This is a genomic window from Pseudonocardia oroxyli (assembly GCF_900102195.1).
GTDB lineage: Bacteria > Actinomycetota > Actinomycetes > Mycobacteriales > Pseudonocardiaceae > Pseudonocardia > Pseudonocardia oroxyli.
Genome location: NZ_FNBE01000019.1, coordinates 1 through 115343, shown reverse-complemented (window position 1 = coordinate 115343; position 115343 = coordinate 1). Strand labels below are relative to the sequence as shown.

The following is a 115343-nucleotide window of genomic DNA, read 5'->3' as shown; positions in this document are numbered from 1 at the left end:
TCGGCGACCCTGTCCGGGCTGGCGGACGAGCAGATCGTGATCGACGTCGACCCGGCCGCCGCCGCGGCCCGCGGCGTCTCGGTGGCGTCGATCTCGTCGGTGCTGCAGGCCAACGGCGTGCGGGTGCCCGCGGGGCAGCTGACCCCCGACACGAACCCGCTGACCGTCGAGGTGGGGACGCCGATCACCTCGGTCGAGCAGGTCGCCGACCTGTACGTGGGCGGGTCCGCCGCCGCACCCACCGGTGCCGGGGCCGCGGGAGCCGCCGGGGGCGCCCCGGTGGCCGCGCCCACCGTGCCGACCGCGCCCACCGCGCCCGTCCGGCTCGGCGACATCGCGACGGTCACCTCCCAGCCCGCCCCCGCCACCGGCTACACCCGCAGCAACGGCGAGCCCAGCATCGGCATCGGGGTCGTCAAGACGCTGGACGCCAACACCGTGGCCGTCTCCGGCGAGGTCCGCGACACGCTGGCCCAGATTGCGGACGCCCTCGGCGGCTCCGCGCAGAACGCGCAGGTCACGGTGGTGTTCGACCAGGCGCCGTTCATCGAGCAGTCCGTACACGACCTCACCGTCGAGGGCCTGCTCGGGCTGGCCTTCGCGGTGATCGTGATCCTGCTGTTCCTGCTCAGCGTGCGCGCCACGCTCGTCACCGCGGTGTCGATCCCGCTCTCCGTGCTGATCGCGATGATCGTGCTGGACCTGGGCGGCTACACCCTCAACATCCTCACGCTCGGCGCGCTGACGGTGGCCGTCGGGCGGGTGGTGGACGACTCGATCGTCGTGATCGAGAACATCACGCGGCACGTCGGCACGGGGCGGCCCACGCCGGGTGTGGTCGTCGGCGCCGTGCGCGAGGTGGCGGGCGCGATCACCGCCTCGACGATCACCACGGTCGCCGTGTTCGCCCCCATCGGGTTGGTCGGCGGGCAGGTGGGGCAGCTGTTCCGACCCTTCGCCGTGACCGTCACGGCGGCGCTGCTGGCCTCGCTGCTGGTGTCGCTCACCGTGGTGCCGGTGCTGGCGTCGGTGGTGCTGCGGGGCTCGCGGCGGCCCGAGAAGGAGTCCACCGCGCTGCAGCGGGCGTACGTGCCGGTCGTCCGCGGCGCGGTCCGGCGGCCGGTGGTGTCGCTGCTGGTCGCGGTCCTGATCCTGGCCGGCACTCTCGCCCTGGTCCCGCGTCTGACCACGAACTTCCTCGGCGACGCGGGCGGCGACACCGTCTCGGTCAGCCAGGAGATGCCGCCCGGCACCGCGCTCCCGCAGGCGGACGCGGCGGCGCGCACCGTCGAGGACGTCGTGCGGAGCACCCCCGGCGTGCAGAGCTACCAGGTCACCGTCGGCGGCAGCGGCGGCGGGTTCGGCCCGGTGCGCTCCACCGCCACCCGCTTCTCGATCACCCTCGCCGACGGGTCGGACGCCACCGCCGTGCAGGAGGACCTGCGCAACCGTTTCACCGGGCTCACCGGGGTGGGCGAGCTGACCGTCGGGGCGGGCCAGGGCGGGCTCGGCTCGAACGACCTCCAGGTCGCCGTCCGCGCCCAGGACCCGCAGGTGCTCGCCGCGGCCGCGGCGCAGGTCGAACAGGCCGTGGCCGGGATCGACGGGGTCTCGGACGTCCGCAACGACCTCGCCGCCGCCCAGCCCATCGTCGACGTCCAGGTCGACCGGGAGGCCGCCGCCCGGGCCGGGCTGACCGAGGCGCAGGTCGGGCAGACGGTCGCCGCCGCGCTGCGGGGGACGACCATCGGCAGGCTGACGATCGACGGCGTGGAGCAGACCGTCGTCGTCCGGACCGGGGAGGCGCCCGCGGACGTGCCCGCCCTGCGCGCGCTGCCCGTCGGCCGGGGCGTGCTGGCGGACGTCGCCACCGTCACCGAGACCACCACCGCGCCCACCGTCTCGCACACCGACGGAGCCCGCTCGGCCACGATCACCGCGCGCCCCGAGAGCGACGACGTCGGCGCCGCCACCGCGTCCCTGCGCACCACACTCGACGGGCTCGCCCTGCCCGCGGGGGCGACGGCGGAGATCGGCGGGGTCTCCACCCAGCAGGACGACGCGTTCGCCCAGCTCGGGCTGGCCCTGCTCGCCGCCATCGCGGTCGTCTACCTGGTGATGGTGGTGACCTTCCGCAGCCTCGTGCAGCCGCTGATCCTGCTGGTCTCGGTGCCCTTCGCCGCGACGGGCGCGATCGGGCTGCTGCTGCTCACCGGGACCCCGCTGGGGGTGCCCGCGCTGATCGGCATGCTCATGCTCGTCGGCATCGTGGTGACGAACGCGATCGTGCTGATCGACCTGGTCAACCAGCACCGCCGGGCGGGCCGCCCGCTGATCGACGCCGTGCTCGAGGGCGCCGCCCACCGCGTGCGCCCGATCATCATGACCGCCGTGGCCACGATCATGGCCCTGCTGCCGATGTCGTTGGGCCTCACGGGCGGCGGCGTGTTCATCTCCCAACCGCTGGCGGTCGTCGTGATCGGCGGGCTGATCAGCTCGACGCTGCTCACCCTCGTCCTGGTCCCGGTGCTCTACGTCCTGGTCGAACGCCTTCGCGCCCGCCTCACCCGACACCCCCGCGAGTCGGACGCCCTGCCTCGCGAGTCCGCCGTTCCGGGCCCGAGAGTCGTCCACGACGAGCGCCCGAGTCCCGCTCGGGAGGCCGTGGCCGACTCGCCTCCCGAGCCGTCCGATCCGCTGCCCGAGCCGCCGCCCGAGGTGGCGCCGGGGCCGGGCGTGCACGGCGTGGTCCGCGGGGACGGCGCACCGGTGGGCGGCGCGTCCGTCGTGGTGTTCGACGCGTCCGGCACCCAGCTCGGCGGGACCCGGACCGACGGGCAGGGCCGCTACGCCGTCGCGTTGCCCGCGCCGGGGGAGTACCTCGTCGTCGTCCACGGCCCGGGGCGCGAACCGGTCGCGGCCTGGGCGGCGGGTGGGGAGACCTCGACCCGGCACGACGCGGAGGTCACGGCGGCCGCACCCGTCTGAGAGGGTGGGCGGGTGACCATCTCGCTCGACCAGGCCCGCACGATCGTCGACGCCGCGCTCGCGCACGGCACCGCGCAGGGCTTCAACCCGCTGACCGTCGCCGTCCTCGACCCGGGCGGCGCGGTCGTCGCCCTCGCCCGCCAGGACGGCTCCGGCTTCCTGCGCCCGGACCTCGCCACCGCCAAGGCCAGCGGCGTGCTGGCCCTCGGCATGACCAACCGGGCCATCGCCGCGCGCGCCGCGGACTCGCCCGAGTTCTTCACCTCCGTCGCGAACCTGGCGGGCGGGAAGATCCTGTCCGTGCCCGGCGGGGTGTTCGTGCGGGACGCCGAGGGCACCCTGCTCGGCGCCGTCGGCGTCACCGGGGATCTGTCGCTGAACGACGAGGCCGCCGCCGTCGCGGGGATCGAGGCCGCGGGCCTGGTCGCCGTCACGGGCGCGGAGCAGTGACGACCGCCGCGTCGCCCGCGACAGGGCGGTGAGCACCGACACGACGGGGCGGGCGGCCTCTGTCGGGCTCGCGTTCGCCGTGGTCTCGGCGCTGTCGTTCGGGCTGTCCGGGCCGTTCGCCAAGGCGCTCATCGACGCGGGCTGGTCGTCCGCGGGCACCGCGCTCGTGCGGATCGGCGGGTCGGCGGTCGTCGTGCTGCTCCTGCTCGCCGTGCTGCGGCCGGGGGTCGTGGCGGCGGTGCGGCACGACGCGCCCGCCCTGCTGCTCTACGGCCTGCTCGCGATGGCGGGTGTGCAGGTCGCGTTCTTCAACGCGGTGCGGTACATGCCGGTCAGCATCGCGCTGCTGCTGGAGTACCTCGGCCCGGTGCTGGTCATCGCGTGGGTGTGGGTGGTGCGACGGCAGCCGCCGTCGCGGCGGACCCTGCTCGGCGCGGGCATCGCCATCGTCGGTCTGCTGCTCGTCGTGCAGATCTGGTCCGGCACCGCGATCGCCCCCGCCGGCCTCGCGTGGGGGCTCACCGCCTCGGTGTGCCAGGCGAGCTACTTCCTGCTCGCCGACCGTGCCGGGGCGCAGACGCCGCCGCTCGTGCTGGCGGGAGTCGGCATGGCGGTGGGGACGGTCGTCGTCGCCGTGCTCGGGGCGGTCGGGCTGCTGCCGATCGTGCTGACCACACCGGCGGAGGTCGTGCTCGCGGGGACGAACCTCGGCTGGGTCGTGACCGCGGCGCTGCTGGTACTGGTGTCCACCGTGTTGGCCTACCTGACCGGCATCTTCGCGATCCGCCGGATCGGGGCGGCGCGCGGCTCGCTCGTCGCGCTGCTCGAGGTCGTGGTCTCCGCGCTCGCGGGCTGGCTGCTGCTGGGCGAGGTGCCCGCGGTGATCCAGCTGGCGGGCGGGGCGCTGATCCTGCTGGGCGTGGCGCTCACCCGGCCCCGACCCGAAACCCTGCCCGAGACCCTCTGAGTGACGCTTGGGACGCCCAAGCGCCATGGAGCGACGCTTGGGCCGCCCAAGCGTCAGTGAGGCGGGCGGAGTGATGCTTGGGACGCCCAAGCACCGCTCAGCGACGCTTGGGCGTCCCAAGCGTCAGCGACGCGGCGACCGAGTGACGCTTGGGACGCCCAAGTGCCACTCAGCGACGCTTGGGGCGCCCAAGCGTCAGTGACCCGGCGCCAAGCGATGCTTGGGACGCCCAAGCGTCACTCGGCGACGCTTGGGCCGCCAAAGCGTCACCCGCGGCCCGGAACGCGGGACGGCCCGCCCACCCCGCGGAAGGGGAGGACGGGCCGTCACCAGGTCGGCGTCGGATCCGCCGCGACTCGGCCGCGTTCGAGGCAGGCCGGGCCGCGTCGATGCGGATCAGACGTCGTAGTACAGGGCGAACTCGTAGGGGTGCGGGCGCAGCCGCAGCGGGTCGATCTCGTTCTCCCGCTTGTAGTTGATCCAGGTCTCGATCAGGTCCGGGGTGAACACGCCGCCCTCGAGGAGGTAGTCGTGGTCCTCCTCGAGCTTGTCGATGACGGCGCCGAGCGAGGCCGGGACCTGCGCGATGTCCTTGAGCTCCTCGGGCGGCAGCTCGTAGAGGTCCTTGTCGACCGGGGCCGGCGGCTCGATCTTGTTCTTGATGCCGTCGAGGCCCGCCATCAGCATCGCCGAGAAGGCGAGGTACGGGTTGCCGGACGAGTCGGGGCAGCGGAACTCGATGCGCTTGGCCTTGGGGGAGTCGCCCGAGAGCGGGATCCGGATGCAGGCCGAGCGGTTGCGGGCCGAGTAGACCAGGTTGACCGGCGCCTCGAAGCCCGGGACCAGGCGGTGGTAGGAGTTCACCGTCGGGTTGGTGAACGCCAGCAGCGACGGCGCGTGGTGCAGCAGGCCGCCGATGTAGTAGCGCGCGGTGTCCGAGAGGCCGCCGTAGCCGGACTCGTCGTGGAAGAGCGGCTGACCGTCCTTCCACAGCGACTGGTGCACGTGCATGCCCGAGCCGTTGTCGCCGAAGAGCGGCTTCGGCATGAAGGTCGCGGTCTTGCCCTGCTGCCACGCCACGTTCTTGACGATGTACTTGAACAGCATCAGGTCGTCCGCACCCGAGAGCAGGGTGTCGAACTTGTAGTTGATCTCGGCCTGGCCCGCGGTGCCGACCTCGTGGTGCTCGCGCTCCACGGTGAAGCCGGACTCGATCATCGCGGTGACGATGTCGGCGCGCAGGTCGGCGTAGTGGTCCACCGGCGGGACGGGGAAGTATCCGCCCTTGTAGTTGACCTTGTAGCCGAGGTTGCCGCCCTCCTCCTCGCGGCCGGTGTTCCACCAGCCCTCGGAGGAGTCGATGTGGTGGTAGGTCTCGTGCGGGTTCGAGCCGAAGCGGATCGAGTCGAAGATGTAGAACTCCGCCTCGGGCGCCATGTAGGCGGTGTCCGCGATGCCCGACGCCGCGAGGAACTGCTCCGCCTTGCGGGCGACGTTCCGCGGGTCACGGGAGTACGGCTCACCCGTGATCGGGTCGTGCACGAAGAAGTTGATGTTCAGCGTCTTGTGCTTGCGGAACGGGTCCACGCGCGCGGTGGTGGAGTCCGGCAGCAGGGCCATGTCCGACTCGTTGATCGCCTGGAAGCCGCGGACGGACGAACCGTCGAACGCGGCACCGTTCTCCAGCAGGTCGCCTGCGGTCGAGGCGGGGACGGTCAGGTGCTGCATCACGCCGGGCAGGTCGCAGAACCTGATGTCGACGTACTCGACCTTCTCGTCCGAGATGTACTTGAGTACCTCTTCGGAGTTGCTGAACACGCTGGGGTCGCTCCTTCGATCGGCTCCTGGGGAGTGGTCGCGACGCTAGGGGGGCCGTGTTGCCCGCTCATATCTCGTAGGTTTCACAGGCGTTAACTGGCCCATGTCGCGACCTCTCTCACATGGGACAACTAGGCTAGACGCCATGGCCGGATCCCTCGACTCCTCAGCGCCGGGTTCACCCTCGGGATCGGGGACGTCACACCCCGGGGCGCGGTTCGGTCTGCCCGAGTCCGGGGTCGGTGCGGTCGCCGGGTTCGGCAGGCGGCTCGCCGGCGTCACGCTGGACTGGCTGCTCGCCTACGCCCTGACCCTCGGCTTCCTGGGGCTCGACGCCCTGGGCGGCTCGGCCATCGGCTGGTGGGTCTGGCTGGTGTGGGCCGTTCTCACCGCCGTGCCCACGGCCCTGTTCGGCATGACGCCGGGGATGGTCGCAGTGGGCATCCGGGTGGCGCGGGTGGACATGGCCGCGGTCGTGGGCTTCCGCGCCGTGGCCCGCACCATCCTGCTGGGCCTGGTCATCCCGCCCCTGATTCGGGACGAGGACGGCCGAGGCTGGCACGACCGCGCGAGCGCCACGATCGTCATCCGCTCGCGCGCCTGAGGCGGGTGGCCTGGGCCCGGCCCGCTGCCGCCCGCCCCGGCCCGCCCGCCCCGGCCGCTGACGCTTGGGACGCCCAAGCATCGCTGAGCGGCGCTTGGGCGTCCCAAGCGTCAGGCGGTCGTGCGGGGCCGGTGGTGCTTGGGCGTCCCAAGCGTCGGTCAGTGGTGCTTGGGCGTCCCGAGCGTCACGAAGGGCGCGGCAGCCCGGGCGAGCTGAGCGTCGGGGCGGCGCGGCTCCGGAGCGTCAGGCCCGGCGTGCGGGTGGGCGCCAGAGTGTCGCTCGGACGGGGGTGCGGGTGTGGCGGGCGGCGTTGCGGTGGGCGGACGCGAGCTCGGCCAGGACGGCCTCCGGCTCCCGGCGGAGGCGGTACGGCCGGGTGCGCACGACCGGGATCCCCTCGGCGGCCAACGCGGACTGCTTCCGGGTGTCGCGGTCGTGCTCGTCGGGGCTCATGTGCCAGGCCCGCGAGTCGATCTCCCACGCCAGCCCGACGTCCTCCCACCAGGCGTCGACCACGCCGATCAGGCGCCCGTCCGCGCTCTCGAGCGCCACGTTCCACAGAGGTGCGGGCAGCCCGCTGCGCTCGATGACGCGCTTGGCCCACGCCTCGGCGGCCGACCGGATGCCCTCGGCGATCTCGGCAGTGACCTCGCGGGCGAGTGCGGTGTACGGCCGTTGGCGTGACGCGACCTCCTCCGCGAGCTGGTCCGGGGTGCACAGGCGCTGGTGGACGGCCGCCGCGAACAGGCCCCGGACGGCGTCCGACTCTCGATGCAGGGAGGTCGCGTCGACGACCGCCCGCGCGGGAGGCGCGAGCCGGAGCCCGTCGCGGTGGACGAGCGGCGGCATGCGTCGGGTCCGGACCACCTGGACGAAACCGCGCCCGGTGACGTGCTGCTCGTGGGGCACGAGCACCACGGTCTGCGGCCCGTCGGCGACCGGATGGCGCAGTCCGTGGATCCGGAGGGCTGCACCACCGGTGAGCATCGCTGCCGCGCCGGCGTGCGCCAGCGCCACCCGGGCCCGTTGTCGGGGAGTGGGCTCGGTGTCGGCCAGCACCACGATCCCGCGCAGGGGCGAGCGCCACGGGCCGCCCACGCGGCAGCTGCGTGTGATCGCCGACGCGGACAGCCCGAGGGCGAGCAACTCCGAACGCGTGGCGACAGCGTCCGGGAAGAGTCCGCGCAGGCGGTCGCGGTCCGACGAGGTCAGGTGCACCGGCGCATCATGACCCGACGCCGGCCACCGTGGACGCGGATCGACCGGCCTGTGGATAACTTCGTCGGCCGCCCCTGACGCTTGGGACGCCCAAGCACCGCTCAGCGACGCTTGGGACGCCCAAGCGTCAGCTCCGCGTCCCAGCAAGCGTCAGCTCACGGCAGCGCCCGGCGGAGAGCTCAGCGGCGGCGCACGGTGCGCTGCACACTCCGCAGCTTGGCGCCCTGCGGCATGGGGCCCTTGGGGAGGGCGGCGGCGCGGTTGCCCAGGGCGGCCAGGCGGGCGTCGAGGCTGTCCATCTCGTTGGCGCTGATGTTGCGCGGCAGCTTCATCATGTGCCGCTGCAGGCTCTTGAGTGGGACCTGGCCCTCCTCGTGGCCCACGATGACGTCGTAGATCGGGGTCTGGCCGACGACCCGCGCGGTGCGCTTCTTCTCCTGCGCCAGCAGCGCCTTGACCCGGTGCGGCGCACCCTCGGCCACGAAGATCACGCCGGGCCGCCCGACGACCCGGTGCACCGCGTCGAGGTGGGTGTTGCCGGCGACGCCCTGGGTGACCCGCCACTGCCCGCGCAGCTGGTCCAGGGCCCAGCCCGCGGCACCGGGCTGCCCGTCCGCCTGCGAGTACACGCTGCGCTGCACGCGGCGCCCGAAGATCGAGACCGCGAGGAGCGCGCCGATCGCGATGCCGAACGGCAGGAAGATCCAGGACATCCCGAAGATCAGGCCGATCAGGAACGCGACGACCGCCGCGCCCACGACGGACCCGATCATGAGCGGCAGCAGGAGCTTGTCCTGCTTGCGCTGCATCTGGAACGCCTGCCAGATCTGCGAGCGGCGCTGCTTGGACGCCGCTCGTTTCTCCGCCTTGAGGCGCTGCTTCTCTGCCTTGTCGGGCTTGCCGGCCATGCGGGCCAGGATACGGCCTACGAGCGCGCGAGGAGCGACCGCGCCTCCTGCGCGGCCGGCGCCTCCGCCGCGAGGTGCTGCAGCGACGCGGGCAGCTCCTCCCCGCGGTGCGCCACGGTCTGGGCGTAGAGCCGCCCGGCCCGGTACGACGAGCGCACCAGGGGACCGGCCATCACCCCGGCGAAGCCCATCTGCTCGGCGGTCTCGGAGTGCGTCACGAACTCCTCGGGCCGGACCCAGCGCTCCACCGGGTGGTGGCGCTTGGAGGGCCGCAGGTACTGGGTGATCGTGATGATCTCGCAGCCCGCGTCGTGCAGGTCGGCCAGCGCCTCGGTGACCTCGTCGGGCGTCTCGCCCATGCCCAGGATCAGGTTGGACTTGGTCACCAGCCCGGCCGCGCGGGCCTTGGTGATCACCTCGAGCGAGCGCTCGTAGCGGAACGCCGGGCGGATCCGCTTGAAGATCCGCGGCACGGTCTCCAGGTTGTGCGCGAGCACCTCGGGGCGCGCGCCGAACACCTCGTCGAGCTGGACGTCGATCGAGTTGAAGTCCGGGATCAGCAGCTCGACGCCCGTGCCGGGGTTCATCGCGTGGATCTGCCGGACGGTCTCGGCGTAGAGCCAGGCCCCGCCGTCGGCCAGGTCGTCCCGGGCCACCCCGGTGACGGTGGAGTACCGCAGCCCCATCTGGGCCACCGACTCGGCGACCCGGCGCGGCTCGTCCCGGTCGAGGTCGGCGGGCTTGCCGGTGTCGATCTGGCAGAAGTCGCACCGGCGGGTGCACTGCTCGCCGCCGATGAGGAAGGTCGCCTCGCGGTCCTCCCAGCACTCGTAGATGTTGGGGCAGCCCGCCTCCTCGCAGACGGTGTGCAGCCCCCCGGAGCGCACCAGGCCCTTGAGCTCGGTGTACTGCGGACCCGTGCGCGCCTTCGTGCGGATCCACTCGGGCTTGCGCTCGATCGGGGTCTCGGCGTTGCGGACCTCGAGGCGAAGGAGCTTGCGGCCGTCGGGAGCGATCGTCACGGCGGCCAGCCTACGCTTCGGTGTCCTCGCCGACCTCCGGTCGGAGGTCCGGCGTGACGCCCGTCTCCGCCACCGTCGCGTCCCACAGCCTGCGGGCCAATGCGGGGTCCTGCGCGGCCGCGCTGCGCCGGGCCGGGCCCGGGTACCCGCGGGTCTCGCCGAGCCCGCGCGGGCCGACGTAGTCGCCGGGCGCGACCGGCCCGACGGCCGCGTACAGCTGGGGCAGCACCCCTCGCTCGACGCGCTGGCAGAGCACCGCGTTGACCGGGCGCGCGAGCCCGCCCAGCCCCCGGCGGCGCAGCGAGTTCGCGTGCAGGGCGGTGTCGGCCAGCCCGGGGTGCGCCGCGACCGCGAACACCCCGTGCCGGGCGAGCTCCGCCGTGAACAGCAGGTTCGCCAGCTTGGACTGCGCGTAGGCGACCGACGCCCGGTAGGGCCTGCGGCGGAAGTGCAGGTCGTCCGGGTCGAGGCCGCCGCCCCGGTGGGCCAGCGACGACACGGTCACGACCCGCGTCACCTGCGGCAACAGCAGCCAGGTCAGGGCCGCGGGGCCCAGGTGGTTCGTGGCGATCTGCAGCTCGAACCCGTCGACCGTGTACGTCGGCGGAGTGCCCATCACCCCGGCGTTGTTGACCAGGACGTCGATCGGGTCCCGGATCGCCGCGGCCGCTGCCCGCACCGAGGCCTGGTCGGCCAGGTCCAGCTCGACCGGCTCGACGCCCGCGGGCAGGCGGGACACGTCGCGCCCGGTCGCCAGGACCCGGGCGCCGCGCGCGGCGAGGATCTCCGCGGTCGCGCGGCCCAGGCCGCTCGTGGCGCCCGTGACCAGCACGGTCCGGCCGGTCAGGTCGGGGACGTCGGCGGCGGTCCAGCGGCTCATGCCTGCGGACGATAGCGTCGTCCGACGTGGACCTCCGGATCTTCACCGAACCGCAGCAGGGCGCCTCGTACGCCGACCTCCTCCGCGTCGCCCGGGCGACCGAGGCGGCCGGTTTCGATGCTTTCTTCCGCTCCGACCACTACCTGGCGATGGGATCCGTCGACGGCCTGCCCGGCCCCACCGACGCCTGGCTGACCCTCGCCGGGCTCGCCCGCGAGACCTCCCGGATCCGGTTGGGCACCCTCGTCTCCTCCGCCACCTTCCGCCTGCCCGGCCCGCTCGCGATCTCCGTCGCGCAGGTCGACCAGATGTCGGGCGGTCGGGTCGAGCTGGGGCTCGGCGCGGGCTGGTTCGAGGCCGAGCACGCCGCCTACGGCATCCCGTTCCCGCGGCTGGGGGAGCGGTTCGACCGGCTCGAGGAACAGCTCGAGATCATCACCGGGCTGTGGGCCGCGCCGGGGACCTACGAGTACTCGGGCGACCACTACACGGTCACCGGCTCACCCGCGCTCCCGAAGCCCGTCCAGCCGCGGGTCCCCGTGATCGTCGGCGGGCACGGGCCCACCCGGACCCCGCGGCTCGCGGCCCGGTTCGCCACCGAGTTCAACGTCGCCTTCTCGGACCTCGACGCCGTGTCCGCCCAGTTCGAGCGGGTCGACGAGGCCTGCGCCGCGCGCGGCCGGGACCCGCGGGAGATCGTGCGGTCGGTCGCCCAGGTCGTCTGCGTCGGCGACGACGCCACCCTGGCCCGCCGGGCGGCCGCCATCGGTCGCGAGCCCGCCGAGCTCGTCGCGAACGGACTGGCGGGCAGCCCGGAGCAGGTCCGCGACAAGCTCGGCACGTGGGCGGAGCGCACCGGGATCACGCGCGTCTACCTGCAGGTACTGGACCTCTCCGATCTCCAGCACCTGGACGACATCGCTGCGGCGCTAGGGGTCTGATGGATCTCCAGCCGGCCCGCGGGATCGGCGGAGATCCATCAGACACCCCTAGTGCAGGGAGGGGTGTAGCTGCAGGTCGAGCCCCGGGGCGCTTGCGGTGCGCCGCGGCACCACGTGCTCGCTGACCGGCAGCGCCCCGTCCAGAGCGCGCAGCACCGCGTCGGTGGCGGCGGCGAGCACGGAGTCGACCGACACCGGGCGGCCCAGCTCCGCCGACAGCGACGTGACGCCGGCGTCGGAGATCCCGCACGGGACGATCCGGCCGAACTCGTCCAGGTCGGGATCGCAGTTCAGCGAGAAACCGTGCAGCGTGACCCCGCCCTGCACGCGCACGCCGATCGCGGAGATCTTGCGCTCCTGCCGGGTGCCGTCCGCGGGCAGCCAGACGCCCGAGCGTCCGTCGACCCGCCCCGCGGCCGTGACCCCCAGGCCGTGGCAGACCGCGATCATGGCCTCTTCGAGGCGCCGCACGTAGTCGACGACGTCGATCGGGTCGCTCAGCTGCACGATCGGGTACCCGACGAGCTGGCCGGGCCCGTGCCAGGTGATCCGCCCGCCGCGGTCGACGTCGATCACCGGGGAGCCGTCGGTCGGCCGGTCCTCGGGCCGGGTGCGCTTGCCCGCGGTGTAGACCGACGGGTGCTCCAGCAGCATCAGCACGTCCGGGCCGGTACCGTCCCGGCGGGCCTCGGCGTTGGCGCGCTGCAGGTCCCAGGCGGTGAGGTAGTCGACCGTGCCCAGCAGGTCCACCCGGACCGGGTTGGGGGAGCGGCGACAGGTCCGGCCGCGTTGTTCTCGGAGGCCCATCAGGCGAGCCTACGCCGCGGCCGCACCCGTACGGGCACGGCCGCGGCGCACGTCTCAGCCGAGCCGCACCGAGGCCGTGGCGGTGTTGTCCGCCGGGGTCGCGTCCGGGCCCGCGGCCGAGGTGACCGTCTGCAGCCCGGCCGTTCCCGCCCTGGTGCCGACCACCGTCACCCGGTGGACGGCCGTGGCTCCGGGAGCGAGCGGGCCGTCGAGGATCGTCACGCTCGTCCCGACGGCGGGCTTGACCGCGTCGGGCGCCGAGACCACCAGCAGGCCGCCCGTGAGCGTGACGACCGTCGACGCCTTCGCCACGGGTGCGCCGCCCTTGTTGGTCACCCTGACCGTCGCGACGAACGAGTTCCCCGGGCGCCCCGTCGGCGGCGCGGACACCGCCACGGCCAGGTCGGTGACCGCCGCGGGCGGCGGCGCGGTGACCGTCGCCGAGAACGTGGTGCTGACGACGGCCTCGGTCGCCGCACCCGACCCGGCCGTCGCGGTGATCGTGACCGGGCCGGGGGTGGGGCCCGCGGTGAGCGTCGGCGCGGTCGCGACGCCGGTCGCGCCCGTGGTCGCCGACGCGGTCGGCGAGCCCCCCGGGAAGCTCGCGCTGCCCGCGGTCACCCGGAAGACGACCGGGGTGCCGGGGACGGGGCGGCTGCGCCCCGTCACCGTCGCGGCCAGGGCGGTGGGGAAGGGCTGCCCGGCCGCCGCCGACTGGTTGTTCCCCGCGCTCGCGGTGATGGCCGAGGCGGTGGCCGGGTTCTCGAAGTCGTAGGTCTTGCCCCCGTACCGGAAGAGGTCGACCCCCGACTGCAGCCCGCCGGCCCCGGAACCCTGGTTGATCTCGACGTAGTAGACGGTCGCGTCGGCCCCGAGCGCGGCGACGACGTCGGCGAACGTCGCGGTGTAGGTGGTGAAGCCGAACCGGTTCTCGGTGCCCGTGGCCGTCACGTCCTTGGAGGCCCACCAGCCCTTCTGCGTGGACGGGGTCCAGGTCTGCCACGTCCCGGGCGTGACCGTCGCGGGTTGGTAGATCGGTTCCCACGCCAGCGAGGTGAACCCCATCGGGAGGCCGTCCTTCGGGCTGGTCTTCGAGGACGTGACCTCGAGGTTGAACGACGGCGCGAGGTTCGGCCTCCCCTCGACCGCCTTCTCGACGAAGGTGGAGTAGGCGAGGTCGCCGAGCCGCCCGAGCGGCAGCCCCGGCACCTCGCGGATGTAGGCCTTGTCGCCGGCGCCGGGAGTCGACAACCGGAGGTAGCCGTCGCCGGACTGGGCGGTGGCGCCGTCGACCACCGCGGCGGTTCCGCCGCCCGAGGTGACCGAGCAGAGCGGGACCGATGTCGGTGAGGCACACGGTCTGAGGTCGGCGTCGGAGACGGAGACCGCTCCCGGTGCGGCGAGGGCCGGACCGGCGGTCAGGACGGTGGCGGCCAGGACCGCCGTCAGGACGAGGACAGCGCCACTGCGCAGGGACGGCACGAGACACCTCTGAGGGCCGAACGGACAGGAAGCGGGTCCGGCCTCGGGGGCGTCGGTCCGTTCCCGTCGCTCAGCGTGCTCCTGACGGCGGTGACACGCGCCACCATTCGGCGTATCAGCCCGATCGAGTGAGCGAGGTGTCGCTCTCAGTGCACGGCTGCGGACAGTGCGTCAGCAAGGGTGGGGTGGCGGAAGGTGAAACCGGCGTCGAGCAGCGCGCGCGGCACCGCTCGCTGGCTGAACAGCAGCAGCTCGCGGCCCATGTCGCCGAGCAGGGTCGACACCACCACGCCGGGGATCACCATCGGCGCGGGGCGCCCGACGGCCTGGGCGAGCGTCTGGGTGAACGCCGCATTCGTCACCGGGGTGGGGCCGGTCATGTTCACCGGGCCGCGCAACGCCGGCGTCTCGACGGCGAAGCGCAGGCCCGCGACCTCGTCGTCCAGCGAGACCCACGGCATGTACTGCTCGCCACTGCCGATCCGCGCGCCCAGGAAGGACTTCCACACCGGGCGCATCAGCGCGAGCAGCCCGCCGGACGGCGACAGGACCAGACCCGTCCGGATCGTCACCACCCGGGCGCCCGCCTCGGCGGCGGGCGCGGTGGCCGCCTCCCAGTCCCGACAGACCCCGGCGAGGAAGCCCTCGCCGGACGGGGCGCCCTCCTCGACCTCCTGCGGCCCGGTATCGCCGTAGAAGCCCACGGCCGACGCGCTGACCAACGCAGGCACGCCCGCCTGGGCGACCCCCTGGGCCAGCACCTCGGTGGGCACGATCCGGCTGTCGCGGATCGCCTGCCTGCGCGCGCCGCTCCACGGCCGGTCGGCGATCCCGACCCCGCCGAGGTTCACGGCGACGTCCGCGCCGTCGAGCGCCCCGTCGTCGATCCGGCCGGACGGCGGGTCCCACCCGCGTTCGTCCGGGGCCGAGGGCGTGCGGCGGACGAGCCGCAGCACCTCGTGGCCCGACTCCCGCAGGCCGGCGACGAGAGCGGTTCCGATCAGGCCGGACGAACCGGCGACGACGACGCGCACGGCGTTGATCCTCCCGAACCCCGCGCCGGCCCGCGACTCCGGGTCCCGGCCGGGTGACGGGTGGGCCGGGTGGCGCGTGGCGGTGGCGCCGGGCGGTGGCGCTCGGGCGGTGGCGCTCGGGCCGAGTGACGCTTGGGACGCCCAAGCGTCGCTGAGCGGTGCTTGGGCGTCCCAAGCGTCAGGGCCCGGTGGTGCTTGGGCGTCCCAAGCGTCAGGGCCCGGTGGTGCTTGGGCGTCCCAAGCGTCGCTGGGTGGTGCTTGGGCGTCCCGAGCGTCACCCGGCCCGAGCGGCACCCGGCCCAAGCGTCACCCGGCCCGAGCGGCACCTGCCGGAGCGGGAAGACAGCACGGCGCCGCCGACCCCGGAGGATCGGCGGCGCCGTGGGTGGGCGTGGCTAGAGACCCAGCTCGGCCTCGAAGGCGCCCTCCTCGAGGCGCGCCTTGATCGCGGAGACGAAGCGGCCCGCGTCGGCGCCGTCGACGATGCGGTGGTCGTAGGTCAGCGGCAGGTAGCAGACCGAGCGGACGGCGATGACGTCCTCACCGTCGGGCCCCGCCACGACCTTCGGCTCCTTGGCGATCGCCCCGGTGCCCAGGATCGCGACCTGCGGCTGGTTGATGATCGGGGTGTCGAACAGCGCGCCCGCGGACCCGATGTTCGTGATCGTGAAGGTGCCGCCGGACAGCTCGTCCGGGCCGATCTTGTTGGCGCGGGTGCGCGCCGCGACGTCCGCGATCTTGCGGGCCAGCCCGGCCAGCGACAGGTCCTCGGCGTTCTTGATGACCGGGACGAGCAGTCCGCGCGGGGTGTCGACGGCGATCGCGAGGTGCACGTTGCCGTGGTACTCGACCTGCTTGCCGTCCTCGGAGATCGAGGAGTTGACGGCCGGGAAGGCCTTCAGCGCCTCGACGGTGGCCTTCGCGAAGAAGGGCAGGTAGGTGAGCTTGACGCCTTCGCGGGCCAGGAAGTCGTCCTTCGCCCGTGCCCGCAGCTTGGCGATGCGGGTGACGTCCACCTCCTGCACGGTGGTCAGCTGCGCCGAGATCCGCAGCGAGTCCGTCATCCGCTGGGCGATGACCTGCCGCAGGCGCGGCATCTTCACCGTGGTGCCCGGCTGCGGGCCATCGGCGGAGCGCTGCGGGACCGTGGTGGGCGCAGACGGCGCCGACGGCGCGCTGCTCGCCGCGGCGGGCTGCGCGGCCGGGGCGGACGCGGCGGGCGCAGGCGCCTTCGCGGCCTCGGCGGCGGCCAGGACGTCCTGCTTGCGGATCCGGCCGCCGACGCCGGAGCCCTTGAGCGAGTCGAGGTCGACGCCGTGCTCCTGGGCGAGCTTGCGCACCAGCGGCGTGACGTACGGCGGGGTCGAGCCGCCACCGTCGGCGGGGGACTCCTCGCGGGTCGCGTCGACCGGGGGCGCGCTCTCCGCCGGCTTCGACTCGGCCTTGGGCTCGGGCGTGGGCTCGGGCGTGGGCTCGGGCTTGGGCTCCGCCTTCGGGGCGGGCTTCTCCTCGGCCTTCGGAGCGGGCTCGGGCTCCGGCGCGGACTCGGCCGGGGCGGCGTCGGCGTCCCCGATGACGGCGAGCTGCCCGCCGACCTCGACGGTGTCGTCCTCGGCCACGCTCAGCTCGAGCACGGTGCCCGCGACGGGCGAGGGGATCTCGGTGTCGACCTTGTCGGTGGAGACCTCGAGCAGCGGCTCGTCGACCGCGACCGAGTCGCCGACCTGCTTGAGCCAGCGGGTGACGGTGCCCTCGGTGACCGACTCGCCCAGCTCGGGCATGGTCACCGGGGTGCCGGCGCCGCCGGACTTCTTCGGCGCGGCCTCGGCCTTCGGAGCGGGCTCCGGCTCGGGCTCCGGCTCGGCCTGCGCCTCGGGTTCCGGGGCGGCCTCGGGCTCGGGGGTGGCGGAGCCCTCGTCCGCGCCGCCGTCCCCGATCACGGCGAGCTCGCCGCCGACCTCGACGGTCTCGTCCTCGCCCGCGACGATCTTCTGCAGGGTGCCCGCGACGGGCGAGGGGATCTCGGTGTCGACCTTGTCGGTGGAGACCTCGAGCAACGGCTCGTCGACCTCGACGGTGTCACCCTCGGCCTTGAGCCAGCGGGTGACGGTGCCTTCGGTGACGCTCTCACCGAGGGCGGGCATCTGGACGGAGAAGGCCATGTCTGCTCGGATCCTCTTTCGACGTGCCGTTCGGCCGGGTCTCAGCCGTGGGTGTGGAGGGGTTTGCCCGCCAGGGCGAGGTGCGCTTCGCCGAGCGCCTCGTTCTGGGTGGGGTGGGCGTGGACGAGCGGGGCGACGTCGCCGGGCTCGGCTTCCCAGTTGTAGACGAGCTGGGCCTCGCCGATCAGTTCGCCGACGCGCGCGCCGACCATGTGGATCCCGACGACCGGGCCGTCCTTCGCGCGGACGAGCTTGATCGCGCCGGAGGTCTGCAGGATCTGGGACTTGCCGTTGCCACCCAGGTCGTAGGTGAGGGTCTCGATCTCGCCGTGCCGCTCCCGGGCTTGGGCTTCGGTGAGCCCGACGGAGGCGACCTCGGGATCGCAGTAGGTGACCCGCGGGATCCCGGCCTCGTCGATCACCGCCGGCTCGAGCCCGGCGATGTCCTCGGCGACGAAGATCCCCTGCTGGAAGCCCCGGTGGGCCAGCTGCAGCCCCGCGACGATGTCCCCGACCGCGTACACGCCGGGCAGGTTGGTGCGCAGCCGCTCGTCGGTCGTGACGAACCCGCGGTCCATGGCGAGCCCGGCCTGCTCGTAGCCGTGGCCGGTGGTGTTGGGGCCGCGCCCGACCGCGACGAGCAGCAGGTCCGCCTCGAGCTCCTCGCCGGACTCCAACGACACCGCGACGGTGTCGTTCGCCTGCTTGGCGCCGGTGAACCGCACCCCGGTCTTGGCGGTGATCTTGCGGCGGCGGAAGGCGCGCTCGAGGAGCTTGGACGCGAACTCGTCCTCGCCTGCGACCAGGCGCGGCAGCGCCTCGACGACGGTGACCTCGGCCCCGAAGGACCGGTACACGCTGGCGAACTCCACGCCGATCACGCCGCCGCCGAGGATGACGACCTTCTGCGGCACGCTGTCCCAGGTCAGGGCCTGGTCGGAGGTGACGATCCGGCCGCCGATCTCCAGATCGGGCAGCGTCTTGGCGTAGGAGCCGGTGGCGAGCACGACGTTGCGGCCGGTGTAGACGGTGCCGTCCACCTCGACGGCGTCCGGGGCGTGGAAGGTGCCCGCACCCGCGACCAGCTCGATCTTGCGGGACTTCACCAGCCCCTGCAGGCCCTTGTAGAGGCGCGAGACCACGCCGTCCTTGTAGGAGTGCACCCCGGCCATGTCGATGCCGATCAGCTGCGAGAGCACCCCGACGTTCGCGCCGTCCCGGGCGTGGTCGGCGACCTCGGCGGCGTGCAGCAGCGCCTTGGTCGGAATGCAGCCCCGGTGCAGACAGGTGCCGCCGAGCTTGTCCTTCTCGACCAGGACGACCGACATCCCCAGCTCCGCGGCCCGCAGGGCACACGCGTAGCCGCCGGAACCACCACCCAGGATGACCAGATCGGCAGCCTGTTGCGGCACGTCGGTCCCCTCCGTCTCACCCGCTCGGTCATGCGAGTCGGCGCCCATCTTTACACCCGGGCTCGGTTCGCGGCGGCCCAGGTCGGGAGAAAATCGGACACCTCACGCGTTGGAGGTGGCGAGAACCGGGGACCGGGAGGGCGAGATGGGCCTGTTCAGCCGAAAGCGGGCCGGTGTGCGACGGCGCGCGGACTCGGGTGACGTCGAGCACCTGCGGTCCTGGGCGAGCGTGCGCGAGGGGGTGGAGGGGTTCGTCGAGCCGCGCACGGCGGTCACGGAGACCACCCTGCTGCTCGTCGCCAAGGACGGCGAATGGACGCGGCGGCGGATCGGTAGCCCGGACGCCGCCCGCAAGCTGGCGAAGTCGATGCGGATGCCGGTGTACGACGTCCAGCTCGTCGGCTACCCCCAACGCATGCGCGACCACGACGCACGGCAGAAGGTCCTGCGCAGGCGTGCGGCGGAGGGTCGCTGATGATCAGAACCGGTAGCGGTGCCCGTGCCCCGGCGGCACGTCCTGCGCGATCAACAACGCGGCGCTGACCTGCCAGAACCGGACGGGATCGGTGAGCAGCAGGCCCGGTGACCACGCGACGACGGGATCGTCGGGGTTGGCGAGCTCGGTGCAGGCGTCCTGCGGGTCGTCGGCGGATCCGGGTCTGCCCGCGAGCACGCACTCGTCGGCGAGCCGGGCCACCGGCAGCGCCGCGGCCGCGCCGAGGCTCTCGCCGAGCAGCACCAGTCGAGGGCCGTCCGGTGGGAGCGCCGCACGGACGGCGGTGAGCGTCGCCGCCGCGGAGCGTTCCGCCGCGTGACCGCCGAGCAGGTACTCCACCCAGCTCGGACGGTCCGCGTACTGCACCACGACCGTCGCGACGTCCCCGCCGAGCCGGTCCTCGTACGCCCGCACGGCGGCCGGGTCCACCCAGCCCGAGCCGGTGGGCACGATCACCAGGACCGTGCCGCGCGCCGGCCCGCCCGTGCGCTGGAGAGCGTCGACCGCCGCGGCCGCCCGCCCCGTGTCGTCCGCGGCCGCCGCCACGTCGACGTAGACGCGGACCGGTGCCGTGGGGGTGGTGGCGGGCAGGTCCAGGAACCGCCGCCCCTCCACCCCGAGCGGCGTGGTGGCCGGGGCGGATGCGGTGGCAGTGCGGACGACGGGTGCGGTGGGGGCGGATGTGCCGGCAGAGCCTGCATCGGCTGCGGATGTGCTGGCAGTGCCTGGGCTGGCCGCGGATGTGCTGGCATCGCGTGCGGTGGCCGCGGATGTGCTGGCAGTGCGTGCGCCCGGTGCGGATGCGCTGGCAGTGCGTGCGCCTGGTGCGGATGCGCTGGCAGAGCGGGCAGTGGCCGCGGATGCGCTTCCTGCCGCGGGAACGGCGATCAGAGCCGGTTCGAGGACCAGGACTGCGGCGAGGATCGCGGCCAGGCCCACGCCGGGACCGCCCCACAGCATCGCGACCACCCGCCGCGCGGTCCCCACCGCCGCGGTGACCGTGAGCCCACAGAGCAGCGCCGCGAGGGCCGCGAGCCAGGCGGGCGGGGTGAGGGGCCAGGGCGTCACCAGGCACAGCACCGCCGCTCCGACACCGGGTCCGGCCGTCAGGATCGTCGGAACGGTGCGCGCACCGGCGGGTCCGGCATCGCGGGCGCCGGCCCGGTGGGCAGGGTGGTGGAGTACGGCGCTCACGGCCGGGTGGCCTCGCCCCGCGCGATCCCCGCGACCGCGGCGAGCGTGGGGGAACCGGGGAGGAGGTAGCCGTCGTGCGCCCGCAGGCCGTCGACGGGCAACGGACGGGCACCGAAGCCCGGCGCCGCGGGGTCCGCGCCGTGCCCCAGGTCCCCGAGCCGCACGTGCGGCACGAACCGGATCCAGTCCTGTCCCGCGCGCGCGACCCACACCCGCGCGCGGGTGTGCAGGTCCTCGACCGACTCCGCGCGGACCCCGGGGGAGGCGAGGAGGACGAGGTCGTCGGCGTCGAGCGCGGGCGCCGCGATCCCCACGACGACGCTCCCGTAGCTGTGCCCGACCACCGTCACGTGCCGGGCGCCACCGGCCCGCAGCGCCGCGACCTCGGCGACCAGCGCGGGCGCGGCGGCGCGGGCGAGGCGACCGGCGGCGGCGTCGTAGCCGAGCCCCTGCGGGGTCTCGTACCCCACCCAGAGCACGACGACGGTGTCCCGGCCCACGCTCGCGGCCAGGCTCCGCGCCCAGGTCATCGGCCGTCTCGGGGACCCGTCGAGGGTGTGCAGGTCGATGTCCGACCCCGGCACGAGGACCACGACGTTCGCCGCCGTCGCGACGTCCCCGATCGCCACGACGGCGCGTCCCCGGCCCGCCGGATCACAGCCGAGCACACGGACCCGTTCGTCACCGTCCGTCACCTTTGTGGTCAGGAAGGCGGCGCAGACCGGATCGAGGCCGACCGGCCCGAGGGCGGGGGCGGGCAGCGGCCGCACGGCGATGACCAGCAGGCTGAGCAGCAACGACGCGATTCCGAGCCCGGAGAGATCCATGGTCACGACGCTAGGAATCCAGGGCCCGTCGATCGTCACGCTGCGGAGCCGTCTTCGCGCCGGTACGGGCGTCCCCGACGGCGGGCCGACCCCCTACCCGGGTACCGGGTCGGAGAGGGCACCCGCGGGTGAGGCGCGCCCGCCCGGGACACGCCTAGGCTCGCCGGGGTGACGACGGTGGGGGAGCGGGCCGTGCGCCTGCTCGGCGACTCGATCCGGGCGGCCGTGTGGCCCACCCGCGGCGAGGACGCCCGCTGGAGCCGCCCCCACTCCCGTCTGCTGCGTCCGGTTCCCGTCCTGACCGGCCTCTACGGCGTGATCGTCGCGATCGCGGTGTCCGGGGCCGTGCTGAACGAGCGCATGACCGGTGGCCTCGCATTCCTCGCCCTGCTGCCGATGGCGGGCGCCCTCGCGCTCGCCCCGCGCCGCCCGCTCGACGCCTGGCGGATCGGGACCGCCTGGCTGGTCGTGCTGGCCTTCCTGCTGCCGCCACCGCCCGCCCCGGCTCCGGGGCTGGAGGTCTGGGGATGGCTGCTCTGGACACCGTTGCTGCTGCTCGGGGCCTGGGGTGCGCCCGGCCGGACCACGCTCGGGGTGGCGGTGGTGTCCGGGCTCGCCGTCGTCGTGCTGGTGGTGGCGACCCCGGCGGACGTGCCGCTGAGCGAGCTCGGGCTCACGCTCTCCGCCCTCGCCTTCCCGCTCGGGGCGGGCGCGGCCCTCGGGGCGCGGTGGGACACCCGGCGGGCGCTGGAGGTGGAGCGGCGGGAGCTCGCGGCGGCGCAGGCCGAGCGGGGCGCGCTGGCCGAGCGCGCGCGGATCGCGCGCGAGATGCACGACGTCGTCGCGCACCACATGTCCATGATCGCCGTCCGCTGCGAGACGGCGCCTTATCGGCTCGGCCGGCTGCCGGCTCCCGCCCGTGCGGAGCTCGCGGAGGTCGCGACGGCCGCGCGGGAGGCGCTCCGGGAGATGCAGGGCCTGCTGGGGGTGCTGCGGACCGGGGAGACGGAGCGGACCCCGCAGCCGGGCCTCGCGGACATCGAGCCGCTGTTGGTCGAGGCGAGGGCGGCCGGGGTGGAGCTGACCTGGGAGATCGTCGAGGTCGAGGTGCCTGCGCCGGTGGGGCTGACGGCCTTTCGGATCGTCGCGCAGGGGCTGGCCAACGCGCGCCAGCACGCGCCGGGCGCCCCCGTGCACGTCGCGATCACCGACGGGCTGGTCGTCGAGATCGTCAACGGACGCGGGACCGGGCCGGGCACGCCGGGCGGCGGTACGGGCATCCCGTCGATGCGCGAGCGGGCCGAGGTCCACGGCGGCACGCTCGACGCGGGCCCCACCGCGGACGGGTTCCGGCTCAGGGCGGAGCTGCCGCGGTGATCAGGGTGGTGGTGGTCGACGACCAGGCGATGGTCCGCGAGGGGTTCGCCGCGCTGCTGAACGCGCAGGAGGACATCGAGGTCGTCGGGACGGCGGAGAACGGGCGCGAGGCGATCGCCGCCGTCGGGGAGCACGCGCCGGACGTGGTGCTGATGGACGTGCGGATGCCGGTGCTCGACGGCATCGCGGCGACCCGGGAGCTGGCCGGTCACCCCACGAAGGTCCTCATGCTCACCACGTTCGACCTCGACGATCACGTCTACGACGCGCTGCGCGCCGGGGCGGGCGGGTTCCTCCTCAAGCACGCGCCCGCGGCGGAGCTGCTGCACGCCGTGCGGGTCGTCGCGGCGGGGGAGGCGCTGCTCGCGCCCGAGGTGACCCGACGCCTGATCGGCCACTTCGTGTCCGCCCGCCCGGCCGCGCTGACCGACGCCCGGCCCGCGCGCCTGGCCGCGCTGACCGACCGCGAGACCGAGGTGTTGCGCCTGGTCGCGGCCGGGTTCTCCAACGCGGAGATCGCCTGCAGGCTGGTGCTCGCCGAGCAGACCGTGAAGAGCCACGTGAGCCGCACGTTCACCAAGCTCGGCCTGCGCGACCGGGCCCAGGCGGTGGTGCTGGCCTACGAGTCCGGGCTGGTCAGACCCGCGTCGTGAGCTTGCGGGCGCCCATCTTCTGCAACACCGGGAAGGCCCGCAGGGTGACACTCGGCGCCAGGGTGTTGGCCCGCGCCAGCACCGCCCGCCAGGTCGGCACGGTCTTCACGATCCGGCTCGTGCCGAACATGTCGAGCAGCTCGGCCGCGACGCGGTCGGGGGTCAGCAGCACGCCCGAGCGCACCGTGGCCTGGGCGCGCGCGTCCATCTCCGAGAGCAGCGGGGTGGCGACGCCGTCGGGGTTGATCGCGTGCACCCGGATCCGGTCGGCCCGGTGCTCCTCGGCCAGGGCCTGGGCGAGGGAGAGCACCGCGGCCTTCGTGGCGGCGTAGAGCGAGAGGTTCGGCACCGGCCCGAGCCCGGAGAGCGAGGCGGTGACCGCGAGCTCGCCGCCCTGCCCCTGGGCGCGGAACGCCTCGACCGCCGCCCGGCAGCTCCACACCACCCCGAGCACGTTGACCTCGACCAGCGCCCTGGCCTGGGCGTCGGTCAGGTCGACGAGCGGTCCGCCGGTGCCCAGCCCGGCGTTCGCGACCCAGGCGCCGAGCGGCGCGAGCGTGCGCGCGTGCTCGGCCACGGCGCGCGTGGCCTCGGGGTCGGTGACGTCGTGGGGCATCGACTCGCCGCCGACCGCGGCGGCCACCTTCTCGGCGGCCGCGCCGTCGACGTCGGTCACCAGGACGCGGTACCCGCGCTCCGCGAGCTCGCGCGCGACCGCGGCCCCGATCCCACCGCCCCCACCGGTGACGACGGCCGAACGGGAGCCTGCGGGGACGCGGTGCGCGACACGACGACGGATCACCCGCCGCACCCTACCGGCGGGTAGGGAGACCGCCACCCTGCCGCCCGACCCCTCGTGAGCGGCGATGGTCGCTCTGGCGACCATCGCCGCTCACGGGTCAGCCGTTCGCCGCGACGTCCTCGAGCAGCGCGACCAGGGTGCGCACCGGGACCCCGGTGCCGCCCTTCGGGGTGTAGCCCCAGGCCCCGCCGGTGTTGAACGACGGGCCCGCGATGTCGACGTGTGCCCACGGCAGGTCCTTCGCCACGAACTCGCGCAGGAAGATCCCGGCCGCGAGCATGCCGCCGAAGCGGTTGCCGGTGACGTTGGCCAGGTCGGCGATCCGGGAGTCCAGCTCGGGGCGCAGGTGCGGCGGGAGCGGCATGGCCCAGGCGTCCTCCCCGACGGCCCGGCCGAGCGCGGCGACGCGGTCCCGGAACTCCTCGGACCCCATGATCCCGGCGGTGCGGGTGCCGAGCGCGACCATCTGCGCGCCCGTCAGCGTCGAGGTCTCGACGAGGTAGTCCGGCTCGTCCTCGGCGGCCCGGACCATGGCGTCGGCCAGGATGAGCCTGCCCTCGGCGTCGGTGTTGAGCACCTCGACGGTCTTCCCGCCGTACATGGTGAGCACGTCGCCGGGGCGGTAGGCGGTGTCCGAGGGCATGTTCTCGGCCATCGGGACCGTGGCGGTGACGGCGACCGGCAGCTGCAGCCGCGCGGCCGCCACCGTCGTCGCGATCACCGCGGCGGCGCCGGACATGTCCGAGGTCATGTGGTCCATGCCGGCGGCGGGCTTGATCGAGATGCCGCCGGTGTCGAACGTGATGCCCTTGCCGACGAGCGCGACCTTCTTGACCGGAGCCGACCCGCCGGACCAGCGCAGCCGCACCAGGCGGGGCTTGCGGGAGGACCCCTGGCCCACGCCCATGATCCCGCCGTAGCCGCCGGCGAGCAGGGCGTCGTCGTCGAGCACCTCGACCTCGAGCCCGGCGGCCTCGCCCAGCTCGCGGGCGCGCGCGGCGAAGGTCTCGGGGTAGAGCGCGTTCGGCGGGGTGTTGATGAGGTCGCGCGCGGCGAGCACGGCCTCCGCGACGGTGCTCGCGTGCGCGATCACGTCCGCGTCCCCCGGCGCGAACTCGACGACGCCGATCGGGCCCTTCCCGGCCGTCGGGTCGCCCTTGAACGCGGTGAAGCGGTAGGCGCCCAGCAGGGTGCCCTCCGCGGCGGCGGCCGGGTCGACCGCGCCGAGCGTGGAGACGATCCGGGCCGTGCCGCCGAGCGCGCGGGCGACGGCGCCCGCGGCGCGCCGGACGTCGTCGGACGTCGGCTCCTTGCCCAGACCCACGCCCACCACGACGGGCGCGGCGACGGCGCCGCGGCCGGGGAGCCGCACGACCTCCTCGAGCTTCCCGGTCGCCCCGCCCAGCGCGAGCAGCGCGGCGAGCTCACCGGAGAACGCGGCGTCCACCTCCTCGGCGCCCGCCGCGAGGACCGGGTCCTCCTCCGTCGCGAGCAGCCCGACGACCAGCACGTCGGCCTCCGCCGCGGTGACGGCCCCGTCCAGTACTGCGAGGCGGGTCTGGGTCTCGGCCGTGGTGGTCAACTCTTCGGCTCCCTGCGATCGGACTGGGTTGCGACGCGGGTCACACCGCAGGCGCGGCGAGACCTCTTCGAAATGCTAATGACACCGTCGCGGGGCCGATTCGCCGCGGGTCGGATGTCATGGTGGTGTCCGTGGCGCGCGAGGTGAGACCGACCTGGGGGCGGCGGCTCGGCATCGCCGACGTCGTCGTCCTCGGTCTGGTCGCCATGCTCGGCTCCGGGGTGTTCATCGTGTTCGCCCCCGCGGGCGCGGCCGCGGGCGGCTGGCTGCCGATGTCGGTCCTGCTGGCGGCGGTCGTGGCGACCACCTGCGTGCTGTCCACGGCGGAGTTGGTGCTCGCCCGTCGCGACCAGGGCGAGACCTTCTCCGCCGGCTACACCGCCGGGTACCTCGCGGCCCGGGAGCGGCTGCACCCCGCGGCGGGCAGGCTCGCGGGGGTGGCGCTGCTCACCGGCGGCATCGCGTCCGCGGCCGCCGCGGCGGGGGTGTTCGGGGCCTACGTCCTGGGCACCGGGCGGTTCGTCACCGCGATCATCGTGATCGTCATCGCGGCGGGGCTGAACATCGCGGGCGTCCGGACGACCGCGCGGGCCTGCTGGCTGCTCGCGGGCGGGACGGTCGCGGTGCTGCTGGTGGTGGTCGTCGTCGGGTTGCTGGGGCCGGGGGGAGCGGAGTCGGCGTCCGCGTCGGCGACCGCGGGGGAGGCCGCCCGCGGGGTCGCGGTGCCGGTCGTGCAGCCCTCGCAGGGCGTGCTCGGCGTGCTGTCCGCGGCGGGGCTCGTGTTCTTCGCGTTCGTCGGGTTCGCGAACGTGACCACCCACCGCGAGGAGGTCCGCAACCCCGCGCGGACGCTGCGCCGCGCCATCCCCATCGCGCTCGGCGTGTGCACGCTGGTCTACCTCGCGGTGGCGGGCGCCCTGCTCGTCGGCCTCGGGGCGGACCGCCTGGGGACCGAGCACGCGCCGCTGGTCGCGCTCGTCGACACCGGGCAGGCGCCCGCGCTGGGCGTCCTGGTCCGGATCGGGGCGGCCGTCGCCGCCGGGTCCACCCTGCTCGCGGTGCTGATCGGGGTCAGCCGCACGGCGTCGCAGATGGCGCGCCGCGACGACCTGCCCCGCGCCTTCGCCAAGGTGTGCGGCTCGGGCGCGCCCTGGCGCTCGGACGTCCTCGGCGCGGCGCTGGCCGCCCTGGTCGCCGTGCTCGCGGGGCCGGTCGCCTCCATCGCGCTGTCCGCCTGCGCCATGCTGATCCACTACGCCCTGGTGCACGCCGCGACGCTGCGGACGCCCGGACGTCGGTACCCGGGGTGGGTCCCGGTCGTCGGGCTGGTGCTGTGCCTGGGGCTGGCCGCCCTGCTGCCGGTCACCTCGGTCCTGATCACGCTCGGCGTGCTCGCCGTCGGCTGGGGGCTGACCGAGCTCTCGGCGCTGCGGGCCCGCCGCCGCCCGCCTGCGGACACCGAGGAGCCCCCGGGGCGGCAGGCGGCATAGGGTCTCGGGTCGTGGATCTGATCTCCGGCCCCCTCGACGACCGGCACCTCGCCCTGGGCGCGACCATGGGCCCGTTCGGCGGCTGGTCGATGCCGATCTCGTACCCGGGCGGCACGGTCGCCGAGCACACCGCGGTGCGTGCAGCCGTCGGGGTGTTCGACGTCAGCCACCTCGGGAAGCTGCAGGTCAGCGGGCCGGGTGCGGCCGAGTTCGTGAACTCCTGCCTCACCGCCGACCTGGCGAGGATCGGGCCCGGCCAGGCGCAGTACACGTTGTGCTGCACCGAGTCCGGGGGCGTGGTGGACGATCTGATCGCCTACCTCGACGGCCCCGACTCCGTGCTCCTCGTGCCGAACGCGGCCAACTCGGCGGAGGTGCTGGCGCTCCTGCGGGCCGCCGCCCCCGCCGGGATCACGATCACCGACCGCCACCGGGACCTCGCGGTGCTCGCCGTGCAGGGCCCGCGCTCGGCCGAGCTCTTCGCGACCATGTTCGCCGGCTTCGGCGGGATCGCGGACCTCGACTACATGGCCTTCACCGAGGCCGGTTCGGTGCGCGTGTGCCGCACCGGCTACACCGGTGAGCACGGCTACGAGCTGCTCGTGCCGTGGGAGCAGGCGGCGGGGATCTGGGACGGGCTGCTGGCGGGCGCCGCATCGCTGGGCGGGGTGCCCTGTGGGCTGGGGGCGCGGGACACGCTGCGCACCGAGATGGGCTACCCCCTGCACGGGCAGGACCTCTCGCCCGACATCACGCCGGTGCAGGCGGGGTCGTCGTGGGCGGTGGGCTGGTCCAAGCCCGCGTTCTGGGGCCGCGCGGCGCTGCTCGCGGAGAAGGAGGCGGGCCCGACCAGGCGGCTGCGGGGCCTGCGGGCGACCGGGCGCGGCGTCCCCCGCGCCGGGATGACCGTGCTGCGGGACGGGGAGGCCGTGGGCGTCACGACCTCGGGCACGTTCTCCCCGTCGCTGAAGACGGGCGTCGCGCTCGCCCTCATCGACACGGATGCGCAGGTCAGGGTGGACGACGTGCTCTCGGTGGACGTCCGCGGGCGGGGGCTCGAGGTGGTCGTCGCGAAGCCCCCGTTCGTGCCCTCGCACGTCCGATAGTCGGGGCCCCCGCCGACGGGTTACCGTTCACGTATGAGCGTGCTGCAGTTCACCCACCTCCCTCACCCGAACCCGGTGTCCGAGTCGCGGCGCGCCGAAATCCTCGCCGCCCCCGGCTTCGGGAAGTTCTTCACCGACCACATGGTCTCCATCCGGTGGACCCGCGGGGAGGGCTGGCAGGACGCGAAGGTCGAGCCGTACGGCCCGATCGCGCTGGACCCGGCCACGATGGTGCTGCACTACGGGCAGGAGATCTTCGAGGGCCTCAAGGCCTACACCCAGCCGGACGGCACGATCGCGTCGTTCCGCCCCGAGGCGAACGCCGCCCGCTTCCGGCAGTCCGCCGTGCGGCTCGGCATGCCCGAGCTGCCGGACGAGGTGTTCCTCCAGGCCATCGACGAGCTGATCACGGCCGACCGCGCCTGGGTGCCGCCCGCGGGCGGTGAGGAGTCGCTCTACCTGCGCCCCTTCATGATCGCCACCGAGGTGGGGCTGGGGGTCAAGCCCGCCGACGAGTACCTGTTCCTGCTGATCGCCTCGCCCGCCGGGGCGTACTTCCCGGGCGGGGTCAAGCCGGTCGACGTCTGGCTGTGTACGGACTTCACCCGCGCGGCGGTCGGCGGCACGGGCACCGCGAAGTGCGGCGGCAACTACGCCGCCTCGCTGCTCCCGCAGGCCCAGGCCGCCGCGCACGGCTGCGCCCAGGTCGCCTACCTCGACGCCGCCGAGAAGAAGTGGATCGAGGAGATGGGGGGCATGAACATGTTCTTCGTCTTCGCCTCCGGCGAGCTGGTCACCCCCGAGCTGTCGGGGTCGATCCTCGAGGGCGTCACCCGGCACTCGCTGCTGGTGCTGGGCAAGGAGATCGGCTGCGACGTCGTCGAGCGCCGGATCTCGGCGGACGAGTGGATCTCCGGCTGCGCGGACGGCACGATCACCGAGGTCTTCGCCTGCGGCACCGCCGCGGTGATCACCCCGATCGGCAACGTCAAGTACCAGGCGGGGGACGAGGTCCGCACCGTCGCGGTGGGGAACGGCGAGTCCGGCGCGGTCACCACCCGCCTGCGCGGCATCCTCACCGACATCCAGCGCGGCAAGGGCCACGACACCCACGGCTGGATGACCACCCTCTGACCCCGCGAGTCCCCGCTCCGGCCCCGCGAGTCCCGCGCTCGCGTGCGCGACCTGCGCTGAGCGCCGACTCCGTGGTCAGGGCGCCGTGACCAGCACCAGCAGTGTGGCCGCGGTGCCCAGCTCCGCGGCCGCACCGAGCACGTCCCCGCTCATCCCGCCGAACCGGCGGGCCGTGTGGGCGGACAGCCCGATCGTCACCAGCGCCGACAGCAGCACCGCGACAGGTCCCCGCCAGCCCGCGAACGCGTAGCCGGCCGCGGCGAGCACCGTCCACCACACCAACGGGACCCAGCGCGGCTGCGACCCGGCGACCGACGCGCCCAGCCCGCCCGGCCGGGCGGCAGGCACACCGCGGCGCGCGACCCAGCTGAACCCGACCCGGCCGACGGCGCACGCGAGCGCCCCGGCGGCGACGACCCGCCCCCCGCCCACCGAGGCGAGCCCCGCCGCCTGCGCCCCGAGCACGACCAGCAGCGTGACCACGGCGAACGGCCCCGCTCCGCCGTCCTTCATCGCGGCGAGCGCCCGTTCCGGCGGCCCGTAGGAGCCGAGCCCGTCCGCGGTGTCGGCGAGCCCGTCGACGTGCATCCCGCGGGTGGCCAGCGCGAGGAACCCGACCGCGAGCAGACCGGCGGCCGGCGAGGGAACCTCCGCAGCGCCGAGCCCCCACACCAGCAGCCCCGCGCACGCTCCGAGCACGCCGCCCACGACCGGCGCCCACCGCAGCGCCCCGGCGGCCTCCCCGCCCGACGGCGCCCCGGTCCGCACCGGCAGCACGGTCAACCAGCTCAGCGCCAGCGCGAGCGATCTCATGGGGCGCTACTCACCGCGCGCCCGGGAGGACTCGCGCACGAAGCGGACGACTCGCCGACACGGGGGACTCGCGGGGCTGGAGCGGGGGACTCGCGGCGCGGGCTCATCCGGTCACGGCGCGGACCGGGACGATGCCGCTGGACTCGGCGCTCGCCGTCTCGCCGAGCAGGCGCGCGGCGGCCTGGACGAGCGGGAGAACGGCGACGGCGCCGGTCCCGTCGCCCTGGCGGATCTGCAGGTCCAGCACCGGGACGAGCTGCAGGTTCTGCAGCACCAGCGTCATCGCGGGCTCGGGGGACTGCTGGGCCGCGAGCCACCACTGGTGGGCGCCGGGGGCCAGGTCGTCGGCGAGCAGGCCCGCCGCGCCGACCACCAGGCCGTCGAGCAGCACGGGGGTCCGGCGCAGCGCGGCCTGCACGAGGAACCCGGTCAGCACGGCGAGGTCCGCCCCACCGATCGTGCGCAGCAGGGCACGCGGGTCGCGGACGTGCGGTTTCGCGCGGCGCAGCGCGTCCCGGATGGCGGCGGCCTTGCGCATCCAGGCGTCGTCCCCGATCCCGGACCCGCGGCCCACGACCGCGACCGGCTCGGCCCCGGTGACGGCTGCGACCAGCGTCGACGCCGCCGTGGTGGCCCCGACCCCGAGCGAGGCGGGGACCAGCAGGTCGGCCCCGGAGTCGACCTCCTCGTCCGCGAGCGCGCGGCCGATCCGGATGCCCTCGGCGACCTCGGTGTCGCTCAGCGCGTCCTCGCGGTCGATGCGGCCGCTGCCGCGCCGCACCCGGTAGCGGTCCTGCCCCGGCAGCACGGCATCCCGGTCGAGGCCCGCGTCGATCACCCGCACCGACGCCCCGGCGACCGTCGCGGTGACGGCGACCGGCGCGGACTGCTCGAGGGTGGCGGCGACCTGCAGCGCCGTGACGTCCGCGGCGTAGGCCGAGACGCCGGCCGCGGCGATCCCGTGGTCGGCGGCCACGACCACCACCCGGGCGCGGGCGGGCGGGCGCGGCGGGCACCGGCCCTGCAGCGAGGTCAGCCAGAGTCCCAGGTCGGCGAGCACGCCGAGGCTGCCCGCCGGGATCGCCAGCCCGTCCAACCGCGCGACGGCCTGGTGGCGCGCCTCGAGATCGGGCGCGGGGACCGGGGGGAACGGCGCAGGCTCGGTCGGGGTGGGGGACTCCGGGCTCTCGCTCACGGCACCTTCCTACCGTCCACCCGTCGGGACCCGGTCGGTGGCCCACCGACCGGGGTCACGCCCGCTTCAACCACAGCGGCAGCCCCGCCACGAGCAGCACCACCTCGTCGCACACCTGGGCGAGCGCCGCGTTGAGCGCGCCGAGCTCGTCCCGGAACACCCGACCGGCGCGGGTGGGGGGCACCACCCCGAGCCCCACCTCGGCGGAGACCAGGACGAGCCGGTCCCCGGCGAACCTGCGCACCGCCTCCACCAGAGGGGACACGTCGATCGTGGCCGCGGGATCGGACCAGGCGCCGGCGTCGTCGAGCAGGCCGGTGACCCAGGTGGCGAGGTCGTCGACCAGCACCGGACCGGGACGGGCGAGCTCGACCGGCAGGTCCGGGGACTCGACGGTCGTCCAGGACGGCGGCCTGCGGGCGACGTGGCGGGCGATGCGGGCGTCCCAGTCCGCGTCGTCCGGGTAGCGGCGGGCCGTGGCGAGGTAGCGGACGGGGGCGTCCGCAGGCAGCAGCGCCTCCGCGTGCGCCGACTTGCCGGACCGGGTCCCGCCGAGGACGAGGGTCCGCACCGGCGGGGTCGTCAGGAGATCGTGGCGCCGCGCTGCACCCTGGGCTTGGGCACCCGCAGCCTGCGCAGCTGCGAGGCCCGGGTGAACGCGTACCACCCGGTGCCGAGTCCGCTGATCTTCTCGTTCGGGAACTTGGCCCGCGCCTGCTTCGTGGTCCGCATCCCCAACAGCACGCCCTCGGTCACCATGACCGCCAGCGCGACCAGCGAGAACAGGCTCAGGTACTGCTGCACCGACGGGATCGGCAGCAGCACCGAGATCAGCACGATCACCGCGAGCGGCATGAACAGGCCCATGATGTGCGGCCGCGAGTCCACGACGTCTCGGATGTAGGCCTTGACCGGCCCGCGGTCGCGGGGGAGGAGCACGCGCTCGTCGCCCGCGTCCATCCGCTTGCGACGCTCCAGCGCGGCGGCACGGCGGGCGTCCTTCGACGGCCGGTTGGCCCGGGCCCGCTTCGACGCCTCCCGCTGCGTGGTCGGCGGCGGGGCCACCGGACCGCGCTTGACGCCCTGGGCGTCCCGGCGCTTCGGCGTGGGCCGGCCCTTGCCCTCCGTCCAGCGGGGATCCTTGGGCTTCTGCGCAACGGCAGTGTCGACCGTCTCGGACTGGGTCTTCGCGGCCTCGTCATCGCCACGGCGCAGGAACCTCACAGCTCGACAGGGTACGGGCGATACGGTGCGCGGTGTGCGCGTGGTCGTCGCTCCGGACTCCTTCGGCGGAACACTCAGCGCCCCGGCCGCCGCCGCGGCGATCGCGGAGGGGTGGCGGCGCGCGGTGCCGGACGCCGTGGTGGACCTGGTCCCGCTGGCCGACGGCGGCACCGGGTTCGTCGACGTGCTGCACGCGGGCCTGGGCGGGACCCTGCACGAACCGCAGGTCACCGGCCCGTTCGGCGCGCCCGTGACCGCGCCGTGGCTGCAGGTCGGGCAGACCGCGTACGTCGAGTCCGCCGCCGCCTGCGGCCTGCACCACGTGCCGCGAGCGCAGCGGACCCCCGAGGTCGCAGGCTCGGTGACGACCCACGGCGTCGGCGAGCTGCTCCTGCGGGCGGTCGAGGCGGGGTGCACGGAGGCCGTGATCGGGCTCGGCGGCTCCGCGACGACGGACGGCGGCGCGGGGATGTACGCCGCCCTCGGCCTCGGCCCGCTGGACGCCGAGGGGGCGCCGCTGCCGCCGGGCGGCCGGGCACTGGGCCGCGCGGCGCGCCTGGCCGAGCCCCCCGGGTCCCCGCTCGCCGGGCTGCGGCTGGTCGCCGCCTCGGACGTCGACAACCCCCTGCTCGGCCCGCACGGCGCCGCGGCGGTGTTCGGGCCGCAGAAGGGGGCGGACGCCGCGACCGTCGAGGCCCTGGACGCCGCGCTGGCGCACTGGGCGGACCTGCTGCTCCGAGAGGTCCGGGACGAGCCCGCCGCGGGTGCCGCCGGCGGGCTCGGTGCCGCGCTGCTGGCGCTCGGGGCGCGCGTGGAGTCGGGGGCGGGGCTCGTGCGGGCCCTGCTGGGCCTGGACCAGGCGCTCGACGCCGTCGCCGCCGAGGGCGGGGTCGCGATCACCGGTGAGGGCAGCTTCGACTGGCAGTCGCTGCGCGGCAAGCTCATCACGGCCGTCGCGTCGGCGGCGGCGGAACGCGGCGTACCGTGCGTGGTGTTGGCCGGGCAGGTCGCCGTCGGGAGGCGGGAGGCCGCCGCGGCCGGGGTGGACGCCGCGTACGCGGTCGCCGAGCACGCGGGCGGGGTGGAGGCGTCGATGGCGGACCCCGCCGGGACCCTCGCCGCCCTGGCCGAGCACGTCGCCCGCCGGTGGGGGGCGTGATCCGGATCACCGCGAACGTGATGTCCCGCGAGGGCCTACACTGGGAACAGTTCGACCGCGAGCGTTGTTGGAGGAGTTCATGACCGTCGAGAACACCGTCGAGGCCGGGTCGACCACCGAGACCCACGGCGTCGAGCTGACCGACACCGCGGCGCTCAAGGCGCGGTCCCTGCTCGAGCAGGAGGGCCGCGACGACATGCACCTGCGGATCGCGGTGCAGCCGGGAGGCTGCGCGGGCCTGCGCTACCAGCTCTTCTTCGACGACCGCTCGCTGGACGGGGACCTGTTCCGCGACTTCAGCGGTCTCAAGGTGGGCGTCGACCGGATGAGCGCGCCGTACCTGCAGGGCGCGGTGATCGACTTCGTCGACACCATCGAGAAGCAGGGCTTCACGATCGACAACCCGAACGCGGGCGGTTCCTGCGCCTGCGGCGACAGCTTCAACTGAGTCTTCGCCCACGTCGCCCCCGTGCTCAGCACGGGGGCTTCGTCATGTCCGGGAGCAGCCTGCGGAAGGAACCTCGGCGCTGCCGTAAGGTCACCTCACGTGCGCATCGCCGTCACCGGATCCATCGCGACCGACCACCTCATGCACTTCCCGGGGAGGTTCGCCGACCAGCTCGTGGTCGACCAGCTCGACCGCATCTCGCTGTCCTTCCTGGTCGACGAGCTGACGATCAAGCGCGGCGGGGTCGCGGGCAACATCGCCTACGCCCTCGGCGTGCTGGGGCAGTCGCCCGTGCTCGTCGGCGCCGTGGGCGCGGACTTCGCCGACTACCGCTCGTGGCTGGACCGCCACGGCGTCGACACCTCCGGCGTGCACGTGTTCCCGGACGTCCACACCGCGCGCTTCGTCTGCACCACGGACGACGACATGCGCCAGATCGCGTCGTTCTACGCGGGTGCCATGTCCCGGGCCCGGGACATCGAGCTGCAGCCCGTCGCCGACCGCGTCGGCCCGCTGGACCTGGTGCTGATCGGCGCCAACGACCCCGAGGCGATGCTGCGGCACACCGACGAGTGCCGCACCCGCGGCATCCCGTTCGCCGCGGACCCCTCGCAGCAGCTCGCCCGCATGGAGGGCCCGGAGATCAAGCGGCTCGTCTCGGGCGCGCGATACCTGCTCACCAACGACTACGAGTGGGAGCTCCTGCTCAAGAAGACCGGCTGGACCGCCGAGGACGTCGCCGCCGAGGTCGAGATCCGGATCACCACGCTGGGCGAGAAGGGCGTGCAGATCGTCGGCCGGGACGGGACCGCCCTCGAGGTCGGCGTCGTGCCCGAGACGGCGAAGGTCGACCCCACCGGCGTCGGGGACGCGTTCCGCGCGGGCTTCCTCGCCGGGACCGCCCAGGGCCTGTCCCTGGAGCGGGCCGCCCAGCTCGGCTCCCTGGTGGCGGTGCACGTCCTGGAGACCGACGGCCCGCAGGAGTGGCGCTGGGACCGCGCGCAGGCCCTCACCCGCCTGGAGGCCGCCTACGGCCCCGACGCGGCCGCGGAGATCACCGCCGCCCTCACCTGACCGTGAGCGGCGATAGTCGCTATGGCGACTATCGCCGCTCACGATCAGATCTGGATCGGGTAGTGCGGCTCCGGGACGTCCACCTCGATGCGGCGCTCCACGAAGATGCCGTACCAGATCAGGAACACCAGGAGCGTCCAGATCCGGCGCGAGTGGTCCACCGGCCCCTCGCGGTGCGCGTCGAGCATCTGCTGGACGGCGGGCAGGTCCACCAGGTGGCCCGCGCCGGAGTCCCGGATGACGTCTCGCGCCCAGGAGTACATCTCGTCCCGCAGCCAGTGCCGGATCGGCACCGGGAAGCCCAGCTTGCGCCGGTTCAGCACGTGGGCCGGGACGATCGAGGCCAGCGCCCCGCGCAGCGCGTACTTCGTGGTCCCGTTCGAGCCGCCGGTGATCTTCTGCGACATCGGCAGGGACGAGGCGATCCGGAAGACCTCCGGGTCCAGGAACGGCACCCGCAGCTCGAGCGAGTTGGCCATGGTCATCTTGTCGGCCTTGACCAGGATGTCGCCGCGCAGCCAGGTGAACAGGTCCACGTGCTGCATCCGCGCGACCGGGTCCCACTTCTCGGACTCCGCGTAGTGCCGCGCGGTGACGTCGGTGTGGGACACGCGCGGGTCGTACTGGCGCAGGATCGAGTGCAGCTGGTCGTCCCGGAAGATCCGGGCGTTTCCGTAGTAGCGGTCCTCGAGATCCAGCGAGCCGCGGCGCAGCAGGTCCTTGCCGCGCATCCCCTCGGGCAGCCGCCTGCTCGCGCGCCCCAGGAGGGGGCGCAGGGCGCCGGGCACCTTCTCGAACGGGGCCAACGACGTCGGCTCCCGGTAGATCGTGTAGCCGCCGAACAGCTCGTCGGCCCCCTCGCCGGACAGCACGACCTTGACGTGCTGGCGGGCCTCGCGGGCGATGAACCACAGCGGGACGAGCGCGGGGTCGGCCACCGGGTCGTCGAGGTACCAGACGATGAGCGGCAGGGCCTCCATCATCTCGTCCGGCTTCACGGTGCGGACCACGTGCTTGACGCCGATCGCCGCGGCGGACTCGGCGGCGACGTCGACCTCCGAGTAGCCCTCGCGCTCGAACCCGGTGGTGAAGGTGATCAGGTCCGGGTTGTGCTCCTTGGCCAGCGCCGCGATCGCGGTGGAGTCGATGCCGCCGGAGAGGAACGCGCCGACCGTCACGTCCGCGCGCATGTGCTTGGCCACGGAGTCCCGGATCACCTCGGTGATCTCGCCGTGCACGATCGACTCGGCCTGCGGGCTCGCCGGGGTGTGCGAGGGGATCGAGACGAACTTCGGGTGGAAGTACCGGGTGGCGACGGGCTGCCCGCCCGGGCGCACCGTGGCGTACGTCCCGGACTCGACGCGCCCGATCGCGCGATGCAGCGTCTCCGGCTCCGGGACGTACTGCAGGATCAGGTAGTGCTGCAGGGCGGCCGGGTCCAGCTCGTCCGAGCTGCCGATGCCCAGCTCCGGGGCCAGCTCCAGCAGGCTCTTCTTCTCGCTGGCGAACGCGACCCCGGTCGGCCCCGTCGACAGGAACAGCGGCTTGATGCCGAACGGGTCCCGCGCGACGAACAGCTCCCGCCGCGCGGAGTCCCAGATCGCGAACGCGAACATGCCGCGCAGCCGCGTGACGGCCTCGGGGCCCCAGTGGTGGAAGGCCGCGACGATCGCCTCGGTGTCGCCCTCGGTCGCGAACTCCGCGCCCAGCTCGGCCAGCTCGGCCCGCAGCTCGAGGTAGTTGTAGACCTCGCCGTTGAAGGCGATGGTGTACCGCCCCGTGTCCGGGCCCGACGGCGGCCAGTGCAGCGGCTGGTGGGAGCCCGCCACGTCGATGATCGACAGGCGGTTGAAGCCGAGCACGACGTCGTCGTCGTGCCAGGTCCCACTCTCGTCCGGGCCCCGGTGTCGTTGGCACCGCAGCGCCCCGGCGATCGCCTCGACCCGGGAGGGCGCATCGCCGTCAGAGGTCAGCAGTCCCAGCAGTCCGCACACAGCGAGTCAGTATGCCCAGCCCGCCCCGCCGCCCCCCGGACGGGTCACGGTCGGGTCACGCGACACCCGGGGGCGCGCCGATCCGATCTGCTCGGCTAGTCTCTACACGTGGTCGAAGGTCCGCCCCGTCCCGAACGTGCGGATCATCGACCGGAGTTGCGGTCTTCGCAGCTCAGCGCACGTAGCGACGCGAACGGCGTGGCACACCACCACGCAGGACGAGGGGAAGGCGGCGGGCCAGTGGGCCGATCGGAGCGCACCAGCGTGCGGCGAGGTTCACGCCGTACCGGATGGGTTCGGGCGGCGAAGCTCGCCGGACTCGGAGTGCTGGCCATGCCGCTCCTGGCGGGCTGCTCGGTGGAGGAGGTCATCCGCTTCGGCTGGCCCGTGGGCGTCACGCCCGAGGCCACCCAGATGCGGCACCTGTGGACGTGGTCGGCCATCGCCGCCCTCGTCGTGGGCGTGGTCACGTGGGGCGCCATGTTCTGGGCGGTGGTCTTCCACCGCAAGAAGAAGGGTGACGACGGGTCGATCCCGCGGCAGACGCAGTACAACCTGCCGGTCGAGATCGTCTTCACCGTGATCCCGACGATCATCGTCGCGGTGCTCTTCGGCTTCACCGTCTCGGTGCAGAACTACGTCGACAAGGACGTCCCGGCCGACATGGCGGTCGACGTCACCGGCTTCCAGTGGAACTGGGCGTTCACCTACCCGGACGAGGTCGCGGCGGACGGCAAGCCCGTCGAGACCATCGGCACGGCGCAGACCATCCCGCTGCTGGTCCTGCCCACGGACACGTCCATCCAGTTCACCATCGCCTCGAACGACGTGATCCACTCGTTCTACGTGCCGGAGTTCCTCTTCAAGCGGGACGTGTTCCCGATGCCGGAGAAGAACGACACCGACAACGTGTTCGTCATCGACCGCATCGAGCAGGAGGGTGCCTTCGTCGGGCGGTGTGCCGAGCTCTGCGGCACCTACCACGCCTCGATGAACTTCGAGGTCAGGGCGCTGAACCCGGGCCTCTACGAGCGCTACATCGACCTCCGCAAGCAGAACAACCCGGCGACGGGCGAGCTGTACACCGCGCAGGAGGCGCTGTCCTCGCTGAACTGTGGCCAGTGGTGCGCGCCGGAGGCGATCACGACCACGCCGTTCACCGGCCGCGGCCAGCAGTACGCGCCGCTGCCGCAGGCGTCCGGGAGCTGAGGGAGAGCAATGAAGGTCGAGTCCCGGATCTTCGAGATCTGCACGGCGTTCTTCTTCGTCGCCGCGATCGTCTACACGATCCTGACCCACGAGGCCGTCGGCATCGCCGCGCTGTTCCTCACGGGTGGGCTGTCGCTGATCATCGGTACGTACTTCCGGTTCGTCTCGCGGCGGCTCGAGGAGCGCCCCGAGGACAACCCGGACGCCGAGGTGTCCGACGGCGCGGGCGAGGTCGGGTTCTTCTCGCCCGGCTCCTACTGGCCGATCGGCGTGGCGTTCTCGGCGGCGCTGATGGGTGTGGCGCTGGCGTTCTTCTTCGTCTGGCTGATGATCATCGCCGGCGTGCTGCTGCTGCTCGCCATCGGCGGCCTGGTGTTCGAGTACCACATCCGGCCCGCCACGCACTGAGCCGTCCCACAGTTTCACGCATCATGGAGCCACAACTGTCGTTCTCGACGCTCGAAACGACGGTTGTGGCTCCATGATGCGCGTGGTTACAGGGCGCGGTGCATGATGTGGAGGCCCACCAGGCCTTGCGTCGGGTGGCGGAAGGCCTCGGGGATGGTGCCGACGATCTCGAAGCCCAGCGAGCGCCAGAGGCCGACCGCCCGGGTGTTGGCCTCGACCACGGCGTTGAACTGCATGGCGCGGTAGCCGCGCCGCCGCGCCTCGACGAGCGTGGCCTCCGCGAGCCCCCGGCCGACGCCGCCGCCCGCCCGGTCCGGGTCGACCATGAACCCGGCGTTGGCCACGTGGTCGCCGAGCCCGGGTTGCACGGGCTTGAGCAGCGCCGTGCCGACGGCTACCTCGTCGACCTCCGCGACGAGCGTCACCGCGGGCGCGGGCGGCATCCAGAGCGCACGGGCCTGCGCCTCCGGGGTGTCCGGCGCCCACGTGTAGGTGTCACCGCTCGCGACGACGCGGTGCCAGATGGGCCAGATCGCGGGCCAGTCCTGCGGGCCCGCGACCCGGACCCGCAGGTCAACCACGTGCAGCGGGACCCAGCGCGTCCCGGGCGATGATCACCTGTTGGATCTGGCTGGTGCCCTCGTAGATCCGGAAGAGCCGCGCGTCCCGGAAGAACCGCTCCACGGCGACACCGCGCATGTACCCGGCGCCGCCGTGCACCTGCACGGCCCGGTCCGCGACCCGGCCCACCATCTCGGAGCAGAAGTACTTCGCCGCCGACGGACCTGCGATCCGGTCCGTGCCCGCGTCGAACGCCCGCGCGGTCTCCATGACCAGCGCGCGCCCGGCCAGGTGGTCGGTCACCGAGTCCGCGACGAGACCCTGGATGAGCTGGAAGCGGGCGATCGGGGCGCCGCCCTGCTCCCGGGTCTTCGCGAACTCGGTGGTCTCGTGGACGAGCCGCGCGGCCATGCCGGTGCAGACCGCCGCGATGTGCAGCCGCCCGTGGGCGAGACACTTCGCCGCGATCTGGAAGCCGGTGTCGACACCCTCGTCGCCGCCGACCAGGTTCTCGTGCGGCACCCGCACGCCGTCCAGGTGGACGTCCGCGGTCCAGGCACCCGCCTGACCCATCTTCGCGTCCTTGGGGCCGACCGACAGCCCGGGTGTGTCCTTGGGCACCAGGAAGGCAGAGATGCCGCGGTTGCCCCGGGCCTCGGGGTTGGTACGTGCGAAGACCATGATCACGTCGGCGACGGGGGAGTTGGTGATGTAGCGCTTGGTCCCGTCGAGGACCCACTGATCGCCGTCGCGCGTCGCCCGAGTGGCCAGGGCCGACGGATCGGAGCCCGCGTCCGCCTCGGTCAGCCCGAAGCTGGCCGTGACCTCGCCGGACGCCAGCCGCGGCAGCCAGGCCTTCTTCTGCTCCTCGGTGCCGCCCTCCATCAGGACGTGCCCGGCGATCCCGTTGTTCGTGCCGAACAGCGACCGCAGCGCCGGGGTGGTCCAGCCGAGCTCCATGGCCAGCTGCACCTCCTCGACGGAGTTCAGTCCCAGGCCGCCGTACTGCTCGGGGATGGTGAAGCCGTAGAGGCCCATCTCCTTGCACTGGGCGACGATCCCCTCCGGGATCGCGTCCTCCTCCTCGATACGGCCCTCCAGCGGCACCACCTCGGTTCGGACGAACTCCCGTACCGAGCCCAGGATCGCCTGCAGGTCGTCGACGTCCACGTCGCGCCCTCCTCTCGTGTCGTCCCTACCGGACGGTAGCTCAGCGGGTCCGGAAGCTCAGCGGGTCCGGATCAGCGCACGACGGCGAGCACGAACCCGTCGTAGCCCTTCGCGCCCACGGTCTGCAGCGCGGTGGCGTCCACCCGGGTGTCCGCGTGCAGCGCCTCGAACATCCGGCGGGTGCCCTCGACCCGGTCGTCTCCGCCCGCGGTCGCCACCTGCCCGCCGCGGATCACGTTGTCCACCACGATTACCGTGCCCGGCCGCCCCAGCCGGATCGCGTGCTCGACGTAGGCCGCGTTGTTCTGCTTGTCCGCGTCGACGAACACCAGGTCGAACGGCCCATCCAGGGTGGTCAGGGTCTCCAGGGCGGGGCCGACCCGCACCTCGACGAGGTCCGCCACGCCCGCCGCGGCCAGGTTCGCCCGGGCGACCTCGGCGTGGCGGGGGTCGAACTCGCACGTGACGAGCTCTCCGTCCGCGGGCAGCGCCCGGGCCAGCTCGATCGTGGAGTAGCCGCCGAGCGTGCCGATCTCGAGGATCCGGCGGGCCCCGGTGATCCGGGCCAGGAGCTGCAGGAACCGGCCCTGGGTGGGGGACACGTCGATCGCGGGCAGCCCCGCCTCCCGGTTGTGCGCCAGGGCGCGCCCGAGCGTATCGTCCGCAGGCAGCAGCGACTGCTCCAGGTACTCGTCGACCGTGCGCCAGGTGCTCTCGTCCATGCCCCCACCCTGGCCCACCCACCCCCGCGCTGCCACGATCCCGCGCTGCCACGATCCCGCGCTGCCACGATCCCGCGTCTCCCACCCGAGCGTGACGAGAGCGCTCTCGCGATCGCGCTCCGGTGACGATGGGGTCGCGGGCGGCCGCCGGGCGTCACCTGAGCGTCGTCGCGCTCGCTCTCCTGCCACCCTCGCCAGACGTGCGCCGCGCTCGCGTCCTCGCGCCGGTGAGGAGCGCCGGCCGTCACCGGGCGCGTTCCCGTGCCGCTCGGGCGGCGAGGGTCACGCGAGCGCGGTCCGCGGTGCGCGCACGTGACCCTCGCCGGTCAGCTGATCAGGGCCAGGGGTTCGGGCGCGGGCTTGGGTGCGCGACGCGGCCGGGGGACCCGTGGCGGTGGTGCGGGCGTGGCCGCGAGCTCCGGGAGGCGGCGGCCCGCGGCGCGGAACAGCACGGCGGTCCAGGTGCGGAAGGGACGCCAGGCCTCGGCGATCCGGGCGAGGTCCGGCGCCGACGCCGGGCCGCCGAGGCCGTACCCCGCCCCGACCAGCGCGGCCAGTCTCGGTTCGTCGTCGACCAGGGCGTCCTGGGCGCCTGCGGCGCGCAGGTGGACCAGAGCCGCGGCGAACGGCCCCAGTCCCCGCACCTCACGGAGCCGGGCCCGCACCTCGGCCGGGTCGCCCTCCCGGATCGCCACCGGGTCGAACACCGCGTCCTGGGCGGCGCGGGCCACCGCACGCAGCCGCTCCTGCTTGGTCTCGTTCAGGCCCGGCACCGACTCGGCGGCCAGCACCTGCGCCGGGGTGGGCAGCGCGGCCATCTCGACCCCCGCCACCCTCACCCGCCGGCCGAGCTCGCGGGCGATCCGGTCCCGGGCCCGCAGCGCCTGCCCGCGCCCCCAGCGCTGGGTGATCACGCACCACGCCGCGGCTTCGTAGGGCGAGGCGAACAGGACGGGCCGCAACCCGGGCGCCGCCGCCTGCAGCCGCCCGACCAGCGGGTCCCGCTCGCCGACCTCGGCGAACGCCTCTCCGTCGCCGTCCAGCGAGAGCATCCGGGCGACCTGCTCCCGCACCGGTTCGACGGCCTCTCCCGGGTCCAACCCGCTGACGGTCCCGCGCAGCGCCCGCCCCGGCCAGGATCCTGCCCCCGGCCCGTCGTCCGCCCAGCGGAGCGCCACGCCGACCTGCCCGCGCAGGTCGTCTCGGCAGAAGGCGAGGCGCAGCACGCCCTCGCCCGGGTCGAAGTCCCCGCCGCCGGGCCAGTCGCCCGCGGGCTCGGCGGCGCGGCCGAACGTGCCCGCCTCCAGCAGGGAGAACGGGCCGCGCGGGGTGACGGTGAACTCTCGCGTCGCCGCGGTGTGGATACCTGTCGTCTCGGTCATGTCGACACCGTGCCGGCGACCCCCGACAGTTCCGGCGAACCCGCTCCCGGTTGTCCACACCCGTTGCTCCGACCGGTGGTGAAGCAGCTGCATGACCTCCGCCGGGGGTGCCCGGTGGGCTAGAGAGGAGGGACCGACAGCGACGTCAGGGGTGGGCAGCATCGTGGGTACAGCCGAGTACGACCTCGTGGTCCGGGGTGGCACGGTGGTCGACGGGAACGGAGGGGCCCCGCGGACCGCGGACGTCGCTGTGTCCGGGGACCGGATCGTGGTGGTCGGGCGCGTCGCGGGCACCAGCGCGCGGGAGATCGCGGCCGAGGGGCCGTGGTGGCGCCCGGGTTCGTCGACATCCACACCCACTACGACGGGCAGGCGACCTGGGAGAGCCGGTTGCAGCCGTCGCCCTGGCACGGGGTCACCACGGTGGTGGCGGGGAACTGCGGGGTCGGGTTCGCACCCGCCCTGCCGGAACACCGGCACCGGCTGATCGACCTGATGGAGGGGGTCGAGGACATTCCCGGGATCGCCCTGCACGAGGGTCTGCCGTGGTCCTGGCTGACCTTCCCGAGTACCTCGACGTGCTCGCGGCCCGGTCGTACGACGTCGCCCTCGCCGTGCAGGTCCCGCACGCCGCGCTGCGGGTGCACGCGATGGGGGAGCGCGCCGCCGCGCACGAGGAGGCCACCGCCGACGAGGTCGCGATGATGGCGAAGCTGGCGGTCGAGGCCGTCCGGGCGGGTGCGCTGGGCTTCTCGACGTCTCGGACCCTGAACCACAAGAGCACCGGCGGCGAGCTCATCCCGTCCTACGGGCTCGGCGCCGACGAGCTCGTCGCGATCGCGCGGGCGGTCGGCGAGACCGGTACCGGGGTGTTGCAGCTGGTCAGCGACTTCCCCGAGCCCGAGCAGGAGTTCGAACTGCTGCGGAGGATGGCGGCGGTGTCGGGGCGCCCGCTGTCCTTCTCGCTGCTGCAGTTCGTCCAGGACCCGCAGCGGCACAAGGCCATCCTGCGGATGATGGAGCAGGCGCGGGCGGACGGGCTGGAGATCCGGGCGCAGGTGGCGGCCCGTCCCGTCGGGCTGATCATGGGGTTGGAGAACACGCTCAACCCGTTCATGGAGAACCCGGAGTGGCAGAAGCTCGGCGGCCTCACCCCGCCCGAGCAGGCGGCGCGGATGCGGGAGCCGCACGTGCGGGAGGCGATCCTCGCCGCGCACACCGGCCAGAAGAACCGCTCCCGGCTCGGTGGCGGCGCGATCGCGGCGTTCCACCTGATGTACGAGCTCACGGACCCGCCGAACTACGAGCCCTCGACCGAGGACTCGCTGGTGAAGCGGGCCGCGCGCGCCGGTCGTACCCCGGTGGAGCTCGCCTACGACATCGTCGCGGGCGAGGGCATGATCTACCTCGTCGGCGCGAACTACGTGCACGGCGACCTCGACGACGTGCACGAGATGCTCGTCCACGACCAGACCGTCCCGGGCCTGTCGGACGGTGGCGCGCACGTCAGCACGATCTGTGACGGCAGCTTCCCGACGACCCTGCTCACGCACTGGACCCGGGACCGCGACGGTGCGCGGATCCCGCTCGAGTACATCGTGGCGCAGCAGGCCCGGGACACCGCGCGCGCCGTGGGACTCACCGACCGCGGCGTGCTCGCCCCGGGCTACCGCGCCGATCTCACCGTCATCGACCTGGCGAACCTGACGCTGCGCAAGCCGGAGATGCACGCCGATCTCCCCGCGGGCGGCCGCCGCCTGCTCCAGCGGGCCGACGGTTACCTGCACACCGTCGTCGCAGGTCAGGAGACCTACGCCGACGGCGTGGAGACCGGTGCGCTGCCCGGTCGGCTGCTGCGGGGCGCCGCTAGCGGATCAGGTCCCGGGCGATGGCGAGCGCGGCGGCGCCGCGCTCGTCGTCCGACCCGTCGATCCCGTCGGTGTGGAAGGCGCCGAGGTGGATCGCGATCAGCGAGAGCCGGAAGCGGAGCTGGTCCTCGGTCGAGCCGTCCTTCGGGGTGAGCACCTCGATGAGGGCGCCGAAGCGCTTCTTCATGTCCGCGCCCACCGCGAGGTCCTTGAAGGTGGCCTGGCCCTCCTGGACGAACCGGATCAGCTGCGCGGCGGACTCGCCCGCGTAGAGCTGCTGGTAGCGACGCAGAGCCTCCCGGTGCGTCGCACGCCCGGCGGGCTGGGCCCGCGCCCACTCGACGATGCCGTCGATCCCCGCTCCCACCTCGTCGAAGAGGCTGGTGAGGATCTCCTCCTTCGTCTTGAAGTGGTAGTAGACGGCGGCCTTGGTGATGCCCAGCCGCTCGGCGATCTCCCGCAGCGACGTCTTGTCGTAGCCCTGCTCCGCGAACAACTCCAGCGCGACCCCCCGGATCTGGGATCGCGTGTCCGTCCGCCGCTCGTCCGCCACCGACATGATCGCCATCCTCTCACGGTGATCCGGCTTACTTGCCGACCGGCTAGTGAACCGTGCTAGCCTGTCGGCAAGTAGCTTACCAGCCGCCCGGCTAGTACGGACGGAAGACGAGGACGGATCACATGACACAGGCCGTCGGGCGGCACCGGATGCCGGAGCCCGCCTTCGCGCAACCGCGCACCCCGCGCGAGATCTACACCGTGATGGCCGGGCTGATGCTGGCCATGCTGCTCGCCATGCTGGACAACATGATCGTCGGCACCGCCATGCCGACGATCGTGGGCGAGCTCGGCGGGCTGGCCCACCTGTCGTGGGTGGTCACCGCGTACGCGCTGGCCACGGCCGTCGCCACCCCGATCTGGGCCAAGCTCGGCGACCTGTGGGGCCGCAAGGGCGTGTTCATGGCGTCGATCGTGGTGTTCCTGATCGGGTCGGCCACCTCGGGGCTCGCGCAGAACATGGGCGAGCTGATCGGGTTCCGCGCGCTGCAGGGCATCGGCGCGGGCGGCCTGATGGTCGGCGCGATGGCGATCATCGGGGACCTGGTCCCCCCGCGCGACCGGGGCCGCTACCAGGGCCTGATGGCCGCGGTCATGCCGATCGCGTTCGTCGGCGGCCCGCTGCTCGGCGGGTTCCTCACCGACAACTTCAGCTGGCGCTGGGCCTTCTACATCAACATCCCGCTGGGCGTCCTCGCGCTCGTCGTCATCTGGTTCACGATGAAGCTCCCGGTGCGCAGGCGGGAGGCGCGGATCGACTGGCGCGGCGCGGGGCTGCTGGCCGTGGCCATCTCGTCGCTGACCCTGCTCACCAGCTGGGGCGGCACCGAGTACGCCTGGGGCTCGTGGCAGATCGTGGGCCTGGGGGTGCTGGCCGTCGTCGCGGCGGTGCTCTTCGTGCTCGCCGAGCGCACGGTCGCCGAGCCGATCCTGCCGCTCGGGCTCTTCTCGTCGCGGAACTTCACCGCGGCGGTCGTGCTCACCTTCCTGGCGGGCTTCGCGATGTTCGGCGCGGTCACCTTCCTGCCGCAGTACCAGCAGATCGTGCAGGGCGCCTCGGCGACCGACTCGGGCCTGCTGCTCCTGCCGCTGATGGCGGGCATGCTGGTCACGTCGCTGGCGGGCGGCCAGTTCGTCACCCGGACCGGGCACTACCGATGGCTGTTGATCATCGGCTCGTTCGTGATGGCGGGCGGGCTGTTCCTGCTCTCCACGATGGGGGTGGGCACCAGCACGCTGACCAGCTCGCTGTTCATGGTCGTGCTCGGCGTCGGGATGGGCTTCCTGATGCAGACCACCATGCTCGTCGTGCAGAACTCGGTGGAGATGAAGGACATGGGCGCGGCCAGCGGCGCGGCCACCCTGTTCCGGACGATCGGCGGCTCGCTGGGCGTCTCCCTCCTGGGCACGCTCTACGCCACGCGCCTCGAGTCGTCGCTGGCAGACCAGCTCGGCGCGGCCGCGGGCGGGCAGGTGGCGGGCGGTCAGCTCACGCCGGCGATGTTGGCCCAGCTGCCCGCCCCGATCCGCGAAGCCTTCCAGGCCGCGGTGGCGAGCGGTGTCGGCTCGGCGTTCCTGTGGGCGAGCGTGGTGGCGCTGGTCGCGATCGTCGCGGCCGTCGTGATCCGGCAGGTGGCGCTGCGCAGCGCGGCTGACTCGGTCGCCGCGCACGCACCGGAGCCGGTCGCGGTCTGACCCGTTTCGCGTGAGCGGCCCGCACCGTCGTGTGTGGGCCGTTCCGCATTCGTCACCCGGACGGGCGGACCGGGGCCGATGGTGCCCGTCCGTGTGATGACGACTGCGGGGCGTGTCCAGCAGAGTTCCTCTCGATCAGTCGACACGACCGTTCGGGGGAACGAGCGATGGCACTGCGTGAGCGTTCGGGTTCACGTTCCGTGAAGGGGCGCCATCGGGCGGCGCCTGCGTCCGCCCGGGTCGCCGTGCCGGACCAGCGGACCTCGCACCGCTGGACGAGCGTCGAGGCGGAGGAGTGGGCAGCCCGCCGCGCGCGGTGGGTGGAGCGGATCCCGGCGCCGCGCCGTGCCGCGGACCCGGTCGTGATCCCCGGGCCGCGTCGGGCGGGGGACGAGGGCGGGGCCCGGGGTGCCGTCGGCGGTGCGCGGATCGAGGCGGCCCGGGTCGCCTCGGCCGGCCTCGCGGGCGCCCGGCTCGCGACGGCGATGCTCGCCCGCGCGACGGTGCGCGAGCCGGGGCTGCGGCGTGCCGACCGTGCCGCCGCGCGTGCCACCGTCCGGGATTCTGAGCCCGGCGTGCAGGAGCCGACCGCCGATCCGTGGGGCCGCCGACCCCTTCCGGTCCGGTACCGCCCGCTGCCGCGGCGCCGGCGGCGGATGACGGGGCTGTGGATCCTGCTCGCGGTGCTGCTCGTGGCCACGGTCGGCGCGATCCCGTCGGCCCTGCGCGACCCGGCGGTCCGGGCCACCGCGAACACGGGGGGCCCGGCCGTCGAGAACCTCGGTGGGGGAGCGGGCGGAGGGGGCGGCCCCGTCGCCCCGGCGCCCGCCGAGTTCACCGACCAGCTACCGGACGGCCGGGCCCAGACCGCGATCGACGCCGCACTGGGGCAGCTCGGCGTCCCGTACCAGTGGGGCGGCAACGGCCCCGGCGCAGGCGACACCGGCTTCGACTGCTCCGGCCTCACCGCCTTCGCGTACGCCGCGGCGGGCATCGCGCTCCCCCGCACGGCGCACACCCAGTACGTGGCGGGCCCGCACGTCCCCGCGGACGCCCCCCTGCAGCCCGGCGACCTGGTCTTCTACGGCAGCCCGTCGGCGGTCTACCACGTCGGGATCTACCTGGGGGACGGGAAGATGGTCAACGCCCCGAACTACGACCAACCGGTCCAGGTGTCGCACTACCGCTGGCGCGGGGACGAGTACCTGGGCGCGACCCGGCCGGCCGCGACCGGTGAGCGCCGCACGGGTCTGCTGGAGTACCTGCCCGAGCCCCGGACCGTGGAGGGTTGGCCGCGCAGCTTCGACGCACCCCGCGCCACCGTGCCCGCCCAACGGATCCAGCCGAGCGACGCACTGCCCGCGGAGAGCGCCACCGCCGCCGCCTCGATCGCCGCCGCCTCCCTCAGCGCCGAGGGCGGGGCGGTCGAGCGCTCGCCGTCCACTCCGGCGACACCCGCGGCCGGGCAGCCCGCCCTGACCTGGACGATCCCCGCAGCGCGACACCAGTCCGTAGCGCAGGCTGCCCCCGCACCGTCTGCGCCGCGGGTCGCCGCCGGGCTGCCCGCACCGGGGGCTGTCGCCTCGTCGCCCGCACTGGAGGTCGCCGCCGCGGCCACCGCGCCGCAGGTCGTCGACTCGCCTGTGCCTCAGATCGCCGCGCCTGCAGCATCGCCGGTCGCCGGCTCGCCTGTGCCGCAGACCGCTGCCACGGCTACACCTCCGGTCGCCGCCGAGGCGCCCGCAGCGCTCTCCCCGCAGGAGCCCGCGGTCGCCGCCGGGCCTCCGGGAGCGGCGCAGGGCCAGGCCGGCGGGACCCCACCGGTCCCGGGTGCCCCGGGCGCGGACCCGGTCGTCGATGCGGTCGTCGGAACGCTGACCCTCCCGTCCGGCACGATCCCGCTGGTCGCGGCCCGCCTCGACCTGCTCGGCACCCCGGTGGTCCCCGCCCCCGGCACCGCCGCGCTGCTCGACGAGGGCGGCGCCCAACTACTCGTCCTCCCCACCACCGTCCCGGTCGACGACAGCGTCACCGTCTCGGTCGACGGCGCCGACCCGCGCGTGCGTACCGTCGTCGAGGCGCAGACGCTCACCGCGGCGCAGCTCGCCGAGCACGTCCGCACGCTGCCGGAGGGCGAGTTCCAGATCGCGGCCCCCGCCGCCGACGGCACGTGGTCGGTCGCCGAACTCGAGTGATCCGCGGACCTGCGAGTGTGACGGGAGCGCGCGGTGAGGTGCGCTCTCGTGACACCGGCGGTGAGTGATTCTTCCGAGTGTGACGGGGGCGTTCTGCGGTGTGCGTTCCCGTGACTCTGGCGGTGAGTGATCTTTCCGAGTGTGACGGGGGCGTTCTGCGGTGTGCGTTCCCGTGACTCTGGCGGTGAGTGATTCTTCCGAGTGTGACGGGAGCGCTCCGCGGCGTGCGCTCTCGTGACTCTGGCGGTGAGTGATTCTTCCGAGTGTGACGGGGGCGCTCTGCGATGTGCGCTCCCGTGACGCCGGCGGTGGGTGATTCTTCCGAGCGTGACCGGAGCGCTCCGCCGCGCACGCTCCCGTGACACCGGCGGTGACTGATCCTTCCGAGCGTGACGGGAGCGCTCCGCCGCGCACGCTCTCGTCACACTCGCGATCAGATCGTCGGGGATCCGCGTCGAGCGTCCGTCACTCCACCGCGCGCAGGTCCAGGACGAGCTCGTCGGAACCCGAGCCGACCCGGACCGGGACGCCCCAGTCCTGCTGGTACCGGTGGCAGGCCGCGAAGACCGCGTCGCCGAGATCGCAGGCGGCCGCGGCCACGCTCACCGACAGCACGCCCTCGCCCGGCGCCAGCTCCAGCGTGCGGGTCAGGCCCGCACTCGTCCCACCGCCGCTGACCAGCAAGGACTCCGGAGACGCCGCGACCGTGAGCACGGTCGGGTCGCCGAAACGGGTGTCGAGGTGCTGGCCCGTCGGCGGGGTGAAGTCGATCCGCAGCGCCACCCGGGTGCCGAGGTCGGTCACCGGGCGGCGGACGGTGTGGGCGCCCGCGTCGACCCGGGCGCCCGCCGGGATCGGCAGCCGCACCAGCCGGTGTGCCGCCGACTCCACGACGACCAGGGTGTCCCCGTCGACGAGCACGTCGCTCGGCTCCGCGAGCCCCTGGGCCAGCGTCGTGACCTGCCCGGCGGCGACCCGGCGGATCGCCCCGTTGTAGGTGTCCGCCACGGCGACCGAGCCGTCCGGCAGGACCGCCACCCCGAGCGGGTGCTGCAGCAGCGCCTCCGCGGCAGGGCCGTCCCGGAGGCCGAAGTCGAACAGCCCGAGCCCCACCGCCGTCGAGACCTGCGGGACCGCGGACAGCTGCACCGACCGGACCGCGGAGGTCTCCGCGTCCGCGATCCAGAGCGTGTCGTCGCCGCGGTCGTCCGGGTCGCGGGAGACCGCCAGCCCGGACGGCTGCGCGAAGAACGCCTCGGACACCGGTCCGTCCCGCAGCCCCTCGTTGGTGGTCCCGGCCAGCACCTCGACCTCGCCGGTGCGCGGCGCGAAGGTCCAGATCTGGTGCGTGCCCGCCATCGCGACGGCGATCCGGTCCGTCCACCACACGACGTCCCACGGCGTCGACAGGGGCGTCGAGGAGGCCGGGGAGGACTCACCGGGCTGCGGCCGCTCCCGCAGCTGCTCCCCGGTCCCGGCGATCCGGGTGACCCGGCCGTCCGCGAGCCGGAGGCCCTGCAGCGCGTGGTTCACCGAGTCGGCGACGACGACGTCGTACCCGACCTCGGCCGCCACCTCCGCCGGCAGCGCCGCCAGCCCCTGCGGCTCGGCGAACGGCTCGCCCCGTCCCGCGCCGAACCGGCGCACCTCGGCGAACGACCCGTCCAGCGCGACGATCTGGTGGTGCGCGGTGTCGGACACCAGGAAGCCTTCGCCGAGCGCGATCACCTTCCCCGGGAAGCGCAGCGCCGACGTCGGCTCCGGGGGAGCGACGTACGGCGACTCGCCCCGCCGCAGCGTGTCCCCGAACTTCTCGACGAGCTCCCGCACCAGCACCGCCAGCCCGTGCGCGTGCCCCTCGCCCGCCATCTGCGCCACCACGTACCCCTCCGGGTCGATCACGGCGAGGGTCGGCCAGGCGCGGGCGGCGTAGGCGTCCCACATCCGCAGGTCCGGGTCGTCGAGCACGGGATGGCGCACCCCGTAGCGCTCGACGGCCGCCTCGACCGCCGCCGGATCGCCCTCGTGCGCGAACTTCGGGGAGTGCACGCCGACCACGACGAGGACGTCCGCGAACTCCTCCTCCAGGGGGCGCAGCTCGTCGAGCACGTGCAGACAGTTCACGCAGCAGAACGTCCAGAAGTCCAGCAGGACGATCCTGCCGCGCAGGTCCGGCTCGATCCCGCCGGTGTTCAGCCAGCGACGTCCGCGCAGCTCAGGAGCCCGTACCCGCATCACGCCCGGATCAACGCGCGGAACCCGCGCGCCTGTTCCAGACTGGTGGGCGTGCCGGAACTACCCGAGGTGGAGCTCGCGCGGCAGGTCCTGGAGGGCGCCGTCGACCGCGTCATCCGCAGCGTCGACGACCACGACGAGTTCGTCTGCCGACCCCACCCGCCCGGCCAGATCGCGCGGGCGCTGGTCGGCGGGAAGCTCACCGCCGTGCACCGCCGCGGCAAGACGATGTGGTGCGAGACCGACACCGAGCACACCCTGGGCGTGCACCTCGGGATGGGCGGGCGGGTGATCGTCACGAACGACGCGGGGGAGCGCATCGGCGGCGGCCCGGAGCGGCCGGACCGGCAGCCGCGCAAGGCGGAGTGGGACCGGTTCACGATCGTCTTCGCCGACGGCGGGCGGTTCCGCCTGTTCGACAAGCGCAGGCTCGGGCGGATCCGCCTCGATCCCGACCTCGACGGCCTGGGCCCGGACGCCGAGGACATCACCGGGCAGGACTTCCGCATCCGGATCGCCCGGTCCCGCACCGCCGTCAAGGCGCGGCTGCTCGACCAGTCGGTCCTCGCGGGCGTCGGGAACCTGCCGGCCGACGAGACCCTGTGGCGGGCGAAGATCAACCCGGCGGTGCCCGCGGACGAGCTGGCGCCGAAGGACCTCGACCGGCTGTACCGCCACCTCGAGAAGGCCCTGCAGGACGCCATCGCCCACGGCGGCGTCCACACCGGCGAGGTGATCGAGCATCGCCGCCCGGGCGGGCACTGCCCCCGCTGCGGCGCCGAGATGGTGCACGGCACGGTCGGCGGTCGCAGCACCTGGTGGTGCGCTAAGGAACAGGCGTAGCGGCCCGCGTCCGCGCCCGGAGCAGGACGCCGGTGCACACGGCCAGCCAGGCCAGCCCGGTCGCCCAGCCGGCCACGACGTCGGAGAACCAGTGCACGCCCAGGTAGATCCGGGTCGCGCCGATCCCGCCGATCCAGAGCACCGCCGCGCCGGGCACCAGCCAGGTCCACAGGCCGTGCAGGTGCGGCCAGGCCAACACCACGAGCGCCCCGACGACGGCGGCGGACATCGTGGCGTGCCCGCTCGGCAGCGAGGTGTTCCCCACCTCGACCAGCCGCACCGACTCGGGCGGGCGCGGCCGGTCGAGCAGCCGCTTGACCAGGGTGAACACCGCGCCGGCCGTGACCATCGTGGCGACGAGCCACAGGCCGTCGAGCCGGTGGCCCCGGACCCACAGCAGGACGCCGACCACCAGGGCCAGCAGCGCCATCGCCGCGGTGCTGCCGATGTTGGTGAACACCACGGCCGCACTGGTGAGCAGCGGGGTCCGGTCGTCCACGGCGACGCTCAGCGCCGCCGTGTCCCGGGCCGCGGGCCCGACCCCGGTGAACGCCGCCCACGTGAGGAGGGCGGCGAGCACCACGAGGACGCCGGCGACGAGGTTGACCAGCAGGAGAGGCCTACGCACCCGTCCAGCCTGCCCGGACGGATCCGGATCCGCGCGGCGAACGCCGCTCAGCGGCCGCGCCAGGCCCGGTACCGGCGGATCAGGGCGGCGGTGGACGGGTCGAGAGCGGACAGGTCGGCGTCCTTCTCGTAGAGGGCGGGCCCGAACTGCTTCGCCATGACCTTGCCCAGCTCCACCCCCCACTGGTCGAAGCTGTCGATGCCCCAGATCACGCCCTCCACGAACGTCTGGTGCTCGTAGAAGGCGATCAGCTGCCCGAGCACCGACGGGGTGAGCTTGCGGGCCAGGATCGTCGAGGTGGGGCGGTTGCCCGGCATGACCTTGTGCGGCACGACGTCCGCGGGCGTGCCCTCGGCCGCGATCTCCTCGGCCGTCTTGCCGAACGCCAGCGCGGCGGTCTGGGCGAACAGGTTGGACATGAACAGGTCCTGGCAGTCCGCGCCGCCCTCGCCGGGCAGGTCGTGGTTCGGCTCGGCGAACCCGATGAAGTCCGCGGGCACGAGCCGGGTGCCCTGGTGCAGCAGCTGGTAGAAGGCGTGCTGGCCGTTGGTGCCCGGCTCGCCCCAGAAGATCTCGCCGGTGACCGTGGTGACCGGGGTGCCGTCGCCGCGCACCGACTTGCCGTTGGACTCCATGGTCAGCTGCTGCAGGTAGGCGGGCAGTCGGTGCAGGTACTGGGAGTAGGGCAGCACCGCGTGGGTCTCGACGCCGAAGAAGTTGGCGTACCAGACGTTGAGCAGGCCGGAGATCACCGGCAGGTTCCGGGCGAACGGCGTGGTCCGGAAGTGCTCGTCGATCGCGTGCATGCCGGCGAGGAACTCGCCGAAGCCCTCCTTGCCCACGGCGATCATCAGCGACAGGCCGATGGCGGAGTCGACCGAGTAGCGGCCGCCGACCCAGTCCCAGAAGCCGAACATGGTGGCCCGGTCGATGCCGAACTCGGTGACCTTCTCCGCGTTCGTCGACACCGCGACGAAGTGCTTCGCGACGGCTCCCTCGTCGCCCAGGCCCTCGACCAGCCAGCTGCGGGCGTTGCGGGCGTTGGTCAGCGTCTCGAGGGTGGTGAAGGTCTTCGAGGAGACGATGAACAACGTCGTGGCCGGGTCGAGGTCCCGGACGGCCTCGCTGAGGTCCGTCGGGTCGATGTTGGACACGAAGCGGCACTCGATGCCGCGGTCGGAGTAGTCCTTGAGCGCCTCGTAGGCCATCACCGGGCCGAGGTCGGAGCCGCCGATGCCGATGTTGACGACGGTGCGGATCCGCTCACCCGTGGCGCCGGTCCACGCGCCGGACCGGACGCGGTCGGTGAACTCGCCCATCCGGGCCAGCACCTCGTGCACGTCGGCGACGACGTCCTGCCCGTCGACGACGAGCGCCGCGGCAGCGTCGTTCTCGGGCAGCCGCAGCGCGGTGTGCAGCACCGCCCGGTCCTCGGAGGTGTTGATGTGGCGCCCCGAGAACATGTCCGTGATCTTCTCGCCCAGGCCCGCCGCCTCGGCCAGCGCGACGAGCAGCGGGAGCGTCTCGGCGGTGATCCGGTGCTTCGAGTAGTCGAGAACGAGGTCCGCGCCCTCGGCGGTCATCGCCTCGGCCCGGCCGGGCTCGTCGGCGAAGAGGCTGCGCAGGTGCCGCTCGCCGACGGCGGCGTGATGTGCGGTGAGGGCGGTCCACTCGGGGGTCGCGGTGATGTCCACGCGCGCATTCTGCCGCAGGTGTGGGTACTACGAAGGTCCGAAGTGGTGGCGGTCTGGTGTTTCCGCGCCCGCCCGCGCGGTGTGCTGGAGGCATGACCACCACCGCACCCGTCCTCGCCAGCCCCGCCTGGATCATCGGCGGGCTCCGCAACCGCCCCGGCTACCTCGTGACCGCGGAGGGCCGCATCGCCTTCACCGACGGTGAGACGACCTACTTCGACGCCCCGCTGCCGCAGGTCACCGACGTGTCCTACCCCTGGTACTGGTTCGGCGGCGGGTTCGTCGCCCGGGTGGCGGGGGAGAAGTTCAAGATCACCTTCGTGAAGCCGAACGGCATGCCGTCCCCGAACCCGTCCGCGTTGGAGGTGGGGCTGTCGGTGCTGGGCGTCGCCGCGGCCTTCCAGGGCGTCTCGCACGTCGGCGACCTGGCCGGGCTCGCCTGGATCGCGCCGGGCCGGGCCGCCACGAAGCAGTGGAGGGAGATCCTGCCGGCGTAGTCACCCACTCGGTTGGGTGGCGGGTCACAGCCGACCAGCGGGGAGTCACGTGAGACGAACGGTGCGTAACCACACGACCGGGGTTTCGTTACACAGATGAGTGGTTCGGTTCTGCAGCTCATCGCGTGCGAGTGTCGGACCACCGCAGAAACCTCTGATCGGCCTAGCTATGGCAGCTCTCCGGTCTAGCTTCGTCACTCAACGCGGTACGCCGACGACCCATAGTCAGGAGAACGACTGTGTTCCATCGTTCGCTCCCCGAGCCCGTGCGCGACGTCCTGATCCTCGCGGCGCGCCTCACCGTCGCCTTCGTGATGCTCGCCCACGTGTGGGACACCTTCGGCGTGAAGGGCTTCACCTCCACGTCGGGCCAGTTCGAGAACTTCGGGATCCCGCTGGCCATCGCGGCGACCGCGTTCACGCTGGTCGTCGAGCTGGTCGGCTCGATCCTGCTGGCGATCGGGCTGTTCGTGCCCTACGCCTCCGCCGGAATGACCTTCGTGATGCTCGGCGCCGTGCTGTTCGTGCACGGCGAGCACGGCGTCTTCGTCCGGGACAACGGGTGGGAGCTGGTCGGGCTGATCGCCGCGGTCTGCGTGGCGATCGCGGCGAACGGCGCGGGCCGGCTCAGCGTCGACCACCTCGTCTTCGACCGGATCAAGAAGCCCGCCGCCCCGGAGGCGGTCGACGTGAGCTCGGACCCCGCCGGCGTGCCGATCGCCCCCGCGCCGCAGGCGTTCCGGCCCGCGGTCTCGACGGTCGGCGGCACCGGTGGGCAGCAGGCGCCGCGCCCGCGCTGGGACGACGAGCCGCAGTGGGCCCCGCAGGCCGCCTGGCAGGACCGCCCCACGCCCTCCCCGCGCTTCGCGCAGGAGCAGCAGCGGCCCTCGTCGGTCTGGGACGAGCCCGCCGCCGAGCGTCCGACCCGCGTGCCGAGCGCCTACGCCAACGCCACCCCGCGGGCGGCCCGCGAGGACGCTCCCGTGTGGACCGAGCCCGGCCAGGAGCAGGCCCGCCCGACCTACGCGGGCTACGCCGACCCGCACACCGGGTCCTTCGGCTCGGTGCGCGACACCGAGAACCGCTGATCTCTGCGGGTCGACCACCTCTCGCGCAGGCCCCGGGCCCGCCGTCCGCGACCGCGGCGGGGCCGGGGCCTTCGTGCACCGCTACCCCGGCCCGCCGTGCGGCCCGCCCGCGGGGGACCATGACGGGGTGCTGCGCCATGTCACCGCGACCCGCTACGTCGCGCCGCTGCGCGAGGGTGGGTCCCTCCCCGGCCTGATGGAGGCGGACGACCTCGGCACCTACGTGGTCAAGTTCCACGGCGCGGGGCAGGGCCGGAAGGTGCTGGTCGCCGAGATCGTCGTCGGCGAGCTGGCCCGCACGCTCGGGTTCGCGGTCCCCGAGCTCGTCACCGTGGAGCTCGACCCCGACCTGGGCCTCGCCGAGCCGGACCAGGAGGTCCAGGAGCTGCTGCGCCGTTCGCCGGGGCTCAACCTCGGGCTGGACTTCCTGCCGGGCGCGCTCGACTTCGACCCACTGGCCTTCGACCCGGGGTCGGAGTTCGCGGGCCGGGTGCTGTGGTTCGACGCGCTCGTCGGCAACGTCGACCGCTCCTGGCGCAACAGCAACATGCTGCTCTGGCACCGCACGCCCTACCTGATCGACCACGGCGCCACCCTCACCTTCCACCACGCCTGGACCGACCCCGAGACCTGGGCGCGCCGCCCGTTCGACGCCGCCGACCACGTCCTCCTCGGCGCGCACCCGGACCTCGACGCCGCGGACGCCGCGCTCGCGCCGCTCGTCACCGCGGACGCCGTGCGGGCGGCGGTGGCGCAGGTGCCGGACGCGTGGCTCGACGGCGAGCCGCCGGACGCCCGCGAGCGCTACGTCGAGACGCTGGCGGCCCGCGTCGCCGCGCGGGACGCGTGGCTGCCCGGCGTGCGGGAGGCGGCCGCCGCCGGTCGCCCCCGCCCGATCACCCGCGAGGGCCGCGCACCCGCCTGGCTCGCCGCGCGCCTGCCGAAGGTCCGGCGATGAGCCGCGTCCTCTACGAGTACGCGGTGCTCCAGGTCGTGCCGCGGCCCGAGCGCGGCGAGACGATCAACGCCGGCGTGCTCGTCTACTGCCGGGCGAGAGACTTCCTCGGCGGTGCCGTGCACCTGGACCGCGCCCGGCTCGCGGCGCTCGACCCGCACGCGGACGCGGACGCGATCACCGACCTGCTGGAGACCGTCGTCGCCGTGTGCGCGGTCCCGGACGCGGCGCGCGCGGACCGGCGGACCGAGGGCGCCCTCGCCGCCTCCGGCCCGGGCGTGGGGGAGGACCTGGGACGCCGTTTCCGCAGGTTGACGGCCCCGCGCAGCACCGTCGTCCGGCCTGGCCCGGTGCACAGCGGCCTGACGCTCGACCCGGCACTGGAACCGGACCGGCTGCTGAAGGCCCTCGTCCACTGAGCGATCGTTCGTGTAGGTATGGGGGATGAGCGTCTCGACCGACCCGGTGCCCGCCGCGGCCCTCGCCGAGTGGCTGCGGGCGGAGGTGCCGTCGATCCCCACCCCGGTGCAGGTGCGGCGGATCTCCGGCGGCCACTCCAACCTCACCTACCGGATCACCGACGCCGCGGGGACCGACTGGGCGCTGCGCAGGCCGCCGACCGGTGGCGTGCTGGCCACGGCGCACGACATGAGCCGCGAGTGGCGGTTCATCGCGGCCCTGGCCGACACCCCCGTCCCCGTCGCGCCCGCGGTCGCGTACTGCGCCGACCACGACGTGCTCGGCGCGGACTTCTTCCTCATGGGGTTCGTCGAGGGCGTCGTGCCCGGGGACGTCGAGGCGGGCGCGGCCATGCCCGAGGAGATCCGCCGGGCGGCCGGTCTGGCCTGCGCCGAGGTGCTGGCCGCCCTGCACGCCGTCGAGCCGGACGCCGTCGGGCTGGGGGAGCTGCGGCGCCCCGGCAGCTACCTCGAGCGGCAGTTGCGCCGCTGGCACCGCCAGGCGCACGACTCCGCAGTCGAGGACCTCGCGCTGATCGACGAGGGGCACCGGCTGCTGGTCGAGGGCATGCCGGCGGTCGAGGAGACCACGATCGCGCACGGCGACTACCGGCCCGGCAACCTCAGCTTCGGCCCGGACGGGTCCATCGGGGCGATCTTCGACTGGGAGCTCGCGACGCTCGGCGAGCCGCTCGCCGACCTCGGCTACCTGCTGGCCTCGTGGGGGCGCCCCGGGGACGCGGTCCCCGAGATCACCTCGGGCCCGACCACGCTGCCCGGCTGGCCGGAGCGGGACGAGGTCCTGGCCCGGTACGTCGAGCGGTCCGGGCGGGGCGACCGGATCGCCGCGGAGTCCTCCTACTGGGAGGCGTTCGCGCGCTGGCGCTCGGCCTGCATCGGCGCGGGGGTCTACACGCGCTACGCCGCCGGACACATGGGCGAGGGCGCCGAGAGCCCCGAGGTCGCCCGCACCCGGCTGGTCGGCCTGGAGGCCCAGGCCCGCGCGGCGGTGTCGCTGCTCGCCTGAGCTCGTCGCCGAACGCGAGAACGGCGGTCCCCATGCAGGGGGACCGCCGTTCTCTCCCGAACTGACGCGCCGCTCCCACCACGAAGCGACTCGCTCAAGTTAGCCTGGCCTATCTTGAGCTGTCAAGTGCCGTGGGCGAAACCCGCCGCCTCGCTCCCGCGGACCGGTGCGGTCTGCTTCCGGAGCCGCTCCAGGGCCCGGGTCAGGTCGTCGAGCAGTAGGCCCGCGAGGTCGTGGCTGAAGCCGTTGCGGACCACGATCCGCAGCGCGGCGACGTCCTCGCGGTCCTTGGGGAAGGTGTAGGCGGGGACCAGCCAGCCCGCCTCGCGCAGGGCGGCGGAGACGTCGAAGACCGAGAAGGGCTCGCCCGGCTTGACCACGAACGCGAACACCGGCAGCTGGGACCCGTCGGTGAGCAGGTCGAAGCACCCGAGCGCGGCGATCCCCGCGGACAGTGAGGTCGCGACCTCCCGACAGACCTGCTGCACGCGGGTGTAGCCGGCCCGCCCCAGCCGCAGGAACTGGTAGTACTGCGCGATCACCTGCCCGCCGGGGCGGGAGAAGTTGAGCGCGAAGGTCGGCATGTCACCGCCGAGGTAGTTCACCCGGAACACCAGGTCCTCAGGGAGCGCGGCCCGGTCCCGCCACAGCGCCCACCCGACGCCCGGGAAGACCAGCCCGTACTTGTGCCCGGAGGTGTTGATCGACGCGACCCGGGGGAGCTGGAAGTCCCACACGAGGTCGGGGTCGCAGAACGGGGCGATCATCGCGCCGGACGCGCCGTCGACGTGGACGGGGATGTCGAGGCCCCGCTCCGCCTGCAGTCGGTCGAGGGCCGCGCAGATCTCCGCGACGGGCTCGTAGCTGCCGTCGAACGTGGACCCGAGCACGGCGACCACGCCGATGGTGTTCTCGTCGCACAGCGCGACGGCCTCGGCGGCGCCCAGGTGCAGCCGCTCCCCGGACATCGGGACCAGCCGCGCCTCGACGTCCCAGTAGTTCGCGAACTTCTCCCAGCAGATCTGGACGTTGACGCCCATGACGATGTTCGGCCGCTCCGTCGAGAGCCCGTCCGCGCGGCGCCGGTGCTGCCAGCGCCGCTTCAGCGCCAGGCCGGCGAGCATGCAGGCCTCGGACGACCCGGTGGTCGAGCACCCGACGGGCTCGGGCGCGTGCCAGAGGTCGCCCAGCATGTTCACGCAGCGCTGTTCGAGCTCGGCGGTCCGCGGGTACTCGTCCTTGTCGATCATGTTCTTGTCGAGCGAGTCCGCCATCAGCCTCCTGACGTGCGGCTCGCCCCACGTGGTGACGAAGGTGGCGAGGTTGAGCCGCGCGTTGCCGTCGAGCATCAGCTCGTCGTGCACGATCTGGTACGCGACGTCCGAGTCGAGGCCGTCGGCGGAGAGCTCGTTGCGCGGCACCGTGATCGGCTCGGACCCGAAGATCGGGTTGGCGGCGATCGGCGCGTCGTTCCTGGGCATGTCGCCGAGGGTGGCAGTGCGTGCGGACGGCGTCCAGGCACCCGCGCCCGGATCAGGGGAGCGCGGTCGTGTACCCCTGGGCGGCGAGCCGGGGGAGCAGGGTCCGCAGCGCCTCGACGGTCTGCGCGCGGGACCCGCCGCCGTCGTGCAGCAGGATCACCGCGCCGGGGTGGATCTGCTTCTCGACGGCCGCGACGACGGCGTCGGCGCCGGGCTTCTTCCAGTCCCGGGGGTCGACGGCCCACCCGAGCGGTTGCAGGTGCTGGGCCACCGCCGCGTCCAGGACGTTCGGCTTCCAGTTCCCGCCCGGCGCGCGGAACGTGGTCACGACGGTGCCCGCCGGGACCCGCGTGGCGACGTCCCCGATCTCCGCCGCGATGGTCTGCGGGTCCTTGTCCGGCAGCTCCTCGTCGTGCGTGCGGCTGTGCGCGCAGACCCCCATGCCCGCGTTGACCACCCGCTCGACGATCTCGGGATGCTTCGCCATCTGCTCGCCGACCATGCAGAACGTGGCCCTGGCGCCGTGGGCGATCAGCAGGTCCAGGATCTGTGGGGTCCAGGTGGGGTCCGGGCCGTCGTCGAAGGTCAGGGCGATGCGGCGGTCGTCGGGTCCGGTCGAGGGCAGGTCGGTGAGCACGACGGGGGTCACCACCCGCACCGGGGCCTGCGCGACGACCGGCGGTGGGGCGGGTTCCGGGGCGGGCTCGGCGACGTGCGTGCCGAGTGGTGCGATCAGCCCGAGCGCCAACGCCGCCAGCAGGGCGGGCACCCGGTCCGCCGCGGCCCCGCGGAACAGGCCCTCGGCGGTCCGGGGGTCCGCGGGCGCCGACCGCGTCAAGACACCGCTGCGCCTCATGCGCCCCACCCGCCCCTCCGTTCAGCGAAGTAGTACCCGACCGGGGGACTCAAGGCGCGCGACACGCCGAAGGCGACCGGGTCAGGACGCCATGCGCCGCGGTCCGGCCGGCTCCGGGTCGGTCCGGGGGCCGGTGCGGTCCGGCGCAGTGGCGACGAGACCGGACAGCCAGGCTTCGACGTCGAGCAGGGGCACGGGCCTGCGCAGCTCGACGGGACGGGGCTGGGTGGTCTCCTCGCTGAGCACCAGGTGGGCGCCGTCGGTCGCGCTGATCTCGAGCTCGCGGCTGACCAGCGCGGACTTCTTCGGGGACGGGAAGCCGGGGACCTCGTGCGCCGAGAGCTCCTTGGCGGCGCGCGTCGCGCAGCGCAGCGCGGCGACGTGGCGCCACGGCACGTCGTGCGTGTCGAGCTCGCCCAGCCCGCCGCTCTCCAGCGTCAGCGTGCCGGTCAGGACCTGCAGCCGGTCCGGTGTCGCGCACACCACCGCCACCACGTACCTCGTGAACCGCAGGACGCGGGCGGTCGTGTCGTCCGGACGGTGCCGCGCCGAGGTCGCGGGCCCGCAGACGACGACCGGCTCGCGGCGTCCGGTCGGACCCGGCAGCAGGTCGTCCGGGGTCACGCGGAACCGTTGCATCGCCTGCTGGGCGATCCGACCGAGGTCGGCGTCGAGGGTGCGGTCGAGGTGGTGGTGGGTCGGTTTCTCCTCGGCGTGGGCGAACGCGAAGTGCCAGGTCCGCCAGGTCACGAACCCCGTCGTGAACAGCGTCACCGCGACGATCCCCACCAGCGCGGCGAAGCCCCACGGTGCCGCGACCAGCAGGCACAGGGCCAGCAGCGCGAGGAAGCCGCCCCAGCGCATCTGACGCGCCGCGGACAGCCACACCCCGGCCGGGGGACTCGGGCGGAACCACCGGCGGACCCACTGCTTGCGCTCCTTCTCGCCGGGCCGACCGAGATCGGCCCGACCCGGCGCGGGCCCCGGCTCGGGCGGGGGCGCCAGCCACCGGACCAGCCGTCCCCATCGGTCCCCGAACCGGTTGCTCCACCGGTCGCGCGCAGCACCGAACCAGCCCATGTGTCCCCCCGACCCTCGTGGCGTTCAGCGAGGGGTTCGGAGAAGATCATCACAATGTTTCGGGGTGTGCCGAGGAGCGCCTGTTCGGAGCAGGACCCCTGGTCGTGGTGGGTGCAGGGGCGGCCGTTCGGCTCAGCGGAGCCCGCGGCGGCGCGCTGCGCGAGGTCCGGTCGGGTGGACCTGCCCGATCCTTCGGGGCGGCGGACGCCGCTCAGCGGGCGAGCGCGACCGCCAAGCCGGTGGTGCCCCGGTCCCCGCGGAACACCCGGCTGGTCGTCACGAGGATGCGGCCGAGCAGGCCGTACTTGCGCATGACCGCCGCTCGGACGGCGCGGGTGCCCTCGGCGTCGAGGATCTCGGCCGTGCCGGGCACGGCGGGGCCGAGCGGCTTCCCCCGCCGGTCGCACTCGGCGACCTCGACCGCGCCGGAGCGCCGCACCCGCTTGACCTTGCCCGTGTCGGTGGCGGTCCACACGCCGATCCGGCCGTCCGCCGTCGGCGCGCACCACACCGGCGTCGGGACGGGGGTGCCGTCCCTCCGGAACGTCGTCAGCAGCAGGAACCGCGGGTTCACGCGGGGACGCTCGCCCGGTCCAGGGTCACGGGCACGGTCGCGTACCCGCGGAGCAGCTTGGTCCGGCGGCGGACGGGGGTGCCCGCGGCCCGCATGTCCGGGAACCGCTCGACGAGGGCGCGCAGCGCCACCTCGCCCTCCATCCGCGCGAGGGCGGCGCCGATGCAGAAGTGGATGCCCTGGGAGAAGGCGAGGTGCTTGTGCGCGTCCGCCCGCGTGACGTCGAAGCGCAGCGGGTCGGCGAAGACCTTCGGGTCCCGGTTCGCCCCGCCCAGGTGCGCGATCACGAACTGGCCGCGCTTCACCGGGACGCCGTCCAGCTCCGCGTCCCGGTAGGCGACCCGGCCGGTGCGCTGCACCGGCGACTCGTAGCGCAGCATCTCGTCGATCGCCGTGCCCCAGTGCTGCGGCTCGGCCCGCAGCAGCTCGGCCTGGTCCGGGTGCTCGAGGAGCAGTGCGGCGCCGTTGGAGATCAGGTTCACGGTGGTCTCGAAGCCTGCGGCGAGTAGCAGCATCGCGATCGAGGACAGCTCGTCCTCGCTCAGCGCCTCCTCGCCGTGCGCGGCGACCAGCGACGACAGGATGTCCTCGCCGGGCTCGCGGCGGATGCGCTCGAAGTGCCCCAGCATCCAGGCGTGCAGGGCGTCGATGTCGCGCTCGGAGCGCCGGAACTCCCGGTAGGACAGCCCCACGTCGAGGCTCAGGGCCGCCCCCTCGCCCCAGGCGAGGAACTGGTCGCGCATGTCGAGCGGGGCGCCCAGCATCTCGGCGATCACCGTGGCCGGCAGCAGGGCGGCGAAGTCCGCCGCGATGTCGCTCGGCCCGTCGGCGCGCGCCATCCCGTCGAGCAGCTCCTCGGCGATGCCCTCGGTGCGGGTGCGCAGCGCCGCGACCTTCTTGGCGGAGAACGCCCTGGTCACGAGCTTGCGGTAGCGGGTGTGGTCCGGCGGGTCGCTGGCCAGCATCGACGGCGGCTGGGCGGGCCCGAGGGCCCAGTCCCCGCCGAACCGCAGGGCCGTCCTCGCGAAGCCGGGCAGGTTCTCGGGCATGCGGCCGCCGGTGCCGAAGTCCGGGCTGCGGAGCATCTCGGACGCGACCGCGTGGTCCACGGTCGCGAGCGCGAGCCCGGTGTCCACGATCCGGCCGCGCTCGCGCAGCTCCTCGTAGAACGGGTACGGCTCGGCGATCACCGCGGGGTCGGTCAGCAATCGGCCGCCGAGCTCACCGGAGCGGGCCTGCCGCCGGACCATCTGTCGCATCACGCCGTGGCGCAGCCCCCATCGGACCACCCGGCGCACACCCCTGGAACCCGCCATGCCCGCGAGGTTACCGCCGGTAAGTTCGCGCGCGCCACCACGATTTGGTAGACGGGGGCGTGCCCCGCCTGCTCGCCGTCAGCGATCTCCACGTGCGCCATCCCGACAACCGCGCCGTCACGGAGGCCCTCGCCGGGGAGCCGGGGGACTGGCTGATCGTGGCGGGGGACGTCGCCGAGCAGGTCGAAGACGTCGTCGCCGTGCTCCGCGACCTCGCCGCCCGGTTCGCGCGCGTGATCTGGGTGCCCGGCAACCACGAGCTGTGGACGCGCACCAAGGACCCGGTGAGCCTGCGCGGCGAGCACCGGTACCGGCGGCTGGTCGAGGAGTGCCGGGCACTCGGCGTGCTCACCCCGGAGGACGAGTTCCCGGTGTTCGACGGGGTCACCATCGCCCCGCTGTTCCTGCTCTACGACTACTCGTTCCTGCCCCGCGGCACCTCGACCCCCGAGGAGGGGCTGGCGGCGGCGTACCGGGCCGGGGTCGTCTGCACCGACGAGCACCTGCTGTACCCGGACCCCTACCCGAGCCGTGCGGCCTGGGGGGCGGCGCGGGTCGCGTACTCCCGGGCCCGGCTCGACGCCGTCGAGGGCCCCACGGTCCTGGTGAACCACTGGCCGCTGACCCGGCTGCCGACGGACGTGCTGCGCTATCCGGAGTTCGTGCTGTGGTGCGGGACGACGGCCAGCGCGGACTGGCACGTCCGCTACCGCGCGCAGGCGGTCGTCTACGGGCACCTGCACATCCCGCGGGTCACCTACGAGGACGGGGTCCGGTTCGTCGAGGCCTCGCTGGGCTATCCGCGGGAGTGGAAGCCGCGCCAGGACCGCTTCGGCGTGCCGACCGAGGTGCTGCCCCGACAGATCCTGCCCGTGCCCGCCGAGGACTTCGGTATCCGGCCCTGACCGAGTCGGTCCTGAACGCACGACGCGCCCGCGCGGGTGTCCCGAGCGGGCGCGTGGTGTGCGGTCAGCGCGTTCCGTAGCGGCGGCGGAACTTCTCGACCTGGCCCGCGGAGTCGAGGACCCGGGCCGCACCCGTCCAGAAGGGGTGCGAGTAGCTGGTCATGTCGACCCGCAGCAGCGGGTAGGTCTGTCCGTCCGACCACTCGATCGTCTCCGACGACGTCGCCGTGGAGCGGGTGAGGAACGCGTCGCCCGTGGACCGGTCCTGGTACACGACGGGTCCGTAGGCGGGGTGGATGTCCGGTCGCATGGTGGCCTCCAGTCGATTGCTGTCGCTCATGATAACCATTCTCGATAGTGCGGTGTTCCCCGGCCGCCCGCGCGACTACCCGGCCGGCGGCCGACCAACCGGCGCGACCGGCGTCAAGGGGGCGGACGGGTGGGTGAGGCCACCTCGGATCCCCTGTTCGCCGGATGCCCCGGCGCCCGGCGAGCCCGCATCATCTTGATCGGTACACGACACGAGCGAACCGGTACGGCGAAGGGGAGCCCGTCGATGGTGGTCACCCGCGAGCGCGCGGTCGAGCGGCCGCGCCCGATGCGCGCGCTGGGGCGGGAGCTGCGCTCCTGGCCGACCGTGCTGATGGTGCTGCTCTGCCTCACCGTCGGCATCCCGCTCACCATCGCCCTCACCCCGGCCCAGGACCTGCGGATCCTCGGTCAGCACATCTCCGTCGGGGCGCGCACGCCCGACCTGTCCCTGGAGGGCCCCGCCGGGCTCGTCCAGATCGGCAACACCCAGCTCGACATCCCGCGCATCCAGGTGTGGGGGCCGCTGCGCCCCCAGCTGTCCCTCGGTCCCGTCCAGCGCAACGACGACGCGGCCAAGGTCTTCGACCCGGAGGCCTCCGCCCAGGCCACGGCCCAGGCCGTCGAACAGCTGCGGACCGGGTTCGTGAACTGGTACCTGCTCGGCGCGGTCGGGGCCGTCGGGACGGGGCTGGCGATCGCCGCGCTGGTCGGCTGTGCCCGGATGCTCGGGATCCTGCGCCGCGCGCGCGGCGGGGAGCTGACCGTCGCGGACGTCTGGCACCGGTGCTCGGGCACGATCGGGCGGATGGCGCTGGTGTCGGTCACCGTGTCGGTCCTGGCCTGGGGCGCCTGCGGGGCGCTCGCCTACACCGGGACCATGCGCGGGCTCGCCCAGGTCGGGTCGCTGTCGGACCTCGTCGGGGCATCCCGCGTCACGCCCGCGCCGGTCGGCCCCACCGTGACCGGGTTCGCGGGCGCGGTGATCGGGGACTCCCGCGCCGCCCGCGTCGGCGGGCCGCCGGTGGCGGACCCGGAGGGGGACGACGTCGTGTGCCAGCGCTCGGCGGACTCGCTCGCCGGGGAGCTGGCCACGATGGTGCCCGGCGGCGTGCGGAACCTCGCCTGCCCCAGCGCGACGATCGCCCAAGGCCTGCGCGGCCCGCAGCAGCGCGGCGAGACCCAGGTCCCGCCGCAGGTCGCCCTGCTCAAGCAGATGCCGGACCTGCGTTTCGTCGTCGTCGCCATCGGGCCGAACGACGTGGGCTGGTCGGACCTGATCACCTACTGCTACGGCGTCGAGACCTGCGACGACAACCTCACCCGCGGCGAGTTCGACTACCGGATGGGGGCCTTCGACCGGGAGTACGCGGCGCTGCTGCAGGACCTCGCCGAGCTCCCGAGCCGTCCGCAGGTCGTGGTCATGACCTCCTACGGGGCCTTCCCGAGCGAGACCGACCCGGCCTGCCCCGACGCCCGCGGCCCCGCCTACGCCGTCGGGCTCACCCAGGACAAGATCGACCTGCTGACCGACCGCAACGACCAGCTCAACGCCGTGCTCCGGACGGGTGCGGAGAAGTACGGCTTCGCCGTCGCCCAACCCGACCTGCGCCCGCTGTGCAGCACCGGGACGGACGGGATGAGCCCGGACCTGCAGGGGCTGTCGGACGGGTACGCCTTCCACCCCACCGCGATCGGCTCTCTCCGCCTCGCCGCCACGGTGGCCCGGCTCGTCGACTGACACTTTGTGACGCCTGGCGCGCGCCCTCTGACGCTTGGGACGCCCAAGCACCACTGAGTGACGCTTGGGCCGCCCAAGCATCACGCCCGCCTGGCGCTGGGGCCGCCTCCCTGACGCTTGGGACGCCCAAGCGCCACCCAGCGACGCTTGGGCCGCCCAAGCATCACGCCCGCTTGACGCTGGGGCCGCCTCCCTGACGCTTGGGACGCCCAAGCGCCACCCAGCGACGCTTGGGCGTCCCAAGCGTCAGCCCGGGTCCACGGCGGCGAGCGGAGGTCAGCGCCGCTCCACCCGCGTCCCGACCCGCAGGGCCCGGGGGATCTCGGCGACCTCGTCCACCCGCTCGACCAGCGCCTGCTGCTCCTGCGCGGAGGCGGCGGTGTCCAGCTCGACGCTGTAGACGATGCCGGTGGACGCCCACCCCTCGTCGAACCCGCCGCGGGCGGTGACCCGGACACCGTCGAGGGTGATCCCGAGGGGCCCCGCCTCGCGGTAGAGGTCGTTGAGCACACAGCCCGCCGCCGCCAGGTGGAGCAGGTGGGCGCCGGTGAAGTCGGCGCGCACGGCCACTCCGCCCGACGTCCACCGGTGGGGGAGCGTCGTCCCCTCGCCCCGCAACGACCCGGCACCGACTTCGACCGCGAACCCGTCGTCCACGAGCCCATTCCATCAGGTGCGGAGTGGGTCACACCAGGGGCGAGCCGAACTCGCCCCACGAACGCCGAAGGCCCCCTGGGGAACCAGGGGGCCTTCATTCGGGTGGTGGGCGATACTGGGATTGAACCAGTGACCTCTTCCGTGTCAAGGAAGCGCTCTCCCACTGAGCTAATCGCCCGAGGCGGAGGCGGGAATCGAACCCGCGTACAGGGCTTTGCAGGCCCTTGCCTAAACCACTCGGCCACTCCGCCAGACTCTCGGCCGAACTGGGGGTCCGGCCTGGAGGCCCAGGCAGTGAATACGAGGTTTCCTCCGAGCGGACGACGGGATTCGAACCCGCGACCCTCACCTTGGCAAGGTGATGCGCTACCAGCTGCGCTACGTCCGCATGCATCCGGTTTCCCGGAGCCTGTCGGGGCTGCTCGCTCCGACGTGAAGAACATTATCCTAGCCCTGCGGGGGGTCTGAAACCACCCCCCGTCAATGGGGCTGACCTGCAGTGACGGGCCGCAGGGAGCGCTGCGGCCCGACGGACGCAGGTCTCAGTCGCGCGCGCCGTCGCTCGAGTTGGGGGCCAGGAGCTGGTCCAGCGCGGCGTCGAAGTCGAGCCAGGAGTACTCGCTCGTGGCGGGCACGAGCTCGAAGGTCCGGTCGAGGAACTCGGCCAGCGGACGGGCGGCGGTGGTGAACACCGCGTGTCCGGAGGGCGAGGCCAGCTCGACCTCGATGCGCTCCTCGGGGCCGAGGATCGGCTTCACCCGGACGTCGCCGGTGCCGGCGGGCGCGAGCAGGCCGTCCGCGAGCAGGTCGCGGGCGAACACCCAGTCGACCGGGCTGCTCTGGCCCGTCCGGAACGAGGCCTGCACCGCGTACGGGTCCCGGCTCGAGTAGGAGAGCTCCACTCGCACCGGCACCGGGGGTGCATCGGGGGTGACGAGCTCGAACAAGGCCCCTTCACGAATGATCATGGGCTGGTCGCGCATCCTTGCTCCTCTTTCTCGCGCCGCGTGGTCCGTCGTGCGGAAAAACGAGCGTGTCGCCAAGATGTGACGGGTCGGGGGACGTTATCCGCCCGCCGGGTTTGCGGCGTTAACCCGGACGGGTGGACGGGCCACTCCTCCGGGAGTGGCCCCACCTGCAAGGACGGGTGATCGCCCAGATGGTTGTGATCCACATATCAGGCACCGGAAACGCCGAACCGATCGTTGCACGATGACCGAAGACAGAGTGTGAGGGACCTACTGGTGGCGGACGCCGTCGACAGGGCCGAGGAGGCCGCCGCCCGGGCGTCGGCCCGCGAGGTCGATGCCGGCCTGGCCGCGCGGGTGCGGGCCGGGGACGACGGCGCGCTCGGCGCCCTCTACGACCGGCACGGCCGCGCCGCCTGGTCGCTGGCCCGCCGGATCTGCATCGACGAGCAGCTGGCCGAGGATGTGGTGCAGGAGGCCTTCCTCTCCTTCTGGCGTGACCCCACCCGGTTCGACCCCGCTCGCGGTGCCTTCGCGACCTGGCTGCTCACGGTCGTCCACCACAAGGCGGTCGACACGGTCCGCAAGGAGAGCACCATCCGTCGTCGCACGGTCTCCTCCGACGCCGGGGACGACCTCCCCCTGCCCGCCGAGGCCGGTGCGGACTCCCAGGCGCTGGGCGCGGTCGTCGCGGGACAGGTCCGGGTGGCGCTGCACCGGCTGCCCGCCGAGCAGCGCCAGGCGCTGGCGCTCGCCTACTTCGGCGGCTACACCCAGCGTGAGGTGGCGGCCCTGACCGGCGTCCCGCTGGGCACGGTCAAGTCGCGCATGTTCACCGGTCTGGCCCGCCTGCGCGCGGTGCTCGGGTCGACCACGGGGTACGAGGGGGCTGCGGGATGAGCGACTGCCCGAAGTCCGACGACGCCGTGGCCTGGGCCCTGCACGTTCTCGAGCCGGATGAGGAGCACCGGGTGGCCGCGCACCTGCCCACCTGCCCGACCTGCCGCGCCGTCGTCGCGGAGACGCAGGAGACCCTCGCCGCGCTGGGTGCGGGCGTCGAGCCCGAGGAGCCGCCCGCGGGGCTGCGGAGCCGGATCCTCGAGGAGGCCGCGCGCACGCCCCAGGTCGGCAACGAGCCCACCGAGGCGCTCCTGTTCGCCGAACCGCCCGTGACCTCCGTCCCGGTGTCCGGACCCGGGCCGACGCCGCGCCGCACGGCGGGCTCCGGACCCGGACGGGGGAGTGGGCGAGGGCGGCACCGACCGCGTCGGGGGCTGCGCGGCCGGATCGTCGCGGTCGCCGCGGCGACGCTGGTGGCGCTCGGCGCGATCGCGGGGCTGAGCGTCTACAGCGCGCAGCTCGCCGCGCAGCGGGACGCCGAGACCGCCCGGGCCCAGGCGCTCGTCTCGATGGTGCAGCAGATGGCCACGCCGGGCACAGCCCATGCCTTCCTGTCGCCCGGGCAGGGCCGGCCCGCGGTGGCCGCCGTCCTCGCGACGCCCGCCGGGCAGCAGATGGTCCTGCCGGTCGCGCTGCCGTCGAACCCGAGCGACCACGTCTACGTGCTCTGGGGCCTGCCCGCCGAGGGAACCCCCGCGCCGCTCGGCACGTTCGACGTGCGTGATGGCGACTCCACCGTGCACTCGGTAGGGTCGTCGCCGGACGGTGCCGGGTTCGCGCAGTTCGCGATCTCGCTCGAACCCGGTCGGGCCGCCCCGGCCGCTCCGTCCGATGTCGTGGCGAGTGGGCGGGCGGAGATCTGAGCACTGAGGAACTGGACCAGCGGCCGGGCCTGAAGGCCCGGATCGCCGCGTTCCGTGAGCGCATCGAGGAACGGCCCACCGCCCGCAAGACCTGGCGGATCGCGATCGGGACGCTCGGCACCCTGGTCCTCATCGCCGGGATCATCGCGATCCCGTACCCCGGACCGGGCTGGGCGATCGTCTTCGTGGGCCTCGCGATCCTCGGCTCGGAGTTCGAGTGGGCGAAGCGCCTGCTGCGCTACGCCAAGGGCAAGTACGACGCCTGGACCGACTGGCTCAAGCGCCAGCACTGGGCGGTGCAGCTGCTCGTCCTCGCCGCGACCGGCCTGATCGTCCTCGCCACCCTGTGGCTCCTCAACGCCTTCTCCCTGGTCGCGGGCTGGGTCGGCCTCGAAGAGTGGACCTGGTTGCAGAGCCCGTTCTTCGGGTGATGTAAGGTTCTTCCAACGCAGCGGGCGATTAGCTCAGGGGGAGAGCGCTTCGTTCACACCGAAGAGGTCACTGGTTCGATCCCAGTATCGCCCACGCAGCCGAAGGGCCCCTGACCAGCAGGTTCAGGGGCCCCTCGGTGTATCCGGGGTCAGCTCGGAGGCTGTTCTGTAAGCGGATCGGTAAACATCGTTGTGGGTCTTGGCTCCTGGGGCGGCAGGAACAGGTTGCTGATCGTGACCGCCGCGGCCTGGTCGAGCTCGGGGATGTCCGCGGTGTAGGTGTCCAGGGTGAAGGCCACGGTGGCGTGCCCGAGCCGGGTGCTCACGATCTTCGGGTTCACCCCGGCCCGCAGCGCCATGGTCGCGTAGGTGTGCCGGACGTCGTGCAGCCGGATCCGCGGCACCCCGGCCTCCCGCACGATCCGCTGGAACCGCACGGACACCGCGCCGGGATGGAGCGGTCGCCCGTCCGGCCAGCAGAACATCAGGTCCTCGTCGTGGTACGACGCACCGAACGCCGCCCGCTCGCGGTCCTGCTCGGCGAGGTGCTCGCGCAGCACCTGGACGGTGGTGGGGTCGAGCCCGAGCAGGCGGCGGCTCCGCCGCGACTTCCCGTCGGAGCGCCTCGCCCGCCCGGAGACGACCACCCGGGTACTGACGACGGTGAGCGTGCCCGCCACCGGATCGAACGCCGAGCGGACCGCCCCGACGGCCTCCGAGCGCCGCATCCCCGTCGTCGCGAGCAGGACCCAGAGGGCGGAGAAGCGGTCGCTGCGGGCGGCGGCGAGAAACCGGCCCAGCTCCTGCGGAGTCCAGGTCACGTGGCCGCGCCGGTCGATGCGAGGCGGGCGGACCCGGGTGGCCGGGTTGGTCGAGAGGTAGCGCAGCTCGACGGCGTCAGCGAAGGCCCGCCGCAGCATGACGTGGATCGAGGTGACGGTCCGCGCGGACAGGCCGGGGTCCACGGGGAGGGGCACCTTCCCGTTGCGGTAGCGACGGACGGCGTTGCTCGCGGCCGAGTAGGAGACGCCTGTTCGCCGGGCGATCTCGGCCGCCCCCATCCGTGCGTCCTCGGGACTGCGGCTCCAGAGCGCATACATCTCGGAATCGGTGTCGCGCTTGCGTCGCCCGGAGGTGAGCAGGTGCTGGTAGAACGCGGTGAGGGTGGCGGGCTCGACGGACTGCAGCCGCCGGGACCCGATCACGGGGACGACGTAGGCGCGGGTGAAGGCGGTGTAGTTGGCGAGGCTCGTCGGCTTGAGCGTCATCGCCGCATTGACCAGCCACTCTTCGAAGAACTCCGCGACCGTGCGGGTGGAGGAGGCGACGAACGTGTTGGTCCGCAGCTCCCCGTTCGCCTCGGCCAGTGCCTCCCAGGCCTCGCCTTCGGACTCGAACCCGGACTTCGCCCGCTGCCGCCGCTTGCCGGTGAGCGGGTCGGGCGCCAGCTCGATCATGAACGCCCACTTCGCGCCGCGCCGGTAGACGGTCCCGCGCAGCCCGCGCTGGGCGCTCGTCCGCCCGCTCACGTGGCCTCGACCAGCTCCCGTAGCCGGTCCCGCGGGATGTAGATCCGCCCGCCGAGCCGCTTCGAGGGCAGCACCCCGCTGTCGACGTAGCGGTACGCGGCCGCCCGGCTGATCCCGAGGATGCGAGCGGCGGCCGGAACGGTGAGCAGGACGGGCAGGTCGTCGAAGTCGGTCACGGGATCCTCCTGGGGCGCTGTGGTCCCAGGAGCCTCACCGGACGCCGCTCCGTACTCGGGAGCTGTCGTCCGGGGGCTCGACCGAACAGGGCCGAAGGAGTCACGACACGAGCGTGACCTGCGGTCCGTCCCCTCCGCCACGGCCATTGATCGACATGTGGACTACTCGGACGCTTTCCCGTGACTGTGGACAGCGCGTAACGCAACGAGCACGTGTCGCGACCTGCCTTTCAGCTCCCCGGCTCCCCGCACGGTCTGCTCGATCAGTCTGGACGGCACACCGATGTGCTCGTCGTTCGTTCGTCCCCGCTCGTCCTTGTTCGCCCCTCGTTCGCGAGCGTTCGGTGATGGCCGCGAAGAAGCAGAACCCGGCTGCCGGCTGCGGCTGCCTGATTCTGCTGGTCCTGCTGCTCGGCGGCCTGATCCGCGCCTGCAGCGGCGGGGGAGAGGACGAGACCCCGACGGCCACCCAGTCCGTCCTCGGCACCCCGACGACGACCTCGACCACCTCAGTCCGCTGGACCCCCAGCCCCACCCCGATCGCGCCGACCCCGACCACGCGCACACCGGCCCCGACGACGACCACCAGGCCGGCAGGCACTCCTAAGCCCCGCCCGAACCCTCAGCCCGACCCAGACCCGAACCGCGACAGCCCACGCACTGCCGACCCCGCCCCGCCGGCGTCGGTCTACTACAAGAACTGTGACGCTGTGAGAGCGGCGGGCGCCGCCCCGATCCGGAGGGGCGATCCCGGCTATCGACTCGGTCTCGACACCGTCGGTGACGGCGTCGGCTGCGCCGGGGACTGACCCGTCGATCGTGCAGTGCGAACGACTCGCCGTTCGTGCTTCCGGGGCGGAGCAAGATATGCAGAAGGTTCCCTTGCGCGGTCGCGAGGGCGCGACCAGACGATCTTGTGAACGCGGGCGTTCGTGAATTCCGGGCGCGGCGAGCCCGCGCTGCGACGCTCCGTGTCGCCGAGACCGGTCCGGTCAGTTCTCGCCGGTCACGTCCCGCCGCTCGGCATGAGCGATAGATGGGCGAAGTCGGCGATGTTCCTCTCGGCCTGCGTGATGTCGACATGGCTCGCCTCGACCACCTGGATGACCCGACAGTCCGGGAACGCCAGATGTTGCTGCACCCGAGCGTCGGTGCCGTGGGCGAGTTTCACCCAATTGCCCCACGCGACTAGGTAGAGGCGCTGGGTCGCGTCGGCGGGCGAATCCTACGAGCGGGAGGTGGGGTCGGTGCTCAACCAGCCGAGGACCTCCTCCTTCCACTGCGCGAGGTAGGCGGCTCGCTCCTGGTGTCGGAGGGTGCGCTCACGCGCGGTCGGATCGCTTCGAGCAGCGCATCGGCGAACCGCTGGAGCGCGGCGACGTGCTCTGCGACCGAGTCCGCGGGTCCGGGGCGTGACAGGTCCGCGGCCTGAGGTACTCGCCGATGACGCGGTCGACGATTTTAACTCCGCCTTCGGCCGCCTCGCCGTCACCTGCGCCCGAGCCACCTACTGCCTCCTGATGCTCGCCCGCAGCGGCCTCGGGCAGCTCCTGGCCGCCGCAGCTCAACCCGGTACGCCTCCCGGCGAGCCCGGCACTCGCTCCCGCGGGTGGCAGACCCACCAAACGATCCTGAACACCTTCAACGGTGCGCCGCTCCAGCTCGCAGGCTGAGATGGACACCGCCTCCGGTCTTCACGCGCTGCGAGACCTCAAATCCTCGGTGAGCAGGTGGACATCGGTGTGCCAGGTCCGGAGTTCGGCGCCGGTGGGGGCGAGCTCGTAGGCGTGGTGGTGGGCGGCTTGGCTGAGGGCGTACCAGAGCACGGTGGCGCGCGAGCCGAGATCGGAGTCGATCGTGCGGGTCAGGGTGAGAAGCTGCGCTCGTCTGGACACCTCGGCGACCTCCGGACGGTGGGTGGCCCAGAAGTCGTCGAGGCCGTGCTCGAGAGCGAGGCGGATGAGCCACGTGCAGGCCCGCGGCCAGGCACCGTCCTCGACCAGATCCGGCGCGTGCAGGATCCGGTCGGCGACGTCGAGGCGGTGGATCGCGGCATGGCTCATTTCTGGAGCCACTCGGCGAGCTTCTTCACGTCCTTGATGAAGGGGTGGAGGTCACCGACCAGGCCCTTGTGAGCACCTTTCTTGCACTTCTGGAAGGCATCGACCGCGCCCGGGCCGAGCCCTGACTTGATGCGGCCGAGCAGGTCGCTGCCACGCGTCGGATCGTCGAAGACGGCGAGGGTCGCCTTCTTGTTCGTCGTATCGGCGTTCTTTAGCACGACTTCGACGTCTGCATGCGTGTGGCCTGCGGCGAGACGAACCGAGCGGATCTTGGAATGGCAGGCGGCCTCGACGGCGCTGCGGCAGCAGGAGGCGACCAGCTCGCTGCGGATGTCCGGCGGAAGGTCCTCCGTCGAGGCCATCGCCTTGGCGTCGTCGAGGTAGCGGGCGATCGGATCGTCGCTGCGGCGCATCTCGACGGCCGACTGCTCGCCGCGCACGACCTCCCAGATCGTGGCGGGCAGCTCGAGGCGGCGCACGGCGTCGGCGAGGCGATCGTCGTGGGTGAAGACCACGACCTGCCGGGTGAGCGCGACCTCGGCGAGGACACGGGCCAGCCCGTCGACCTTCGCCGGGTCCATGGCCTGCACCGGGTCGTCGATCACGATGAAGCGGAAGGGGCTCTGATCGACCGTCGCGCGGGGGAGGAACAACGCAAGCCCGAGCGAGTGAAGCTCCCCCTGGCTCATCACACCGAGCGCGGCACCTCCGTCCACCCCGTCGATGCTGACGTCCACCGCCACTCGGCGCTGATTGTGCGTGCCGGTCAGTCGCACCGCCCCCAGCCCGACGTTGCTCTGCTGGCGCAGTGCCTGCCACACATGCTGGGACTGTTCCGCGAAAGGAGCGAGGCGCTGGCTCCGCAACTCGGTCGCGGTGTCGGCGAGCCACTTCTCGGCCCGGGCCAGCGTGGCATTCGCGCTGGCTTCGACGGCGACCTCCGCGGCCACGTCGTGGTAGGCGCCGAGCCTACGAACGACCGGCGCCCAGACCTCGTCCCGCCGAGCCAGCTCGGCCTCGGACTCGGCGCGCGCCTCCGCCAGGGCGGCCGCGACGACGGGGTGGGCCGCCTCCAACCCCTGTACGAGTGCCGCAGGTCCCTCGGCTCGACCGGCCTGCACCCAGTCCTGCCAGGTCTCGCGCGCCCGTCCGGTGAGGACAGCGGGGAGGGCGTGCACCAGCGAGCGCCCGGCAGCGATCGCGGCCTCGAGCTCGGAGGTTGCCCCGCGCACCTCGGCGGCTGAGCGTTCGAGCTGATCGGCACGGGTGGCGGCAGAGGCCCGCCAGGCGTCGTCGAGCGTGCCCTGTTCACAGAGGGGACAGGTCGTGGATCCGTAGTCGGTGTGAACGTGCAGGGCCTCGCGCAGGAGCCGGGCCACGACGTCGGCGCGGCTGCTCTCGGCGGAGGCGACCGCGGTGTGCTCGTCGACGGCGGCGCGGATCCGCTCGGCCGTAGCTCGCACGTCCTCGGCAGCCGGCAGCCTCAGGTCCAGGACCGCGCGCAGGCTTGCGGCACTCCCGCCGGGATCCTCGGCAGCAGTGAGGAGTCCGGCGAGCCGTCCCAAGTCCGGCGAAGTCGACTTGAGCAGAGCGAGCGCCTCGACAATGCGCGGGTCGTCCGCGCTCGCCAGGTCGGTCCGGATGGCCTTGCGTTCGGCGTTCGCGTCCCGGGCCCGGTCGGCGAGCGGCTTGCGCGCCGCTTTGAGCCGCGTCTGGGTCGCGGTCAGGGCTCCGAGTCCGAGGAGATCGTGCACGGCATCGTGGAGTTCCGTCGGCTTGCCGTCGATCAGGGCGCCGAGCTCGCTGTAGGAGAGGAAGGGGCGGTAGGTCTGCATCGACGCACCCCATACGGACCCGTCGAAGTCCTGAACCTTGGCCTTGGGCTCCTGCCGGGTCCACCGGCCGCCCTCGAGCTTGTCCTCCGGGGCCCAACGGCGCTGCACCTTCGTGGTGCCGTTCGTGCCGGCGACGGTGAGGTCGACGGCGACCGACGCGTCGTCCCCGGAATGGAGATTGCGCCAGCCGTCGCGCCACACGGCCGTCCTACCGGACCAGCGCTCGTTCCTGCCGGTCATCACGAGCTCGGCGGCTTCCGCGAAGCTCGACTTCCCAGAACCGTTGCGGCCGGTGACCAGGGTCAGCCCAGGGCCTGGCGCCAGTTGCAGAGTTGCGGGCCTGCCGATACCTCGGAACCCCTCGGCATGGACCGCGGCCAGGTAGACGTCGGGGTGCTCGGCCTCGGTCTCGCTGGGAGGCTCAGCGGTGGGTGCGCCACGACCGGCGAGAGCGTCGGCGAGTGCGTCGTCGCCGGACCACGCGGCGAGGATCAGTCCGGACGTCGCGTCGTCGACGGCGTCGTCGGCGAGAAGGCGCTCGATGAGCAGTTCGTAGAGACCCAGCTCTGCCTTGTCCATACATCCCCCCGGATGGTCGTGCTTCGAGAACGCTAGCGGTGATCGGTCACCCAACGCTCACGTAGGGTCACAATCGGGTGATATCGGCGGTTCCGCAGTGCTCGTCACACCACGCTGTCGGCGAGGCTGGAAGCCAGGCGAACCGCGGCGACGGTTCGGCTGGTGGTGGGCTCCGCCTGGGCGTTCACGACCGTCGTCTCGTGGCGTCCGGACGCGTACTGCTCGCCGGTCCACGTGACTCGGCGCGTATCGCGGAGCTCTGTGATGTTGCCGGTGCCGTGGGTGTCGACGAGCCGGTGCAGCTCCCGGGCGTCGGTTCGTCGGGCATGTCGACCACCGAGACGGCGACGACGACGGTGACGCCGGACTCCGTGATCTCGAACAGCGCGCGCCCGAGCCCCTCGCAGGGGTTGGCACGGAGGTAGTCCTGCACCTGGCCGTAGGACTGCCGCGCGCAGTCCTGATCGAAGGCCTCATCGAGCCGCCGTACAGTCCGGCCCTGCTTCTCCAGTCTGGCGACGACCTTGGTGAAGCTCCGGTCCTTCGCCTTCACCGACGATGAACTCGCGGGCCGGGCTGCTGTCGATGCTCCGCCCGTCGTTCCGAAGTAGGCCATGCCCAGCCCGATCGTGGCGGCGACGGTGAAGGTGACCCCTCGCTTGCGCCACCTGCCGTTGTCGGGGTTCCGCGGCTGGTCCGGCTTACCCATGGCGAACCGAGTCGAGGAGGCTGAGGAACGCGTCCTCGGTGACGACCGGGACACCGAGCTCGCGAGCCCGCTCCGCCTTGCCGGACAGGGAGTCGGGATCGGCCGCCACGACCACCGTGGTCCGACGGCTGACGTTCGTCGTCATCCGGAGCCCGACGGCGACCGCGTCCGCCGTGATCTCCCGTCGCCCCCGACGCATCGTCCCCGTCAGGACGACGGTGTCGCCGGGTGCCAGGTGGAGCCCGCCCACAGAGACCGACGTCGGAGTCATCGGCTCGTCCAGCGCCGCCCGCAGTGCAACGTCCACCGCGTCCTCGTCGAGATCGAGCAAGCCCGTGACGGAGACCAGGTCCGCGTGCTCGTCGGGTGTCACGACACCGTCGTCCCACGCCGCTTGGGCGAGCGCGGTCAGGTAGCTGTGATGCACCTCGACGACCTCGGCCTTGTGCAGGCCCAGGTCGTGGGCGAGGTCGAGCAGCCCGTCCGCCTCGGTGTCGGAGAGGTGCCGGTCGAGCAGGGCGCGGTCCAGCATGGCCAGGTAGGCGTCGGTCTCGGGGCGCTCGGCCCGTGGGATCCGGTCGACGAGGCGGGCGAGGAAGTGCGGTCGAGTCGTCCCGGACGGTGTCCGCTGAACGGCACGCCCTCGGTGGTCGCCCAGATCCGGCCAGCGCCATGCCGCGGTGCGGAGCTGCTCCTCGCTGAGGCGGACGACGTCCGGTGCGGCGGCGAGCAGAAACCTCAGCAGGTCGGCAGCGGCGGCCGCGTCCGCCGCCGCGGTGTGCCAGTCGCGCTCGGGCAGTCCTGCGGCCGCGCAGCACTCGACCAGCGAGCGTCGGGTCCACGGGATCGCTACTCCGGTGGCGCGCATGGTGCACAGCCCAGCGTCCCGGTGAAGCGGGACTTCGTGACCGAGCCGCTGGTACTCGGCGCGCAGGTGCATGGCGTCGAACGCCCAGTTGTGCGCGACGACGACCCGCCCCGCCAGGCGTGCCGCGATCTCGCCCGCGACCTCTCCGAAGACCGGCGCCCGCCGGACGTCGGCGGCCCGGATGCCGTGGATCCACTGCGGCCCGAGGTCCCGTCCGGGGTTGACGAGCGTGTCCCACGAGTCCGTGACTGCGCCGGACGGGTCGACGTGCACGATCGCGATCTCGGCGATGCGGTGGTGGAAGCCGGGCTGGATCCCGGTCGTCTCGACGTCGATGACCGCGTAGCCGGGGGTGTTCACAGCGGCAGCCGGGTGCGGTCGGCCGCCAGGGCCGCCTCCCGCCAACGCGGCGGCAACGGCTCCGGCGGCCCCAAGGCGGTGCGGACGTAGTCGCGCCGGTTCTTGACCTGCTCGGTCTCCTCCCACACCCCGGCGATCCAGCGGAGGACTCCCACGACGGCGAGGGCGTCGGACACAGCAGGCGATCCGCTGGGTACCCCCAGCCGGGCCAGGCGGAGGAGCTCCGCGATCGAGCCGGCGGGCCCGCCGAGATCCCGACGCCAGTCGATGTCGGTGGTCTTCCGACCGGACTCCCGCACAGCCGCGATGGCGTGTTCCACCCCGGCGCGGCGCTCCAGCACGTCGCCGAACGCGCCGGCGACGTCGAATGTCTGCCCGCGCCACCAACCGTCCTCGAGCTTGGCGCAGGTGGTGAGTTCGCTCAGCACCGTGTCCGCTCTGGACACGTCCGACAGCGCGATCGCCCGCCGCTCGACGCAGTTCACCAGCCGCCCCGCCGTGTCCGGTTCGGCACGCAGCTCGTCGAGCGGTGTGATCCACGCCCCGGTGGGCCGCCCGTCCAGGCTCACCTGCCAGACGGCGAGGGTGTCGGAGTCCGCGGTGAGCACCGCGGATCCCGTGGCCCAGGTGGGGACGTCGGCGGGCACGGACTGTCCTTCCAGCGTCGTCATGAGAACCTCCTAAAGTCACATCGATGTCATTTCGTCCGGTGTCAGCCGGAGCGCGGAAGATCGTCAGTTCTGAGGAGCGGTCGACGCCCCGAACCCACCCCTCCGGAGTTCGAGGCGCCGACCAGGCGGTCGAGCGGCGTCAGCCGGCTCGACGAGACCGGGGGAGCGGGATCGCCTGGGCGAGGAACCGCTGCGACAACACGGTCACCAGCGCGGTGTCCCGCACGAGGAGGCAGACGTCGGGCCGGTCCGGGCTGTAGCCGTAGACCACGTCGGGATGCAGCACGATCTCGGTCCACGACCGCGGCCGGTGCTGCCAGTCGGCGGTGGCGACCAGCCAGCGGAGCCGCCGGACCGCGATCCGTCGCTGCACCCCCTCCACCCGCTCTCGATAGCGCTGCACCGCGTGGGGGGTGAGGGTCACCGATTCCGCGTCGAGCCGGATCTCCGGTTTCACGATCGCGAGAGCGAGGATGGCAGCCCTCTGAGCTGGGACGATGGTGCTCGGCGAGAGGATGGTCGAACTCCGGGCGACCTCGGTGCGAAGAGCGACGTGCTCGGCGGAACTCAGCATCTCAGATCCTCTCCCTATTTGCGGACAGCCTTGGAGAAGCCGAATCGACCGACGGACGTAATCGGCATCGGGGATTCGGACACAGTCGCGGCGATCGGGCGGCACGGCTTCGGTGCTTGGGTGAGTCGCCTGCGGTGAACTCGTCGAGCCCGATGCTGGGGCGGAGCCACCGGCGAGAGTCAGCGTACACAGCTGTGAGCGAGCAAGCAATGTTCACAGAGTTGCAAGACTCTGTGAGCGTCGAGTACGTTCGTGTGGTGAGCCTAGAGGAGCGTGACCTCGTCACGGCGGCAGCCGTGGCCCGGCGCGCCGGGGTCGGAAGAGCCGCGGTCGCCAACTGGCGCAAGCGCTACCCGGACTTTCCGCTGCCGGTCAGCGAGGCGGGGAGCAGCGCCCTCTACTCCTGGCAGCAGGTGGAGAAGTGGCTTGTCACCACAGGGAAGGCTGACCAACTGGCGGCATCGGGCCGGACGAGCACCGGGACTCAGCTTCTCCGAGACGCTGGCCCAGACACCGACCGAGACCTGTCCGACCTCACGGCCCCCGAGCTGCTCGCACGGGTGATGGCCTCCGTTCTTCCCCCGCTCGACGACGCTGACGAGCCAGCAGGGCACGGTCCCATGGTGCTCGACCCCGCAGGTGTCGACGGGCTGCTGCTCGGTGCTGTCGCTGAGCGTTTCGGTGCGCAGGCTCGGCTGGCGGGTCAGGTGCCCGACTCCCACAGCGCAGCGCTGGTCAACGCGTCCGTGCGAGGGGTGGACCTGCGGGTGGGGCGGCTGATCGAGGAGGACCTCTTCGCAGACGTAGCTGGCAAGGTGCGAGGGGTGGTCTGCCTTCCGCCCCAGCAGAAGACGTGGCCCTCCGCCACGCTGGCGGCCGATCCGCGGTGGCGCTTCGGCCTGCCCGATCCGCTCGATCCGGATCTCGCCTGGGTGCAGGCCTGCCTCGCCCTTCTCAGTCCGCGTGGGGTGGCGGTGGTCGCCGTGTCGCCAGTGACGGCGGTCCGTCCATCGGGCAGGCACGTCCGCGACATGCTCGTCCGGGCCGGTGTGTTGAGCGCGGTGATCGCGCTTCCTACTGGTTTGACCCGAGACGGCGAGGGGGCGACTCAGCTCTGGGTCCTGGAGCAGCGGGAACCGGGCCGCGGCGTCGCGATGATCGAGCTGAGCGGTCTCGGCGACATTCGGGACGTGCCGCTGGCGTACCAGGTCTGGCGGCGGCTGCTCGAGGGCGGCGATCCCGGTGTCTCCCGCCTGGTGCCGACGATCGAGCTGCTCGACGGCGAGACTCCGCTCGTGCCGTCTCGCTACGTCCGCAGACCCGTCGAGCCGGATCCGGCCGAGCTCGCCGCCGCGACCGAACGGCTCCGCGCTCTGTACAGCGACGTCGGGCGGGCGCTGCCCCAGCCGGTCGGTCGGACGGGCCCGGCGCTCGGCGACGTGGTAACGATCGCCGAGCTCGAACGATCGCGGGCACTCACCCTCCTGCCGCGCGACGCGGAACCGCGCGCCGGCGACATCTTGTTCCGCACGATGAACAGGGAGCCGGTCGTCGCCACGGGGACGGCGGCGGACGACCGCGGCGTCGCGCAGGTGATCGGCGTCGAGCCGGACCGGCTCGATCCCTACTTCTTCGCGCTGTTCGTTCGCGCGGACGCGCTTGCCGCCCCGGTCGTCAACACGCACAGTGCGTTGACCCGGGACGACGTCCGCCGCTGCCGAGTGCCGCGGCTCCCGATTGCAGAGCAACGCCGCTACGGCGAGGCGTATCGGCGGCTCCTGGAACTGGGCCGCGTCGCGACGCAGCTCGCGACCGTCACCGGGGCGGTCGCCGCTCAGACCAGCTACGGACTCACCACGGGTGCCCTCGATCCCAGCGCCCTCACCCCGCGCGAGACCATCACTACCGAGACCGCCGAGAACGAGAAGAGAACGACGTGACCTCGTCCACGCAGCCCATCGGCTCCGGCCCCACCCACACCCGCATGGCCGCCGAGATCTGGGCAGTCGCGGATCTGCTCCGCGGCGACTACAAGCGGCACGAGTATGGCGGCGTCATCCTGCCGTTCACGCTGATGCGTCGGCTCGACGCAGTCATGGCGCCGACCCGCGACGCCGTGCGCAAGCGGGACGCTGAGCTGCCGGAGATGAACAACAAGAGGATCATCCTGGAGAAGGTGGCGGGGCGGCACTTCTACAACACCTCGGCTCAGGACTTCCGCACGATCGTCGCGGACCCGAGCAACGTGGCGAAGAACCTTCGTGACTACGTGAACGGGTTCCACCCCGCGGTCCGCGAGATCCTGGCGCGCTTCTCACTCGACGAGCAGATCTCCCGGCTCGCAAGCTCCAAGCTGCTGTATCAGGTCGTCGGCAAGTTCGCGGCGATGAAGGACCTCGAACACTTGTCGAACCACGACATGGGCTACGTCTTCGAGCACCTCATCCGGAAGTTCGCCGAGGACTCGAACGAGACGGCCGGTGAGCACTTCACTCCGCGGGAAGTCATCCGGCTGATGGTCAGCCTACTGATCGGGCCAGACGACGAGCACGTCAAGGGCCCCGGCCAGGTCATCAACATCCTCGACCCTGCCTGCGGCACGGGCGGCATGCTCACCGCGGCGGACGAGTACATCAAGAGCATCAACCCCGACGCGCACATCTACCTGTACGGCCAGGAGGTCAACGGCGAGTCCTGGGCCATCTGCCAGGCCGACATGCTGATGAGCGGAAACCCCGGCAAGGTCGAGTTCGCCAACACCTTCTCCGAGCCCGCCCACGGAGACGTGAAGTTCGACTACATGCTCGCCAACCCGCCCTTCGGCGTGGAGTGGAAGAAGGTCAAGGACGCCATCGAGTCCGAGGCCGAGCTCGGCCACGCGGGTCGCTTCGGTGCAGGCCTGCCCCGGATCAACGACGGATCGTTCCTGTTCCTGCAGCACATGATCTCCAAGATGGAGCCGAAGGAGGGGAAGGGTTCTCGTCTAGCGATCGTCTTCAACGGCTCGCCGCTGTTCACCGGCGCGGCGGGCTCGGGGGAGTCGCGGATCCGGCAGTGGATCCTGGAGAACGACCTGCTTGAAGGCATCGTCGCCCTGCCTGACCAGCTCTTCTACAACACCGGCATCTCCACATACTTCTGGATCTTGTCGAACCGCAAGGTCGAGCGGTTGAAGAAGAAGGTCATCCTGCTCGACGCGCGCGACCAGTGGCAGAAGATGCGCAAGTCTCTCGGGGACAAGCGCAAGGAGATCAGCGAGGCGCAGATCAGCCACATCACGCAGGTCTACGCTCGTGCGCTGGAGATCGCCGACAACCCGGACGACCCGGACCACGCCCGCGTGAAGGTCTTCGGCACCCGAGACTTCGGTTACCACCGCATCACTGTCGAGCGCCCGCTCAAGCAGCGCTTCGAGATCACTGAGGACACTCTCCTCGCGTTGCGGCATGCGAAGCCCTTGGCCAAGTGGGTCGACCGTGACGTGTTCGTTGAGGCGCTGCGTCCGCTGCTCGGCACAGTGTGGTGGACCAGGGCGGCGGCAGGCGACGAGCTGCGCTCGACTGCAAGAAACGCCGAGATCCCGTGGCCGACGACGGCGGGGATAGTCAAGGCTCTTTGGGGTGCGATCGCGGTGTCGGACCCCGAGGGTGAGGTTCAGAAGGCGAAGGGGGAGGTGCTCCCCGACCCTGACCTGCGGGACTACGAGAACGTGCCCCTCGACGAGAACATCGAGGAGTACTTCAAGCGTGAGGTCATTCCGCACGTCCCGGATGCCTGGATCGACGAGGACAAGACGAAGGTCGGCTACGAGATCCCCTTCACCCGCCACTTCTACGTCTATACGCCGACCCGCCCGTTGGCTGATATCGATAGCGAGCTGCGTGCGCTAGAGGTCCAAATTCAGAAGCTGTTCGGCGGGGTGAGTAGGTGACTGCTCTGGGCTGGGCACCTAAGATTCCTGACCACTGGGAGGTTGTGCCGCTCACCTATGTAGCGAAGATGGGGACGGGGCACACCCCGGATCGCGCCAAGCCGGAGTATTGGCGCGATTGCACAATCCCGTGGGTGACGACCCCTGACGTCACTCGACGGCCTGACGACCTGTCTCCTCTGATGGACACTGATCAGAGGATCAGTGAGCTAGGAATGGCTAACAGTGCCGCAACTCTACACCCCGCGGGAACGGTTATGCTTTCGCGAACCGCCTCAGTCGGATATAGTGTGATTGTGGGCCGTCCAATGGCTACGACTCAGGCATTCGTGACATGGACGGCGGGACCGCGGCTTGACCCGAGATACTTGCTGTTGGTGTTGAGGGCGATGAAGCCCGAGTGGGAGAGACTTGCGTACGGATCTACGCATCTCACCATTTACATGCCTGATCTTGAATCACTTCGTATCCCACTGCCACCCCTCCATGAGCAGCGCCAAATATCGGACCTCGTCGCTGGCGAGTCGTCGGCTCTCGACGTAATTCAAACGGCAACTAGCCGCCAACTAGAACTTCTGCGTGAGAGGTTCCTGGAATCACTTAGGGTTGCCACGACCCTCGGCTGGGATTCCGAGCTGGTTGCCACGGGGATTCCGTGGATGCCGACGGTCGGATCCCGCAGCAAGCTATACAAGATCGGCCGCGTATTCCGGACCGGCAGTGGGACGACTCCCCGATCAACTGACCCCGAGTACTTCGATGGCGAAATCTCGTGGATTAACACCGCTGATCTCCGTGATGGGGTCGTTTCATCGCCTGTGCGGAAGGTGAGTCGGGCAGCCATTCGCGACTACCCCTCTCTTCGGGTCTATCCGCCGGGCGCTCTGATTGTGGCGATGTACGGAGCGACCGTTGGGCGAGTTGGAATGAACTCGCTGCCAGCCGCGGTGAATCAGGCATGTTGTGTGCTGAGTGAGCATGGCGAACTCTCGGTCGAGTATGCATTTTACTGGTTTATCGCTCATCGGTCCAGGATTGTGTCGCTGGCATCGGGTGGAGGTCAGCCAAATATCAGCCAAGACCTCGTTCGCTCACTACGAATTTCAGCACCAGACTCCAGAAGGGCTCAAAGGGAGGTGACAGAGTACTGCGCAGGCCTTGCCGATGCATTCGAGGGGCAGGTGTGCCAGCTCACGAAACGCCTGGATCTTCTGAGGGAGCGTCGCCAAGCCCTCATTTCCTCTGCCGTCACCGGCCAAGTCGACTTCTCGAACGTGGACGGAGTATTGAAATGAGTCCTAGGCTGCATACGGAGGAAGCGTTTGAGCGTGTTGCGGAGGGCTACCTGTTCGCCTTTGGCTGGGCTCCATCGTCCGGACAGTACCGGCCCGAACTCGGGATCGATCCGTCTGACCTGCTCGTCTTCCTCGGCCGCACCCAGAAACTCAAGTGGGACAAGCTGATCGAGCTGTACGGCGGGGATCAGACCACCGCTCAGCAGCAGTTCACCAAACGACTCGCGGCGGAGATCGATGAGCGCGGCGTGCTGGATGTGCTGCGACACGGGGTGAAGGAGCGAGGGATCGCGTTCGATCTCGCCTACTTCCGCCCCGGCCACACCCTCGCGGCCGATGCACTCCACGACTACAACCAGAACTTCCTCACCGTCGCGCGCCAGGTGCGGTTCAGTGCGCGCACGGGCGAGTCGATCGACATGGTGTTGCTCGTCAACGGGCTGCCCGTCGCGACGATCGAGCTGAAGAACCCGAACACGGGGCAGGGGACGGACGAGGCGATCGCGCAGTACCGGCGCCGTGACCCGAACGAGCTGATCTTTGCGAAGCGGGCTGTTGTGCACTTCGCCGTAGATCCGGACCGGGCCTACGTCGCGACTCGGCTGGAAGGCGCGGACACGCGGTTCCTGCCGTTCAACGTCGGGACCGCTGGACCCGGGAAGAGCGGAGCGGCGGGGAACCCGGCGGCGAAGCCGGGGGAGTACGCAGTCTCCTACCTCTGGGAGCAGATCTGGCAGCGGGACAACTGGCTGGAGATCCTGCAGCGATTCGTCCACGTCGAGGCGCCGAAGAAGCGAGGGGTGAAGACCAATCCGCACACCGCGAACCGGATCTTCCCGCGCTTCCACCAGTGGCACGCCGTGCAGCAGATGGTCAAGGACGCACAGCACAACGGCGCCGGCCAGAGCTACCTGATCCAGCATTCCGCGGGCTCGGGGAAGTCCAACACCATCGCCTGGCTGGCTCATCGGCTGTCGAACCTGTTCGACAAGGCCAACGAGCCCGTCTTTCACAAGATCGTGGTCATCACCGACCGCACGGCGCTCGACCAGCAGCTCCAGCGCACGATCTACCAGTTCGACCACGAGCCCGGCGTCGTGAAGAAGATCGACGAGGACTCGTCGCAGCTGGCGGCGGCGCTGGACGACTCGACGTCGAAGATCATCGTCAGCACTCTGCAGAAGTACCCGTTCATCCTGGCCAAGATCGCGAAGATGGACCTCAAGGGCCGCCGCTATGCAGTGATCATCGACGAGGCCCACACGTCCCAGGGCGGGGATGCGGCGAACCGGCTCAAGGAGGCGTTGGGCGCCAACGCGGTCCGCGAGTCGGACGACGAGGACGAGGCGACCTACCAGACGCGGGTGCGCGGCAAGCAGCCGAACCTCTCGTACTTCGCCTTCACAGCGACCCCCAAGTCAGGGACGTTGAAGGTGTTCGGCCGCTGGAACCCCGAGCTCGTGAACCAACGTGACGGTAGCCAGGGCATGTACGAGCCCTTCCACGTCTACTCCATGCGGCAGGCAATCGACGAGGGTTACATCCTCGACGTCCTGGCGAACTACCTGACCTACAAGACGAAGTGGCGCCTACGCGATGCCGCGGTCGAGCAGAAGGCCGGTGGCATCACCGACCCGGACGTCGACAAGGCGAAGGCCAAGGCCGCGTTCGTGAAGTTCGCGATGCAGCACGACGCGTCGGTGGCGCAGCGAGCCAAACTGATCATCGAGGACTTCGAGCAGAACCACGCGGGCCGGCTCGGCGGACGGGCGAAGGCGATGGTGGTGACCCGCAGCCGGCAGGACGCACTGGACCTCTATCAGGCGATCCTCAAACACCTCGATGACACGGGCAAGCAGCTGGGTGTTCTCGTCGCCTACTCGGGGAGCCTCACCGACCCGGACACGAAGGTCGAGCGCACCGAGGCTCAGATGAACGGGTTCGGGGAGCGGCAGCTCCCGGACAGGTTCGCCTACACGAAGGCGGACGACCCGCAGGCTGTCGCCCGCGATCAGGACGAGTATCGACTGCTCATCGCGGCCGAGAAGTACCAGACGGGCTTCGACCAGCCGCTGCTCTGCGGCATGTACGTGGACAAGCCGCTCACCGGCGTGACCGCCGTGCAGACGCTGTCCAGGCTGAATCGCACCCATCCGCTCAAATCTCAGGACGACGTCCGGATCCTCGACTTCGTGAACGACGCGGAGTCGATCGCCGAGTCCTTCAAGGACTGGTTCGAGACGACGCTGACGACGCCGTCCGACCCCAACATCCTGTACGCCAAGCAGCGCGAGGTCATGGACTACGAGGTCCTGGTGGCGTCCGAGATGGAGCTGCTGGTCGAGATCCTCGGCGAGGCGGGGCCGGGTCAGCTGTCCGCCGCCGCGGACAAGAAGCTCCACGCTCGGCTGCACGGGGTGCTGCAACCCGCGCTGGATCGCTTCGGCGAGCTCGATGAGGACGAGCAGGACGGCTTCCGCCGAGCCCTGGAGCAGTACGTCCGTGCCTACAGCCTGCTGGCGCAAGTCATCGACTGGGGTGACCGAGACCTGGAGCGCCTCTACCAGTTCGGCAAGCTCCTGCTGGTCCGGCTTCCAGGTCGAGCGCAGGTCGCGGTGGACATCGGGGACGCCGACCTCACGCACTTCCGGCTCGAATTCACCGGGCAGCACAACGTGTCCCTGTCCGACGTGGGTGACCGGGAGGTCCGAGGCCACGCCGCGGACGGAGGCGGAGCACGCGAGCCCGAGATGGTCCCGATGTCCCAGGTCATCGACGAGCTCAACGACCGCTTCGGCCTCGGCCTCGGTACCTCGGACGCCATTCTGGTATTTCAGCAGGTCATCGGGCTCGTCGAGGACGAGAAGATGCAGCAGATCGCGCTGATGAACGACGAGGATCGCTTCGGGCAGGTCGCGAACGACAAGCTCGACGACATCGTGCTGGACAACGCGGGCCGCAACACCGACTTCGTGAAGCACTACTTCGACAACGCCGACTTCCGCGGCATGATCAAGGAGGCGGCGCGCAAGCGTGCCTACCAGATCATCAACAACCCAATCCGGGACGAGGCGCTGGCAGCACTGCGGGAACAGATGCGGCGCGAGACAGGGGGCTGATGACCGAGCCGGGGGGAGAACTCGTCGTCTACCGGAGTGACGACGGGCAGAGCCGGGTGCAGTTGCGGGCGGTCGGGGGGACCGTGTGGCTGACACAGGCTCAGCTGGCGGAGCTGTATGCGACGTCGGTGCAGAACATCCAGCAGATCATCAGCCGGGTTCTCGCCGATGGCGAAGTGACCCAGGCAACTATCAACTCTGCGTTGATAGTTCGCCAGGAGGGCAACCGGCAGGTCAAACGCGAGGTCAAGGTCTACAACCTCGACATGATCCTTGCCGTCGGCTATCGGGTCAGCACGCTGCGAGCGGTGCAGTTCCGTCAGTGGGCGACGACCGTCTTACGCGAGTACCTGGTCAAGGGCTTCGCGATGGACGACCGCCGGCTCAAGGACCCGGGCGGCACGGACTACTTCGACGAGCTGCTCGAACGCATCCGGGACATCCGGGCGTCCGAGCGGCGGTTCTACCTCAAGGTCCGCGACATCTTCGCCGCCACGAGCAGCGACTACGACAAGGACGCCGAGGCGGCTCGGACCTTCTTCAAGACGATCCAGAACAAGCTGCTCTTCGCGGTGACGGGCCACACCGCAGCGGAGCTGATCGTCATGCGTTGCGATCCGGCGGCGCTGAACCTCGGGCTGACGTCGTGGGCCGGTCGGCGAGTGCAGAAGAAGGACATCGACACGGCGAAGAACTACCTCCTGCAAGAGGAGATGTCCGAGCTCAACCTCCTCACCACCCGCTTCCTGGACTTCGCCGAGGACCGGGCTCGCCGCCGTCTCACGCTCGTCATGGCCGACTGGGTGGCGCAGACGGACAGGTTCCTGACCTTCGACGAGCGCGAACTGCTGAAGGGGGCTGGCACCGTCTCCGCAGCGAGAATGCGCGAGGTCACCGACGAGCGCTACGAGGTGTTCGATAGCCGGCGGCGTGCCGAGGAAGCGGAGCGTGCGGCGATCGAGGAGTGGGACGATCTGCGCGAGCTGACGGCCATCGAGCGCCCGGACGAGGGGGATCATGTCGGCTGAGCCGGAGCGTCTCCTCGGAGACCGCTACCGCGTGGACGGTCTGCTCGGCCGCGGTGGGATGAGCGAGGTGTACCAGGGCTACGACGAGCGTCTCGGCCGTCCGGTCGCCATCAAAATGTTGCGCCAGCCGACGATCGGGCCTGAGGTCAGCAGCACCGAGCTACTCGAGCTGGAGGAGGCGCAGGCGAGTAACCGCCAGCGGTTCCTCCGCGAGGTCCGGATGGCGGCACAGCTCGAACACCCGGGCACCCCCGCCGTCTACGACACCGGCCTGACCGACGACGGTCGCGTCTGGCTGGTCATGCAACTCCTCCGCGGCTCTACGTTGGAGACGGTGCTCGACCGCAGCACTTACGACGAGACCGCCCGCCCGACCATCGCGTGGGCAGCGGCGATCGCGGCGCAGATCGCTGCCGTGCTCGCCGACCTGCATCGCGTCGACGTCGTCCACCGGGACATCAAGCCCGCCAACGTGATGATCGTCGAGAACGGCCTGGTCAAGGTGCTGGACTTCGGCATCGCCATCCTGCGAGGGGCCAGCGCGCTACCCCGCCTCACTCAGATCGACCGCACCGTCGGCACACCTGTCTACATGTCGCCGGAGCAGCACCTGGGCAGGGTCGTCACCGCTGCGTCGGACGTCTATTCGTTGGGCTGTCTTCTCTACGAACTGCTCGCCGGGGACCCGCCGTACCTCGACTCGACGACCACACCGCTGCGGGCCCACCACCTCCAGACTCAGGTCCCCTCGGTCCAGCTGGCCCGGCACGACGCGCCCGCGGAGCTTGAAGGCTTGCTCAACCGGATGCTCGCCAAGGACGCCGAAGAGCGGCCCACCGCGGAGCAGGTGTACGCGGCACTGGTTCCGCTGATAGGTGGGCTGACCGGTAGCAGTGACGAGGTGCAGGACCCGACGCGGCCGTTCCGTGTTCCGCTCCTCGCGCCAAGGTCGCGGCCGGTCGTGCCCAGCCCGCGAGCCCCGCTCACCGACGCTGAATTCGTGCAAATCCAGAATGGCGCCACGGCCCTCATGGGGGACGACCAGCTGGGCTTGGCGGTCGAGATTTTGGAGGACGGGCTCGCGAGGGCGGCCGCCGAGCCCTTCTTCAGGCTGGAACTCAGCTTCCAGCTCGGCATGATTCAGTTCTTGCGTCGCGAGTATCGCGCAGCGGCATCGTTACTGACGGAGGCCGAGGAGACGTACCGCGCGAGGCTGGGCGACGTGCATCCCCGTGCGGTGCAATGCGCCTACTACGCAGGCCACGCCTACGCCGAGCTCGGTGAGCCGCTCAAGGCCCTCGCGCAGCTGCGCTTCTACCTCCAGCACGTCGACCCGACGGAGCCCGACAACGCCGAGCCCATCCTCGAAAGCCGGTTCGTGCTCGCGCAGCTGCTCGCGTCCGACGGCCGAGCCGAGGAGGCGCGCGCCGAGTTGGTGCGGCTGCGGCCGGTATTCCAGGAGCACTACGGGACCGAGTCGACGCTCGTCAGGAACCTGGACAAGCAAATTGACAAGCTTGCTGAGGGATAGTCGCGCGAAGGAGCGCGGCATTCACCGAGGATCGAGATGATCGGCTCGCCCTCGGTGCGGGCACGGGGCTGAAGGAGAAGGCATGGCGGTAGCTCATGGAGGCGCTGGCGTGACAACAGCGGTCGAGGGCCCCGCTTGGGCGCAGAAGGGGCTCGACCAGCGCGATGGGCGTTATCCGCTCGCCGTCGAGGCTCCTGTGTTGGGCATGGTTGCGATGCTCATGCCCGGGGTGTCCACGCTGACCGACTTCGCCCGCTACTACGGCCTCTACTGGGCACTCGCCGACTACGCTGAGCGGCAGGATCTCGACGGGGCGGTATGTCAGCGAATCCTCCGCCGATCCGAGGTTCTGCTGGCGTTGGCGACGAAGACCCACGACCCGGACGGCGTGACCGCTCATGGCGCGGATGCATTGCAGCGAGGGCTGAACAGGGGCGGCTCAGCGTGGGAGCTGGCGGAGCTGGGCAAGACGTCGTACTCGCCGCGGAACTGGGGGTTCTGGTCTCAGTACGGCGGTCCGTCCGATGTGCTCGGGACGGCGACCACAAAGGACGGAGCGATCCGTCCTGCACGGCACGCGTGCCCCGAGCCGGTCCGCCAGATGTTCGCCCCGGTCTTCGACGCGGCGAGCCGCGACACCTGGCCGTCGAGCGACCTTCTGCCGCATCTCGCGCAGCTGTCCGTGGGGTCGCTAGGGGGAGCTGACGCGGGGGCGCTGCGGGAGCTGTTCACCGCCACCCGTACAGGCGTCCACGACCCTGAAAGCTGGGAGATCACCGACCTCACACGGCGCGCGACGATGCGGATCCTGTTGCGCGCCAAGCAACTGTCGCCAGGTGAGCCCTGGTCGGTCGCTCTCCGGCAGGCGCTGGCGTTCGGCCCCGGTGCGACGGAGGACCCGGTCCTCGCCGGAGAGGATCGAGCCCTCGCGTGGCGCGGCCTTCTGCTGCGTCACTACTCGGTCGGCGCGTGGCGGCGGTTGTGGGCCGGGCTCGTCGACTTCGTCCGTGACAACGGGGTGACCACCCGCGCTCAGATCCACAGCTGGATAACTGACCGGCTTCCGCCGCTGAGCCTCCGGGGGTGGGAGGCGATGCTCCCCGAGCTTATGGACGCGGCAGGGCATCCCGCTCCCGGCGAGCAACACGTCCTGGACAAGGGCGAGGGCGTACTCGAGAACCTCGCTCTGCTGGCCATCGGCGCCCGCCGCCGTCAGAGCCTGGATGGGCTGGCCCTCGAAGCCTTTCGGGGCGGCAAAACGGTGCGGAACAGCATCCTTGGCCCCGAGTGGGTGGGTCGGCGGATCGGCGACAATGCAGCGAGATCCCTTCGCGATCTTGGATGTGACCTCGTCGACGACATGCTCGCCCAGTCCCGGCGGGTCGCGTTTCGCAAGGTGCAGTTCCAGCATGGCCGCATGCAGGTGTTCTCACGCCTGCACGAGCGCAACGACACCTTCACAGCGACCAGCCGGGAGGGCTCCGGGAACGTGGGCCTCCGCGTCGACCAACTGGCCGGACTCGCCATGCAGCTAGGCCTCGCCGACGACGCCGTCACCGATCTCGGGTGTGACCTCCTGGAGTTGCCGCGATGACGATGATCGAGCACACGGCCTTCGCCTCCCCATTGACCCTGCTCAGCCAGTGGCAGGACCGTCCGGAGGGAGATCCGCTCCGCGAGTTCCTCGTGCTCGGGTACACGGCGGACCTGGCGTTCCTCGAGCGCTTTGCGGTGTCGAAGGCGCGTCAGATGGGAGCGCGGGTGACCGTGCTGTCCGACGCGGACCAGCAGATCCACGACCCGATCGACGTCCGCTTCGCGGGCCACGTCTACCAGTACGGCGCCGCGACGATTCCCGGAGCGTTCCACCCGAAGCTCGCTGTCCTCGTCGGGGAGGAGGACGTCTGGACGGCCATCGGCTCGGGCAACCCGACGATGTCGGGGTGGGGACACAACCACGAGCTGTGGTGCGTTCTGCGTGGTCGCCGCGACCGTGGGCTACGAGTACAGAGTGAACTTGCGTCCTGGCTGCAGGACCTCCCGCGCCACGTCGCCATGCCCGGCTGGATTGCCGAGACGCTCGCGGACGTCGGGGCAGCGCTACGGCCGGCGGAGATCGACGACAGCCGCCCGGACGTGCGGTTGCTCCACAACCTGCGGGTACCGATCATCGACGGCCTGCCGGTGGAGGCGGCCGAGGTGAACCTGGCGGCTCCCTTCATCGATCCCTCCGCGGCAGCGGTCCGCGCGGTCCTCGAGCGGGCCCGTCCCGACCGAGTCCGCTTCGCGCTCCAGAGCCAGTTGACGTCCTTCGTCCCCAGCACTCTGCTTGCGGCAGCTGGCCGCACCACGGCGGAGTTCCACGAGGTGGACGACGAGCGCACGATGCACGGCAAGCTGATCGAGCACGTCGACCGGGACGGCCGCGTGCATGTCGTGGTCGGCAGCGCAAACGTGACCTCCCCGGCGCTGCTCAGGACTGTCCGCGAAGGCGGGAACTGCGAGCTCGCCGTCGCCGCGTCGGTGAAACGCAGCCTCCTGCCCGACGCCAGGCCCGTTTCGGCCGACACGGTCGCTCAGTGGCCGTCGACGGCGCCCTCGGAGCGGGAGCAGTCGTCACCGGCCCTGCGTTTGCTCGGCGCCCGCCGCCTGGACCGGACGATCGAGGTGACCGCCGTCAGCGGCATTGACGCTACGGTCACCGTCGAGCTCTCGCCGGACGGAGCTCCGGGTTCCTGGCAGGCGCGTGGCGTGTTTGCCGCCACCCGGGCCTCGGCCGCAGTGACCTGGACCGTCGACTCGCCCGAACCGGCGGGCGCCGCCATTCGACTCGTGGCGACCCTCGAGGAGACCGTCGTCGAGTCCGTCCCGGCCTTCGTGACTGATCCCCATCGGTGCCGACCGCGAACGGACTTCGGCAAGGAGCCACGGCTTCGCGGAGCGTACGAGCTCGATGAGCTTATCGGGGACTCGGAGGTGATGGCGCGCTTCAGCAAGGACCTCCTCACCCTGCTGAAGCTGTCGGCTGAGCAGCGTGCGTCCACGGCGACTCTGCGAGTGCCCGCAGGGGGCGCGGTCGAGGTGCAGGCGAGGAAGGACGCGTGGACGGAGTTCCTCGACCATGCGACACACTCGATGGGCGCCGGGCTGGTCGAGCTGGCGTTCCCGGGCGCACTGCCTTCCCCGGTGAACACCGTCGAGGCGAGCGAGTGGGCGGTGGGCGCGGTCGACGACGAGACCGAGCTCGCCGAGGGTGAGACGGAGAGCGACATCGAGCTGCTCGACGTCGAGCTCGGCCGGGAGGCTCGCCGGGTTCCACCTGAGGCCCGGGCGCGCTACCGCACGTGGATCCACCGGTGGGTCATGTCGATCTCCCCGAGCCCGTCGGTGGCCCTGCCCAGCCTCCCGCTGCGGATGACGGTGGCCGCCCTCTTCCTGGAGCTGCTTGCCGCGGGGATCTGGGGAGCCGACGAGTCGTGGCGAGAGGACCTTGCGGACGTGGTCCGCTCGCTCGTCGAGGACCGAGCCGAGATCGACGACAGCCCGGAGCAGTCGCACGCCTACCTCGGTGCGCTCGTGGCGGTGTGCCTGGCGGTGCTCGGGCAGGATGCCCGAGTCCACGGTGGTCGACCCGCCGACGTCGTACTGACGAGAGCCTGGGAGCCCGCGCACGACGTTGCGACCTTGACCGAAGACGTCGTGCTCGAGGCCGTCCTGCTGCGGTCCAGCGAGATCGGTGCGCGGCTCGCCGGTCAGGCCGAGGTACTGGCCACTGTGGAACTCGCGCGGCAGGCGACCGCCGATCCGAAGGCGGAGATCAAGGCGGGCCTCGCCGCGGCGGGGTTGGACCTCGAAGAGCAGCACGGGGCCTGGGTCGCACATGGCACGTTCAAGAACCCCATGCGGCCGGCGGCGCAGCTCGCGACCGAGCTCTACGACGGTGCGCCGTTGACCTGCGTCGCGACGAACGGCGCCCGCTCGGTGACGATGGTGCGTACCGAGGGTGCGGTGGCGATGCTCGACTCTGCCATCGGGAAGTGGCGCGTCTACGCGATGCGACGTCCGAGCACCCCGCTCACCATCTTCGGACAAGGCGAAGGGGTGCCCGCGACCAGACAGGTCCTCGCTGCACGTCCGATCCCGCCGGCGGTGGCAGCCCTTGCGGGACAGGCCGATCTTGACGCGGTACTCGCGAAGTACGGCCCGAAGGGGCGTCCACCGGCAAAGGATGCTGCGTGGACCGACTGGGACTGGTGACTGGGCGCATTCGGCTCATTGGGCTGCGGCCCTGCCGCGTGAAGGTTGATGGTCATCGCCTCGGGCAGTCGACCAGCGCAGATCCATTTCTCCCACGTCGCTCGACCCAGGAACCAGGCCGCTATGGGGCAACCCGGCCCCGGCCCATTCGGCTCGCGACTCGGCGTGTCGAGGCTTCTCACTCGGAGGAGTGACGACAAGGCGGGCCGATGCCGCGACGGATGCCGGACCCGAGGAATCGGGCCGAGCAGTGGGAGCACCGCTACGCCGAGCACGTCGAGCCGCTCAACCGGCTCGTCGACGAGCTGGGGGAGTCCGATCCGGACGCGCGTCCGCCCTACATCGCGCCGATGTACCGCGGGGTGCGCGCACGAGTCTTGGCCATTCTGCGCGATCGCGGGCCGAAGGCGGGCGGTGTCAGTGGCTCCGGCTTCCTCTCCCGTCGAGAACGACGACCAGACCGCGGAGCGGCAGATGCGGTTCTTTGCCGAGGCCGGGCTCGACCCGGCCGACGTGGTGCCCTGGAACGCCTACCCCTGGTAAATCAACGCGGCACAAAGGAAGCAGCTTCGTCGGGGGATCGAGCCGCTCCGCGAGTCGTCGACCTGATGACGGACCTGCGGGTCGTCCTGCTCGCAGGGAAAGACGCGCAGGCGGCGTGGCGACTCTTCATTGAGGTCCACGACGGGACCGTTGTGGCGCGACGCATCCGGGTGGTGGAGACCTATCATCCGAGCCGCCAGGCACCGCAGCACCCGGGTCCGAGCGAGCGTGCTCGTGGCGAGGAGGACATCCGGATGGCGCTACGCCGAGTCGTGACGCTGACCGGCGTGGTTCAGGAGCCCCTCGACCTCACGGGGCGGAGACAGCGGTCCTCCTCCTGACCGCTTCCTCCGGCGCGGCGCCTCGGGGCGCGCCGACGGGATCAAGGAGAGTCGTGGCCCTCCGGGCCGTCGCAGCGGACGAGGGGGGCGATCTGCTCGAGCCGGGCCCGGATGACGTGGCCGAGCTTCGTGTTGTCGTAGCGCAGCATCGTGGCGCGGTAGACCGGCGTCGGATCCCCCCAGCCGAGGACGGCCGCCTCCTCCGCCATCACGGCGGCGAGCTCGGCGGGCGGGACCTGGTCGAACGACCGGGCGCCGAGTGCGCGGACCCGGACCTCCGGCTGGTCGGCCAGCCTCAGCGTCATCGGCTTGATGCCGGCCTCCCCGAGCGGGTTGTCCCGTACGAGACGGCCCGTCTTGATCGCCGAGCTGATCGCGGAGTTCAAGGCCTTGGTGATCAGGGCGCCGGCGCGCCTGCCCGCGGATGAGCGGACGTACACGTGGTGCAGCCGGCTGCCGAGCACCGGGCCCTCCACCGCGACGATGTCGACGAGCCCGTCGATGATCTCCCTCGTCGACGCCTCCGACACCGGCGTCGTGGAGCCGTGGAACTCCTGGTAGACGGCGCGGCGCACCCGGGCCTCGGTGAACGCCACGGGATCGGGCTCCGGCTCGACGCCGATGACGTCGAGGGCTGAGTCCTCGACGTCCGCCGGCGTGGAGGCCACGAGGACGGGCTCGATGGTCGCGGGTGACGGTGGAACCACGTCGACGGAGGGGATTCCCCACGCCGGAGTGGCTGCCTCGGAGTCGACCTCGTCGTCCGTCTTGTCCGCGACGGGAATCGTCCGGCCCGCCGGGTGGATGTCCAGCTCGGCGAGCGTCGCCCATAGTGGCTCCAACGCAGCCACCGGGTCCCGGTAGAACTCGGACTCCAGGATCCGGTGGAAGCGCCAGCCGCAGCGCTCCAGCTCCCGCTGTCGGCTCATGTCCCGCTGGTAGGCCTCCGGGCCGTGCCAGAAGTCGCCGTCACACTCGATCGCGAGCCGCCGCGTGGGGCCGACGGCGACGAGGTCGATCGAGTAGCCGAGCGACTCGAACTGCGGAACGAGGGTGTAGCCGCGGCTCGCGATCCGGTTGTGCACCCGCTGCTCGAACAACGAGCCGAACGGAGCCACCGGCATGTCCTCGGGGACGAGCCCGGTCGTCGCGCCCTCGTGCTCTCCGACGCCGCGCGCGGCGATGCCGTAGCAGTAGTCCAGCAGCTGGTAGCGCATGTCCTCGGGGTTGGTGAGGGTCGCGCGGTCCACCGAATGGAACACCCAGAGCTGGTCCTTGGCACGGGACGCGGCGACGTTGTAGCGCTGCACGTACATCGTCTGCGTCAGGGCCGTCAGCCGACGCTCGGGTCCCGGCGCCGCCACCATCGACAGGAAGACCACGTCCCGCTCGGAGCCCTGGAAGTCCGCCGCGTCGCCGCAGCGCAGGTCCCGCGCCGCCCACTCCTCCGGTGTGATCCGGTCGAGCAGCGCCTTCTCGATCGCCTTGGCCTGGCCCGTCCCGAGCAGCGAGATCACGCCGATGGTCCGTCCGTCGTAGGCCGGGTCGGCGATGCACTTCTCAACCTGCGCCACGATGGCGTCGACCTCGGCGGGATTCGTCCGGGTACTCGAGGAGCCCTTCTCATAGCCGCCGGGAACGAACACAGGCTTGACGGGCTCGAGGCGGTCCGCGCCGAACTGACGGACGGGGATGAGGCGGACACCGTCTGGCTCGTAGGCGATCCGGTTCGAGAAGCCGATGATCTCCGGCACGCAGCGCCTGTGCTCCACGAGCGTGATCATCCCGCTGAAGCGCATCTTGGCCTCGTCGAACAGCGACCGCTGCGGGTCCTGCCACGTCGACCGGAACTGGTCGTCGAAGAGGTACTGCGAGCCGAGGTCGCGCAGCTCCTGCTGGTCGACTCCGACGGCCGATGGCGAGACCTGACGGTCGTCGCCGATCACGACGATCTTGGGGGCCAGATACTGTAGGAACGAGGCCTCGATGCCCGCCTGGGAGGCCTCATCGACGATGACGACGTCGAACATGTCGGGCTGCACGTCGAACTGGTCCGCGATCCGGTACAGCGGCATGATCCACACCGGCACGGCGGGACGGCAGCGGTCCATGGCCGAGCGGATCTCGCGCCGCCGCTGCGCCGCGTAGGTTCCGGTGCCCTTGCCTAGTCGCTTGACGAGCGAGGCGTACTGCTCGAGGGATGCCCGAGAGCCGCGCGTGAGCCTGCCCGGAGCGACTGCGTGGCCCCAGGCGCGGATCGCGGACAGCTCGGTGACGTGGCCCCGGATGCGCTCGTCGACGACGAGGATCTCGCGCTGCACCGCGTTGACGTCCGCAGCCTCCTGCGACGACAGCCAGCTCGACGCCACGGCGTGGAGCCACCCGTCCTCGATCTCCGGAATCCGCTCGTCCCACACGGGCGAGTCGGGCGTGCTCGCGATGGCGGCCGCGAGTCCGGGGGCGCCTGCGAGACGAGAGCCGAGCTCGTCCCGGCGACGAAGCAGCTCACGAACGTGCCAGAGCCTGGCGAGACGCTGGTGCGCGGACGCGTAGGCGCGATCGTCGCGTGAGCGGGTCGCTCGAAGGAGGTTCGAGAGCACCGGTGCGGCATCTGCCTCACGTTCGGCATCGACCAGTGCGGAGACGGCCTGGTCGATGCGCGCCGTGGCCGCGGCGGCCTCCTCGGCCGTCTGAACCGCTGTGAGTACGGCGAGGTACCGTTCGACGGAGGCCGGGTTGAGCCAGGCCGGTCGAGGCAGCCCGAGAGCCGCCACACGGCCGTCCTCGGCGAGCAGCCGGGCGTCCAGGCCGAGGAGCCTGCCGAGCGACCCCGCCTCCGCCCGGTGCCATTCGAGCCGCTCGGCCGGGGTGTCCTCCGGGGGGATCACGACGGACGCGGGCCAGGCGCGGTCCAGAGCGTCCAGGACGTGGTTCGCCTCGACCCAGAGCAGGAACGCACGCACCTGGGGTGCGGTGGTCGGCGCGAGGCCGTTCACCCGGACACGCGCGAAGAACGACTCGGCGGTCTTCACCGCGCGGGGGGTCAGCATGCCCTGCTTGGGCAGCCCGTCCCCACCCAGCTTGATCGCATTCTCGGCATCGAGATGTGCGCCGACGCCTTGTGCGGCAGGGACGAGGAGGCCGATGTCGCCACCCTGGACCGTCACCGTCGTGGCCGCCCCGAGGTCGGCGACCAGCCGGCCGGCCTGGTCGATCAGGCCGCAGAGCTCGCCGTGCCGCCCACTCCACACCGAACCGCGCCCGCGTGCGAGGTCGGTTGCGGCCTCCTGGAGCCAGGCCTCGTGACCACCGAGGAGCTCGCGCGTGTCACGAAGCAGTACCCCGATGCGGTCGGCGAGCAGTCGCCGAGTCTCCGCCTTCAACGCCGACGCGGGGGCGTACGCAGCGTCCGGCTGCAGGGCGGCGTACGACTCGGCGATGCCATTGGCCTGGCGCTCGGCGTGGACCAGCGAGGCGAACGCCGCGGCGTCGGGCAGGGCTTCGAGCGGAACGAGCCGATGACCGGCCTCGGGCTCGTCGGCGACGAGGTCCGTGTCGCGCAGATGACCTCGCCAGGCCGCGAGCTCCACCGCGGACAGCGGGGCCCGGCCGCTCGGGGCGTCAACCAGCTCGGTCAGCCAGCCGTGGCGCTCGTCGCCCGCGCGGACCTCCCGGGCGACGGCGGCCGGGGATCCCCGGTACCCGTCGAGATCGACCTCGACCACCTCGCGCTCGCGCGCCGACTGCAGGCGGTGGCCGAGCTCCGCACGCAGCCGACGGAGGTCGTCGATGCCGTCGAGGTGCCGGCGGATGGAGCGCGCGGCGTCGTCGGCGTCGTGCTCGGCGGCGGTCGCCGCGATCCGCTCCACCGCCACCCTCAGGTCCGACATGTCCTCCCGGGAGGAACCGACGACAGCGACCGCCAGCGGCTGGATGGCCTCGGGCAGCTTCTCGCGCACCTCCTTGAGCGCGCGGTCGGTCTGCGCGGTGACCAGGATGCGCTTGCCCTGGGCGAGCAGGTGGGTGATGAGGACGGCGGCGGTGTGGGTCTTGCCGGTGCCGGGCGGTCCCTGGATGAGGGTCTGTGCCGTCGTGTCGACGCGACGCAGGATCTGGAGCTGACGGTCGTTGAGGGGCAGTGGGAGGAACGGATCCTCCTCGACGTGGATCACCGCACCCGCACCGTCGAGGCTGCCTTCGGTGCCGAGCGGCTCGTGATCGGCATCGACCAGGGGCCGGATGCCGTCAGGCACCTCACCGGACTCGCGCAGCTGCTCGACGATGCGTCGGAAGATCTCCAGCAGGCCCTTCTGCGAGCGCTTGCGCAGCAGCAGGGCGGGGGCGAAGGAGGTGACCGGCGCCGCGGCGGGGAGCGTCGGGTCGTCCGCGTCGCGGTACTGGGCATCGGCGGCGAGCTGATGGGTGACCCGCCTGCCGAGCTCGCCCATCCTCTCGCGGTCGAGCGGGTGCGCCTCGGTCTCCCGGGCACGGTCGCGCAACTCGTTCACCAGACGGGGCTGTCCGACGAGGCCGGGATCGAGCATGTCCAACTCCAGCGTCGCGCCCTCGACGGTGTCGTCCGCCAGCAGGGCCAACCGGCCGGTGTCCTCGTCGAACTCGATGCGGACCGCTGTGGTGAGCAGGTGGCGCCGAACCTTGTCGCCGGCCGGCACTACCCAGGTGAGGAGGCTGCTCCCGAGGACGAGCTCGAGTTCCTCGGGATGGCCCGCGGCGGAGACATGGATGGAGAACAGCTCGTTGTAGTAGTCGCGGGCGGGCTGGTCGCGGTGCTCCTGCTCCGCCCACGCCTGCCAGTGGGGCAGGTAGGCGGCGAAGGCCTCGTCGATCTCCGGGCGCTCGCTGCGCTCCACTCGACGGCGGGTGGTCCCGCCGTGTTCGTCGTCCACCTCGAGTGACCGGTACTCCCGCAGCACCGGCTCACGGCGCGGGTCGACGGGCGACTCGTCCAGCCAACCCGCGAGTGCGGTATCGGGCTCGGGAGCGGCGACCGCGGGGACGCGGTCGATCGTCAGCACGGCGGGATCGCCCTCGACGTGGGCGTGGCGGACTCCACCGCCGACAGCGGGATGAGCCGGCGCGTCGGCCAGCCACAGCACCGCGCCCTCGCGCCGGCAGGTCTCGAGGTCCACGACGGACGTGCTGCGCAGACGCTGAGCCTCGCCGAGGAAGGTGAAGAGGCGGACCGCCCGGTCGACGAGGGGATCCTGCGCGTTCTGTGGAGCGGTCGTCGTCTCGTCGTCCATGCCTCGTGCCTCGTGCGTCTCGGCGAACATGCGGTTCGCGGCCTCTCCGTCGTACAGCGCGTCGGCGTATCGCCGGTAATCAACCTACTGTTACGAGTCCGGTACAGGGCGCGTCTAGTGCCCCCGCTCCCATCTCGTCCTACAAGGATGACTGCGCCGAAAAGCCTAATTACCTGGGCTGTCGGGATGACCGCAAGCGGTGTTTCAGGTGCGGCGCTCCGATCATCATTTCGATGACTGTCCACCGGTGCCGGTCGTTCTCTGCGGACGCGTGCAAGCGCGGCCTGTCGCCTTTTGTCGGGATCGAGCGGGAATGCCAGACGGCCCGTTCAGACACAATGGACATACGACGGCCACTGCGAGTGACGATCACACTGAGTGATAACGATCAACGCTGAGATTCCATGATCTGTAAGCGGAACTGTAAGCATCGACCCCTGAGACGGTCTGAGTCGCACAAGACTACCCAGGTCACTTGAGACCGTTACTGCAGTTCAGGGCGTTGTGTCCGAGATGGACGGAGACTCGGAAAACGCACAAGATCAACTTCACACCGAAGAGGTCACTGGTTCGATCCCAGTATCGCCCACACTGACGAAGGCCCTGGTCAGGACTCCGCGAGGAGCTCAGAGACCAGGGCCTTCGTGACTGTTTCGGAGCGTTTGACGCAGGTTTTGACAACAACGGTGACCTCTTCGGTCGCTCCTCAGGGCGCATTGGCGTCTCCGCAGGTGATGGCGGGGTCGTTGGTGACCTTGACCGCAACGCGGGCGCCACGCCGACCTGGCGGCATCACCCGGCGCCCAGGTGGACATTCCCCGCTGACCTGCGCCGACGGCAGCCTGCGCTCAGCAAGCCTGGAGCCGGGGGAGCAACTCGGCATTCGTTGGCGACGTGCAGGCAGATCTGACAGAGCAGGGCCGGCCCGTCCGAAGCGCTCCTGTCGGAAGTCCGCGCGTCGAGGAACTGTCGGGGTTCTGCCCTACGGTGTCTGTGACCCGGAGGAGACGGATGGATCGCCTGCACCGCGTACCGACTGACCTGTTCCGCTTCACCCACGGCGATCGCGCCGATCTCTACTCGGCGGTGCTGCAGGCGTTCGGCGAGGCGAACGACCGCCTGGAGACCTCCCTCAAGCCCGAACAGGTCCGGGAGCGGCTACGTGGGGTGGGCTGGTTCGCCGCGCTGGAGGACGACGATCTCGTCGACGCACTCGCGAGCCTCCGGCGGTGGCAGCTGGTCGAGGCCACCCAAGACCACGCGGGCGACTACCGCACGGCGGAGGAGTATGAGCAGCGGAACGTCTCGTACACGCTGACCAGGCGGGGCGAGGCGGCGCTCGCCGGCGTGGAGCACGCGCTGGAGGTGCTCTCCTCGGCCGGTGCTCTGCAGACGGCGGTGCTGCACGCCGTCGCGGACCGGCTGGGGGCACTGGGCGCGCTCCTGGAGGACGGCGCCGCCCCGAACCGTGCCGTCTTCGCGGCGCTCATGGAGCTCGAGCACCATCTGGAGGCACTGCGCGCCAACACCCGCCAGTTCAACGGCGAGCTCCAGCGGCTGGTGCGGGTCGAGGGCGTGGATCTGAGCGTGTTCCACGAGGTGAAGGCCGCGACGGTGGCCTACCTGCAGGAGTTCCTCGGCGATCTGGACCGTCGTGCCCTGGCGGTGGCGGCGGGGACGCGGAGGGTCGAGTCGTTCGGGATCGAGGACCTGTGGCGGCGGGCGCTCGCGGGCGCGGACCTCCCGCCGTCGCCGACCGAGGACCGGGCGGTGGCGTGGGTCGAGCGGAGGCGGGTCCGCTGGTCCGGGCTGCGGGCGTGGTTCCTGCCCGAGGACGGTTCGGCGGCCAGGATCGACCAGCTGCACACCGTGTCGCGCCGTGCAGTGGTCGCGCTGCTGCAGGCGCTGGACCGGATCACCGAGTCCCGCAAGCGGGTGAGCAGCGCGAGCGAGGACTTCCGCGAGCTCGCCCGGGGGTTCGCGGCAGCGCCGGGGGAGGAGGACTGCCATCGGCTCTGGTCGGTGGCGTTCGGGCTGGGGTCGGCACGCCATGCGCACCTGGCCCACCCCGACCCGGAGCTGGTGTCGCCGTCGACGTCGTGGCGGGAAGCGCCGCCCGTACCGGTCTCCGCGCTGCTCCGGAGCTCGGGGCGCACGGAACGGCACACTCGTCCGGGGCGGGTGCGGGACGTGGCGGTGCTCCGCGCCGAACGTGCCGAACGAGCCCGTCAGGAGCGGGCCCAGGCGGACGCGGCGTGGGCGGTCCTCGCCGGCTCGGGCCCGGTGTCGTTGTCGTCGTTCGGTCGGCTGGACCACGGTGTGTTCCTCCGGCTGCTGGAGCTGCTCGGTCGGGCCTTGAGCTCGGCCGCCGGGTCCGACGGGCGCCGACGGGCCGTCACCGCGGACGGCCGGATGGAGATCGTCCTGAGCCCACCCGCCGCAGGCACCGCGTCCGCCGTGCTCCTCACGCCGCGCGGCCGCTTCGAGGGACCGGACTATCTGGTCGACATCCGACACGCCGGTCGGGCGCGGGGGCGGCACCGTGCGGTGGCCGCGCGATGAGTGCTCTGGGCAACCAGCTCGTCATCGCCGAGCGCGAGGAGGTGGCGCGCGGGGTCCGGGTCCTGCTGGCGTCTCCGCTGCTGACCGCGCGGGCGCGTCCGGCGGACTTCGAGGTCGTGCGGCGGCGCGGTGCGGTGCTCACCCGCTGGTTCGACTACTACTGCGGATGGCGCCTGGTGGTCGAGGCGCGGGCGGGCTACGCGCGGCTGTCCAAGATCCGGACGACGATCGACGCGTCCCGACCGGCCCGCCGCTCCCGCACTGGCGCCGCGCCGTTCGACCGGCGTCGGTACGTGCTGCTCTGCGTCGTCGCCGCCGAGCTCCTCGGCACCCCGGTCACGACGATCGGGCTGCTGGCGGACCGGGTCGTGCAGGCCTGCGCCGCCGACCCCGCGCTGCCGCCCTTCGACACGGCGAGCCGGGCCCAGCGTCAAGCGTTCGTCGACGCCCTCCGGCTCCTGGAGGGGCTTGAGGCGCTGGCCGCCGTCGACGGTGCCACCGACTCCTATGTGGACTCCACCGCCGCCAAGGTCCTCTACCGCGTGGACGCGACACTGCTGATGAGGCTGATCGCGGCGCCGACGGGGCCGTCCCGGCTCACCGCGCCGGTCACCGACCCGCAGGCCCGGCTGACCGAGCTCCTCGTCGAGCCTCGGTACGGCACCGGCGAGGAAGGCGGCTTCCAGCGCACGCTGCACGCCCGTCATCGGCTCTTCCGCCGGTTGCTGGACGACCCGGTGGTCCACCGGGACGACCTGAGCGAGGCCGAGCTCGCCTACGCGTCGTCCCCGACCGGGCGGCAGCTGCTGCGCCGGGCGGCCGAGGAGGCGGGCATGGTCCTGGAGGAGCGGGCCGAGGGGTGGCTGCTCGTCGATCCCGACGGCATCGCCACGGACGTGCGCTTCCCGGACGACGGCAGCCACGCCCGCATCGCCGCCTTGGCGCTGCTCGACCGCATCGCGGCGGTCGGCGGGGCGGTGCCGGAGCAGTTGACCGGCGAGATCGGCGAGCTGATGCGCCGGTTCCCGGCATGGGCGAAGGCCTATCAGAACGACGACGGCCACGCCCGGCTGCGGGATGCCGCCGTCGGAGTCCTGCTCGACTTCGGCCTGGTCACGTGGCGGGAGGGCGTGGTCGTCGCGACGCCAGCGGCCGCCCGGTACACCGTCGTCGGGATCACCGAGGCGAGGGAGACGCGATGACCGTCACCGCGCTGCGTCCCACCCGGCAGGACACCGGCAGTGCGCGCTGGGTCCCGCGGCGGGCGGGCATCCAGAACGTGTGGCGCTATTACGACGAGGTCTTCGAGTTCCACCGCGGCCGGCTGTTGCTCCGTGGATCGAACGGCAGCGGGAAGTCGAAGGCGCTCGAGTTGCTCCTGCCCTTCCTGTTCGACGCGAGTCTGCGCGCCCAGCGCCTGTCGACCTTCGGCACGTCCGAACGGACGATGCACTGGAACCTGATGGGCGAGGGCGCGGCCGGGAAGACGCGCGTGGGCTACGTGTGGCTCGAGTTCTCCCGGGACGCGGCGGACGGCACCCGCCACTGGTTCGTCTGCGGCGCCCGCCTGGCGGCCACGACGCACACGCGCACCGCCCAGGCGGACTACTTCACCCTCGAACGCGAGGTGGCGCCCGGCGAGTTCACGACGGCGGACTCCCTCCCGCTGACGCGTGCCGCACTCGTGGAGAGGATCGGGGACGACGGCTCGGTCCACGGCCCCGCCGAGCACCGGGCCGCCGTCCGCTCCGTCCTCTTCGGAGGGATTGGTGAGCAGCGTTACGAGTCGCTGATCCTGGCCCTGCTGCAGCTGCGCACCCCGAAGCTGTCGCAGCGCCTGGATCCCGCGCTGCTCTCGACCCTGCTGTCGAAGGCGTTGCCGCCGCTGGGGGAGACCGAGCTCGGTGAGCTCGCCGAGGGCTTCCAACGACTCGACCGCCAGCGGGAGGAGCTGGAGCAGCTCGAGGCGGAGGCCGAGGCCGCCCGCACGCTCGCGGTCGCCCAGCAGACCTACGCCCGACGGGTGCTGCGCGCGGCCGCCGCCGAGCTGATCACCGCCACCACCACGATGGACGACCTGACTCGTGCCGCACGCGAGAACGACGAGGAGCTCGGGGCGGCGCGAGCCGAGTTCGCCGAGGCGTCGGGGGCCCTCGACCGCGAACGGGCACTCGACAGGTCGCTGGGGGTCGACATCGACGAGCTCCGGGGCCACACCGACTACCGCGAGGGTGCAGAGGCGCTGCGCCGCGTCGAGGATCTGCGGGGTCGGGCCCGAGGAGTCCGTGACCGGGTCGCCACCGAGCAGGCCGCCGCGGCCGGGGCGGTGTCGCAGGCCGAGACCGACACGACCGTGGCGGAGGAGGCCGCGGGCGAGCTCGTCGAGGCGCAGACGGCGGAGGCGGAGACGGTCGAGGTCGCCCGTGCCGCGGCGGTGCGGGCGGGCATGGAGTCCGTCGTGGCCGAGGCACGGCCGATCGGCCGGTCGGACCGGCATCGGGCGGCGGCCCTGGTGGAGGCGGCCGCGACCGGGCGGGCGCAGCAGATCGCGGAGGTTCGTGACGTCGTCGAGGCGCACACCGCCGCCGTCGGCAGGCGCAGCGACCTGGAGGATCTGCTGGACGGGGCGCGGACCGCGCTGCAGGAGGCCCAGGACGTCGTGCGGGCGCGGGCGGACCTCCGTGCCGAGGCCCTCGGCGCGCGCGAGGAACGGCTGCGGGAGTGGGTCGTGGCGTGCCGCGAGCTGCGGGTGGACGAGGCGGACGTCGTCGCAGCGGCGGATGACGAACCGACCCTGTCCGAGCTCGTGGAGGACGCGGTCCGGGCGGCGAGCGAGATGTTGCTCGCGGCGGCCGCCGAGCTCCGCGTCGGCCGGGAGGGGACGGCGACGAGGCTCGCGGCGGTCGAGGAGGAGCTGGCCACGGTCCGCTCCGCCCGTCACGTGCCGCCGAGCGCGCCGCCGACCCGCACCGCGGACCGCGCAGGCCGGGGCGGGGCCCCGCTGTGGCAGTTGGTCGACTTCGCGCCGGACGTCCCGGCCGAGTGGCGGTCGGCGTTGGAGGCCGGGCTGCAGTCCAGCGGGCTGCTCGACGCGTGGCTCACGCCGGACGGGCGCGCGGACTGGGCGGGCCACGACGTCCTGGCCGACCCCGCCGACCTGGCCCTCGCTCCGGCTCGGTCGCTTGCCGACGTCCTCGTGCCCGAGCCGGACACGGCGGTGCCGCGCGAGCGCATACTCGCCCTGCTGCGCGTCGTCGCGTTCGACGACGCTTTGCCCCAGCACCATCCGGCCGCCTTCGGCGCGGACGGGACCTGGCGGCTCGGCGCCGTGACGGGAAGCTGGGGCAAGCCGGAACCCGAGCACATCGGGGCCACCGCCCGAGCGCGCACCCGCGAGCGGCGCATCACCGAGCTGGAACGTGACAGGGACTCCGCACGCGACGAGCTGGCCCGCCTGGATCGAGACCTGCAGGTGGTGGCCGACCGGCGGGGTGCGGTGCAGGCCGAGCGGAGCAGGCGGCCGGACCGCACGGCGCTCGATGCGGCGACCCGCGAGCTGCGACGCGCCGAGAGCGACGTGAGCGCGCGGGACGCCGAGATCGCGCGGTTCGTGCAGCTGCTGGGTGTGGTGTCGGCCGAGGTCGCCCGGCTCCTGCGGGATCTGCACGAGGCCGCGGCGCGCACCGGGCTCCCGTCCGGTGCGGAGGATCTGAGCAGGCTCGCCGGTGCCGTCGACGGCTTCCGCAGCGCGGCGCGCGGCTGGCTGGACCGCTGCGGTGACCTGGTCGCCGCGACCAGGAGGGCACACGACACCGAGACGACCGCCGCCCGTTCGCGCGAAGCCGCGGACGTCCGACGGGATGCGGCGGCCGACGCCGCCGCAGAGCTGGAGGACCTGGAGCAGGCCGCGGCCACCGCAGAGGGAGCGATCGGCCAGACCTACCGCGATCTCGTCGCGCAGCTCGGCGAGCTGCAGCAGCGCCGCACGGGTGCAGTGGCCGCTGCCGACACGGCCTTCGCCCAGGTGCGCGAGTGCGAGCTGCGGATCATGCAGCTCCGGACCCGGGCGGAGCGGGCCGAGGCCGAGCGGGACACCGCCGTCGAGCTGCGGGATCGTGCGGGCGAGCGGATGAGACTGGTCGGCTCGGGGACCTTCGCCGCGGACGCGGGCGTCGACGAGCCCGCCGCCGGGGAGCAGGCGGACAGTGTGCGGGCCACACTCGACCTCGCGCGCGGCCTCGCCGCCCGCTGGGCGGCCACTCCGCACGAGCCCGCCCAGATCGCTCGCGCCTTCGGGACGCTGAGCGACGAGCTGTACCGCAGCCGCGAGATCCTCGGCGTGCGTGCCGATCTCGAGCTGTCCGCCGTCGCCGACCACCACGTGCTGACCGCCTCGTCGGGTGGCGTGCGCACCGGCGCGGCGGGCCTCGCGGACCGGGTCAAGGCGGAGGCGACGCGCGCCGCGGAGGACATCACCGCGGCGGAGCGGCAGCTCTTCGAGACCACCCTGACCGGCGACACCCGCCGCCACCTCGCCGATCGGATCCGGCAGGCCACGGCGTTGGTGGACGGGATGAACGCGCGCTTGGACGAGGTGCGGACCGCGTCCCGGGTCGCCGTCCGGCTGGACTGGAAGGTCGATCCCGATCTCCCGGCGTCGGCCCGCGCGGCGCGGGACCTGCTGCTGAAGGATCCGTCCCGCCTGGGGGAGGCGGAGCGGGAGGCGCTGCACCGCTTCTTCCGGGACCGGGTCGACGAGGCGAGGGCGCGAGACGACGCCGTCGGGTGGGAGCAACAGCTCGGCGAGGTCTTCGACTACACCTCGTGGCACCGCTTCGAGGTGACCGTGGACCGCGGGAAGGGCGAGGGCTGGCAGGTCCTCACCCGTAAGCTGCACGGCGCGTTGTCCGGCGGGGAGAAGGCCATCGCGTTGCACCTCCCGCTCTTCGCGGCGGTGGCCGCCCACTACGAGTCCGTGCCGCGTGGTCCTCGGGTCATCCTGCTCGACGAGGTCTTCGTGGGCGTCGACGAGGTCAACCGCGGCCAGGTGTTCGCGTTGCTCGCCTCGCTCGACCTGGATCTCGTGCTGACCTCGGACCATGAGTGGTGCGCCTACTCGGAGCTCGACGGGATCGCCGTCCACCAGCTCGTCACCAGCGAGGACGACGACGCGGTCACCACGGCCCGGTTCGTGTGGGACGGGGAGGACTGGCTGGAGAGCGAGGAGGGTGATGACTGAGCCCGTCCACCCGACGCTGGGACAGCCCAGCCTCCGGCCGCTGTGGCAGGAGGTCCACCGCCGCCTGGACTCCGGCCGCCCGGTCACGCGCGTCGGCCTGGGCGCGCTCGACGACGCCGGTCTCGCCGCGCTCGCCGACCTGCTCGGCACCGCCCGCTACCCCCGGGGCTCGGTGCCCCTCAGCCGGCTCGACGAGGCCGTCGGCGAGATCGCGGGATCGGATGTGCGAGCCTTCGTGCAGGTTCTGTTGGGGCCCGTCGGCGATCGCGCCGCGGGACGGGCCGAGGCGACCGCCGAACGCGCGTCCTTCTGGGCCTGGCTGGCCGCCCACCCACTGGTCCGCGCCCAGCCCGCCCTCGAGGAATGGGCCGCGGCGCTGCGACGAACCGGAGCCGGCTCGGACCAGGTTGGCCGGGCTCTGATCGAGACCGCGGTGACGGTGCTGGAGCGGCTGCCCGTGCCCGGCCGCCCCTTGCCGTCGTTCGCCGACGACGCGGTCGGCGACCCGCACGGACTCGATGGAGACACACGGCTCGCCGCCCACGTCCTGCGTGCCCTCGCCGCCCTGACCGGCGTCGACCCGCCGACGAACGCGGAGGAGCGTCGATCGCTGTGGGAGCGCTTCGGCGTCACCGCCGACCAGCTGTCCGCCACCGTGCTCGGTGCCGGGCTGCGTCCGGTCGGGAACGGTCTCGTCGCCCGGGTGCTCCGGGCCGGAGCGGAGGAGGGAGAAGCGACCGTCCTCACGCTCGCCCAGCTCCGACGGACCGACGAGTTACGGCTCGACACGGACGCCGTGGTGTCCGTGGTCGAGAACCCCACGGTCGTCGCGCTCGCCATGGAGGGGCTGGGCAGGGAGTGTCCTCCGCTGGTCTGCACCGCAGGGTGGCCGTCCGGGGCGGCCATGCACCTCCTCCGTCTACTCGCCCGTCACCATCACGTTCGCTATCACGGTGACCTCGACGGGGAGGGCATCAGGATCGCGGCTTACCTCGGTGCGAGGGTCGGCGCGACACCGTGGCGGATGTCCGTGGCCGACTACCTCACGGACGTCCCCGTCATGGGGCCTTCGGTCGGCCGCGTCACGGATGCGCCGTGGGATGCCGACTTGGCACCTGCCATGAAGGAGCGGGGAGTCGCTCTCGTCGAGGAGCGTGTGGCTCCTTCGTTGCTGGACGATCTCAGGGCAGGACCGCCGACGAGCTGAGCGAGAGCGCACAGCGGGCCCGAGAGCGACCGCTAGCATCGTCGGCATGGGTGCGGAGGGCGAGCGCGAGGAGCTGTCCCGTCTGGTGCAGCAGTTGCCGGACGAGGATGTCCCGGCGGTGCTCTCGGACCTGCGCCGTCGGCTCGAGAGTGTGCGGTCGTGGCCGCCGGCGTTCTTCGGGATCGAGCCCGGCGACGGGACTCGGGTCGGGGCCGATCATGACGAGATCCTTGCTGAGGGGTTCGGCCGCTAGGTGATCGTCTGCGACACGGGGCCGCTGGTGGCGGCGGGCCTGTCCAGGGATCCGGATCATCGGGCGTCGGTGGACCTGTTCGCGTCGCTGCACATGAGTGGGCGAGTGATGGTGGTGCCCGCGCCGATCGTGGCCGAGGTCGGGTACCTGCTCCACCACAAGGGCAGCCCGCGGGCCGAGTCGGCGTTCCTGCTCTCGCTCGCGGCGGGCGACTTCCGGACGGTCGAGTTGACCTCCGAGGACTACGCGCGGATGGCGGACCTCGTCGACACCTCCGCCGACCTTCCGCTCGGGACGAGCGACGCCTCGGTCGTCGCGCTGGCGGAGCGCCTGGGAGTGGCAGAGGTTGCGACCCTCGATCATCGTCACTCTCGTGTCGTGCAGCCGCGGCACGTGGAGGCTTTCACCCTCCTGCCCTGAGGCACGCGGCCTTGAGGCGTCGGCGGGCGGTCAGATGCCGGCGTGTTCGTCGTGTTCGGAGCTGGAAGACATCAGGGCGGCCGCTGTGAGGTGGCCCGGCCCCTTCGACGAGCTTCAGGGCAAGGCGGCGCGGAACTGCGCGACCAGAGCCTCGATGCGGTCGGCCTCATGGTCACTTCGGAGTCGGCCGTTGCGTCCGAGCATGGTCAGTCCGTGCAGCGCCGCCCAGAGGACTTCGGTGCGGGTGTCGACGTCGGCCACGGCGGCGACGGTGCCCACCGCCTCGCGGAGTTCGTCGAATGCTTCGGTCAGCGGCGTCGGCGTGTCGTCCGCAGCGAAGTGCAGTCGCGTGGATCTGGTGAACATCGCGTCGTAGGTCGCGGGGTTCCTCGTGGCGAAGTCGCCGTATGCGGCGGCGACCCGGCTGACCTGGTCGTCGGGCGAGGGGCTGCCGCGGCGGGCCGCACGCAGCGCCTCGGCGAGCTCGGCGAAGCCTTCCAGTGCAACGGCTTCGACGATCTCCTCCATCGATCCGAAGTGCTTGTAGAGGACCGGCTGGCTGTACTCGATCTCGGTGGACAGCCTGCGCGTGGTGACCGCATCCCAGCCTTCGCTCTCGGCCAGGGTGCGGGCTGTCGCCGTGATGAGCCTGCGGCGGGCGTCTCGCTCGCGCTGTCGGCGGTCCTCGATGGCCATGCCTCACGGTAGCACCGCTAGTACTGCTAGCAGTGCTGTTGACGCGAGCAGGAGGCACGGTTAGCGTTGCTAGTGCTAGCGCTGCTAACCACCAGGAGGAGACCGACATGGCCACGCCGACTCACCATCTGGCCGATCTCTACGTCGAGATGATCAACACCCATGACCCGGACCACGTGGATCGCTTCGTCGCCGAGGACTACGTCAACCACAACGCGTTCGTCGCCGACGGGCGCGAGGCCAACCGCCGGTGGTGGACCGCGTTCTTCGCGGGCCTACCCGACGTGCGTGTCACGATGGAGGACCTGATCATCTCCGGCGACCGCGTCGTGGGCCGCTTCGTCTACCTCGGCACCCACACCGGGAACCTCGTGGGCGTCCCCGCGAGCGGCAACCCCGTCGAGATGCGCAGCATCGACATCTGGCGCGTCCGGGACGGCATGTTCGTCGAGCACTGGGACGAGCTGAACCTCATGCAGGTGTTCCAGCAGGTGGGCGCCCTGCCGCCGCTGAACGGCGTCCGGGTCCAGGCATGACACCGGCACTTCTCTCCCGGATCACCGCGCTGGTGGCGATCATGAGCACCGGGATCGTCTACGGCACGGATGTCTTCTGCGCGCTCGTCCAGCGATCCGCGCTCGCGCGCGTCGACGACGCCACCCTCACCGCGGTCATGGGCAACGTGCACCGCGTCGCCGACCGGCGGATGCCGGTTCCCGGGATCCTCGGCATCGTCGCGGCCGCCGCCGCTTCCGCGCTCGCGGCGGTGGCCGGTCACCCCGTCGCCTCGGCGACCGCGGGAGCCGCGTTCCTGCTGATGGTGGTCTGGGTGCTGCTCTACCTGCGCATCAGCGCACCCCTCAACCGCATACTCACCGCCGCCGCCGACGCCCACGAGACTCCCGCCGATGTGCGCAGTGTGCAGCAGCGCTGGGATCACGTCATCGTCCCGAGGGCCGTCCTGCAGGGCCTGGCCGTCCTCCTCCTCCTGGGCGTGAGTCTCGTCGGCTGACCCGCCTCCCGACAGGAGTCGGCTCGAGCGTCACGCCCGCGGCGAGCCACTCCCCGAAGAACTCGGCGATCGGGCGGGCGGAGGAGTCGGCGACAGTGTCCTCCGACCGGAACGAGCGTCGGGCGCGGATCGGGCGAGGCGACGCGCGGCAGCGGCCCAGGGCGACGCGCTGCCGTGCGGACCGCTGCTGCCGGCGGGCTCGGGACACCGCACCGATGCGCGGATGCATCCGTCCTCGCCGACCGGCTCGGGTACGAGGTCGTGAGCCTCCGGACGGCAGGCCCCGCTCTGGTACGACCTGGACCTCGCGCTGGGTGTGGTGTCACCCGAGCTGCTGCTCTGGTTCCCGGAGGCCTTCGAGCCCGACAGCCGGTCCCTGATCCGCGCCCTGGGCCTGGAGCTGGTCGAGGTCGCCGAGAGCGACGCGCGCCGGTTCGCACTGAATCTCGTCAGCGACGAGAGGACCGTCACCATGACGGACCGGGCGCCACGGGTCGCCGCGCTGCTGCGCGCCCGCGGGCTGACGGTCGTCGAGCTCCCGACCGCACAGCTGGCGAAGGGGGGCGGGGGAGTGCGCTGCACCGCGCTGACCCTGCACCCCGCTCCCTAGGCGCCCGGGGGTCCGACGCCGCCCTCGCCTGATACTGCCGCCACCGCTTCACGAGAGCCTCGCCCGCCGCCGCCGACTCGCAGCTCGATCGGGCCCTTCGGCGGCTCCGGGCAGCGTGGTCGTCGACGGCATCCGGCCCGCCTGCGGTGACATGGACGCCCGATGTCGGCCGAGGCCGCTCGCTGCCGAGGTGGGCCGTCGCCTCGCGCTCGGTGGCCGGGACGTCCGTGGGAACGGACGTCGCCCGGGGTAACTAGAAGCGTTTCTAAATTTTCTGCCTGTCTGCCCCGTCCGCGCGGTCCGGCGGCCTCGTCCGCACGGCGCTGTATCCTCGGGAGTCGGTGCGCTGCAGGGGCTCGAACTGCATCGATCGGGTGTAGGTCCTCGTTGTGCGGTGAAGCTGGGCCGTCGATGACATCGCCCCTGATCGGCACTGTCATGAAGTGACTAGAAACGTTACGATCGTGTTCACTCCCGCGTGGATCTCTAGTCTTCGAGGCTGAGATGCGCCACGCTTCGACGCGAAGTGGGGGTGGCGATCAGAGGAGTGTCCGCGGCCGAACGGCGTCAGCCCGGCCGGAGATTCCTCCGCCTCCCCGAACTAGAAACGACTCAAGTGAAGGTGGACCGATGGGGTATCTCGACAACCTGATCATCGACACGGACAACTACAAGCACTGTCACTATCCGCTGTACCCGAAGGGTACGGAGTACGTGTCGAGCTACATCGAGTCTCGTGGTGGTCTGTTCCCGGTCACCATGTTCGTGGGGTTGCAGGTGTATCTGCGGGAGAAGCTGATGAAGCCGATCACGCTGGAGGACATCGACGAGGCGGAGTTCGTGGTCCGCGAGCAGGGTATGCACTTCAACCGGGAGAACTGGTTGGGGATCTTGAACGATCACGGCGGGTATCTGCCGGTGGAGATCGAGGCGGTGCCGGAGGGGACGGTGTTGCCTGCCCGCAACGTGTTGGTGCAGGTGGTCAACACCGACCCGAGGTACTTCTGGGCGACCAGTTTCTTCGAGACCGCGCTGCTGCGGGCGGTGTGGTATCCGAGCACGATCGGCACGGTCAGCTGGTTGTCGAAGATGGTGATCAAGGAGGCGTTGGACCGTACGGCGGACTCGTCGGCGGGGTTGCGGTTCATGTTGCACGACTACGGCGCCCGTGGGGTGAGCTCGCAGCAGTCCGCGGCGTTGGGTGGGTTGGCGCACCTGGTGAACTTCGACCAGTCGGACACGGTGCCGGGCATCCTCGCGGCGAAGCGCTACTACAACGCGGGGAAGGTCTCGAACTCCGGCCCGAACGCCGAGCACGCGGGTTTCTGCGCGTGGGGGCGGGACGACGAGGTGGGTGCGATCCGGAACATGCTCGAGACCTACGCCCCCGAGGGCTGTGCGCTCGTGCTCACCGACACCTACGACCACGAGAACTGTGTCAAGAACATCATCGGCGGCGAGCTCAAGGAGATGGTGCAGAACTTCCCGGGCCTGGTCGGTGTGCGTCCCGACTCGGGGGACATCGTGCAGGTCACCGCGGACACCACCGGCTGGTTGATGGACATCTTCGGGTACACGGTGAACTCGAAGGGGTTCAAGGTGTTGCCTCCGTTCATCCGGGTGGTGCAGGGCGACGGGGTGAACTTCCACTCGCTGCCGCAGGTGTACATGGAGTTGGAGCGGCGTGGGTTCTCCGCGGAGAACGCGGTGTTCGGTATGGGTGGTGGTCTGTTGCAGCACTGGAACCGCGACACCATGAACTTCGGTCAGAAGGCGTCTGCGGTGTGTGTGGACGGGCAGTGGCGTGAGATCGCGAAGTCGCCGACGGGTGCGGCGTTCAAGGCGTCGAAGCGGGGCAGGTTGGCGCTCAAGCGCGAGGACGGCGTGTACACCACGGTGCCGAAGGGGTCGATCCCGGAGTCGGAGAACGTGCTGCAGCCGGTGTTCCGGGACGGCAAGCTGTTGCGCAAGTGGGACTTCACCGAGCTGATCGCGAACAGCGAGAAGGAGGTGCCGGAGTCCTACTACATCGACCATGTCGGGCCGATGCGCACCGTCTCCTCGGAGATGGCCGTCTCCGCCTGATCCCGGCCCGGCGCCCCGTCCCCCCGCGGGGCGCCAGCCGGCCCGCACGAC

Annotated in this window: 94 protein-coding genes, 4 tRNA genes and 2 pseudogenes (1 of these 100 running past the window's edge); 51 read left to right on the top strand and 49 right to left on the bottom strand. The window is 72.2% G+C overall.

The window, feature by feature from the left end; genetic code table 11:
* The 3 genes in view from BLS43_RS24890 to BLS43_RS24880 are tightly spaced (at most 28 nt apart) and all read left to right on the top strand, a layout consistent with a single transcriptional unit that may run on beyond the window.
* Window positions 1-2988, top strand: the 3' portion of a protein-coding gene (locus BLS43_RS24890; protein WP_093089120.1) for an efflux RND transporter permease subunit. It extends 507 nt beyond the left edge of the window; the window shows 2988 of its 3495 coding nt (coding positions 508-3495); its start codon lies off the left edge, out of view; the stop codon is at window positions 2986-2988.
* 12 nt (window positions 2989-3000) lie between these two features.
* A complete protein-coding gene (locus BLS43_RS24885; protein WP_093089119.1) occupies window positions 3001-3438 on the top strand; it encodes a GlcG/HbpS family heme-binding protein in 438 nt (145 codons plus the stop codon).
* A gap of 28 nt (window positions 3439-3466) precedes the next feature.
* Window positions 3467-4405 carry an EamA family transporter gene (locus BLS43_RS24880; protein ID WP_093089118.1) on the top strand — a complete coding sequence of 313 codons (939 nt, stop codon included), beginning with the start codon at window positions 3467-3469 and terminating at the stop codon, window positions 4403-4405.
* A gap of 396 nt (window positions 4406-4801) precedes the next feature.
* Here BLS43_RS24880 and glnA read toward each other — a convergent pair whose 3' ends face one another.
* Window positions 4802-6223, bottom strand: a complete 1422-nt coding sequence (gene glnA / locus BLS43_RS24875; protein ID WP_093089117.1) for a type I glutamate--ammonia ligase — start codon at window positions 6221-6223, stop codon at window positions 4802-4804.
* A gap of 145 nt (window positions 6224-6368) precedes the next feature.
* Between glnA and BLS43_RS24870 the strand changes: the two genes are divergently transcribed.
* On the top strand, window positions 6369-6827 hold the full coding sequence (locus BLS43_RS24870; RefSeq protein WP_093089116.1) for an RDD family protein: 459 nt from the start codon (window positions 6369-6371) through the stop codon (window positions 6825-6827).
* 243 nt (window positions 6828-7070) lie between these two features.
* On the opposite strand, the gene BLS43_RS24865 is transcribed toward BLS43_RS24870, so the two are convergent.
* The 4 genes from BLS43_RS24865 to BLS43_RS24850 form a co-directional block, all read right to left on the bottom strand.
* Window positions 7071-8045 (bottom strand): hypothetical protein, encoded by a 975-nt coding sequence (locus BLS43_RS24865; protein ID WP_093089115.1) that lies wholly within the window; start codon window positions 8043-8045, stop codon window positions 7071-7073.
* A 179-nt stretch (window positions 8046-8224) separates the two neighbouring features.
* Complete coding sequence (locus BLS43_RS24860; RefSeq protein WP_093089114.1) at window positions 8225-8953, bottom strand: DUF4191 domain-containing protein; 729 nt, start codon at window positions 8951-8953, stop codon at window positions 8225-8227.
* A gap of 17 nt (window positions 8954-8970) precedes the next feature.
* Window positions 8971-9975, bottom strand: a complete 1005-nt coding sequence (gene lipA, locus BLS43_RS24855; protein ID WP_093089113.1) for a lipoyl synthase — start codon at window positions 9973-9975, stop codon at window positions 8971-8973.
* 10 nt (window positions 9976-9985) lie between these two features.
* Entirely contained in the window at window positions 9986-10855 is an 870-nt protein-coding gene (locus BLS43_RS24850) for an SDR family NAD(P)-dependent oxidoreductase (protein ID WP_093089112.1), read from the bottom strand.
* Between the two features lie 26 nt (window positions 10856-10881).
* Here BLS43_RS24850 and BLS43_RS24845 point away from each other — a divergent pair, with 26 nt between their 5' ends.
* Window positions 10882-11796, top strand: a complete 915-nt coding sequence (locus tag BLS43_RS24845; RefSeq protein ID WP_093089111.1) for an LLM class F420-dependent oxidoreductase — start codon at window positions 10882-10884, stop codon at window positions 11794-11796.
* Window positions 11797-11844: 48 nt separating this feature from the next.
* On the opposite strand, the gene lipB is transcribed toward BLS43_RS24845, so the two are convergent.
* The 5 genes from lipB to lpdA form a co-directional block, all read right to left on the bottom strand.
* Complete coding sequence (lipB, locus tag BLS43_RS24840) at window positions 11845-12603, bottom strand: lipoyl(octanoyl) transferase LipB (RefSeq protein ID WP_093089110.1); 759 nt, start codon at window positions 12601-12603, stop codon at window positions 11845-11847.
* Window positions 12604-12657: 54 nt separating this feature from the next.
* Window positions 12658-14085 carry a hypothetical protein gene (locus BLS43_RS30215; RefSeq protein ID WP_176921526.1) on the bottom strand — a complete coding sequence of 476 codons (1428 nt, stop codon included), beginning with the start codon at window positions 14083-14085 and terminating at the stop codon, window positions 12658-12660.
* Between the two features lie 146 nt (window positions 14086-14231).
* A complete protein-coding gene (locus BLS43_RS24830; protein ID WP_176921525.1) occupies window positions 14232-15119 on the bottom strand; it encodes a TIGR01777 family oxidoreductase in 888 nt (295 codons plus the stop codon).
* Between the two features lie 395 nt (window positions 15120-15514).
* A complete protein-coding gene (gene sucB / locus BLS43_RS24825) occupies window positions 15515-17281 on the bottom strand; it encodes a 2-oxoglutarate dehydrogenase, E2 component, dihydrolipoamide succinyltransferase (protein WP_093089109.1) in 1767 nt (588 codons plus the stop codon).
* A 41-nt stretch (window positions 17282-17322) separates the two neighbouring features.
* Window positions 17323-18741, bottom strand: coding sequence for a dihydrolipoyl dehydrogenase (gene lpdA / locus BLS43_RS24820; RefSeq protein ID WP_425438568.1), 1419 nt, complete (start codon window positions 18739-18741; stop codon window positions 17323-17325).
* 97 nt (window positions 18742-18838) lie between these two features.
* Between lpdA and BLS43_RS24815 the strand changes: the two genes are divergently transcribed.
* Window positions 18839-19168 (top strand): oxidoreductase, encoded by a 330-nt coding sequence (locus BLS43_RS24815; protein WP_093089163.1) that lies wholly within the window; start codon window positions 18839-18841, stop codon window positions 19166-19168.
* 3 nt (window positions 19169-19171) lie between these two features.
* Here BLS43_RS24815 and BLS43_RS30210 read toward each other — a convergent pair whose 3' ends face one another.
* Both BLS43_RS30210 and BLS43_RS24805 read right to left on the bottom strand, forming a co-directional pair.
* Entirely contained in the window at window positions 19172-19804 is a 633-nt protein-coding gene (locus BLS43_RS30210; RefSeq protein ID WP_176921524.1) for an alpha/beta-hydrolase family protein, read from the bottom strand.
* 575 nt (window positions 19805-20379) lie between these two features.
* On the bottom strand, window positions 20380-21210 hold the full coding sequence (locus tag BLS43_RS24805) for an alpha/beta hydrolase (protein WP_143030208.1): 831 nt from the start codon (window positions 21208-21210) through the stop codon (window positions 20380-20382).
* Between the two features lie 168 nt (window positions 21211-21378).
* On the opposite strand from BLS43_RS24805, the gene BLS43_RS24800 reads away from it, so the two are divergent.
* Entirely contained in the window at window positions 21379-22587 is a 1209-nt protein-coding gene (locus tag BLS43_RS24800) for a sensor histidine kinase (RefSeq protein WP_143030207.1), read from the top strand.
* Entirely contained in the window at window positions 22584-23240 is a 657-nt protein-coding gene (locus BLS43_RS24795) for a response regulator transcription factor (RefSeq protein WP_093089105.1), read from the top strand. The genes BLS43_RS24800 and BLS43_RS24795 overlap by 4 nt, the downstream gene beginning before the upstream one ends.
* Here the strand turns inward: BLS43_RS24795 and BLS43_RS24790 are convergent.
* Complete coding sequence (locus BLS43_RS24790) at window positions 23224-24042, bottom strand: SDR family NAD(P)-dependent oxidoreductase (RefSeq protein ID WP_245707778.1); 819 nt, start codon at window positions 24040-24042, stop codon at window positions 23224-23226. The genes BLS43_RS24795 and BLS43_RS24790 overlap by 17 nt on opposite strands.
* A gap of 97 nt (window positions 24043-24139) precedes the next feature.
* Window positions 24140-25624, bottom strand: a complete 1485-nt coding sequence (locus BLS43_RS24785; RefSeq protein ID WP_093089103.1) for a leucyl aminopeptidase — start codon at window positions 25622-25624, stop codon at window positions 24140-24142.
* A 131-nt stretch (window positions 25625-25755) separates the two neighbouring features.
* Here BLS43_RS24785 and BLS43_RS24780 point away from each other — a divergent pair, with 131 nt between their 5' ends.
* Genes BLS43_RS24780 through BLS43_RS24770 form a run of 3 tightly spaced genes read left to right on the top strand, consistent with a single transcriptional unit; the run spans window position 25756 to window position 29354 of the window.
* Window positions 25756-27114, top strand: coding sequence for an APC family permease (locus tag BLS43_RS24780; protein WP_176921523.1), 1359 nt, complete (start codon window positions 25756-25758; stop codon window positions 27112-27114).
* Window positions 27115-27125: 11 nt separating this feature from the next.
* Window positions 27126-28220 (top strand): glycine cleavage system aminomethyltransferase GcvT, encoded by a 1095-nt coding sequence (gene gcvT, locus BLS43_RS24775; protein WP_245707776.1) that lies wholly within the window; start codon window positions 27126-27128, stop codon window positions 28218-28220.
* 33 nt (window positions 28221-28253) lie between these two features.
* A complete protein-coding gene (locus BLS43_RS24770; RefSeq protein ID WP_093089101.1) occupies window positions 28254-29354 on the top strand; it encodes a branched-chain amino acid aminotransferase in 1101 nt (366 codons plus the stop codon).
* A 75-nt stretch (window positions 29355-29429) separates the two neighbouring features.
* Here BLS43_RS24770 and BLS43_RS24765 read toward each other — a convergent pair whose 3' ends face one another.
* From BLS43_RS24765 to BLS43_RS24750, 4 genes are all read right to left on the bottom strand, one after another.
* The gene (locus BLS43_RS24765; RefSeq protein WP_093089100.1) at window positions 29430-30167 is read right to left on the bottom strand and encodes an adenosylcobinamide-GDP ribazoletransferase; all 738 of its coding nucleotides are present in this window, start codon (window positions 30165-30167) and stop codon (window positions 29430-29432) included.
* A gap of 103 nt (window positions 30168-30270) precedes the next feature.
* A complete protein-coding gene (locus tag BLS43_RS24760) occupies window positions 30271-31362 on the bottom strand; it encodes a nicotinate-nucleotide--dimethylbenzimidazole phosphoribosyltransferase (RefSeq protein WP_093089099.1) in 1092 nt (363 codons plus the stop codon).
* 55 nt (window positions 31363-31417) lie between these two features.
* Window positions 31418-31933 carry a bifunctional adenosylcobinamide kinase/adenosylcobinamide-phosphate guanylyltransferase gene (locus BLS43_RS24755; protein WP_218129998.1) on the bottom strand — a complete coding sequence of 172 codons (516 nt, stop codon included), beginning with the start codon at window positions 31931-31933 and terminating at the stop codon, window positions 31418-31420.
* 11 nt (window positions 31934-31944) lie between these two features.
* Window positions 31945-32586: a DUF3043 domain-containing protein gene (locus BLS43_RS24750; protein ID WP_093089098.1), complete on the bottom strand. Its 642-nt coding sequence runs from the start codon at window positions 32584-32586 to the stop codon at window positions 31945-31947.
* Between the two features lie 34 nt (window positions 32587-32620).
* On the opposite strand from BLS43_RS24750, the gene BLS43_RS24745 reads away from it, so the two are divergent.
* From BLS43_RS24745 to BLS43_RS24735, 3 genes are all read left to right on the top strand, one after another.
* Window positions 32621-33745: a glycerate kinase family protein gene (locus tag BLS43_RS24745; RefSeq protein ID WP_093089097.1), complete on the top strand. Its 1125-nt coding sequence runs from the start codon at window positions 32621-32623 to the stop codon at window positions 33743-33745.
* A 79-nt stretch (window positions 33746-33824) separates the two neighbouring features.
* Window positions 33825-34193: a HesB/IscA family protein gene (locus tag BLS43_RS24740; protein ID WP_093089096.1), complete on the top strand. Its 369-nt coding sequence runs from the start codon at window positions 33825-33827 to the stop codon at window positions 34191-34193.
* A 141-nt stretch (window positions 34194-34334) separates the two neighbouring features.
* Entirely contained in the window at window positions 34335-35267 is a 933-nt protein-coding gene (locus BLS43_RS24735) for a carbohydrate kinase family protein (protein WP_093089160.1), read from the top strand.
* A 44-nt stretch (window positions 35268-35311) separates the two neighbouring features.
* Here the strand turns inward: BLS43_RS24735 and asnB are convergent, their stop codons facing one another.
* Complete coding sequence (asnB, locus tag BLS43_RS24730; RefSeq protein ID WP_093089095.1) at window positions 35312-37261, bottom strand: asparagine synthase (glutamine-hydrolyzing); 1950 nt, start codon at window positions 37259-37261, stop codon at window positions 35312-35314.
* Between the two features lie 333 nt (window positions 37262-37594).
* On the opposite strand from asnB, the gene ctaC reads away from it, so the two are divergent.
* Both ctaC and BLS43_RS24720 read left to right on the top strand, forming a co-directional pair.
* The gene (ctaC, locus tag BLS43_RS24725; RefSeq protein WP_093089159.1) at window positions 37595-38470 is read left to right on the top strand and encodes an aa3-type cytochrome oxidase subunit II; all 876 of its coding nucleotides are present in this window, start codon (window positions 37595-37597) and stop codon (window positions 38468-38470) included.
* 9 nt (window positions 38471-38479) lie between these two features.
* A complete protein-coding gene (locus BLS43_RS24720) occupies window positions 38480-38878 on the top strand; it encodes a cytochrome c oxidase subunit 4 (protein ID WP_093089094.1) in 399 nt (132 codons plus the stop codon).
* An 86-nt stretch (window positions 38879-38964) separates the two neighbouring features.
* On the opposite strand, the gene BLS43_RS24715 is transcribed toward BLS43_RS24720, so the two are convergent.
* The 4 genes from BLS43_RS24715 to BLS43_RS24700 all read right to left on the bottom strand — a co-directional run bounded on the left by BLS43_RS24715 (window position 38965) and on the right by BLS43_RS24700 (window position 42713).
* A complete protein-coding gene (locus tag BLS43_RS24715; RefSeq protein WP_245707774.1) occupies window positions 38965-39459 on the bottom strand; it encodes a GNAT family N-acetyltransferase in 495 nt (164 codons plus the stop codon).
* Entirely contained in the window at window positions 39452-40609 is a 1158-nt protein-coding gene (locus BLS43_RS24710) for an acyl-CoA dehydrogenase family protein (RefSeq protein ID WP_093089093.1), read from the bottom strand. The genes BLS43_RS24715 and BLS43_RS24710 overlap by 8 nt, the downstream gene beginning before the upstream one ends.
* A gap of 71 nt (window positions 40610-40680) precedes the next feature.
* Window positions 40681-41331, bottom strand: coding sequence for an O-methyltransferase (locus BLS43_RS24705; protein WP_093089092.1), 651 nt, complete (start codon window positions 41329-41331; stop codon window positions 40681-40683).
* 326 nt (window positions 41332-41657) lie between these two features.
* The gene (locus BLS43_RS24700) at window positions 41658-42713 is read right to left on the bottom strand and encodes a DNA-3-methyladenine glycosylase family protein (protein ID WP_093089091.1); all 1056 of its coding nucleotides are present in this window, start codon (window positions 42711-42713) and stop codon (window positions 41658-41660) included.
* A 324-nt stretch (window positions 42714-43037) separates the two neighbouring features.
* Between BLS43_RS24700 and BLS43_RS31335 the strand changes: the two are divergent.
* Window positions 43038-44467 (top strand): annotated as a pseudogene (locus tag BLS43_RS31335) (N-acyl-D-amino-acid deacylase family protein); the annotation flags it as partial.
* Between the two features lie 112 nt (window positions 44468-44579).
* Here the strand turns inward: BLS43_RS31335 and BLS43_RS30650 are convergent.
* Window positions 44580-45149: a TetR/AcrR family transcriptional regulator gene (locus tag BLS43_RS30650; protein WP_093089090.1), complete on the bottom strand. Its 570-nt coding sequence runs from the start codon at window positions 45147-45149 to the stop codon at window positions 44580-44582.
* Between the two features lie 113 nt (window positions 45150-45262).
* On the opposite strand from BLS43_RS30650, the gene BLS43_RS24685 reads away from it, so the two are divergent.
* Window positions 45263-46834, top strand: a complete 1572-nt coding sequence (locus BLS43_RS24685) for an MDR family MFS transporter (protein WP_176921522.1) — start codon at window positions 45263-45265, stop codon at window positions 46832-46834.
* A gap of 842 nt (window positions 46835-47676) precedes the next feature.
* A pseudogene (locus BLS43_RS32155) lies at window positions 47677-48060 on the top strand (C40 family peptidase); the annotation flags it as partial.
* 1434 nt (window positions 48061-49494) lie between these two features.
* Here BLS43_RS32155 and BLS43_RS24675 read toward each other — a convergent pair.
* Window positions 49495-51264 carry an NHL domain-containing thioredoxin family protein gene (locus tag BLS43_RS24675; RefSeq protein WP_093089156.1) on the bottom strand — a complete coding sequence of 590 codons (1770 nt, stop codon included), beginning with the start codon at window positions 51262-51264 and terminating at the stop codon, window positions 49495-49497.
* Between the two features lie 51 nt (window positions 51265-51315).
* Here BLS43_RS24675 and BLS43_RS24670 point away from each other — a divergent pair, with 51 nt between their 5' ends.
* On the top strand, window positions 51316-52107 hold the full coding sequence (locus BLS43_RS24670; RefSeq protein ID WP_093089155.1) for an Fpg/Nei family DNA glycosylase: 792 nt from the start codon (window positions 51316-51318) through the stop codon (window positions 52105-52107).
* Here the strand turns inward: BLS43_RS24670 and BLS43_RS24665 are convergent.
* Both BLS43_RS24665 and pgi read right to left on the bottom strand, forming a co-directional pair.
* Complete coding sequence (locus BLS43_RS24665) at window positions 52091-52735, bottom strand: phosphatase PAP2 family protein (RefSeq protein WP_093089089.1); 645 nt, start codon at window positions 52733-52735, stop codon at window positions 52091-52093. The two genes, BLS43_RS24670 and BLS43_RS24665, sit on opposite strands and share 17 nt — an antisense overlap.
* Before the next feature lie 47 nt (window positions 52736-52782).
* Window positions 52783-54429: a glucose-6-phosphate isomerase gene (pgi, locus tag BLS43_RS24660; protein ID WP_245707773.1), complete on the bottom strand. Its 1647-nt coding sequence runs from the start codon at window positions 54427-54429 to the stop codon at window positions 52783-52785.
* Between the two features lie 92 nt (window positions 54430-54521).
* Here pgi and BLS43_RS24655 point away from each other — a divergent pair, with 92 nt between their 5' ends.
* The 5 genes from BLS43_RS24655 to BLS43_RS24635 all read left to right on the top strand — a co-directional run bounded on the left by BLS43_RS24655 (window position 54522) and on the right by BLS43_RS24635 (window position 58454).
* A complete protein-coding gene (locus tag BLS43_RS24655; RefSeq protein ID WP_093089087.1) occupies window positions 54522-54926 on the top strand; it encodes a hypothetical protein in 405 nt (134 codons plus the stop codon).
* Between the two features lie 239 nt (window positions 54927-55165).
* On the top strand, window positions 55166-56014 hold the full coding sequence (locus BLS43_RS24650) for a DoxX family protein (protein WP_143030206.1): 849 nt from the start codon (window positions 55166-55168) through the stop codon (window positions 56012-56014).
* Window positions 56015-56141: 127 nt separating this feature from the next.
* Entirely contained in the window at window positions 56142-56972 is an 831-nt protein-coding gene (locus BLS43_RS24645; protein WP_176921521.1) for a HipA family kinase, read from the top strand.
* A complete protein-coding gene (locus BLS43_RS24640; RefSeq protein ID WP_093089084.1) occupies window positions 56969-57388 on the top strand; it encodes a DUF3037 domain-containing protein in 420 nt (139 codons plus the stop codon). Before BLS43_RS24645 ends, BLS43_RS24640 begins: the two co-directional genes overlap by 4 nt.
* A 25-nt stretch (window positions 57389-57413) precedes the next feature.
* Window positions 57414-58454: a phosphotransferase family protein gene (locus tag BLS43_RS24635; protein ID WP_093089083.1), complete on the top strand. Its 1041-nt coding sequence runs from the start codon at window positions 57414-57416 to the stop codon at window positions 58452-58454.
* 122 nt (window positions 58455-58576) lie between these two features.
* Here BLS43_RS24635 and gad read toward each other — a convergent pair whose 3' ends face one another.
* From gad to BLS43_RS24610, 5 genes are all read right to left on the bottom strand, one after another.
* Window positions 58577-59935 carry a glutamate decarboxylase gene (gene gad / locus BLS43_RS24630; RefSeq protein WP_093089082.1) on the bottom strand — a complete coding sequence of 453 codons (1359 nt, stop codon included), beginning with the start codon at window positions 59933-59935 and terminating at the stop codon, window positions 58577-58579.
* A 52-nt stretch (window positions 59936-59987) separates the two neighbouring features.
* Complete coding sequence (locus tag BLS43_RS24625) at window positions 59988-60791, bottom strand: polysaccharide deacetylase family protein (RefSeq protein ID WP_093089081.1); 804 nt, start codon at window positions 60789-60791, stop codon at window positions 59988-59990.
* Window positions 60792-60872: 81 nt separating this feature from the next.
* Window positions 60873-61871 carry a hypothetical protein gene (locus tag BLS43_RS24620; protein ID WP_093089080.1) on the bottom strand — a complete coding sequence of 333 codons (999 nt, stop codon included), beginning with the start codon at window positions 61869-61871 and terminating at the stop codon, window positions 60873-60875.
* A 211-nt stretch (window positions 61872-62082) separates the two neighbouring features.
* A complete protein-coding gene (locus tag BLS43_RS24615) occupies window positions 62083-62445 on the bottom strand; it encodes a PPOX class F420-dependent oxidoreductase (RefSeq protein WP_093089079.1) in 363 nt (120 codons plus the stop codon).
* Window positions 62442-63761 carry a cytochrome P450 gene (locus BLS43_RS24610; RefSeq protein ID WP_093089078.1) on the bottom strand — a complete coding sequence of 440 codons (1320 nt, stop codon included), beginning with the start codon at window positions 63759-63761 and terminating at the stop codon, window positions 62442-62444. The genes BLS43_RS24615 and BLS43_RS24610 overlap by 4 nt, the downstream gene beginning before the upstream one ends.
* A 59-nt stretch (window positions 63762-63820) precedes the next feature.
* On the opposite strand from BLS43_RS24610, the gene BLS43_RS24605 reads away from it, so the two are divergent.
* Window positions 63821-64666: a metallophosphoesterase family protein gene (locus BLS43_RS24605; protein WP_245707771.1), complete on the top strand. Its 846-nt coding sequence runs from the start codon at window positions 63821-63823 to the stop codon at window positions 64664-64666.
* 64 nt (window positions 64667-64730) lie between these two features.
* Here the strand turns inward: BLS43_RS24605 and BLS43_RS24600 are convergent, their stop codons facing one another.
* Window positions 64731-64976, bottom strand: a complete 246-nt coding sequence (locus BLS43_RS24600) for a type B 50S ribosomal protein L31 (RefSeq protein ID WP_093089154.1) — start codon at window positions 64974-64976, stop codon at window positions 64731-64733.
* Between the two features lie 246 nt (window positions 64977-65222).
* On the opposite strand from BLS43_RS24600, the gene BLS43_RS24595 reads away from it, so the two are divergent.
* A complete protein-coding gene (locus BLS43_RS24595) occupies window positions 65223-66716 on the top strand; it encodes a GDSL-type esterase/lipase family protein (RefSeq protein ID WP_093089076.1) in 1494 nt (497 codons plus the stop codon).
* Between the two features lie 276 nt (window positions 66717-66992).
* On the opposite strand, the gene BLS43_RS24590 is transcribed toward BLS43_RS24595, so the two are convergent.
* The 5 genes from BLS43_RS24590 to BLS43_RS24570 all read right to left on the bottom strand — a co-directional run bounded on the left by BLS43_RS24590 (window position 66993) and on the right by BLS43_RS24570 (window position 68356).
* Entirely contained in the window at window positions 66993-67280 is a 288-nt protein-coding gene (locus tag BLS43_RS24590) for an OsmC family protein (RefSeq protein WP_218129997.1), read from the bottom strand.
* Between the two features lie 196 nt (window positions 67281-67476).
* Window positions 67477-67551, bottom strand: a tRNA-Val gene (locus BLS43_RS24585).
* A gap of 1 nt (window position 67552) precedes the next feature.
* Window positions 67553-67624 (bottom strand) — tRNA-Cys (locus BLS43_RS24580).
* A gap of 64 nt (window positions 67625-67688) precedes the next feature.
* A tRNA-Gly gene (locus BLS43_RS24575) sits at window positions 67689-67761 on the bottom strand.
* Between the two features lie 154 nt (window positions 67762-67915).
* Window positions 67916-68356, bottom strand: a complete 441-nt coding sequence (locus tag BLS43_RS24570; protein ID WP_093089074.1) for an SsgA family sporulation/cell division regulator — start codon at window positions 68354-68356, stop codon at window positions 67916-67918.
* Between the two features lie 246 nt (window positions 68357-68602).
* On the opposite strand from BLS43_RS24570, the gene BLS43_RS24565 reads away from it, so the two are divergent.
* The 4 genes from BLS43_RS24565 to BLS43_RS24550 all read left to right on the top strand — a co-directional run bounded on the left by BLS43_RS24565 (window position 68603) and on the right by BLS43_RS24550 (window position 70629).
* Complete coding sequence (locus BLS43_RS24565) at window positions 68603-69241, top strand: sigma-70 family RNA polymerase sigma factor (RefSeq protein WP_093089073.1); 639 nt, start codon at window positions 68603-68605, stop codon at window positions 69239-69241.
* On the top strand, window positions 69238-70104 hold the full coding sequence (locus BLS43_RS24560) for an anti-sigma factor (RefSeq protein ID WP_093089072.1): 867 nt from the start codon (window positions 69238-69240) through the stop codon (window positions 70102-70104). Before BLS43_RS24565 ends, BLS43_RS24560 begins: the two co-directional genes overlap by 4 nt.
* The gene (locus tag BLS43_RS24555) at window positions 70101-70535 is read left to right on the top strand and encodes a TIGR02611 family protein (protein ID WP_342741203.1); all 435 of its coding nucleotides are present in this window, start codon (window positions 70101-70103) and stop codon (window positions 70533-70535) included. The genes BLS43_RS24560 and BLS43_RS24555 overlap by 4 nt, the downstream gene beginning before the upstream one ends.
* A gap of 22 nt (window positions 70536-70557) precedes the next feature.
* Window positions 70558-70629: transfer RNA gene (locus tag BLS43_RS24550), tRNA-Val, on the top strand.
* Between the two features lie 55 nt (window positions 70630-70684).
* Here BLS43_RS24550 and BLS43_RS24545 read toward each other — a convergent pair.
* Together BLS43_RS24545 and BLS43_RS31325 are read right to left on the bottom strand one after the other, a co-directional pair.
* Window positions 70685-72064, bottom strand: coding sequence for a tyrosine-type recombinase/integrase (locus tag BLS43_RS24545; RefSeq protein WP_093089070.1), 1380 nt, complete (start codon window positions 72062-72064; stop codon window positions 70685-70687).
* On the bottom strand, window positions 72061-72240 hold the full coding sequence (locus BLS43_RS31325) for a helix-turn-helix domain-containing protein (protein WP_245707769.1): 180 nt from the start codon (window positions 72238-72240) through the stop codon (window positions 72061-72063). The genes BLS43_RS24545 and BLS43_RS31325 overlap by 4 nt, the downstream gene beginning before the upstream one ends.
* Window positions 72241-72395: 155 nt before the next feature.
* Between BLS43_RS31325 and BLS43_RS32150 the strand changes: the two genes are divergently transcribed.
* Window positions 72396-73049: an excalibur calcium-binding domain-containing protein gene (locus BLS43_RS32150; RefSeq protein ID WP_425438570.1), complete on the top strand. Its 654-nt coding sequence runs from the start codon at window positions 72396-72398 to the stop codon at window positions 73047-73049.
* 197 nt (window positions 73050-73246) lie between these two features.
* Here BLS43_RS32150 and BLS43_RS30205 read toward each other — a convergent pair whose 3' ends face one another.
* The 7 genes from BLS43_RS30205 to BLS43_RS24500 form a co-directional block, all read right to left on the bottom strand.
* Window positions 73247-73411 carry a hypothetical protein gene (locus tag BLS43_RS30205; protein WP_176921520.1) on the bottom strand — a complete coding sequence of 55 codons (165 nt, stop codon included), beginning with the start codon at window positions 73409-73411 and terminating at the stop codon, window positions 73247-73249.
* A gap of 523 nt (window positions 73412-73934) precedes the next feature.
* A complete protein-coding gene (locus BLS43_RS24525; RefSeq protein WP_093089068.1) occupies window positions 73935-74303 on the bottom strand; it encodes a hypothetical protein in 369 nt (122 codons plus the stop codon).
* Window positions 74300-76717 (bottom strand): AAA family ATPase, encoded by a 2418-nt coding sequence (locus BLS43_RS24520; RefSeq protein WP_093089067.1) that lies wholly within the window; start codon window positions 76715-76717, stop codon window positions 74300-74302. The genes BLS43_RS24525 and BLS43_RS24520 overlap by 4 nt, the downstream gene beginning before the upstream one ends.
* Before the next feature lie 184 nt (window positions 76718-76901).
* Window positions 76902-77426, bottom strand: coding sequence for a hypothetical protein (locus BLS43_RS24515; RefSeq protein ID WP_143030205.1), 525 nt, complete (start codon window positions 77424-77426; stop codon window positions 76902-76904).
* The gene (locus tag BLS43_RS24510) at window positions 77419-78654 is read right to left on the bottom strand and encodes an exonuclease domain-containing protein (RefSeq protein ID WP_093089065.1); all 1236 of its coding nucleotides are present in this window, start codon (window positions 78652-78654) and stop codon (window positions 77419-77421) included. Before BLS43_RS24510 ends, BLS43_RS24515 begins: the two co-directional genes overlap by 8 nt.
* The gene (locus tag BLS43_RS24505; RefSeq protein ID WP_093089064.1) at window positions 78651-79325 is read right to left on the bottom strand and encodes a DUF6218 family protein; all 675 of its coding nucleotides are present in this window, start codon (window positions 79323-79325) and stop codon (window positions 78651-78653) included. The genes BLS43_RS24510 and BLS43_RS24505 overlap by 4 nt, the downstream gene beginning before the upstream one ends.
* A 139-nt stretch (window positions 79326-79464) precedes the next feature.
* On the bottom strand, window positions 79465-79782 hold the full coding sequence (locus tag BLS43_RS24500; protein ID WP_143030204.1) for a hypothetical protein: 318 nt from the start codon (window positions 79780-79782) through the stop codon (window positions 79465-79467).
* Between the two features lie 350 nt (window positions 79783-80132).
* On the opposite strand from BLS43_RS24500, the gene BLS43_RS24495 reads away from it, so the two are divergent.
* The 9 genes from BLS43_RS24495 to BLS43_RS30200 all read left to right on the top strand — a co-directional run bounded on the left by BLS43_RS24495 (window position 80133) and on the right by BLS43_RS30200 (window position 95944).
* A complete protein-coding gene (locus BLS43_RS24495; protein ID WP_143030203.1) occupies window positions 80133-81839 on the top strand; it encodes an N-6 DNA methylase in 1707 nt (568 codons plus the stop codon).
* A 44-nt stretch (window positions 81840-81883) separates the two neighbouring features.
* On the top strand, window positions 81884-83830 hold the full coding sequence (locus BLS43_RS24490) for a type I restriction-modification system subunit M (RefSeq protein WP_093089153.1): 1947 nt from the start codon (window positions 81884-81886) through the stop codon (window positions 83828-83830).
* The gene (locus tag BLS43_RS24485) at window positions 83827-85125 is read left to right on the top strand and encodes a restriction endonuclease subunit S (RefSeq protein WP_143030202.1); all 1299 of its coding nucleotides are present in this window, start codon (window positions 83827-83829) and stop codon (window positions 85123-85125) included. Before BLS43_RS24490 ends, BLS43_RS24485 begins: the two co-directional genes overlap by 4 nt.
* Window positions 85014-88244, top strand: a complete 3231-nt coding sequence (locus BLS43_RS24480; protein ID WP_245707768.1) for a type I restriction endonuclease subunit R — start codon at window positions 85014-85016, stop codon at window positions 88242-88244. Before BLS43_RS24485 ends, BLS43_RS24480 begins: the two co-directional genes overlap by 112 nt.
* The gene (locus BLS43_RS24475) at window positions 88244-89272 is read left to right on the top strand and encodes a virulence RhuM family protein (protein WP_093089059.1); all 1029 of its coding nucleotides are present in this window, start codon (window positions 88244-88246) and stop codon (window positions 89270-89272) included. Before BLS43_RS24480 ends, BLS43_RS24475 begins: the two co-directional genes overlap by 1 nt.
* A 31-nt stretch (window positions 89273-89303) precedes the next feature.
* A complete protein-coding gene (locus BLS43_RS24470; protein ID WP_218129995.1) occupies window positions 89304-90803 on the top strand; it encodes a serine/threonine-protein kinase in 1500 nt (499 codons plus the stop codon).
* 109 nt (window positions 90804-90912) lie between these two features.
* Window positions 90913-92397, top strand: coding sequence for a hypothetical protein (locus BLS43_RS24465; protein WP_093089057.1), 1485 nt, complete (start codon window positions 90913-90915; stop codon window positions 92395-92397).
* A complete protein-coding gene (locus BLS43_RS24460) occupies window positions 92394-95060 on the top strand; it encodes a phospholipase D-like domain-containing protein (RefSeq protein WP_093089056.1) in 2667 nt (888 codons plus the stop codon). Before BLS43_RS24465 ends, BLS43_RS24460 begins: the two co-directional genes overlap by 4 nt.
* Before the next feature lie 608 nt (window positions 95061-95668).
* Window positions 95669-95944, top strand: coding sequence for a uracil-DNA glycosylase family protein (locus BLS43_RS30200; RefSeq protein WP_176921519.1), 276 nt, complete (start codon window positions 95669-95671; stop codon window positions 95942-95944).
* Between the two features lie 41 nt (window positions 95945-95985).
* Here BLS43_RS30200 and BLS43_RS24450 read toward each other — a convergent pair whose 3' ends face one another.
* On the bottom strand, window positions 95986-101208 hold the full coding sequence (locus BLS43_RS24450; protein ID WP_093089152.1) for an AAA domain-containing protein: 5223 nt from the start codon (window positions 101206-101208) through the stop codon (window positions 95986-95988).
* A gap of 1011 nt (window positions 101209-102219) precedes the next feature.
* Between BLS43_RS24450 and BLS43_RS24445 the strand changes: the two genes are divergently transcribed.
* From BLS43_RS24445 to BLS43_RS24420, 6 genes are read left to right on the top strand one after another with little or no spacing between them, the layout of a single operon-like run.
* Complete coding sequence (locus BLS43_RS24445) at window positions 102220-103770, top strand: TIGR02677 family protein (protein WP_176921518.1); 1551 nt, start codon at window positions 102220-102222, stop codon at window positions 103768-103770.
* On the top strand, window positions 103767-104972 hold the full coding sequence (locus BLS43_RS24440; protein WP_093089055.1) for a TIGR02678 family protein: 1206 nt from the start codon (window positions 103767-103769) through the stop codon (window positions 104970-104972). Before BLS43_RS24445 ends, BLS43_RS24440 begins: the two co-directional genes overlap by 4 nt.
* Entirely contained in the window at window positions 104969-109009 is a 4041-nt protein-coding gene (locus BLS43_RS24435) for a TIGR02680 family protein (protein ID WP_093089054.1), read from the top strand. Before BLS43_RS24440 ends, BLS43_RS24435 begins: the two co-directional genes overlap by 4 nt.
* Window positions 109002-110216, top strand: coding sequence for a TIGR02679 family protein (locus BLS43_RS24430; RefSeq protein ID WP_093089053.1), 1215 nt, complete (start codon window positions 109002-109004; stop codon window positions 110214-110216). The genes BLS43_RS24435 and BLS43_RS24430 overlap by 8 nt, the downstream gene beginning before the upstream one ends.
* Before the next feature lie 46 nt (window positions 110217-110262).
* Window positions 110263-110469, top strand: a complete 207-nt coding sequence (locus tag BLS43_RS24425) for a hypothetical protein (RefSeq protein WP_093089052.1) — start codon at window positions 110263-110265, stop codon at window positions 110467-110469.
* The gene (locus BLS43_RS24420) at window positions 110470-110889 is read left to right on the top strand and encodes a type II toxin-antitoxin system VapC family toxin (protein WP_093089051.1); all 420 of its coding nucleotides are present in this window, start codon (window positions 110470-110472) and stop codon (window positions 110887-110889) included.
* 114 nt (window positions 110890-111003) lie between these two features.
* Here the strand turns inward: BLS43_RS24420 and BLS43_RS24415 are convergent, their stop codons facing one another.
* A complete protein-coding gene (locus BLS43_RS24415; protein ID WP_093089050.1) occupies window positions 111004-111585 on the bottom strand; it encodes a TetR/AcrR family transcriptional regulator in 582 nt (193 codons plus the stop codon).
* 107 nt (window positions 111586-111692) lie between these two features.
* Between BLS43_RS24415 and BLS43_RS24410 the strand changes: the two genes are divergently transcribed.
* The 4 genes from BLS43_RS24410 to BLS43_RS24395 all read left to right on the top strand — a co-directional run bounded on the left by BLS43_RS24410 (window position 111693) and on the right by BLS43_RS24395 (window position 115292).
* A complete protein-coding gene (locus tag BLS43_RS24410; protein WP_093089049.1) occupies window positions 111693-112121 on the top strand; it encodes an ester cyclase in 429 nt (142 codons plus the stop codon).
* Window positions 112118-112597, top strand: a complete 480-nt coding sequence (locus BLS43_RS24405; RefSeq protein ID WP_093089048.1) for a DUF1772 domain-containing protein — start codon at window positions 112118-112120, stop codon at window positions 112595-112597. Before BLS43_RS24410 ends, BLS43_RS24405 begins: the two co-directional genes overlap by 4 nt.
* A gap of 319 nt (window positions 112598-112916) precedes the next feature.
* Complete coding sequence (locus tag BLS43_RS24400; protein WP_218129994.1) at window positions 112917-113207, top strand: hypothetical protein; 291 nt, start codon at window positions 112917-112919, stop codon at window positions 113205-113207.
* Window positions 113208-113837: 630 nt separating this feature from the next.
* Window positions 113838-115292 (top strand): nicotinate phosphoribosyltransferase, encoded by a 1455-nt coding sequence (locus BLS43_RS24395; RefSeq protein ID WP_093089047.1) that lies wholly within the window; start codon window positions 113838-113840, stop codon window positions 115290-115292.
* The last annotated feature ends 51 nt before the right edge of the window (window positions 115293-115343 follow it).

Coding starts and splice junctions, on each gene's coding strand:
- BLS43_RS24870 (WP_093089116.1), top strand. CDS start 6,369: ATGGCCGGATCCCTCGACTCCTCAGCGCCGGGTTCACCCTCGGGATCG.
- BLS43_RS24860 (WP_093089114.1), bottom strand. CDS start 8,953: ATGGCCGGCAAGCCCGACAAGGCAGAGAAGCAGCGCCTCAAGGCGGAG.
- BLS43_RS24850 (WP_093089112.1), bottom strand. CDS start 10,855: ATGAGCCGCTGGACCGCCGCCGACGTCCCCGACCTGACCGGCCGGACC.
- lipB (WP_093089110.1), bottom strand. CDS start 12,603: ATGGGCCTCCGAGAACAACGCGGCCGGACCTGTCGCCGCTCCCCCAAC.
- sucB (WP_093089109.1), bottom strand. CDS start 17,281: ATGGCCTTCTCCGTCCAGATGCCCGCCCTCGGTGAGAGCGTCACCGAA.
- lpdA (WP_425438568.1), bottom strand. CDS start 18,741: ATGGGCGCCGACTCGCATGACCGAGCGGGTGAGACGGAGGGGACCGAC.
- BLS43_RS24815 (WP_093089163.1), top strand. CDS start 18,839: ATGGGCCTGTTCAGCCGAAAGCGGGCCGGTGTGCGACGGCGCGCGGAC.
- BLS43_RS24805 (WP_143030208.1), bottom strand. CDS start 21,210: ATGGATCTCTCCGGGCTCGGAATCGCGTCGTTGCTGCTCAGCCTGCTG.
- BLS43_RS24770 (WP_093089101.1), top strand. CDS start 28,254: ATGAGCGTGCTGCAGTTCACCCACCTCCCTCACCCGAACCCGGTGTCC.
- BLS43_RS24765 (WP_093089100.1), bottom strand. CDS start 30,167: ATGAGATCGCTCGCGCTGGCGCTGAGCTGGTTGACCGTGCTGCCGGTG.
- BLS43_RS24740 (WP_093089096.1), top strand. CDS start 33,825: ATGACCGTCGAGAACACCGTCGAGGCCGGGTCGACCACCGAGACCCAC.
- BLS43_RS24735 (WP_093089160.1), top strand. CDS start 34,335: ATGCACTTCCCGGGGAGGTTCGCCGACCAGCTCGTGGTCGACCAGCTC.
- ctaC (WP_093089159.1), top strand. CDS start 37,595: ATGCCGCTCCTGGCGGGCTGCTCGGTGGAGGAGGTCATCCGCTTCGGC.
- BLS43_RS24720 (WP_093089094.1), top strand. CDS start 38,480: ATGAAGGTCGAGTCCCGGATCTTCGAGATCTGCACGGCGTTCTTCTTC.
- BLS43_RS24705 (WP_093089092.1), bottom strand. CDS start 41,331: ATGGACGAGAGCACCTGGCGCACGGTCGACGAGTACCTGGAGCAGTCG.
- BLS43_RS24700 (WP_093089091.1), bottom strand. CDS start 42,713: ATGACCGAGACGACAGGTATCCACACCGCGGCGACGCGAGAGTTCACC.
- BLS43_RS30650 (WP_093089090.1), bottom strand. CDS start 45,149: ATGGCGATCATGTCGGTGGCGGACGAGCGGCGGACGGACACGCGATCC.
- BLS43_RS24685 (WP_176921522.1), top strand. CDS start 45,263: ATGACACAGGCCGTCGGGCGGCACCGGATGCCGGAGCCCGCCTTCGCG.
- BLS43_RS24675 (WP_093089156.1), bottom strand. CDS start 51,264: ATGCGGGTACGGGCTCCTGAGCTGCGCGGACGTCGCTGGCTGAACACC.
- BLS43_RS24655 (WP_093089087.1), top strand. CDS start 54,522: ATGACCACCACCGCACCCGTCCTCGCCAGCCCCGCCTGGATCATCGGC.
- BLS43_RS24640 (WP_093089084.1), top strand. CDS start 56,969: ATGAGCCGCGTCCTCTACGAGTACGCGGTGCTCCAGGTCGTGCCGCGG.
- BLS43_RS24635 (WP_093089083.1), top strand. CDS start 57,414: ATGAGCGTCTCGACCGACCCGGTGCCCGCCGCGGCCCTCGCCGAGTGG.
- gad (WP_093089082.1), bottom strand. CDS start 59,935: ATGCCCAGGAACGACGCGCCGATCGCCGCCAACCCGATCTTCGGGTCC.
- BLS43_RS24625 (WP_093089081.1), bottom strand. CDS start 60,791: ATGAGGCGCAGCGGTGTCTTGACGCGGTCGGCGCCCGCGGACCCCCGG.
- BLS43_RS24620 (WP_093089080.1), bottom strand. CDS start 61,871: ATGGGCTGGTTCGGTGCTGCGCGCGACCGGTGGAGCAACCGGTTCGGG.
- BLS43_RS24610 (WP_093089078.1), bottom strand. CDS start 63,761: ATGGCGGGTTCCAGGGGTGTGCGCCGGGTGGTCCGATGGGGGCTGCGC.
- BLS43_RS24600 (WP_093089154.1), bottom strand. CDS start 64,976: ATGCGACCGGACATCCACCCCGCCTACGGACCCGTCGTGTACCAGGAC.
- BLS43_RS24595 (WP_093089076.1), top strand. CDS start 65,223: ATGGTGGTCACCCGCGAGCGCGCGGTCGAGCGGCCGCGCCCGATGCGC.
- BLS43_RS24570 (WP_093089074.1), bottom strand. CDS start 68,356: ATGCGCGACCAGCCCATGATCATTCGTGAAGGGGCCTTGTTCGAGCTC.
- BLS43_RS24560 (WP_093089072.1), top strand. CDS start 69,238: ATGAGCGACTGCCCGAAGTCCGACGACGCCGTGGCCTGGGCCCTGCAC.
- BLS43_RS32150 (WP_425438570.1), top strand. CDS start 72,396: ATGTGGACTACTCGGACGCTTTCCCGTGACTGTGGACAGCGCGTAACG.
- BLS43_RS24525 (WP_093089068.1), bottom strand. CDS start 74,303: ATGAGCCATGCCGCGATCCACCGCCTCGACGTCGCCGACCGGATCCTG.
- BLS43_RS24520 (WP_093089067.1), bottom strand. CDS start 76,717: ATGGACAAGGCAGAGCTGGGTCTCTACGAACTGCTCATCGAGCGCCTT.
- BLS43_RS24515 (WP_143030205.1), bottom strand. CDS start 77,426: ATGGGTAAGCCGGACCAGCCGCGGAACCCCGACAACGGCAGGTGGCGC.
- BLS43_RS24505 (WP_093089064.1), bottom strand. CDS start 79,325: ATGACGACGCTGGAAGGACAGTCCGTGCCCGCCGACGTCCCCACCTGG.
- BLS43_RS24490 (WP_093089153.1), top strand. CDS start 81,884: ATGGCCGCCGAGATCTGGGCAGTCGCGGATCTGCTCCGCGGCGACTAC.
- BLS43_RS24475 (WP_093089059.1), top strand. CDS start 88,244: ATGACCGAGCCGGGGGGAGAACTCGTCGTCTACCGGAGTGACGACGGG.
- BLS43_RS24460 (WP_093089056.1), top strand. CDS start 92,394: ATGACGATGATCGAGCACACGGCCTTCGCCTCCCCATTGACCCTGCTC.
- BLS43_RS30200 (WP_176921519.1), top strand. CDS start 95,669: ATGACGGACCTGCGGGTCGTCCTGCTCGCAGGGAAAGACGCGCAGGCG.
- BLS43_RS24450 (WP_093089152.1), bottom strand. CDS start 101,208: ATGGACGACGAGACGACGACCGCTCCACAGAACGCGCAGGATCCCCTC.
- BLS43_RS24445 (WP_176921518.1), top strand. CDS start 102,220: ATGGATCGCCTGCACCGCGTACCGACTGACCTGTTCCGCTTCACCCAC.
- BLS43_RS24440 (WP_093089055.1), top strand. CDS start 103,767: ATGAGTGCTCTGGGCAACCAGCTCGTCATCGCCGAGCGCGAGGAGGTG.
- BLS43_RS24435 (WP_093089054.1), top strand. CDS start 104,969: ATGACCGTCACCGCGCTGCGTCCCACCCGGCAGGACACCGGCAGTGCG.
- BLS43_RS24430 (WP_093089053.1), top strand. CDS start 109,002: ATGACTGAGCCCGTCCACCCGACGCTGGGACAGCCCAGCCTCCGGCCG.
- BLS43_RS24425 (WP_093089052.1), top strand. CDS start 110,263: ATGGGTGCGGAGGGCGAGCGCGAGGAGCTGTCCCGTCTGGTGCAGCAG.
- BLS43_RS24415 (WP_093089050.1), bottom strand. CDS start 111,585: ATGGCCATCGAGGACCGCCGACAGCGCGAGCGAGACGCCCGCCGCAGG.
- BLS43_RS24410 (WP_093089049.1), top strand. CDS start 111,693: ATGGCCACGCCGACTCACCATCTGGCCGATCTCTACGTCGAGATGATC.
- BLS43_RS24405 (WP_093089048.1), top strand. CDS start 112,118: ATGACACCGGCACTTCTCTCCCGGATCACCGCGCTGGTGGCGATCATG.
- BLS43_RS24395 (WP_093089047.1), top strand. CDS start 113,838: ATGGGGTATCTCGACAACCTGATCATCGACACGGACAACTACAAGCAC.